This window comes from Desulfovibrio sp. 6_1_46AFAA, assembly GCF_000224635.1.
Taxonomy (GTDB): domain Bacteria; phylum Desulfobacterota; class Desulfovibrionia; order Desulfovibrionales; family Desulfovibrionaceae; genus Desulfovibrio; species Desulfovibrio fairfieldensis.
On record NZ_JH114302.1, the window covers coordinates 380,329 to 492,310 of the forward strand.

At 63.2% G+C, this 111,982-nt stretch carries 101 protein-coding genes and 1 pseudogene (1 of these 102 cut by a window edge); 46 read left to right on the forward strand and 56 right to left on the reverse strand.

Annotation, left to right across the window (positions count from 1 at the left end):
* Nucleotides 1–486, reverse strand: partial view of a hypothetical protein gene (locus HMPREF1022_RS08355; protein ID WP_009302756.1) — the start only. 1,284 nt of this gene lie to the left of the window's left edge; the window shows 486 of its 1,770 coding nt (coding positions 1–486); it begins with the start codon at nt 484–486; the stop codon falls past the left edge of the window.
* Here HMPREF1022_RS08355 and HMPREF1022_RS17305 point away from each other — a divergent pair.
* Complete coding sequence (locus HMPREF1022_RS17305) at nt 485–895, forward strand: integrase core domain-containing protein (RefSeq protein ID WP_198005339.1); 411 nt, start codon at nt 485–487, stop codon at nt 893–895. The two genes, HMPREF1022_RS08355 and HMPREF1022_RS17305, sit on opposite strands and share 2 nt — an antisense overlap.
* Nucleotides 896–913: 18 nt before the next feature.
* Here the strand turns inward: HMPREF1022_RS17305 and tyrS are convergent, their stop codons facing one another.
* From tyrS to hisI, 8 genes are all read right to left on the reverse strand, one after another.
* The gene (tyrS, locus tag HMPREF1022_RS08360) at nt 914–2,110 is read right to left on the reverse strand and encodes a tyrosine--tRNA ligase (protein ID WP_008682090.1); all 1,197 of its coding nucleotides are present in this window, start codon (nt 2,108–2,110) and stop codon (nt 914–916) included.
* 190 nt (nt 2,111–2,300) lie between these two features.
* On the reverse strand, nt 2,301–2,549 hold the full coding sequence (locus tag HMPREF1022_RS08365) for a hypothetical protein (RefSeq protein WP_008682089.1): 249 nt from the start codon (nt 2,547–2,549) through the stop codon (nt 2,301–2,303).
* Between the two features lie 259 nt (nt 2,550–2,808).
* Complete coding sequence (locus tag HMPREF1022_RS08370; RefSeq protein WP_008682088.1) at nt 2,809–3,699, reverse strand: hypothetical protein; 891 nt, start codon at nt 3,697–3,699, stop codon at nt 2,809–2,811.
* A gap of 119 nt (nt 3,700–3,818) precedes the next feature.
* On the reverse strand, nt 3,819–4,550 hold the full coding sequence (locus tag HMPREF1022_RS08375; protein ID WP_008682087.1) for a hypothetical protein: 732 nt from the start codon (nt 4,548–4,550) through the stop codon (nt 3,819–3,821).
* A 2-nt stretch (nt 4,551–4,552) separates the two neighbouring features.
* On the reverse strand, nt 4,553–5,818 hold the full coding sequence (locus tag HMPREF1022_RS08380; RefSeq protein ID WP_008682084.1) for a sulfite exporter TauE/SafE family protein: 1,266 nt from the start codon (nt 5,816–5,818) through the stop codon (nt 4,553–4,555).
* Between the two features lie 347 nt (nt 5,819–6,165).
* Complete coding sequence (locus HMPREF1022_RS08385) at nt 6,166–6,939, reverse strand: YkgJ family cysteine cluster protein (protein WP_008682082.1); 774 nt, start codon at nt 6,937–6,939, stop codon at nt 6,166–6,168.
* A 167-nt stretch (nt 6,940–7,106) separates the two neighbouring features.
* On the reverse strand, nt 7,107–8,000 hold the full coding sequence (gene hisG / locus HMPREF1022_RS08390) for an ATP phosphoribosyltransferase (RefSeq protein WP_009302757.1): 894 nt from the start codon (nt 7,998–8,000) through the stop codon (nt 7,107–7,109).
* On the reverse strand, nt 7,997–8,428 hold the full coding sequence (hisI, locus tag HMPREF1022_RS08395) for a phosphoribosyl-AMP cyclohydrolase (RefSeq protein ID WP_008682078.1): 432 nt from the start codon (nt 8,426–8,428) through the stop codon (nt 7,997–7,999). Before hisI ends, hisG begins: the two co-directional genes overlap by 4 nt.
* A gap of 328 nt (nt 8,429–8,756) precedes the next feature.
* Here hisI and HMPREF1022_RS08400 point away from each other — a divergent pair, with 328 nt between their 5' ends.
* The 4 genes from HMPREF1022_RS08400 to HMPREF1022_RS08415 all read left to right on the forward strand — a co-directional run bounded on the left by HMPREF1022_RS08400 (nt 8,757) and on the right by HMPREF1022_RS08415 (nt 12,956).
* On the forward strand, nt 8,757–10,382 hold the full coding sequence (locus tag HMPREF1022_RS08400; protein WP_009302758.1) for a DEAD/DEAH box helicase: 1,626 nt from the start codon (nt 8,757–8,759) through the stop codon (nt 10,380–10,382).
* An 11-nt stretch (nt 10,383–10,393) separates the two neighbouring features.
* Nucleotides 10,394–10,867: a hypothetical protein gene (locus HMPREF1022_RS08405; RefSeq protein ID WP_009302759.1), complete on the forward strand. Its 474-nt coding sequence runs from the start codon at nt 10,394–10,396 to the stop codon at nt 10,865–10,867.
* Between the two features lie 200 nt (nt 10,868–11,067).
* The gene (locus HMPREF1022_RS08410; protein WP_009302760.1) at nt 11,068–11,991 is read left to right on the forward strand and encodes a bifunctional riboflavin kinase/FAD synthetase; all 924 of its coding nucleotides are present in this window, start codon (nt 11,068–11,070) and stop codon (nt 11,989–11,991) included.
* 137 nt (nt 11,992–12,128) lie between these two features.
* Nucleotides 12,129–12,956, forward strand: a complete 828-nt coding sequence (locus HMPREF1022_RS08415) for a histidinol-phosphatase (RefSeq protein WP_009302761.1) — start codon at nt 12,129–12,131, stop codon at nt 12,954–12,956.
* A 313-nt stretch (nt 12,957–13,269) separates the two neighbouring features.
* Here the strand turns inward: HMPREF1022_RS08415 and HMPREF1022_RS16605 are convergent, their stop codons facing one another.
* From HMPREF1022_RS16605 to HMPREF1022_RS08470, 11 genes are all read right to left on the reverse strand, one after another.
* Nucleotides 13,270–15,822: an ATP-binding protein gene (locus HMPREF1022_RS16605; protein ID WP_009302763.1), complete on the reverse strand. Its 2,553-nt coding sequence runs from the start codon at nt 15,820–15,822 to the stop codon at nt 13,270–13,272.
* A 366-nt stretch (nt 15,823–16,188) separates the two neighbouring features.
* Complete coding sequence (gene tsaB, locus HMPREF1022_RS08425; protein WP_009302765.1) at nt 16,189–17,001, reverse strand: tRNA (adenosine(37)-N6)-threonylcarbamoyltransferase complex dimerization subunit type 1 TsaB; 813 nt, start codon at nt 16,999–17,001, stop codon at nt 16,189–16,191.
* 13 nt (nt 17,002–17,014) lie between these two features.
* A complete protein-coding gene (gene rseP / locus HMPREF1022_RS08430; protein WP_009302768.1) occupies nt 17,015–18,169 on the reverse strand; it encodes an RIP metalloprotease RseP in 1,155 nt (384 codons plus the stop codon).
* A gap of 114 nt (nt 18,170–18,283) precedes the next feature.
* The gene (dxr, locus tag HMPREF1022_RS08435; protein ID WP_008682188.1) at nt 18,284–19,627 is read right to left on the reverse strand and encodes a 1-deoxy-D-xylulose-5-phosphate reductoisomerase; all 1,344 of its coding nucleotides are present in this window, start codon (nt 19,625–19,627) and stop codon (nt 18,284–18,286) included.
* A 214-nt stretch (nt 19,628–19,841) separates the two neighbouring features.
* Nucleotides 19,842–20,651, reverse strand: a complete 810-nt coding sequence (locus HMPREF1022_RS08440) for a phosphatidate cytidylyltransferase (RefSeq protein WP_009302770.1) — start codon at nt 20,649–20,651, stop codon at nt 19,842–19,844.
* Entirely contained in the window at nt 20,641–21,363 is a 723-nt protein-coding gene (gene uppS, locus HMPREF1022_RS08445; protein WP_009302772.1) for a polyprenyl diphosphate synthase, read from the reverse strand. Before uppS ends, HMPREF1022_RS08440 begins: the two co-directional genes overlap by 11 nt.
* A 147-nt stretch (nt 21,364–21,510) precedes the next feature.
* Nucleotides 21,511–22,071 (reverse strand): ribosome recycling factor, encoded by a 561-nt coding sequence (gene frr / locus HMPREF1022_RS08450; protein WP_008682180.1) that lies wholly within the window; start codon nt 22,069–22,071, stop codon nt 21,511–21,513.
* Nucleotides 22,072–22,179: 108 nt separating this feature from the next.
* Nucleotides 22,180–22,896, reverse strand: coding sequence for a UMP kinase (gene pyrH, locus HMPREF1022_RS08455; RefSeq protein WP_008682178.1), 717 nt, complete (start codon nt 22,894–22,896; stop codon nt 22,180–22,182).
* A 158-nt stretch (nt 22,897–23,054) separates the two neighbouring features.
* Complete coding sequence (locus HMPREF1022_RS08460) at nt 23,055–23,420, reverse strand: DUF4911 domain-containing protein (RefSeq protein WP_009302775.1); 366 nt, start codon at nt 23,418–23,420, stop codon at nt 23,055–23,057.
* Nucleotides 23,420–23,764: an AzlD domain-containing protein gene (locus HMPREF1022_RS08465; protein ID WP_008682174.1), complete on the reverse strand. Its 345-nt coding sequence runs from the start codon at nt 23,762–23,764 to the stop codon at nt 23,420–23,422. Before HMPREF1022_RS08465 ends, HMPREF1022_RS08460 begins: the two co-directional genes overlap by 1 nt.
* Nucleotides 23,761–24,552, reverse strand: a complete 792-nt coding sequence (locus HMPREF1022_RS08470; protein ID WP_009302778.1) for an AzlC family ABC transporter permease — start codon at nt 24,550–24,552, stop codon at nt 23,761–23,763. Before HMPREF1022_RS08470 ends, HMPREF1022_RS08465 begins: the two co-directional genes overlap by 4 nt.
* 78 nt (nt 24,553–24,630) lie before the next feature.
* On the opposite strand from HMPREF1022_RS08470, the gene HMPREF1022_RS08475 reads away from it, so the two are divergent.
* Complete coding sequence (locus HMPREF1022_RS08475; RefSeq protein ID WP_009302780.1) at nt 24,631–25,686, forward strand: methyltransferase; 1,056 nt, start codon at nt 24,631–24,633, stop codon at nt 25,684–25,686.
* A 370-nt stretch (nt 25,687–26,056) separates the two neighbouring features.
* Nucleotides 26,057–26,878 carry a putative metalloprotease CJM1_0395 family protein gene (locus HMPREF1022_RS08480; protein ID WP_009302782.1) on the forward strand — a complete coding sequence of 274 codons (822 nt, stop codon included), beginning with the start codon at nt 26,057–26,059 and terminating at the stop codon, nt 26,876–26,878.
* A gap of 135 nt (nt 26,879–27,013) precedes the next feature.
* On the opposite strand, the gene HMPREF1022_RS08485 is transcribed toward HMPREF1022_RS08480, so the two are convergent.
* Nucleotides 27,014–28,240, reverse strand: coding sequence for an EAL and HDOD domain-containing protein (locus tag HMPREF1022_RS08485; protein ID WP_156802908.1), 1,227 nt, complete (start codon nt 28,238–28,240; stop codon nt 27,014–27,016).
* 532 nt (nt 28,241–28,772) lie between these two features.
* Between HMPREF1022_RS08485 and HMPREF1022_RS08490 the strand changes: the two genes are divergently transcribed.
* Entirely contained in the window at nt 28,773–29,048 is a 276-nt protein-coding gene (locus HMPREF1022_RS08490) for a helix-turn-helix domain-containing protein (RefSeq protein WP_009302786.1), read from the forward strand.
* 28 nt (nt 29,049–29,076) lie between these two features.
* Here HMPREF1022_RS08490 and HMPREF1022_RS19080 read toward each other — a convergent pair whose 3' ends face one another.
* Both HMPREF1022_RS19080 and HMPREF1022_RS19085 read right to left on the reverse strand, forming a co-directional pair.
* Nucleotides 29,077–29,205 carry a hypothetical protein gene (locus HMPREF1022_RS19080; protein ID WP_269544222.1) on the reverse strand — a complete coding sequence of 43 codons (129 nt, stop codon included), beginning with the start codon at nt 29,203–29,205 and terminating at the stop codon, nt 29,077–29,079.
* An 18-nt stretch (nt 29,206–29,223) separates the two neighbouring features.
* Nucleotides 29,224–29,379: pseudogene (locus tag HMPREF1022_RS19085) on the reverse strand (helix-turn-helix domain-containing protein); the annotation flags it as partial.
* Between the two features lie 614 nt (nt 29,380–29,993).
* Between HMPREF1022_RS19085 and HMPREF1022_RS08495 the strand changes: the two are divergent.
* Nucleotides 29,994–30,563, forward strand: coding sequence for a DUF417 family protein (locus HMPREF1022_RS08495; protein WP_008682158.1), 570 nt, complete (start codon nt 29,994–29,996; stop codon nt 30,561–30,563).
* A gap of 13 nt (nt 30,564–30,576) precedes the next feature.
* A complete protein-coding gene (locus tag HMPREF1022_RS08500) occupies nt 30,577–31,092 on the forward strand; it encodes a DUF302 domain-containing protein (RefSeq protein ID WP_009302791.1) in 516 nt (171 codons plus the stop codon).
* Between the two features lie 202 nt (nt 31,093–31,294).
* Here HMPREF1022_RS08500 and HMPREF1022_RS08505 read toward each other — a convergent pair whose 3' ends face one another.
* From HMPREF1022_RS08505 to HMPREF1022_RS08525, 5 genes are all read right to left on the reverse strand, one after another.
* The gene (locus HMPREF1022_RS08505) at nt 31,295–32,356 is read right to left on the reverse strand and encodes a tetratricopeptide repeat protein (RefSeq protein ID WP_009302793.1); all 1,062 of its coding nucleotides are present in this window, start codon (nt 32,354–32,356) and stop codon (nt 31,295–31,297) included.
* Nucleotides 32,353–34,107 (reverse strand): LIC12162 family transferase, encoded by a 1,755-nt coding sequence (locus tag HMPREF1022_RS08510; RefSeq protein ID WP_009302794.1) that lies wholly within the window; start codon nt 34,105–34,107, stop codon nt 32,353–32,355. The genes HMPREF1022_RS08505 and HMPREF1022_RS08510 overlap by 4 nt, the downstream gene beginning before the upstream one ends.
* The gene (locus HMPREF1022_RS08515; RefSeq protein ID WP_008682151.1) at nt 34,104–35,165 is read right to left on the reverse strand and encodes an N-acetylneuraminate synthase family protein; all 1,062 of its coding nucleotides are present in this window, start codon (nt 35,163–35,165) and stop codon (nt 34,104–34,106) included. The genes HMPREF1022_RS08510 and HMPREF1022_RS08515 overlap by 4 nt, the downstream gene beginning before the upstream one ends.
* A 131-nt stretch (nt 35,166–35,296) precedes the next feature.
* The gene (locus HMPREF1022_RS08520; RefSeq protein WP_009302795.1) at nt 35,297–36,577 is read right to left on the reverse strand and encodes a molybdopterin molybdotransferase MoeA; all 1,281 of its coding nucleotides are present in this window, start codon (nt 36,575–36,577) and stop codon (nt 35,297–35,299) included.
* A gap of 67 nt (nt 36,578–36,644) precedes the next feature.
* Nucleotides 36,645–37,460, reverse strand: coding sequence for a MerR family transcriptional regulator (locus HMPREF1022_RS08525; protein ID WP_009302796.1), 816 nt, complete (start codon nt 37,458–37,460; stop codon nt 36,645–36,647).
* A gap of 153 nt (nt 37,461–37,613) precedes the next feature.
* Between HMPREF1022_RS08525 and HMPREF1022_RS08530 the strand changes: the two genes are divergently transcribed.
* From HMPREF1022_RS08530 to HMPREF1022_RS08580, 11 genes are all read left to right on the forward strand, one after another.
* Nucleotides 37,614–38,777: an MFS transporter gene (locus HMPREF1022_RS08530; protein WP_008682142.1), complete on the forward strand. Its 1,164-nt coding sequence runs from the start codon at nt 37,614–37,616 to the stop codon at nt 38,775–38,777.
* Nucleotides 38,778–38,948: 171 nt separating this feature from the next.
* Entirely contained in the window at nt 38,949–39,854 is a 906-nt protein-coding gene (locus HMPREF1022_RS08535; protein WP_009302797.1) for a DMT family transporter, read from the forward strand.
* Between the two features lie 22 nt (nt 39,855–39,876).
* Nucleotides 39,877–40,506, forward strand: a complete 630-nt coding sequence (rdgB, locus tag HMPREF1022_RS08540; protein WP_009302798.1) for an RdgB/HAM1 family non-canonical purine NTP pyrophosphatase — start codon at nt 39,877–39,879, stop codon at nt 40,504–40,506.
* A gap of 284 nt (nt 40,507–40,790) precedes the next feature.
* Nucleotides 40,791–44,093 (forward strand): flagellar filament capping protein FliD, encoded by a 3,303-nt coding sequence (gene fliD / locus HMPREF1022_RS08545; protein WP_008682135.1) that lies wholly within the window; start codon nt 40,791–40,793, stop codon nt 44,091–44,093.
* Nucleotides 44,094–44,429: 336 nt separating this feature from the next.
* A complete protein-coding gene (gene fliS, locus HMPREF1022_RS08550; protein WP_009302799.1) occupies nt 44,430–45,086 on the forward strand; it encodes a flagellar export chaperone FliS in 657 nt (218 codons plus the stop codon).
* A 173-nt stretch (nt 45,087–45,259) separates the two neighbouring features.
* Nucleotides 45,260–46,864 (forward strand): hydroxylamine reductase, encoded by a 1,605-nt coding sequence (gene hcp / locus HMPREF1022_RS08555; protein ID WP_008682131.1) that lies wholly within the window; start codon nt 45,260–45,262, stop codon nt 46,862–46,864.
* Nucleotides 46,865–47,266: 402 nt separating this feature from the next.
* Complete coding sequence (locus HMPREF1022_RS08560; protein ID WP_232221578.1) at nt 47,267–47,953, forward strand: Crp/Fnr family transcriptional regulator; 687 nt, start codon at nt 47,267–47,269, stop codon at nt 47,951–47,953.
* 32 nt (nt 47,954–47,985) lie between these two features.
* Nucleotides 47,986–48,477 carry a flavodoxin family protein gene (locus HMPREF1022_RS08565; protein ID WP_009302801.1) on the forward strand — a complete coding sequence of 164 codons (492 nt, stop codon included), beginning with the start codon at nt 47,986–47,988 and terminating at the stop codon, nt 48,475–48,477.
* Nucleotides 48,478–48,597: 120 nt separating this feature from the next.
* The gene (locus HMPREF1022_RS08570) at nt 48,598–49,074 is read left to right on the forward strand and encodes a pyridoxamine 5'-phosphate oxidase family protein (RefSeq protein WP_009302802.1); all 477 of its coding nucleotides are present in this window, start codon (nt 48,598–48,600) and stop codon (nt 49,072–49,074) included.
* A 155-nt stretch (nt 49,075–49,229) separates the two neighbouring features.
* Nucleotides 49,230–50,552: a 4Fe-4S dicluster domain-containing protein gene (locus tag HMPREF1022_RS08575; RefSeq protein ID WP_009302803.1), complete on the forward strand. Its 1,323-nt coding sequence runs from the start codon at nt 49,230–49,232 to the stop codon at nt 50,550–50,552.
* A 57-nt stretch (nt 50,553–50,609) separates the two neighbouring features.
* Complete coding sequence (locus tag HMPREF1022_RS08580; protein WP_035061303.1) at nt 50,610–51,146, forward strand: HPP family protein; 537 nt, start codon at nt 50,610–50,612, stop codon at nt 51,144–51,146.
* 319 nt (nt 51,147–51,465) lie between these two features.
* Here the strand turns inward: HMPREF1022_RS08580 and HMPREF1022_RS08585 are convergent, their stop codons facing one another.
* The 13 genes from HMPREF1022_RS08585 to HMPREF1022_RS08640 form a co-directional block, all read right to left on the reverse strand.
* The gene (locus HMPREF1022_RS08585; RefSeq protein ID WP_009302805.1) at nt 51,466–51,705 is read right to left on the reverse strand and encodes a hypothetical protein; all 240 of its coding nucleotides are present in this window, start codon (nt 51,703–51,705) and stop codon (nt 51,466–51,468) included.
* Between the two features lie 205 nt (nt 51,706–51,910).
* Nucleotides 51,911–52,510 carry a 4Fe-4S dicluster domain-containing protein gene (locus tag HMPREF1022_RS08590; protein ID WP_008682114.1) on the reverse strand — a complete coding sequence of 200 codons (600 nt, stop codon included), beginning with the start codon at nt 52,508–52,510 and terminating at the stop codon, nt 51,911–51,913.
* Entirely contained in the window at nt 52,503–52,886 is a 384-nt protein-coding gene (gene hypA, locus HMPREF1022_RS08595; protein ID WP_008682112.1) for a hydrogenase maturation nickel metallochaperone HypA, read from the reverse strand. Before hypA ends, HMPREF1022_RS08590 begins: the two co-directional genes overlap by 8 nt.
* A 147-nt stretch (nt 52,887–53,033) precedes the next feature.
* Nucleotides 53,034–54,116 carry a hydrogenase large subunit gene (locus HMPREF1022_RS08600; RefSeq protein ID WP_008682110.1) on the reverse strand — a complete coding sequence of 361 codons (1,083 nt, stop codon included), beginning with the start codon at nt 54,114–54,116 and terminating at the stop codon, nt 53,034–53,036.
* A complete protein-coding gene (locus tag HMPREF1022_RS08605) occupies nt 54,113–54,649 on the reverse strand; it encodes an NADH-quinone oxidoreductase subunit C (protein ID WP_008682108.1) in 537 nt (178 codons plus the stop codon). The genes HMPREF1022_RS08600 and HMPREF1022_RS08605 overlap by 4 nt, the downstream gene beginning before the upstream one ends.
* Nucleotides 54,650–54,679: 30 nt before the next feature.
* Nucleotides 54,680–55,258 (reverse strand): hydrogenase, encoded by a 579-nt coding sequence (locus HMPREF1022_RS08610; protein WP_008682107.1) that lies wholly within the window; start codon nt 55,256–55,258, stop codon nt 54,680–54,682.
* 1 nt (nt 55,259) lies between these two features.
* Entirely contained in the window at nt 55,260–55,421 is a 162-nt protein-coding gene (locus HMPREF1022_RS18125) for a hypothetical protein (RefSeq protein ID WP_009302806.1), read from the reverse strand.
* Entirely contained in the window at nt 55,422–55,871 is a 450-nt protein-coding gene (locus HMPREF1022_RS08615) for an NADH-quinone oxidoreductase subunit B family protein (protein ID WP_008682106.1), read from the reverse strand.
* 10 nt (nt 55,872–55,881) lie between these two features.
* Nucleotides 55,882–56,853, reverse strand: a complete 972-nt coding sequence (locus HMPREF1022_RS08620) for a respiratory chain complex I subunit 1 family protein (protein ID WP_008682104.1) — start codon at nt 56,851–56,853, stop codon at nt 55,882–55,884.
* Nucleotides 56,853–60,614, reverse strand: coding sequence for a complex I subunit 5 family protein (locus tag HMPREF1022_RS08625; protein WP_009302807.1), 3,762 nt, complete (start codon nt 60,612–60,614; stop codon nt 56,853–56,855). The genes HMPREF1022_RS08620 and HMPREF1022_RS08625 overlap by 1 nt, the downstream gene beginning before the upstream one ends.
* Nucleotides 60,615–60,991: 377 nt before the next feature.
* On the reverse strand, nt 60,992–62,002 hold the full coding sequence (locus tag HMPREF1022_RS08630; protein WP_009302808.1) for an NAD(P)H-dependent glycerol-3-phosphate dehydrogenase: 1,011 nt from the start codon (nt 62,000–62,002) through the stop codon (nt 60,992–60,994).
* A gap of 5 nt (nt 62,003–62,007) precedes the next feature.
* Nucleotides 62,008–63,480 (reverse strand): M14 family metallopeptidase, encoded by a 1,473-nt coding sequence (locus tag HMPREF1022_RS08635; protein ID WP_009302809.1) that lies wholly within the window; start codon nt 63,478–63,480, stop codon nt 62,008–62,010.
* Nucleotides 63,481–63,708: 228 nt separating this feature from the next.
* Nucleotides 63,709–63,906, reverse strand: a complete 198-nt coding sequence (locus tag HMPREF1022_RS08640) for a heavy-metal-associated domain-containing protein (protein WP_009302810.1) — start codon at nt 63,904–63,906, stop codon at nt 63,709–63,711.
* An 86-nt stretch (nt 63,907–63,992) separates the two neighbouring features.
* On the opposite strand from HMPREF1022_RS08640, the gene HMPREF1022_RS08645 reads away from it, so the two are divergent.
* From HMPREF1022_RS08645 to HMPREF1022_RS08680, 8 genes are all read left to right on the forward strand, one after another.
* Nucleotides 63,993–66,365 (forward strand): heavy metal translocating P-type ATPase, encoded by a 2,373-nt coding sequence (locus tag HMPREF1022_RS08645; protein WP_009302811.1) that lies wholly within the window; start codon nt 63,993–63,995, stop codon nt 66,363–66,365.
* Nucleotides 66,366–66,470: 105 nt separating this feature from the next.
* Nucleotides 66,471–68,237: a calcium-binding protein gene (locus HMPREF1022_RS08650; protein ID WP_232221579.1), complete on the forward strand. Its 1,767-nt coding sequence runs from the start codon at nt 66,471–66,473 to the stop codon at nt 68,235–68,237.
* Nucleotides 68,238–68,570: 333 nt separating this feature from the next.
* Nucleotides 68,571–69,080, forward strand: a complete 510-nt coding sequence (locus HMPREF1022_RS08655; RefSeq protein ID WP_008682229.1) for a tripartite tricarboxylate transporter TctB family protein — start codon at nt 68,571–68,573, stop codon at nt 69,078–69,080.
* Nucleotides 69,081–69,118: 38 nt separating this feature from the next.
* Nucleotides 69,119–70,624, forward strand: coding sequence for a tripartite tricarboxylate transporter permease (locus HMPREF1022_RS08660; RefSeq protein WP_009302813.1), 1,506 nt, complete (start codon nt 69,119–69,121; stop codon nt 70,622–70,624).
* 98 nt (nt 70,625–70,722) lie between these two features.
* Nucleotides 70,723–71,688 carry a Bug family tripartite tricarboxylate transporter substrate binding protein gene (locus HMPREF1022_RS08665; protein ID WP_008682226.1) on the forward strand — a complete coding sequence of 322 codons (966 nt, stop codon included), beginning with the start codon at nt 70,723–70,725 and terminating at the stop codon, nt 71,686–71,688.
* A gap of 63 nt (nt 71,689–71,751) precedes the next feature.
* Entirely contained in the window at nt 71,752–73,134 is a 1,383-nt protein-coding gene (locus HMPREF1022_RS08670) for a glycerate kinase type-2 family protein (RefSeq protein WP_232221580.1), read from the forward strand.
* A 28-nt stretch (nt 73,135–73,162) separates the two neighbouring features.
* Nucleotides 73,163–74,449, forward strand: coding sequence for a phosphopyruvate hydratase (gene eno, locus HMPREF1022_RS08675; RefSeq protein WP_009302815.1), 1,287 nt, complete (start codon nt 73,163–73,165; stop codon nt 74,447–74,449).
* A gap of 204 nt (nt 74,450–74,653) precedes the next feature.
* Complete coding sequence (locus tag HMPREF1022_RS08680) at nt 74,654–75,334, forward strand: GntR family transcriptional regulator (protein ID WP_009302816.1); 681 nt, start codon at nt 74,654–74,656, stop codon at nt 75,332–75,334.
* 123 nt (nt 75,335–75,457) lie between these two features.
* Here the strand turns inward: HMPREF1022_RS08680 and HMPREF1022_RS08685 are convergent, their stop codons facing one another.
* The 8 genes from HMPREF1022_RS08685 to HMPREF1022_RS08720 all read right to left on the reverse strand — a co-directional run bounded on the left by HMPREF1022_RS08685 (nt 75,458) and on the right by HMPREF1022_RS08720 (nt 85,933).
* The gene (locus HMPREF1022_RS08685; RefSeq protein ID WP_009302817.1) at nt 75,458–77,653 is read right to left on the reverse strand and encodes a putative bifunctional diguanylate cyclase/phosphodiesterase; all 2,196 of its coding nucleotides are present in this window, start codon (nt 77,651–77,653) and stop codon (nt 75,458–75,460) included.
* A gap of 347 nt (nt 77,654–78,000) precedes the next feature.
* Complete coding sequence (locus HMPREF1022_RS08690; protein ID WP_008682217.1) at nt 78,001–78,327, reverse strand: DMT family transporter; 327 nt, start codon at nt 78,325–78,327, stop codon at nt 78,001–78,003.
* On the reverse strand, nt 78,324–79,211 hold the full coding sequence (locus tag HMPREF1022_RS08695; RefSeq protein ID WP_009302818.1) for a tRNA (adenine-N1)-methyltransferase: 888 nt from the start codon (nt 79,209–79,211) through the stop codon (nt 78,324–78,326). The genes HMPREF1022_RS08690 and HMPREF1022_RS08695 overlap by 4 nt, the downstream gene beginning before the upstream one ends.
* A 53-nt stretch (nt 79,212–79,264) precedes the next feature.
* Nucleotides 79,265–80,878: a GGDEF domain-containing protein gene (locus tag HMPREF1022_RS08700; RefSeq protein WP_009302819.1), complete on the reverse strand. Its 1,614-nt coding sequence runs from the start codon at nt 80,876–80,878 to the stop codon at nt 79,265–79,267.
* A gap of 17 nt (nt 80,879–80,895) precedes the next feature.
* Complete coding sequence (locus tag HMPREF1022_RS08705; RefSeq protein WP_009302820.1) at nt 80,896–81,696, reverse strand: substrate-binding periplasmic protein; 801 nt, start codon at nt 81,694–81,696, stop codon at nt 80,896–80,898.
* Nucleotides 81,697–81,733: 37 nt separating this feature from the next.
* Nucleotides 81,734–84,172: a penicillin-binding protein 1A gene (locus HMPREF1022_RS08710; RefSeq protein ID WP_009302821.1), complete on the reverse strand. Its 2,439-nt coding sequence runs from the start codon at nt 84,170–84,172 to the stop codon at nt 81,734–81,736.
* A 428-nt stretch (nt 84,173–84,600) separates the two neighbouring features.
* Nucleotides 84,601–84,918 (reverse strand): TusE/DsrC/DsvC family sulfur relay protein, encoded by a 318-nt coding sequence (locus HMPREF1022_RS08715; RefSeq protein ID WP_008682206.1) that lies wholly within the window; start codon nt 84,916–84,918, stop codon nt 84,601–84,603.
* Nucleotides 84,919–85,264: 346 nt separating this feature from the next.
* Nucleotides 85,265–85,933, reverse strand: coding sequence for a CBS and ACT domain-containing protein (locus tag HMPREF1022_RS08720; RefSeq protein ID WP_008682205.1), 669 nt, complete (start codon nt 85,931–85,933; stop codon nt 85,265–85,267).
* 175 nt (nt 85,934–86,108) lie between these two features.
* Between HMPREF1022_RS08720 and HMPREF1022_RS08725 the strand changes: the two genes are divergently transcribed.
* Both HMPREF1022_RS08725 and HMPREF1022_RS08730 read left to right on the forward strand, forming a co-directional pair.
* On the forward strand, nt 86,109–87,257 hold the full coding sequence (locus HMPREF1022_RS08725) for a LarC family nickel insertion protein (protein WP_009302822.1): 1,149 nt from the start codon (nt 86,109–86,111) through the stop codon (nt 87,255–87,257).
* 82 nt (nt 87,258–87,339) lie between these two features.
* On the forward strand, nt 87,340–87,858 hold the full coding sequence (locus HMPREF1022_RS08730) for a hypothetical protein (protein WP_009302823.1): 519 nt from the start codon (nt 87,340–87,342) through the stop codon (nt 87,856–87,858).
* A 193-nt stretch (nt 87,859–88,051) separates the two neighbouring features.
* Here the strand turns inward: HMPREF1022_RS08730 and HMPREF1022_RS08735 are convergent, their stop codons facing one another.
* From HMPREF1022_RS08735 to HMPREF1022_RS08750, 4 genes are all read right to left on the reverse strand, one after another.
* Nucleotides 88,052–89,260, reverse strand: coding sequence for an FprA family A-type flavoprotein (locus HMPREF1022_RS08735; RefSeq protein ID WP_008682201.1), 1,209 nt, complete (start codon nt 89,258–89,260; stop codon nt 88,052–88,054).
* A gap of 114 nt (nt 89,261–89,374) precedes the next feature.
* Nucleotides 89,375–89,512 (reverse strand): rubredoxin, encoded by a 138-nt coding sequence (locus HMPREF1022_RS08740; protein ID WP_009302824.1) that lies wholly within the window; start codon nt 89,510–89,512, stop codon nt 89,375–89,377.
* 83 nt (nt 89,513–89,595) lie between these two features.
* On the reverse strand, nt 89,596–89,976 hold the full coding sequence (locus tag HMPREF1022_RS08745; protein ID WP_008682199.1) for a desulfoferrodoxin: 381 nt from the start codon (nt 89,974–89,976) through the stop codon (nt 89,596–89,598).
* Between the two features lie 237 nt (nt 89,977–90,213).
* Nucleotides 90,214–91,488: a phosphodiester glycosidase family protein gene (locus HMPREF1022_RS08750; protein WP_008682197.1), complete on the reverse strand. Its 1,275-nt coding sequence runs from the start codon at nt 91,486–91,488 to the stop codon at nt 90,214–90,216.
* Nucleotides 91,489–91,734: 246 nt separating this feature from the next.
* Between HMPREF1022_RS08750 and HMPREF1022_RS08755 the strand changes: the two genes are divergently transcribed.
* The 12 genes from HMPREF1022_RS08755 (at nt 91,735) to fliW (ending at nt 105,241) form a co-directional block, all read left to right on the forward strand.
* Nucleotides 91,735–92,607: a methylenetetrahydrofolate reductase gene (locus HMPREF1022_RS08755; RefSeq protein ID WP_009302825.1), complete on the forward strand. Its 873-nt coding sequence runs from the start codon at nt 91,735–91,737 to the stop codon at nt 92,605–92,607.
* A gap of 621 nt (nt 92,608–93,228) precedes the next feature.
* A complete protein-coding gene (locus tag HMPREF1022_RS08760; RefSeq protein ID WP_009302826.1) occupies nt 93,229–94,602 on the forward strand; it encodes an MFS transporter in 1,374 nt (457 codons plus the stop codon).
* 106 nt (nt 94,603–94,708) lie between these two features.
* Complete coding sequence (locus HMPREF1022_RS08765) at nt 94,709–96,091, forward strand: phospholipase effector Tle1 domain-containing protein (RefSeq protein ID WP_009302827.1); 1,383 nt, start codon at nt 94,709–94,711, stop codon at nt 96,089–96,091.
* A gap of 124 nt (nt 96,092–96,215) precedes the next feature.
* The gene (locus HMPREF1022_RS08770; protein ID WP_008682061.1) at nt 96,216–96,650 is read left to right on the forward strand and encodes a DVU0524 family FlgM-associated protein; all 435 of its coding nucleotides are present in this window, start codon (nt 96,216–96,218) and stop codon (nt 96,648–96,650) included.
* Nucleotides 96,651–96,742: 92 nt separating this feature from the next.
* The gene (gene flgM, locus HMPREF1022_RS08775; RefSeq protein WP_009302828.1) at nt 96,743–97,051 is read left to right on the forward strand and encodes a flagellar biosynthesis anti-sigma factor FlgM; all 309 of its coding nucleotides are present in this window, start codon (nt 96,743–96,745) and stop codon (nt 97,049–97,051) included.
* Nucleotides 97,052–97,231: 180 nt separating this feature from the next.
* A complete protein-coding gene (locus HMPREF1022_RS08780; protein ID WP_008682057.1) occupies nt 97,232–98,344 on the forward strand; it encodes a flagellar basal body P-ring protein FlgI in 1,113 nt (370 codons plus the stop codon).
* Nucleotide 98,345: 1 nt separating this feature from the next.
* The gene (locus HMPREF1022_RS08785; RefSeq protein WP_009302829.1) at nt 98,346–99,848 is read left to right on the forward strand and encodes a rod-binding protein; all 1,503 of its coding nucleotides are present in this window, start codon (nt 98,346–98,348) and stop codon (nt 99,846–99,848) included.
* A gap of 231 nt (nt 99,849–100,079) precedes the next feature.
* Entirely contained in the window at nt 100,080–100,595 is a 516-nt protein-coding gene (locus HMPREF1022_RS08790; protein WP_009302830.1) for a flagellar protein FlgN, read from the forward strand.
* A 3-nt stretch (nt 100,596–100,598) separates the two neighbouring features.
* Nucleotides 100,599–102,734 (forward strand): flagellar hook-associated protein FlgK, encoded by a 2,136-nt coding sequence (gene flgK / locus HMPREF1022_RS08795; RefSeq protein ID WP_009302831.1) that lies wholly within the window; start codon nt 100,599–100,601, stop codon nt 102,732–102,734.
* A gap of 132 nt (nt 102,735–102,866) precedes the next feature.
* The gene (gene flgL, locus HMPREF1022_RS08800; protein WP_008682051.1) at nt 102,867–104,426 is read left to right on the forward strand and encodes a flagellar hook-associated protein FlgL; all 1,560 of its coding nucleotides are present in this window, start codon (nt 102,867–102,869) and stop codon (nt 104,424–104,426) included.
* 78 nt (nt 104,427–104,504) lie between these two features.
* The gene (csrA, locus tag HMPREF1022_RS08805; protein ID WP_008682049.1) at nt 104,505–104,744 is read left to right on the forward strand and encodes a carbon storage regulator CsrA; all 240 of its coding nucleotides are present in this window, start codon (nt 104,505–104,507) and stop codon (nt 104,742–104,744) included.
* Entirely contained in the window at nt 104,720–105,241 is a 522-nt protein-coding gene (fliW, locus tag HMPREF1022_RS08810) for a flagellar assembly protein FliW (RefSeq protein WP_008682047.1), read from the forward strand. The genes csrA and fliW overlap by 25 nt, the downstream gene beginning before the upstream one ends.
* Nucleotides 105,242–105,652: 411 nt before the next feature.
* Here the strand turns inward: fliW and dnaJ are convergent, their stop codons facing one another.
* Both dnaJ and rpoZ read right to left on the reverse strand, forming a co-directional pair.
* The gene (gene dnaJ / locus HMPREF1022_RS08815) at nt 105,653–106,768 is read right to left on the reverse strand and encodes a molecular chaperone DnaJ (protein ID WP_009302832.1); all 1,116 of its coding nucleotides are present in this window, start codon (nt 106,766–106,768) and stop codon (nt 105,653–105,655) included.
* Between the two features lie 278 nt (nt 106,769–107,046).
* Nucleotides 107,047–107,286 (reverse strand): DNA-directed RNA polymerase subunit omega, encoded by a 240-nt coding sequence (gene rpoZ, locus HMPREF1022_RS08820; protein ID WP_008682042.1) that lies wholly within the window; start codon nt 107,284–107,286, stop codon nt 107,047–107,049.
* A gap of 287 nt (nt 107,287–107,573) precedes the next feature.
* Here rpoZ and HMPREF1022_RS08825 point away from each other — a divergent pair, with 287 nt between their 5' ends.
* The gene (locus HMPREF1022_RS08825; RefSeq protein WP_008682040.1) at nt 107,574–108,353 is read left to right on the forward strand and encodes a tRNA lysidine(34) synthetase; all 780 of its coding nucleotides are present in this window, start codon (nt 107,574–107,576) and stop codon (nt 108,351–108,353) included.
* 249 nt (nt 108,354–108,602) lie between these two features.
* On the opposite strand, the gene HMPREF1022_RS08830 is transcribed toward HMPREF1022_RS08825, so the two are convergent.
* Complete coding sequence (locus HMPREF1022_RS08830) at nt 108,603–109,091, reverse strand: SMI1/KNR4 family protein (protein WP_009302833.1); 489 nt, start codon at nt 109,089–109,091, stop codon at nt 108,603–108,605.
* A 236-nt stretch (nt 109,092–109,327) separates the two neighbouring features.
* Here HMPREF1022_RS08830 and HMPREF1022_RS08835 point away from each other — a divergent pair, with 236 nt between their 5' ends.
* Nucleotides 109,328–110,218 (forward strand): M23 family metallopeptidase, encoded by an 891-nt coding sequence (locus HMPREF1022_RS08835; RefSeq protein WP_008682035.1) that lies wholly within the window; start codon nt 109,328–109,330, stop codon nt 110,216–110,218.
* Between the two features lie 307 nt (nt 110,219–110,525).
* Entirely contained in the window at nt 110,526–111,725 is a 1,200-nt protein-coding gene (locus HMPREF1022_RS08840; RefSeq protein ID WP_009302834.1) for a dicarboxylate/amino acid:cation symporter, read from the forward strand.
* Nucleotides 111,726–111,982 lie beyond the last annotated feature (257 nt).

Sequence of the window (111,982 nt, forward strand, 5' to 3'; positions counted from 1 at the left end):
CTGGACAGCCGCGATAGCCTCCGGTCGGGCAGCTTGCTTCCGGGTCAGCGAACGCGCGTCGTTCCAGGTGGCGTACCCGAGATTCAGAGTGCCATGGATTTTTCCCGGCTCGTCCGGAGAACGGAAGTGCAACATGGCCGTTTTCCAGGCTTCGGTCAGGGCCATGTCCGGCGTGCGAAGGCACTGGGCGTGCAACATCGGGAGCGCTTGCATCTGCCAGCGTCCGTTGTTCCACTCCAGATAAACGTCGTCGGAGTCGATCTGCGCGCTGACGTAACCGTCCAGCCAGAGCAGCGGCAGCGGCGGACGGCCGTCCGCATCCAGGTCGCGGCAGGTCAGGGCCGCCACGTCAGTCTTCTGTGGGAGAGCGTCCGGCCCGGCGGCCGAGGGTTGTATGCCGACGGCCAGCAGACAGGCCAGCAAAGCCAGTCCGGCCGCAACAAAGGCAGCGCGCGGGCCGGGTTGGGAATATTTGCATGTTTGCATGGATGATGTCTCCAGAGCCGCGTATACCGCGATACTTGCTGACGAGACAGCGGAAAGCGCCATAAAATTTTTATGGTTTGCGATTGCCTGGTATGTCTCACACGGCATCAAAGTGGAGCGAGTGCTCACAGACAACGGGGTTTGTTACAAGCCCTGGAAATTTCGTGATGTTTGCCGGGAACTTGGCGTGAAGCATAAGCGAACGCGGCCTTGTCATCCACAAACCAACGGCAAGGCGGAACGCTTCATCCGAACGGCATTAAAAGAGTGGGCATACGCGCAAACGTACGCCCACTCATGGAAAAGAACAGCCCATTTGCCTGTCTGGACAGAATATTACAATTTTCAGCGTCCCCACAGTGCTTTTGGCAGAAAACCTCCGACGTTAGCGATAACGGAGGGTGAATAACGTGTTGACACTCTACACCTAGCACACGTTGAGTTTCAGAAAGCGTTTTTTGCCCAGTTTGATCACATAATCTCCGGCGGGCAGCGGGGCCAGCGCGTCGTCGCAACGCTGACCGTCCACCGAGAGCGCGCCTTCCTTGATCAGACGCTTGGCCTCGCCCCGGCTCTTGACCAGCCCGGCGGCCTCCAGAAAGGCCGGGGGCGTGCTGTCCTCGCCGTATTGGCAGGAGAGGGAGGGCGCGTCGGCGGGCACGCCGCCGTCCGCGAACACCGCGTTGAAGCCCTGGCGGGCCTCATCGGCGTCCTTCCCGCTGTGGTAGCGGCTGACCATTTCATGGGCCAGGGCTTCCTTGGCGGCCTTGGGATGCACGCGGCCTTCGGCCACATCCCGCTTCAGGGCCGAGATCTCTTCCAGGCTTTTGGCTGAAAGCAGCTCGTAATAGCGCCACATGAGCTCGTCGGACACGCCCATGACCTTGCCGAAAATTTCCGCCGGCGGCTCATCAATGCCGATGTAGTTGCCGTAGGACTTGGACATCTTGCGCACGCCGTCCGTGCCTTCCAGCAGGGGCATGGTCAAAATGCACTGGCTTTCCTGCCCGTAATGGGTCTGGAGGTTGCGGCCCACCAGCAGGTTGAACTTCTGGTCCGTACCGCCCATTTCCACGTCGGTTTTCAGCGAAACCGAGTCAAAGCCCTGGCAGAGCGGATAGAGAAATTCGTGGATGGAAATGGGGCGCTGCTCGCGGAAGCGCTTTTCAAAGTCGTCGCGCTCCATCATGCGGGCCACGGTATAGCTGGAGGCCAGCTTGATGAAGCCCGTGGCGTCCAGCTTGCTCAGCCAGCGGGAGTTGAATTCCACCTGGGTTTTTTCCGGGTCCAGGATTTTGAAAACCTGCTTCTTGTAGGTTTCGGCATTGGCCAGAACCTGTTCCTCCGTCAGCGGGGGGCGGGTTTCCGAACGGCCCGAAGGGTCGCCGATGCGGCCGGTGAAATCGCCGATCAGAAAAATGACCGTGTGCCCCAGCTCCTGGAAATGACGCATCTTGTGCATCACCACCGTATGCCCGAGGTGCAGGTCCGGAGCTGTGGGGTCAAAGCCCACCTTGACGCGCAAGGGCACGCCGCGCGCCAGCTTTTTGCGCAGTTCGCCCTCGTCGATCAGTTCAGCCACGCCGCGTTTGATAAGGGCCATCTGCCGATCAATATCCGTCATCGCCGTATCCTTATTGCAAGCTGCGGTAAAAAATGTCGGACGCGCCGCCAAAGCGGCGGCGCGTGCGCGGAGACGGAATCTGATACCCTTTTGGCTGCGGCGGTGTCAAATTCACGGAAACCGGAAGACATGGTGAGAATCCGCCGCCACTGTAGGAATTTTGTTCGACGCGGATGGCGGAGAGGGGATTCTACAGGCCGAGAAGCGCGAACACGCGACTCTGGCTCAATCCCCCGTGTACGGATAGGGCGCCCACATTGTCCTGGGCGATCATGTTCAGGGTGTCGTCCAGCACGCCGTCCACTTCGTCGTCCTCCAGCAGCTGGGGCGCGCGGATGTCCACGGTATCCTGCACGGCGGCGGGGGTGGAGCCGGAGTCGTCCTTGTCGGGCATGGTGAACGCAAAGGGCAGTGAAGAGTTGATGCCGGAAATTTCCATGACGTATCCTCCAGATATCCGCCGCGGCGGTCAGGGGTCAAATTTTCCGCCCGCACGGGCGGCCGCACTGAAATATGCAAATCCGGTGCCAGGAGGGTTTACGGCAACGCCGGGAGCGGGCGGGGGGATGCAGCGCTGCAGCGCATGGAAGGTATGTAACGCCGTCGGGCCGGGAGGCGGCTCGACGGCGCGTACCGCTGGAACGCGGGGCTGCGGAAACGTCAACGTTGAGAATGTCAATTCTCAACGTCAATCTGCTCTAAAGGCCCACAGCCTGGTCCTGCGCCGGGGCGACGGTATCGTTCAGATCGCGGATGAGGTGGCGCAGACGCTCCGAGCCGGAAGATTCGATATCCGTCCAGTGCAGGGCGGACGGGCTTTTGGTCCAATCCAGCTCATAGAGAAAACGTATGCGCAGTGCGGCGCCCTGTTCGCAAATGTCGCGACTGAGGCCCACTTTTTTGCCCGTAAAGATATAAGGCGGCTCGCCCTGGTCAGCGGTTCTGGGCGCGAGAAGAAAAAGATACAGCTCGTGCGCCATGAGCGGCCTGCGCGCCAGCTCTTCCTCCACGCACAGGCAGGCGCCGCCCGCCGAGATATTGACCAGATTCGGTTTTTCTTCGCCGTGCAGCTTGTAATAAGCTTTGATCCGGGCGCTCAAGTCCTGCCGGTTGGCGGGCGTGTCGGCAATCACCAGCAGGCCGAGCAGGCCGGTATGTTCCTCTTCCCAGTCCAGGCGCTTGTCCCGCCGCAGGCGGCGGGTGACATACTGCCGGGAAAGGCGCAGCAGCAGCTTTTGCGGCATGCCGTCCTCGTCCGGCCGGTTTTCCAGAATGGAGGCCCGGCCGGAATAGCCCATTTTTTCAATGGTTCCGGAGGGGGCGTCCTGATCAAGGCTGAAAGAGAATTCGCAGGCGGGATCAACGGGCTTGCTCTTGCCGGGCAGGGTTTCATGCGCCTTGATTTCAAACAGCGCGACACTGCCGGTGACTTCCAGGAACTGGCCTTTCAGCAGCACGTCGGCCGTAACGCCGCCCATGCGCATATGGCAGCCGAGTCTGATCCGCGCGTTCTGGCGGCGGGCTTCCTGAAAAACTTCGAAGCTGTTGGGCCGCCACAGGCTGTATGATTCCATCTTTTGGGTATTCATAGTTTTTCCACGCTGTTCCCTCTGTGGGTAATAATAGGCAGCGGCGCGGCTTCCGTCAATAAAAGCGGCCGCAACGACAGTGCGTTGCGGCCGACAAAAGAGCTGGGGAACAGGGCTGATCAGCTTTCCTGCTTGACCTTGGACTTGGTCATGGCCAGGCCGATGCCCTCAAAGAGCTCGAAGATGGAGAAACCGTACCAGAGGGTGTACAGCACGTAGAAGAGCAGCATGCCGCTCATCAGCCAGACGTGCTCGGAAACCTTGGCCGGAGCCACGCTATAGAAGTTATTGCCCGGTTCCACGGCGCGGCGCAGGACGTGATCCACCACCTGGGCCTCCCCGAACAGGCGCTGCTTCTGGAGTTCCTTGATGCTCGGCGACAGCAGGTACCACCAGGCGGCCGCGACTTTGAGGGCCGGTTCGCCGCCGTATTTCTGGCTCACGGCGTCGGCGTTGTTGTGGTACAGCGCGTCCGCGTCGTCCGTGGCGGAAGTCAGGATCAGGCCCAGGTCGCCCTTGAAGCTCACCTTGCCGCCGTCGGCCACGGCCTCGGTGGCGCCGGACTTTTGCAGCAGGGCTACGGCCAGGGGGGCCAGGGCGGCTTTTTTCATGGTCACCGTCATCTGGACCATCTTGCCGTCCACGCTCTTGACGCTCTCGCGCACGCCGGGAATGAAGTAGGACGAACCCTTGGAGAGTTCGTTAAAGACATTGTCCGCGTATTGCAGGCCGGTCAGATGATTGCCGTTCTCGTCACGCATGATGGGCGTGAGCAGCACGGCGAAAAGCACAAGGAAAGAGATCAGCAACAGGCTGCCCCGGATAAAGGGGCCTTTTTCGTGAATAAGCATTATCAGGCCTCCCCTCTGAGTTTGCCGAGATTAAGGAAGAATTTGCTGAAGACCCAGATGCCGAAAAAGGCCACCACAACCCAGAAGACCACATTGCCCACGTCCTGGATGATGTTGCACACACTGGGCGACCAGTGGAGCACCTCCATCTCCACAAGCTTTTTGGGCAGCGTGGCCGCGCGGTTGATGAAACCGGCAATGATCGAAATGGCGTAAAAGCCCCGGATATGGATGCCCTTGACCACCTTGGTGGTCAGCGCGCCGACCTGGATGCCCAGCAGCGAGCCCAGCAGCATGCCGATGGCCAGGGTGTAGAACACGTAGCCGTAAATGGCGTACTGGCCCACGGCGGCGAAACCGGCGGTGAAGATGATCTGCAGAATGTCCGTGCCCACCGTGGTCATGGAGGACACGCCGAAAATGTAGACGAACATGGGGAAGGTCACGAAACCGCCGCCCACGCCCATGATGGCGGCCAGCAGGCCCACCACCATGCCGCCGGCGGCCACGATCCAGCCGGAGATGCGCCGCCCGCCGGGCACCAGATCCTCGTCGAAGGAGATCATGGGCGGCACGGTCAGGCTCTGCATTCTGACGGACAGGCTGGTCAGGCCCGCGCTGCCGCCGTGGGCGCTCTGGCTGGCCGCTTTGCTGCCGCCGCGCGTGGCTTTCAGAAAGTCGAACAGGGCGTAGAAGCCCAGGAAGCCCAGCAGCACGGCGTAAATGGTGCTGATGAACAGCTCGGAGAGCAGGGGATCGGCGTTGTACAGGCCTTTGTTGATGGCGCCGCCGATGAATGTGCCCACAATGGAACCCACCAGGAAGGCGATGGCCAGTTTGGCCGAGACGTTGCCCAGCTTTTTGTGCACCGTGGTGCCCATGATGGCCTTGGCGAAAATGTGAAACAGGTCCGTGCCCACGGCCAGAATGCCCTTAACGCCCACGGCCATCAGGGCCGGGGTGATGATGAAGCCGCCGCCCGCGCCGATACAGCCGGTGATCAGGCCCGCGGCCAGACCCACGGCGATGGAGGCCAGAAAGATGGTGGTGGTGTAAAAGGCCGGAGCATACGCGCTCTTGCCGCCGAGCATCTCGTGGTACTCGTAGGCTTCAGCCAGGCAACCGGCCAGAATGGGTACGGCCAGCGCCAGCAGAATGAGCAGTTTTTTGCGGTTTCTGAGAATGGAGGTTGAAACCTCCAAATCCCATTTGGCGTATGCCTGTGAACCGCTCAATAGAAAATCATACACTTGCCTGCCAAAACTCATACGCTCCTCCCGTGCGATTGTGGCCGGTGGGCGGCCGGGGATATGGGCACAGACAACAGGGCCGCGCGGAACGGAAAAACAGCGCCGCCTCAAGCGCGTGTTTTTGAGTTTCTCATGCCATAACTATTTAAAATTATTAAAAATAATACAAAAAAGAACGGCATGGATTGGTCCGCACAACTTCCGATTAGCAGATTTTTTTTATCTTGTAAAAGAAATTTGTCACGAGCGCGATAAACAAGGCCGTTGCCGGGCGGACGCGGGCCGGGCCCGGAAACGCGAAAAACCGCCGGGACAAAAGGCCCGGCGGTTTTTCGCAAGCGTTTGCCGCGTTGAAACCGGCGTAGCTATTTTTTGTTCAGGCCCTGGCTTTTGCCGAAGATTATCAGCTCCATCCAATCCAGACCGAACTCCAGAGCGGCCACGTCGCCGGCCGGGCTGTCCTCCATGATGGCGGCCCGGCGCGCAGCGTCAATGTCCACATGTTCAAAAATGCGCATATGGGTGATGAGCTCGCGGAATTTGTCCAACTGGTAGAGGCAGAGCACGCTCATGGTCGCCAGGCGCGCTTCCAGCGGCTTGCCGGTGGCCCGCACCAGGGCCATGAGCCGCATGTAGCGATCGTTGGCCGCGTTGTATTCCGAAAGGCTCTGGTCCTCGAACCACTGGCGCGCCGTGCGCTGCGTGCCCTGGTCAAAGCCGTGGCAATGGGGCTCGCGCACCACGAAAAAGCGTTCGGCCACCCCGTTCTCGGCCATCTTGGTGCCGCGCCCCAGCGGGTAGCAGCGGCAGGCGCCGGGCCGGTCCTCATAGACCGAACAGCCCGCCGGGCCCACAAAGGGGCAGGGCTCGCCGGGGCCCTGGAGCATGCGCAGCATGGGCAGGGGAAAGCCCGTGTCCGGAAAGGAGCGCATGATGGCGAAGGTATTCAGGAATTCCTCACTGGTAATGCCCATGTGGCGGCGCAGGCGCAGTACGTCATAAGGCGTGAGCGGCAGGGTCAGCTCCGCGCAGCAGCGGTTGAAGCAGGGCACCTGTGGATTGCAGTCAAAACAGAAGGTCTCGTCCGCCTGGAGCTCGGGCAGGCTTTCCAGAAGTTCGCGGCTTTCATCGGTCTCCATGAAATCTCCTTTGCGCGCTCAAGGCGGGCGCATCTTCTTCGCAGTGTCCGGCATTGCGTCCGGCGGGATTTTCCGGAAAAACCGGCTTTGCTTCAGGCGTGGGCCGGGCAAAAAGGCATAGCGTTAACAGTCTCTGGAGCAGATTAACGTTGAGAAGTGATTTTACCCTAGATGACCTTGTTCAACGCGTATTCAATAATGCCCTCGGCCCCGGCTTCGCGCAGGCGCGGGATGAGATCGCGCACAATACCGATCTCCACCACTGTTTCCACGGACAGCCAGCGCCCGTCGCGCAGAGGCGATACCGTGGGCGAATTGAGCGAGGGCAGCATTTCCAGGATGGCGTCCAGATGGGCCGCGGGGGCGTTCATCTTGATGGCCACCAGGTTTTCGGCGCGCAGCGCGCCCTGCAAAAGCAGGGTGAGCTGTTCGATCTTGGCCCGCTTGCGCGGGTCCGCCCAGGCCTCCTTGTTGGCAATGAGCACCGGGTAGGAGACCATGACCTCGTCGATGATTCTGAGCCCGTGCGCGCGGATGGTGGTGCCGGTCTCGGTCACTTCCACAATGCCGTCGGCCAGTCCTTCCACCACCTTGGCCTCGGTGGCCCCCCAGGAGTAGAAGACATCCACATCCACGCCCGCTTTGGCGAAATAACGGCGGGTCAGGCCTTCCAGCTCCGTGGCGATGCGTTTTCCGGCCAGGTCGGCGGCGCGGGTATAGGGCGAATCCCCGGCCACGGCCAGCACCCAGCGGCAGGGCCGGTTGGAGGTTTTGGAATAGACCAAGTCCGCGATGCGCGCCACCTTGTCCTCATGCCCGCGCTCGGACAGCCAGTCCAGGCCGGTAATGCCCACATCCAGCACCCCGGCTTCGATATAGTCGCCGATTTCCTGCACGCGGCAGAGCGAGGCCGCGATTTCCGGATCGTTGATGTCCGGGAAATAGTTGCGGGTGTGCTTGCGGATTTTCCAGCCCGCGCGTTCGAAAAGATTGATGGTGGCTTCTTCCAGCGAGCCCTTGGGCACGCCCAGTTTGATGATCGGCTGCGTCTGCGCGCTCATGAGGATTTCCTTTCTCCGCCGTAAACTTTTTGGGGATCGAACACCTGGGGCGAACAGACGGTCACGGCTCCGTCCTCCCATTCCCGGTAAAAGCAGGAGCGCCGCCCGCTGTGGCAGGCCGCGCCGCCCACCTGCTCGATGAGCAGCAGCACGGTGTCGCTGTCGCAGTCCAGACGCAGGGAGCGCACCTTCTGGACATGGCCGGACGTGCCGCCCTTGTGCCAGAGTTCCTTGCGGCTGCGGCTCCAGTAGTGAGCCTCGCCGGTCTCCAAGGTCTTGCGCCAGGCCTCCTCGTTCATATAGGCCAGCATGAGCACCTCGCCCGTGGCCTGGTCCTGGGCGATGGCGGGCACAAGGCCCTTGCTGAAGTCGGGCGCGAAGTCAGCCGGGGCATTTTCCCCGTGCCGGCAAGACTGCTGACTGGACATGGATGTTCTCCTTGGAGCATGTAACACTTGAGATGCTCGTTCACGACGGCAAAGCCCGTCCGCTCGCGTTTCGCGGCGAGGATTTGCGGACAAATCCTTGCGGAGCGGCTACGGCACATAATGTGCCCACCCGCGCAGCGGGCTGAATTTATCCGCAATCGACGGCGGAGGCAAGCCGCGCGTCTTATTCGCGCGCCTCTCCTCCCCGGCGGGGATGCGCCCTTTTGCCGTCCGCATGGTGAACCTTGCGGAAAAGTGTGGTTTATGGCATTATAACTTGTTGACAATACCTTTATACTAAGGCGGTTTTATTCCGCCGGGATGACATATGTCAGAAGATCTCTCCGATACCACAATGCCCGGCGCGGACGTTTCCGCCCCGGAACCGGCGGAAGACGCCGCTCCCCTCGCCACGGAGGAACTCTCCGTCAGTGAGCCGGAAAACGCCCTGCCCAAAGTCGGCCTGGCCGACCTGCCTGAAGCCATGCACGCGGCTTGTGCCCGCGCGGGCTGGCAGAGCCTGATGCCGGTGCAATCCCTGGCTTTGCCCTATCTGCTGGAAGGGCGGGACATCATGGTCCAGTCACGCACGGGCAGCGGCAAGACCGGCTGCTATCTGCTGCCCATGCTGCCCCGCCTGGATCCGGAACTCAAGGCCCCGCAGGCCCTGGTGCTCGCTCCCACGCGTGAGCTGGCCGTGCAGGTGGAACGCGAGGCCGCCGTGATTTTCGCGGATACCGGCATCCGGACCGTGGCCGTGTACGGCGGCGTGGGCTACAAAAAACAGATGGACGCCCTGCGCGAGGGGGCCCAGGTCATTGTGGGCACGCCGGGCCGCGTGCTGGACCACCTGCTGCGCCGCACGCTGGACCTCAAGGACTTGCGTGTGCTGGTCTTTGACGAGGCCGACCGCATGCTGTCCATCGGTTTTTACCCGGACATGAAGGAAGTGCAGCGCTATCTGCCCAAAAAGCGCATCCACACCTGCCTGTTTTCCGCCACGTATCCGCCACACGTGCTCAAGCTGGCCGCCGAGTTCATGTCGGAACCGGCCCTGCTTTCCCTGTCCCAGAAAGAGGTCCATGTGGCCGAGGTCCAGCACCTCTTCTGCGAGGTCAAGCCAATGGACAAGGACAGGGCCCTGGTACGCCTGCTGGAAACGGAAAATCCGGCTTCAGCCATTATTTTCTGCAACACCAAGGCCAATGTGCACTATGTGACCGGCGTGCTCCAGGGCTTCGGCTACAGCGCCGACGAGCTTTCGGCGGATCTTTCGCAGAACAGGCGCGAGGCCGTGCTGGACAAAATCCGCAAGGGCCGCCTGCAATATCTGGTGGCTACGGACGTGGCCGCGCGGGGCATTGATATTCCGGCCCTGTCGCACGTCTTTCTTTATGAGCCGCCGGAGGACCATGAAAGCTACATCCACCGCGCCGGGCGCACGGGGCGCGCCGGGGCCGCGGGTACGGTGATTTCCCTGGTGGACGTGATGCAGCGCATGGAGCTGGAGCGCATCGCCAAGCATTACAAGATCGGGCTCATGGAACTGCCCCTGCCCACGGACGAAGACGTGGCCAAGGTGGCGGGCACGCGCCTGACCGCCATTCTGGAGGCGCGCTTCCGCACGCTCACCGGCCTGGAACGCGTGCGCGTGGCCCGCTACGCGGCCCTGGCGCGCGAACTCGCCCAACAGAGCGAGGAAGAGGACGATGTCCAGTTGCTGGCCATGCTGCTGGACGCCTGCCATCAGCAGAGCCTGCACGAAAACCGCTTTCCCGACAGCGAGCCCGTGCCCGCCAGGCGAAAGAATGATGCCGGGGATGCCCCGCGTTCCCGCGTCGATGCCGCCGGCCGCAGTGAGGCCGAGCCGCATGACGGCAGCCGCAAACGCCGTCGGCGTTCGCCGCGCAGGCGCAAGGACGGCGGCGACAGCGACGCCGGGGCGGAAAGCTGAACGGAAGGCCTATGCAAAACGTTGCGGAAGTGTTTGACGACAAGAGCGTTGTGCAGGAGGCTCTGGAGAATTTCGCGGCCCTGTTGGAGGACGCTGACTTCACGGCCGAGCTGGAGCTCATGGGCATCGGCCGCATGCAGTTCATGCGCCGCCGCCAGATGCTGGTGGAATGGCGCGGCCTGTACATGGCCCTCTGGCGTCTGGCCCTGTCCAGTTCCTTCCCGCAGGATGCGGAGCATATTTTCGCCACGTTTTTGCATGCCTACCGTATTGCCCATCCGGACAAGCTCAGCGCCCGGATCATGGAGCGAGCCCAGCAGTACTGGGGCATGCTTCAGCCCAAGGGCGACGCGGATTTCAGCGATGTGGCCCGGCATCTGGGCTCTTTTTCCGTGCAGGATGAAAAGCAGGCCCGCAGCCTGACCCTCAGGCTGGTGCTGCATATTCGCAGGGCGTACAAAATTATTTTCGACAGATTAATTTAGAGCCCGTTTTCAACAGCGGCTTTTGCCCCCTGGACTGCGTCAACGGCCGATTACGGGCCAGGGCTGTACCGTAAGAGTACTATCCCCGGCCCGTAATCGGCCGTTTTCTTGCCAGGGAACAAAATCCATCTGTCGGGAAAACGGGCTCTGCTCCCGGGAGACTCGTTCCCTTCCTCCAACGCTCGGAACTGACGCGACCTATGCAACTTGTACATTCCGTGGACGGCCTGGGCTCCCTGACGGGCGCCGGCGTCACCATCGGCAACTTCGACGGCGTGCATAAAGGCCACCAAGCCCTGATCCGCCGCACTCTGGATGTCTGCCGCCAGGATGATCTGGCCTGCGTGCTGGTGACTTTCTGGCCGCACCCGCGTCTGGTCGTCTCCCCGCACAAGCCCCACGCCCCGCTGACCAGCCGGGAACGGCGGCTGGAACTGCTGGCGGGCCTGGGTGTGGAGCACGTGCTGGAGCTGCCTTTCACCCAGGAACTGGCCGCCCTGACGCCCGAGGAATTCGTGCGCCGCTATCTGCTGCCCATGCATCTGCGCCGTCTGGTGGTGGGTTATGATTTTTCCCTGGGCCGGGGCCGCAGCGGCCATGCCGAAGTGTTACGGAGCCTGGGCGCGGACTGGGGCTTTGCGGTGGAACAGTTGCCGCCGGTCATTGTGGACGACGCGGTGGTCAGTTCCACCCGTCTGCGCGACCTGATCAGCCGGGGCGACGTCTGGCAGGCCGCGCGCCTGCTAGGGCGCTGCTACGGCTTTTCCGGCGAAGTGGTGCACGGCGAGGGGCGCGGCGGCGGCCTGGGTTTTCCCACGGCCAACCTGCTGCCGCCGGAAACCCTGCTGCCCGCCGAAGGCGTCTACGCCGCCCGCGTGCGTCTGGACGAAACCTGGCATCAGGCCGTGACCAATGTGGGGCGCAAGCCCACCTTCGGGGGCCGGGACGTGACTGTGGAAAGTTTTCTGCTGGATACCTCGGCCGATCTGTACGGACGGCGCGTGCGCCTGGAGTTCGTGGCCCGGCTGCGCGGCGAGCGCCGCTTCGCCTCGGTGGAGGAGCTCACCCGCCGGATCGGCGAGGACGTGGCCGAAGCCCGACGGATTCTGGAGAAGGCCGAGTAATGGTCTTTTTGCCCTCTGCCCGCAGTTCGCCGTGCTTTGGCCATTGTGACGCAGGCTCCAAGCGTTGTGCGGAGAACAAAAATTTTCAGTAATCAGCATTCCCCCAAATCAGAAAGACGCCTGACGGGAGGCGCGGCATGATTCTCGCTGACGTGCATAATCACACCCTCATCTCCCACGGAGAGGCCTCGGCAGCGCAAATGTACGAGGCCGCGCGGCGTCTGGGGCTGGGCTGGTACGGCTTTTCCGAGCATTCGCCCCTGCCGCCCGGCTATGCCTGCCCGTTGTATCATGGCGACCTGGCCGGTGATTTTCCGGGCTATGTCGACGAAGTACTGGCCTTGCGAGAGCGTTTCCACCTGCCGGGAGCCCCGCGCGTGCTGCTGGGCATGGAGCTGGACTGGATCCCCTCGCGCATGCCCTATATGCGGGAGCTGGCGGCGCGCTGGCCTTTTGACTACGTGATCGGCGGCCTGCACTTTCTGGGCATGCTGGCTGTGGGGTCACCCAAAAACTGGAGCCAGGGCGAGAGCGAGGAGGAACGTTACAGGCGTTTCGCGGCCTATTACCGGGAGATGACGGCCATGGTCCGCAGCGGCCTGATGAACATCGTGGCCCACCCGGACTTCATCAAGGTGCGCTGCTGGGAGAGCTTCCACGCCTGGCTGGCCGTGCCGGGCAGCCTGGACCTGATCCGCGAAACCCTGGCCGCCATGCGTGAAACCGGCGTGGCCCTGGAAGTGTCCTCGGCGGGCCTGCGCAAGGACTTCGCCGAACCCTATCCGGCCCCGCCCATTATGCGCCTGGCCGCCGAACTGGGCGTGAACATCAGCTTCGGCTCGGACGCTCATGCCACGGCGGACGTGGCCTTCGGTTTCGACCATCTGGCGGCGTACGCCCGTTCTTTCGGCTATGCGCAAAGCGTGATTTTTGTGGACCGCAAGCCGCGTTTTCTGCCTTTTTGAGCCGAGAGCAGCCCACCTAAGTGTTTCAAAGGGTTCATTCCGGCAAAATTCCGTTTATCGCTGCTGTCGATCCCCGTGTGGCTCCGTTATCGTCTATGGGGACAGCCCTCCGGGCTGCCGTCGGTCACTCCGCCGCAATCCACGCCGCGTTGCTCTCGATGCCTGTAGGCCCTTTGGGCTACAGGCACGGCCCTACGGGCCGCCCGTCGGGTCGGTCTTCGCGGCGCGCCTCACCGTGTTCCGCGTTAGGACGCTGCAAGGTTGCAATGTTCCAACGCGGCGGCGTGCATGCCCCAACGTCGGACTCCCTTCCTCAGAGCCAGCGGCGCAGCGTGTCCCGCAGCAGGGTCAGGTCGATGGGCTTGGGCAAATGCCCGTCCATCCCGGCGTTTTCCGCAGCCTGGATGTCCTCGGCAAAGGCATTGGCGCTCATGGCGACGATGGGCACTTGGCGGGCGTCTTTCCGGTTCAGGGCGCGGATGGCCCTGGTGGCGTCGTGTCCATCCATGACCGGCATCTGGATATCCATGAAAACCAGATCATAATAGCTTTCCGGTGAGGCCGCGAAACGCTCCACGGCCTGCTGCCCGGTTTCGGCGCAGTCGATGGCCACGCCCATGGAACCGATCAACTCCAGGGCGATTTCCATATTCAGTTCATTGTCCTCCACCAGCAGAATGCGCTTGCCGTTGAAATCGTCCGGCATGGCGAGCAGAGTCTGGTCCGCCTCCAGGCGTTGCGGCGGTTCGGGCTCCTCTTTCGGGGGTTCGGCTGTCCACCGGCCTCCGTCCTGCTGGCGGCAGAGGGCCAGTTCCACCGTAAAGCGGCTGCCCTGATTCAGCTCGCTTTCGATGGTAATGCTGCCATGCATCATCCGCGCCAGATTGCGCACAATGGGCATGCCCAGGCCCGTGCCCTGAATGCGGTGCACCCGCTCGTCGTCGGAGCGCGCGAAAGAGTCGTAAATCCGTTTCTGGAATTCCGGGCTCATGCCGAAGCCGTTGTCCTCGACCACAATGATGATCCGGCTCATGGGTGGAGCGAGGGTCGCTTTTTCGCTGATGGAAAGGCTGATACGGCCCTTGTCCGGCGTGTACTTCGCGGCGTTGGAAAGCAGATTGAGCAAAATTTGCTGGATGCGTTGCGTATCGCCTTGGAGCGCCGGCTGGCTAATGTCCATGTGCAGGTGGAATTCGTGTTGGCGACTTTCCAGCATAGGGCGGATCATATCCAGGGTGTCGCGGATCAGGTCATTGAGATCAAAAGGCGCGTTGCTCAGCAGCAACTTGCCGCTCTCAATCTTGGACATGTCCAGCACTTCGTTGATGATGCCCAGCAACAGCCGGGAGGCCACGGAAATCTTGTCCAGGCAATCCCGCACGCGCTCCGGGTCGCCAGCGTGCCGCTCGGCAATGGTTGCCATGCCGATGATGGCGTTCATGGGCGTGCGGATGTCGTGCGACATGGCTGAAAGAAAGCTGCTTTTGGCCTTACTGGCCTGTTTCGCGGCGGCCAGCGAATCCTTGAGCAGACGGCGCATGGCCTTTTCTTCCGTGATGTCACTGAGAGAAATAACGTAATAGATTTGACCATCGGCGTCGTCTCTGGGGACCAGGGAGAATTTGATCCAGCGTTTTTCCCCGGTGGCGGGATTGATGATGTAGCATTCCTCGCTGCGGGCGTCGCGGATGGAGGCCGCTTCAAAATCCTCGCGCAGGCGCGAGCCGGGCTTGAAGATGCAATGTTTGAAAAGGGCGGCGGGATTTTCAAGACAGGCCCGCATGGGAATGCCGAGCACCCGCTCCAGATTTTCGAAAACGTATTCCATGCTCCGGCGGGAGGCGTTGTAGATCAGGAATACGCTGTCCGTGCTGCCGGAAAGCGTGTGGAACAGAAAGTCGCGGTAATGGCGCGCCTTGATTTTCAGGGCCATGGCGCGGTGGCGGCGGGTCAGGGAAAACATGACGAGCAGACCGGCCAGAATGAGCAGGCAGACGATGGCCACCAGCGCGTTGACGTAGTTGGCGGCCTGGTGCATGGCGTCCACCGGGACCATGGAAACCATGTCCCAGTTGTTCGTGGGAAAGATGGGCGTGTAATACAGATAGGTCTGGCGGCCCTGAACGTTCATAACCACACTGCCGCTCTTGCCCTCGTTCATGGCCCGGCGCAGCGCGGCGATCCGTTCCGGCTTGTTTTCCGGCGACGCGGCCAGGGCGGCGTAAAAATCGGTTTTGTTCCCCTGTTTCAGCGCGTCCGGCGAGGCGATCAGATATTCGCCGGTCCAGGCCGAAACCATAAAGGATAAGCCCTGGCCGTCAAAAAAGTCCATGGCGCTGGGCTGGGCGTATGTTTCGAGGGACAGGCTGCCGTAGACGGCGCCCCTGTGCCGTCCGTTGACGATAAGCGGTCGCCGCATGGTGACTTGGCGCTGTCCCTGGGCGTTCAGATAGGTGCGCGAGACAGAGGCGTCCTTGACGAAATTATGCCATTCTTCGCCATTGTTGATGTCCACCGGATCGCCGTCGGCAAAATATCCCCTGCCCTGTTCATTCACCACCGCGACCTGACTGAAGGGACTGGTGGCCACGTAGCGCTGCATCAGGCCGATGGCCGCGACAGGCGTCACGGCGTCCGCCCCCAGCAGGCTCTCCTTGAAGGACTCAAGACTCTGGACGTCGCGGCGGACGGCGTTGGCAATGGCTTCCCCGCTGGCCTGGATCAGGCTGCGGATGGTGCTTTCCGTGGCCCTCCACATGGCCTGATTGATGGCGTTCAGCAGAGCTATGACAATCACAAACAGCAGCAGGCCGATGCATGCATTGCAGAGGGCGACCCCGTGGAGCGGATATTTTTTCAGAAACATCGGCTGTCCTTTCGGGCGTGGCGGCGCGCGCATTGACACGCCGTATACATGCTCCGGTGCGCGGACCGGAAACAGGCCGCGGTTAAACGACCCCCCGGCCCGCATGGCGGGAAGCGGACAGCGGCTTCTCTGGAAGAGATATCACCCGTGGACAGGAGAAGACTATGTGTATCCCAAAGAGCCGTGACGGACAATGTCCTTTTGTGTAAATAAAAAAATATTTTGTTATTTTTGTAGGTTATGTGAAAACAGGAGCCGCCGTGGGCCCCACGACGGCGCGGAAAAAACGATATACGAGACGCGCGTCGGCGGGAGTCGGACGTGCCGGAGAATGGAAGCACGGGCGCTGCGGTGGCAGGCCGGAGATCAGATTTCGCTTTCGGGCGTACGCGCAAGCATATTGTCCAGGGCGCTGACGGCCTCGTCGGCATCCAGGCCCTGGCGTCCGGCCAAGTGGGGCAGGTTTTCCACGGCGTCGCAGGGGCGCACGTAAAGCGGCTCCAGATCCTGGGGGAAGTAATCCCCGTGCCGGGCCAGCAGGCAGAGGGCAGCTATGTCCGGGCTGGTCAGGTCCGGCATCAGGACCGCGTCCGGGGCCCCGGCCGGGCCCGAGCCGGTCCGGAGCGGGGTGAAGAGCGCCGCGTTGCGGGCCAGGCCGCTGCCGCAGACATGCCCCGGCCGCGCGGCCAGGCGTTGCAGGGCTTCGGCGGGGGCGAGCAGTTCCACGGACTCCAGGGGCTGGGCCGGAATCTGCGGGCCATAGGCCACAAAGGGCTGGCAGTGTACCAGGTTGCGGCGGGCATGGGTCAGCACCCAGAGCGGCGCGCCGTAGAGCAGGCCGCGCCGGAGCACCGCGCTGGTGGCCAGGGCCTGCATATAGTCCAGACCGGCCAGTTGGGCGCGCCCCGTGCGGCGCAGGGCCGCCGCCGTGGTCAATATCAGGCGGATGCCGGTGAAGGAGCCGGGGCCGCGCACGCAGGCGATACGCCGGAAGTCCGCCTGACGCACCTCCAAGCCCGCGCAGATATCCCGCAGGGCCGGAGCCAGGATTTCCGTGGCCCGTTCGGAGCGGTGCCACTGCTGGGCGCAGAGCAGGGCCTCATTGTCCGTAACCGCGATCTGCAACACGCCCTCGGCGGCGTTGAGAATCAGCTCCAGGCCCGTGGAATGCGCGTTCATGGCGGCCTCCCGTTTAACCGGCGCCCCCGGCGGACTTGATCAGACGCCAGACGTCGTTGAAGGTGGCCAGCAGCATCAGGGCGATGAGCAGGGCCAGGCCCGCGCGCATGGCGTATTCCTGCACTTTGCGGTTCACGGGTCGCCGGAAGATGATTTCCAGCAGGCAGAAGACCACCTGGCCGCCGTCCAGGATGGGAATGGGCAGCAGGTTCAGGATGCCCAGGTTGATGCTGATAAGGGCCGTGAGCGCCAGCAGGCCCGGCAGACCCTCGTGCACCTGTTTGCCCACCATCTGGGCGATCATGATGGGCCCGCCCACCTGGTCCAGGGGCACCACCCGCTCGGCCAGCTTAACAAAGCTCAGCCATGTCAGGGAAACCATACGCCCGGTTTCGGTTGCGCCCGCCGAAGCCGCTTCCCAGAAGCCTTTCGGCCGCATATCCACGCTGTTGGCGGCGCGCACGCCGATAAGCCAAGCGGTTTCATTTTCGCCGAAAATGGTCTTGCGCGCGGCGCGTTCCGCCGTCATTTCCAGGTGCAGGGTCGTGCCCTCGACCGTGGCGCCCTGACCCCGCGTGCCGTCGGCGGCGGGTTCGGTTTCCATGTCGGCCTCCGGAGCGGGCCGGAGCACTTCCAGCTGCATGGGTTTGCCGTCGCTGTGGGCGATGGCCGCGGACATGGCGTCCCAGCTCCCCACGGCCTGGCCGTCAATGCTCAGGATGCGGTCGCCGGCTTTGAGACCGGCCTTGGCCGCCGGGCTGTTTTCAACCACCGCGCCCACATCGGGCAGCAATACGGGCGTGCCCCAGCCGAAGGCCAGAATCCAGCAGAGCAGCCAAGCCAGCAGGATATTGGCTGCCGGTCCGGCGATCACCACCAGCAGGCGCTGCCAGGCCGGGCGCAGGGCGAAACTTTCTTTCGGGCTGAAGCCTTCCGGGATCTCGGATTCATTGCTTTCGCCCACCAGGGCCACATAACCGCCCAGAGGCACCAGGGACAGGGCGTATTCGGTCTTGCCCAGTTTGCGTTTGAGAATTTTGGGGCCGAAGCCCAGGGAAAATGTGGATACGCCCATCCCCAGACAACGGGCCACGGCGAAATGCCCCAGCTCGTGGAAAAAGATCAGGCCGCCCAAAACTATGATTACGGCAATAATGGTCATCAGCACGCGGATTCTCCGTATCTATTGTCTGATTGCAAAAACTTCGAGCATAGTTGGGCTCTCAATTTTCGCCGGCTTTCGGCGGCTGCGCCGCCGCAAAACCCTATGGGTTTTGTGTGTCTAGAGCAGATTAACTTTTTGAAATGCTCTAACGTCACGCGCCAGTTCACGGACCAACGCGCGGCTGTGATGGTCGAGGCGCTCTATGCGTTCTACCAAGGTATGTACTTCACGTTCAAGAGCAAGGGGATCAGCCGCGTCGGCCGGAGTGGTCACGGGCGGACAGAACGGCCCCTGTCCCGGCGCGGTGGCCGCATGGGCCTCCAGAACCGCGCCGATGAGTCGGGGAATGTCCACAAAGCCGCAGTTCCCTTGCAGAAAAAGTTCCACGGCGGCCTCGTTGGCCGCGTTCATCACCACGCACAGCCCGCCCCGCCGGGCCAGGGCCTTGCGGGCCAGGCCGAGACAGGGAAAGGCTTCCAGATCAGGCTCATGGAAGGAGAGCTGCCCGGCGGCCACCAGGTCCAGCGGCGGCACGCCCACGGGCGAGCAATGGGGCCAGAGCAGGCAGTGGGCGATAGCCATGCGCATGTCCGCCGGGCCCATCTGGGCCAGCATGGAATTGTCGGCCAGTTCCACCAGGGAATGGACCACGGACTGGGGATGCACCAGCACGCGGATGCGTTCGCTGGGCACGCCGTAGAGATGGAAGGCCTCGGCCACTTCCAGCCCTTTGTTCATCAGGGTGGCGGAATCAATGCTGATTTTTGCGCCCATCCGCCAGTTGGGGTGCTTCAGGGCTTGCTCCACCGTAACCTGGCGCAGTTCCGCCGCGCTTTTGCCGCGAAAGGGGCCGCCCGAAGCGGTGAGCACCAGGTTGGCGACCTCCTGGCCGCGCCCGGCCAGGCATTGAAAAATGGCGTTGTGTTCTGAATCCACGGGCAGGATGACCGCGCCGGTGCGGGCGCAGATGTCGCGCACCAGGCCACCGGCCAGGACCAGGGATTCCTTGTTGGCCAGACAGACGACCTTGCCCGCCAGGGCCGCCGCCAGGGTCCCGGCCAGCCCGGCCGCGCCCACCTGGGCCGAAAGCACGGTGGAGGCTTCGGGCAGGGCCGCCAGTTGCGCATAGCCCTCGCGCCCTACCAGAACGCGCGGCCTGTATCCGGCGGGAAGCAGGGCGGCGAGTTTTTCGGCGGCGGCCTCGTCCAGCACGGCCAGGAAGGGCGGGCGGTGGCGTTGGGCCTGGGCCGCCAGGCGCTCCACATTACGGGCGCAGGCCAGACCCCACACGCGGAAGAAGCCCGGTTTGGCCTCCACCACGGCCAGGGCGTTGCGCCCGATGGAGCCGGTGGCGCCCAGAATCACCAGGCCGCGCGGTTGTTCCCGCTGCCAGCGCTCGGAGGGCGGCCCCGAAATATAGTCGATCGCCGGACCGCCTTGGCCCGGCCAGAGTTCTGCCATCAGAGTGTCCGCATCAATACCGTCGTATCCGTTGCTTTGCCGCGTCCGGAAAAAAACAAAAAAATGGAAGCGCCCGGAAAACGATGAATTTTGTTTCCTGGCAAGGAGCAAGTCCAGCGCGGGCCAGGGATAGTATTCTTGGTATACAGACCTGGGTCGCGCTGGACTTGTGACGCGGCCAGGGGGCAAAAGACGCGTTTTCCGGGTGCTTCCATCAGAAGAAAAAGAACCACTGATCCACCACCGCCACCATCGGCATCGCAAACAGGAAGCTGTCCGCGCGGTCCAGAATGCCGCCGTGGCCGGGCAGGATGGAGCCGGAATCCTTGACGTGGACGGAACGCTTCAGCGCGGATTCAAACAGATCGCCCACCTGGGCAAAGGCATTGACCGCCACGCCCAGCAGGGCGAAGGAGAACCAGCCCACTTTGCCGTAAATTTCACCGTACACGGCGCAGAAGATCACGCAGGCCACCAGGCTGCCCACAGCGCCCTCGGAACTTTTGTTGGGGCTCACGCGCGGCCAGAGCTTGTGGTGGCCGAAGCGCGTGCCCACGAAATAGGCGGCGGTGTCGGACACGGCCACGGCGGCCAGCACAAAGATCAGCTTGACCGTGGAAAGATAGGTGGCCGGAAGCAGCAGCAGGGGCACATAGGCCAGACCGGCCATGAAAATGCCGCTGGCGGAGAAAGCGTTTTCCTCCTCCACCACGTCCCAGCGGAACAGAAAGGTCATGGCCGCCAGCACAAAACCCGCGCCCAGGCAGACCAGGGCGTCCTGCGGGCGGTTCAGCCAGGTCAGGCAGAGCATGCCCCAGCCCAGGGCGATGGCGCAGATCCGGCTGGGAATGCGGCCCGTGGGGCCCCAGAACAGCGAATAGAATTCCCAGAGGCCCAGCGCCGCAACCAGCAGGATCACAAAGAGCAGGGGCCAGCCCCGCAGCCAGAGCACCAGCAGCAGCGCGGCGGCCAGAGCCAGGCCGGTGATGATGCGGCGGATATCGACGGCATGGTCAACGGACATCAATTTGCTCCTGTGTTTTGCCGAAACGGCGCGAACGCCCGGCATAGACGGCCAGCGCCTCGCGCAACTGGTCGGCGCCGAAGTCGGGCCAGGGCACGGGCGTGAAATACAGTTCGCTGTAGGCGCACTGGTACAGCAGATAATTGCTCAGACGCTGCTCGCCGCTGGTGCGGATGAGCAGGTCCGGATCGGGCTGACCGGCGGTGTAGAGGCCTTGCGCCAGGCTCTCCTCGGTAACGTCCTCGGGCCGCGCGTTGTCGCGCAGAAAGCCTCGCACGGCGCGCACCAGTTCGGCCCGGCCGCCGTAATTGAGCGCCAGGTTGAGCGTCATTTCCCGCCCGGCTTCGGTGCGGCCCATGGCGTGGCGCAGGGCCGTGCGCTGCGGCAGGGGCAGGCCTTCCAGGTCGCCCAGCACCTTGAGGGCGATGCCCTTTTCCTCCATCAGCGGCACCTCACGGCGCAGAAATTCCAGCAACAGGCTGAACAGGGCGCTGATCTCGGACTTGGGCCGGTTCCAGTTTTCGCTGGAAAAGGCGTAGAGGGTCAGGTGACGGATGCCCAGGCCACGGCATTCGGTGACCACGGTGCGCACGGCTTCGGCCCCGGCGCGGTGCCCGGCCGAGCGCGGGAGCCCGCGCGCCTGGGCCCAGCGGCCGTTGCCGTCCATGATGATGGCGATATGCGCGGGCAGTTTTTCAACTTCTTCTGTCATGAATGGCCTATTTCACCGTAAGATTTGAGATTTTTTCGTCGCTGGCAAGAAAGACGAACGGCGTGCCGACGTAGAGTGTAGCTGCCTACACGACCGAGGCGCGCCGCGAAGCCTGACGCCGCCAGCGGCAAAAAAATCCAAATCTTACTAGATGTCCATGATTTCCTTTTCCTTGCCCGCACACTTCTTATCCACGTCGCCCACGAACTTGTCCGTGAGCTTCTGAACGTCGTCCACGGCCTTTTTCAGCTCGTCCTCGGTGATTTCCTTGTCCTTTTCCAGCTTCTTCAGGCCGTCGTTGGCGTCGCGGCGCACGTTGCGCACGGCCACCTTGGCCTCCTCGCTGTACTTGCGGGCCACTTTGACGAGATCCTTGCGGCGTTCCTCGGTGAGCGGCGGAATGACGATGCGGATGATCTTGCCGTCGTTGACCGGGGTAAGGCCCAGGTCGGACTTTAGAATGGCTTTTTCCACCGCCGCGATGCCGCCCTTGTCCCAGGGCTGGATGGTCAGGGTGCGGCTGTCGGGCACGGCCACGGAGGCCATCTGGCTGACGGGCGTGGGCGTGCCGTAGTAGTCGGCCTTGATGCCGTCCACCAGGGCTGTGGAGGCGCGGCCCGTGCGCAGTTTGGCGAAGTCGCGGTCCAGCGCGGCCAGGGCCTTTTCCATGCGGTCCTCAGCGTCCAGAAGGGTGCTGTCGATATCCATCAATTCCTACTCCTTGCGTGGATGAAAAGCTTGGGAAACCTCGTTTGGGTCTTGTTGTCCCTTGCCCGGCATGGGCAAAAGGTAACAACCCGCATCACGCGGGCTTCCTCAATTCTCGCGTACGATGGTGCCCACGGCCTCGCCCAGCACGGCACGGCGGATGTCGCCCCCGAACATGCGGCAGACGATGATGGGCACGTTATTGTCGCGCACCAGGGCAAAGGCCGTGGCGTCCATGACGCCCAGACGCCGCGAGAGCGTCTCGTCGTAGCTGATGCTGTCGAACTTGACGGCGTCGGGGTGCTTGGCCGGGTCCTTGTCATAAATGCCGTCCACCTTGGTGGCCTTGATGATGGCGTCGCACTTCAGTTCCATGCCGCGCAGGGCCGCCGTGGTGTCGGTGGTGAAATAGGGGTTGCCCGTGCCTGCGGCGCAGATCACCACCCGGCCTTTTTCCAGGTGGCGCAGGGCACGGCGGCGGATAAAGGACTCACAGACTTCCTGCATGGTGATGGCCGAAAGCACGCGGGTGGGATAGCCCTGTTTTTCCAGCATGTCCTGCACGGCCAGGGCGTTGAGCACCGTGGCCAGCATGCCCATGTAGTCCGCCGAGGAACGCTCCATGCCTTTGGCCGAGCCGGAGAGTCCGCGAAAAATATTGCCGCCGCCGATGACCAGAGCCATTTCCACGCCCATGTCGAGCACGGTACCGATTTCGCCGCAGATGGCGGCCACGGTTTCAGGGTCGATGCCGGTTTTGTGCTCGCCCGCCAGGGCTTCGCCGCTCAGTTTGAGCAGCACGCGCTTGTACTTGAGTGTGGGCATGGCTCCGCCTTGGTAAAAGCTTTTGAAAGGATACGCCTGCCGTCGGAAAGGGAACAAAGGCGCGCCGGGCCGCCGCCGTGTAACGGAGATGTCATAGCAGAAAACGCGTCCGGCTCAAAGCCTTTTTGCGCGGGTCCGCGTCCGGCGGCCGGGCCGGTTCAGGCGCGGTCGGCGGGCTCGGACGGGACGGAAAGATCGGGCAGGGGCCAGTCCTCCGCCGTAAAGGGCAGGCTCCGGGCCATTTCCGCCAGGGCGCGGCGGACGGCGCGTTCCCGCTGGGGCGAAAAGACCAGCTTGAGCAGAGCGGTACGCCGCTCCAGCACGGTGAAATAAGCGAGATTGTCGTAGGATTCCAGCAGAAAGCGGAAAAGCGCGATGTGTTCCGGCGTCAGGCGCAGCAGCAGGCGGCCGCTGCGGCGGGGCGGCGGCAGGGGAGGTCCGGCGCGCCGTCCCGCGCGGCCCATGCGGTACAGGGCCGGGTGCGGCATGCCCGGGCCGGGATCATTGGGGTGGTCCGCGTCCATCAGTACCAGCCCAGCCAGCGGGCCAGAATCACCAGGCTGATGCCGAAGGCGATGGTCACAAAATAGTTCTTGCCCCACCAGGCCACCAGCAGGGAGGGCAGGGAGACCATCAGGAAGAGATTTGACGTGCCCGCGTTGAAACGCCCTTCGTAGAAGAAAACGTCCGGCCCCACCAGGGCGGCCATGACCGCCACGGGCACGAAGGACAGCCAGTGCCGCAGCAGGGCGGGCAGGCAGTCGCCCCTGAGAAAGGTCACGGGCAGCACCTTGGGCAGCTGGGTTACCAGCACGCTGCCCAGAACACAGAGCAGCAGCGCGCTGTGGACGTCAATCCATGCGTTCATGGCCGGACCTCCGAAGGTTGGGCCGAAGGTTTGTCCGAATGTTCGGCTTGCGTTCCGGCGTTCTGTTCCGCTCCCGGATTCTCCAGGCCGGGGCCGCGCCGGGCGTAGAGCAGCAGCACGCCCAGGCTCGCGCCGAGAATTGTGGCCACGGCCACATTCCACTGGCTCATGCCGGCGGCCTTGAGGGCGATGGACAGGGCCGTGGTGAACAGGGCCACCAGCACGTGCAGGCGGCTCACGCACTGGGGCACCAGCAGGGCCAGAAACATGGCGGTGAGGGCGTAATCCAGGCCCAGGGGGCGCACGTCGTTGACCAGTTCGCCGCAGAAAGCGCCCACGGCGCAGCCGATCACCCAGGCCAGATGGGTGGTGCTGTTGCAGAGATAAAGCGTGGTGAGAGAGAGCTTCCAGCCGCGTTGCAGGGCTGTGATGTGCACGGCGAACGTTTCGTCCGTGAGGCCCAGGCCCAGCAGAAAACGCTGCCAGCGCGGCAGGCGTGCCAGCCAGGGGGATTCGGCGGCGGACATCAGCAGATAGCGCAGATTGACGATGAACACCGCCGCGATGACCGACAGGATGCCCGCGCCCGCGCCCCAGAGGCTGGCGAAGACGAACTGGCCGGAGCCGGAAAACATCAGCACGGCCATGGCCACGGCCAGGGACGGGGGAATATTGTTTTTGACCGCCAGCACGCCGAAGGCGAAGCCCACAGGCACATAGCCCAGCACGATGGGCAGGGCGCGCCGCAGGCCTTCCGCCACAGGGGAGACGGTGGAAGGACTCGACATAGGCGTAACCTCACCGTAGAATGGAAGCAATAAGGGCTACTCTTTTTGCCCCGGTCTGGCAAGCCAAGGAGGCCTCGCATGGACAGAACCCCCTTTGCCGTATTGCAGCGCGACGCCACGGGCTACCAGCGCTCCTGCGCGCTGACGGCGGCGGCTGAACTGGATTTTTTCACTGTTATTCTGCGCAACGGCAACCGGATGAACGCCGGGGACCTGGCGCGGGAATGCGGCGTGGACGAGCGAGGCGCCGCGGTGCTGCTGAACGCCCTGGCGGGCATGGGTTATCTGTGCAAAAGCATGGGCGGCGCATCGGCTGATCCGGATCAGGGCGGCCTGGGGGTCTATGCCGTGGCCGAAGCCTACCGGGACGCGCTGGACAGCCGCCACCCCCTTTCCTATGTGCCCATGCTGCGGCATATGGCCAACGCCCAGCGGGGCTGGGCGGAGCTGGCGCGCACGGTGCGGGACGGCAAACCCCGAACCCGGCGGCCCAGCATCCTCGGCGAAGAGGAGGACGACCGTTCCTTTATCATGGGCATGAACTCGTTGGCCGTGCGCACGGCGGCCCCCATGATCAGGGCCCTGCACGAGGCCGGGGTGCTGCATTTCGGCGAAGGACCGGCGCGGATTCTGGACGTGGGCGGCGCGTCCGGCACCTATACCCAGGCTTTTCTGGAATGTTTGCCCACGGCGACGGCCGTGATATTCGACCGCCCCGTGGGCATTGAGGCGGCGCGACAGCGTTTTGCAGGCACGCCCCTGGAAGGCCGGGTGGATTTTCAGGCCGGTGATTTCTACAGCGACGCCCTGCCGTCGGGTTTTGACCTGGCCTGGATCAGCGCCATCATCCACCAGCACGGGCGGGAACAAAGCCGCGCCCTGTACCGTAACGCCTTGCAGGCCCTGAAATCCGGCGGCAAGGTGGCCGTGCGCGATTTCATCATGAGCGCGGACGGAACCAGCCCGGCGGCCGGGGCCTTGTTCGGCCTGAACATGCTGGTGCATTGCGCGGACGGCAGGGTTTATACCTTTGGGGAAGTGCGGGAGGATCTGGAAGCCGCCGGTTTCATCACGGTGGAACCGGCCGTGCCCGCTGAAACCATGTCCGCCGTGGTTACCGCCGTGCGGCCTTAGGAAAGCACTGGTGAATGGTCTTTTTGTCCCCTGCCCGCGTCAGGCTCACTCCGTGCGAAGGCCGGGTTTGAATATGCTCCCTGCGCCCGTAGTTCGCCTTGCTTCAGCCGTAGGCGACAAAGGAGCCGTACGGATAAAGACAGCAGCTCTAAAAACGTTCTTTTTCCTTAATATAACACAAAAAGCCATCTCATGGCGACACTCTCCGGGAGCAGTTGACACATTTCATGCGCAACTGCTCTAAAGTCCAGGCCGGAGCCGCCGATAAGAGAAACGTAATGTCGTTTTCCAGGCCCGTGCGAGGGCCTGGAACCGTGACCGTCGTTTCGTCAGAGCAATTTAGAGTTAATCCGCTCTAAGGATCAAGGATATGTCCGAAGCCCTGGAAAGCATCAGTCCCCGTCCTGTGGGACCGTTGACGCCGTTGGCTCCCGCCGCCGGTCCTGACGGCGTGGGCGGGGGGGGACGCGGCCGGGAGAGGAGTCCCTTTGCCCCGGCAAGCCGGGCGGGTCGGAACGACGGACAAGAGAGCGGCCCGGCTGGTCTGTCGGGCCTGCCGGATCTGGCGGACAGCCTGAGTCTGAGCCCCGAAGCCCAACAGCAGTTGCGCGAGCTGAAACTGCGTGACGCCGAGGTACGCGCCCATGAGAGCGCGCACATGGCGGCGGGCGGCGGGCATGTGAACGGCGGGGCCAGCTATACCTACCAGAAAGGGCCGGACGGGCGGCAGTACGCCATCGGCGGCCATGTTTCCATTGACGCCTCGTCCGTGCCGGGCGATCCGGAAGCCAGCAGGGAAAAGGCACAACAAGTGCGCCGAGCCGCCCTGGCCCCGGGCGAGCCTTCCGGCCAGGACCGCCAGGTGGCGGCGCGCGCCGCGGCTCAGGAAGCCCGTGCCGCGCGGGATGCCCGGAAAGAAGAGGGCGACGGCGAAGGCCCGGCTGCATCCGGCCTGGTTTCGGCCGTTGTGGAGCCCGCTTCCGCCGGGCGGACTTCCGCCTCGGACGCCGCTGTTTCCGCTGATGCCGCCCAAGCAACCGCATTGACCGGCGCGGCGGCCCTTGCGGGAACGGACCCGGTTGATTCGGCCGCGCGCCGTCGCGCCGCCGGAGCCTATGCCGACATGTCCATGCGCGGCGTCATGCCCACGGCCCTGGCCCCCGGCGGCACGGGCATTTCCCTGCAAGTCTAGGGCCTGTTGGCACTATGCCTTTTTGCCCGCTCGCTACGTCAGATTTTTGCTTTGCAGCGAAGCGCGCGAATCAGTTGCAGCCGCGTGCTGCGACAGGATTCCGACGGAAGGGGATATGCCGACAGCGGGCGGCTGTCAGAGCGTTTCGGCGAAAGTGTGAAATGTCGAGGCCAGCGTCATGGCTGTCCTGTATTTTTTCACTATCTCGCGCAGATCGAAGACGCCCAGAGCCGCAAAAAGCCGCGCCGCCTCGTCTATATTGCCTGTTTCAAAACAGAGTACGGCCTTGAGCCAGGGATAAAAATCGCCTTCCTGCGAGATGAGCGCCTTTTTTACCGCTTCGTTCAGGAAGGCCCGTTCAAAAAGATTCTCGAAGGATGTGCGGTGCATGGCGTCCAAAGTGGAAAAAAGCCCCAGCGCGAAAAGCTGCTCGGCATAGGGGGAGCCGCTGGAGGCGGCTATATCGCGCAGGAAATGCGCGCGGAAGACGCACAGTATGGACAGTTCCCGCGCGGTGTCGGAAGTGTGGCTCTGATCGGCGATGAGCATGGCCGAAAGCCAGCGGCGTAGCCGGTCCACGCCCATGAGCACGATGGCCTGTTTTATTGAGTCTATTTTCTCCCGGAAAGAAAAGGCGACCGAGTTGACAAAATTGAGCAGCCTGAACGCCAGTTGCGGGCTATAGGAAAGAAGAGCGAACAGTTCTTTCCGTTCCATCCTGCCGGAGGCCAGATAGTACAATATCCGCAATTTGGTGTGCGCGTCGGGGGTCAGCCTTTTAGCGGAGATCAGCTCGGGGCGCTGAAAATAAAAGCCCTGAAGCAGCTCGTACCCCGCATTCCCGGCCCATTCCGCCTCCTGGTAGCTTTCCACTTTTTCCGCCAGCATCGTGACGCCGCGCTTGCGCAGGCCTTCCGAGATGCCCGCCAGCCGCCGGGCGGGCGCGCTCTGGAAATCCACCTTCACGATATCCACAAGATCAAGGAACCCTTCCACTCCCCGCTGCCCCCTGTAATCATCCAAGGCCAGGGTGTAACCGAGGGATTTCAGATGCCGCAGGACGGCAATATTCTCCCGCGTACAGGGAACTGTTTCCAGGATTTCGAGGATACACATGTCCGGCGACAGGGATTCAAGGATCTCGCTACGCAGCAGCTCATCAGGTATGTTTATAAAAACTTTCGTGCGCGTGCCGGAGTGGGCCGAAGCAAAGGAAATTCCGTCGACAATGATTTCCGAGGTCGCCTGGCTGCTGTCCTGAATATTGGCGGCGGTCAGATTGGACTGGTCCCGAAAGAGCAGTTCATACCCGTATAATATGCCGCGTACCGTGAATATGGGTTGTCGTGCAAAAAATAGCATAATTGATGTTTGCTGCGAGAAATACGGAGAAAAATTATTTTGTGACGGCAGCATATTTGACAAAGCCTTTCTGTGTCAAATGTACGAATTGAGATGATAAACAGAGAGTAGATTTTACGGAACCTGTTCACAATAACGTATTTTTACTTTCCACAGATAATATGCAGCGCGCATCCGCACATTTTCCTCCGCAGAGGCCCAAGTGCCCGTTGACTGTTTCCGGCCGGTCAATCCGTCTTTTTTGCCGGGCCGACCTGACTTCGGAAACATCCGCATGCAACAAGCGCCTTCCCGTAGAGGATTGCGCAACGGCCGCCGGTGATTTTCGAAAATACGCCGCATAGCCGACTGAGCAGTACGCCGGCAGGCTGAAATCGTCACTTTCACAGCGATTGCCGTCTTCTCTCCCTCCGGCGCGATTTCGTTGCCTCCCGCGTGTTTTCCTTTTTCTCATGGGATGGTTCTTTTTTTGAGTGTTTTCGATCTAAAGATCGAGTGTCAGGCCCTAAAAAAAAGTTTAACTTGAAAACTTATGACGGCCAATAAGGTAGACCCTTCTATTTTCGGTGCGGAGCTTGCAGCTTTGCGCCGAAAATGCGGAATGACCCAAGCGGACTTGGGCAGGGCTTCCAATATCAATCCCCAATACATCAGCCTGCTTGAGAACGGCAAGCGCGAGGCGGGGCTTTCCACCATTGTGGCATTGGCGCAGGCTCTGGGCGTTCTGCCGGGGGTCCTGATCAATACGTATGTGGTGAATCGATCTATAGATCGAAAAATAAATAAAGGGAAGCCCCCCCAGGATTAGGGGAGGCCTATAAAATGCGGACGCCGCTCTAACCGGCGCTTTTCAAAGCACGGCGCATAATTTCCGCCAGCAGGTCTTCAGTCGTGCATTCCGCCGCCGGTCTGCTTGTGACGGCGGCGGAAGCGGGGCTGACGCCGGGCTCATCCCTGGTCCGCACCGTCCTGCCTCCTTGCCCCATGCCTACCCATTCCGGATTGATCCGTTTTTTCTCGAAAAGGGTTATGAGCCAATCGGACGGGACGGCCCTGCGCCGCTCGGCGTCGGAAATGGCCGATTGCCGGATATCAAGGATAGCCGCCAGTTCCGCCCGGGTCTTGCACGCGGCGGCCTCAAAAACGCGGCGCTATTGCGATTCAAAATCTTTTTGCGGCGGGCGGCCGCCAGGGGCGGGCATTTCAGGCATAACGCTCTCCGACGTAGCTGATTGGCGATTGCCGAAAAGCAATTGCCGGGAGCTGATAACTGCCCTAGGACAGCGGGTTTATTCCCCCACAAGGAGGTGTTGTATTCACCGCACTCCCGACAGCATACACGGAGAGACGGTTGCACTTGCCAGGCAAGCGCAACCCCGCGTGTGTCGGCGGCGGGTCCGCCTAGGGAAAGGTGTTATCAGCACCTGCCGGAAATATGCCCGAAGGCCTGCGATAAAGCAAGGCGGGGCGGCTTGCCCGCCTTGCGCCAGCGATTTGTTTGAGCCGTTCACGGCGAAGCTGTGTGGCCTTAACTGTCGCTACAAGGCAGGCGGCGCTGCCTCGGGGCAGGACGGCATCGTCAGGGGGCGACATCAGCGCGAGGTTGGGAGCGGCGCCAACGTTATTCCCACCGTATTTTTTTCTTGACATTTGACGCTGTTTTTTAATAAACGTTAATTAACAAAAACGCGTCACAAGAAAACGCACACGGCATCCGGCCCGACCGTTCACCCCCAAATCGGAGGAAATCCGTATGGCATCCGTCTTTCAACTCATGGCCGACACTGAAACCTTCGCCGTCTCCCTGACCCGCCTGGGGCTCATTGTGGTCCTGTTCTGGATCGGCGGCCTGAAAATCGCACCCTATGAGGCGGACGGCATTGTGCCCTTTGTGGCTGAAAGTCCCTTCATGAGTTTTCTGATGGACGACCCCTCGGACTACAAGGCGCATATGAATCCGGAAGGCAAGCTGGTGCCGGAAAACCGCCGGTGGCACCTGGAGCACGGCACCTATACGGCTTCGTATATCCTCGGCGCGATCATCGTCAGCCTGGGCATTCTGCTCTGCTTCCAGCCCTGGCTGCCGCAGGTGGCGGCCGTGGGCGGCCTGCTGGTTTTCGGCATGTCCCTGGTCACGCTTTCCTTTCTGATTACCACGCCCCAGGTCTGGGTGCCCGACCTGGGCGACGCGGAGCACGGTTTCCCCTACCTGAGCGGCAGGGGGCGGCTGGTGCTCAAGGATGCCGTCATGATGGGCGCGGCCCTGGTCTGCATGGCCGATTCGGCAAAAAAATATCTGCGCCGCCGCGTCGCGGCCAACTGAGCGGGAGAATGATATGAACAGCTCTGAATTCAAATCCGGCGGCATCGCGCCTTGCCTGGCCCTGTGTTGTCTGCTAGCCCTGTTGTACACAGGCATTGCCTCTGAAACTCAAGCCAAGGACATCCCCATGAATGATATGCAGAATGGTCTGATGCGGAAAAAGGCCCACGGCGATCTGGACGCGGTCTGGAAGCGCCTGCTCGACACGCTCACGGCGGCCAAAGCCCCGGTGTTCGCGACTGTGGATCATAAGGCCAACGCCCAGGGCGCGGGCCTGGACATGACCGGCGCGCGGGTGGTCATTTTCGGCAATCCCGCCGTGGGCACGGCCCTGATGCAGGCCGCCCCGGAAGCGGCCCTGGACCTGCCGTTGAAGATTCTGGTCTGGGAAAGCCCGGACGGCGTCATGCTGAGCTGGAGCGACCCGGCCTGGATCGCGGCCCGCTATGGTGCCGATCCTGATCTGGAAGTGGTGAAGAAGATGCGCGGCCTGCTGGAGAAGCTGACCAATGCCGCCGCAGGCATGTAGAGCGTTTTTATATTGAAAATATCTCAACGCTCGGTGCGGATTTTCCGTGAAAACCCGCACCGCGAAAGTATCGCAAGGCGAATTTACTCCGCCGTTAAGGGATAATTTCAAGCGCAAAATGCTCTAAAAGACCCCGCAGAGATATCAACAGCAAAAGAGGCCGCGAAATCGCGACCTCTTTTGCTGTACTGTCCGGCGAAAATTACTGCTGCTTGGGCTTCTTGCGGCTCTGTTTGGCAGCTGCCGCGGGTCTGGACGCGGTTTCGGGCTTGCCCTGCGCGCGGAGAACGGCCTTGGCGTCCGGGTCGCCGTTCTTGGCGGCCAAACGGTACCAGCGGGTGGCCTCGCTCAGGTTGCGGGGCACGCCGGTGCCCTGGTCGTACATCAGGCCGAGGCTGTACTGGGCCGCGGGCTCATTTTGCTCGGCGGCCTTGCGGTACCATTCCACGGCCTTGTTGTAGTCCTGCGGCACGCCCCGGCCCTGTTCGTACATGAAGCCCAGGTTGTACTGGGCCTCGGCGTAGCCGCGCTCGGCGGCGCGGTTGTACCATTGCACGGCCTTGACCGGGTCCTGGGCGTAGCCGCGCCCTTCGGCATACATATAGGCCAGGTTGTTCTGGGCCTTGAGGTTGTCCTGCTCGGCGGCCTTTTCAAACCAGTGCACGGCCTTAGTGTCGCTCTGATTTTCGCCCTTGCTGTTCAGATAGGTCCAGCCTAGGGAATACTGGGCGTCGGCCAAACCCTGGTTGGCGGCGCGGCTGTACCAGTCGATGGCCGCGTTTTCATCCTTGGGCACGCCCCGGCCGTAGGCGTAAAGATAACCCAGATTGTACTGGGCCATGGCCAGGCCTTGCTCGGCGGCCTTGCGAAACCAGCGCGCCGCTTCGCGGTAATTGCGGCGTACGCCCTGGCCCGAGGCTTGAGCCGTTCCCCAGGCGTTCTGGGCGCTGATGTCGCCCTTTTCCGCCGCCTGGCGGAAAAGCTGGGCCGCGCGCTGCTCGCTTTTTTTGACGCCTTTGCCGTCCAGGGTCAGGCGGCCCAGCACATAGAGCGCTTCGGCATTGCCCTTGTCGGCCAAGGGTTTGAGCAGAGCCACGGCCTTGCCGTAATCCGCCTTTTCAATGGCGGCCTGGGCATTGCGCAGGTCGCCCGCCTCGTCGGCCAGGGCTGCGGGTACCAGGGAGGGCAGTCCCGGCGCGGCCGGGGAGCAGAGCAGCCCGGCGGCCAGGAGGAAAAACAGGAAACAGCGGGAAGATAGCTTCATAGTTTCGTCAGGGTTTGGGTCCAGTAGGGATTTTCGCTGCCCTTGACCATCATGGCCTGAAGGGCGCAATAGGTGCGGCGCGCGGCCTGCACGGCGGCGCTGCGCCACCAGGAAACCGGGTCTTCCCAGACCTGGTTGACCTTGGCGGCGGCTTCCTCGGCGGTGCCGAACCAGATTCCGGCCCGCGCCAGCACGTCCAGCAGGGCTTCGCTTTCCGGCGTGAGCGGCCAGGCCTCGCGCGTCCAGAACATGACTGTGGGCACATTGGCGGCCAGGGCTTCCAGCATGGTGGTGCCGTGATGGTCCAGGACCAGCAGGCGGCAGGCCAGCATTTGCGGGGTGAGCGGGCCGGTGCTCAAGCGTACGCGGGGAAAGCGCGGCAAGAGCCATGTGGCGTCCTGCAGGGCGCCGGGCACGTCGAAATAGGGGCGGTAAAAGGCGCGGGATTGCAGCGAGCGGCCCAGGGCCTCAAAGAACCACTGCTTGTCCTCGCGGTACTGGACCATCTGGAGTGGCGTGGGATGGGCGTCCAGGCGGTAGCCGTAGGCGGGCATCTCCGTGCCCACAAAGAGCAGATGGCGGCCGTTTTTGCCGTGCCAGCGTCCGGCGATGCGCGCGATCTGGGGATAGGGCAGGGGGATGAAATTGCCCCGGCTGCCCGCGTGCTCGCTCCAGCCCCAGGTGCCGAAGGCATGCTGGCTGTATTCCACCAGGGCCGTATCGCAGGTGACCCGCACCTGTCCGTAGTTGCCGCCGTGCTGCACGTACATCAGGCGGTTGCCGTGGGCGCGCCAGACGGCCAGGCGTTGGCGGTAGGCCGCGTCCTCATAGGCCGCCACGCTGGCGACGCGCAGGCAGGGCGGGAAGAGGTGCTTCTTGAGCCGTTCCGGGTGGCGCAGCCGCGCCAGGGATTGCGGCAGGGCGGCCAGAAAGAGGGGCAAGGGGTCCAGAGGCAGGTCGGCGCGCGCGCCGGTGGCCCGGCTGCCGTAGGTTTCGGCCAAAGGCTGGGAGCGGTCCGGACCGTCGCTCACATGCACCAGCGAGAGGGAAAAACGCAGGGCCTGCCGGATGCTCATGCCTTTGAGGCGCGGGAAGAGCAGGCGCAGTTGCGTGCGCCGGGCCCACTGCCGCAGACGGCTTTTCAGATCCGCAGGGGCCTCGTCGCCGTAAGCCTCGCTGAGCGGGGGCAGCATTTCCTTTTGCCAGGCCCGGGGCCAATGGGCCTCCAGCAGGCGGGAAAGCAGCCAGTGGTTGAAGGTCTGGCCCAGCGCGCCGTGCAGGGTGAAATCGTGCTCGCCGCGGAAGCTGAAGGCGCAGTTTTCCGGCAGCAGGGGCACGCGCAGGGGCAGATGTCCCCAGGCCTCGGTCATGGCTTTGACCCGCTGCCAGCGTTCCACAATCTGCTTGGCGACGTCGATGGCCCAAGGCGTGAGCAGGGTTTCCCAGTAGGGGGACGGCAGTTCCGCGCTGTGCGGGCAGAGTCGGGCGGCCAGGGCGGCCAGGCTGTCCACGCACAGCGCCTGGGCCTCCTTGGCTGTGCGCTCCAGCACCTTGAGGTCGCGTAACGGTTCCGGCGCGAAGACGAAACGGTCTTCCCAGTCCGGGAAGAAATCTTCCTCACCGGCAAAGCACCAAGGCCCGGCGGCCCAGTGACTTTCCGGCTCGGCTCCGCGCGGCATGGCCCCCAGCACCAGGCTGACGCCGCCGTGCACCGCGCCGGACGCCGTATCCACAGACGTGAGCGCGCTCATGCCCGGTCCAGATCCGCCCAGGTCAGCACAGTGTCTTCCGGCAGGTCGCGTCGGGCGCGCAGGCCGAGCACTTCGTCATAATTGCGCGGGGAAATGCCGTGGGCCGGGCGCTTCCAGGTCAGGTCCGCCGGAGTCAGCGCCTGGCCGGCGGGCACGGCGCGGGTCGTGACCAGGGAACGGCGGGCGTGTTGCCGGGCCGGTTCCTCCGCGGGCAGGGCGCGCACGTCGAGATCGCCCACGCTGTCCAGCGTGCGCCGGAGCCGGGCGTAAAAGCGCTTCAGATCCTCTTTGTCCATGGCGTGGTAATGGTCGTTGCCGGGCAGGGCCTTGTCGTGGCTGAAATGTTTTTCCAGCACGCGCGCGCCCAGCAGGGTGGCTGTTTCGAGGATATGCATGTCCTGCGGCAGGGTGTGGTCGGAATAGCCGATGACGTGTTGCGGGAAGTGGCGCTTGAGCGCGGGAATCATGCCCAGGGCCGCGTTTTCGTCGGCTGTGGGATAGTTCAGCACGCAGTGCAGCAGGGCCAGCTTGTTGCCCTTTTCCTCGATCCATTCCACGGCCTCGGCGATTTCGTGCAGATGGGCCGCGCCCGTGGAGAGCAGGATGGGCTTGCGGAACTCGCAGAGAATGCGGATGAAGGGCTTGTTGGTGATATCGGACGAGGAAATCTTGAACACGTCCATGAGGTCGTTGAGGAAATGCGCGGATTCCACGTCAAAGGGCGTGGACAGAAAGGCGATGCCCGCCGCGTCGCAGTGCTTCTTGAGGGCTTCGAATTCGTTTTTCCAGAAGGAGTCATGCCGCTTGAACAGCTCGTACTGGCTTCTGGTGGGCTCCTTGCTGGTGTCCCAGTAGGCGGGCGAATCCTTGGAGGCCAGGGTGGCGGCCTTGTAAGTCTGGAACTTGATGGCGTCGGCCCCGCCCTCGGCGGCTTCGTCGATGAGGCGGCGGGCGATGTCCATGCTGCCCTCATGGTTCACGCCCGCCTCGGCGATGACGTAGGGCACGGGGATGCGTTTTTCCGGCGCGGGAATATCGAATATATCTGTAATTTTCATACGGATTTCCTCACTCTCTTGCGGATGAAGCGAGCATTATACGCGCTTGGGGCGCAAAAGAAAAGCGCGGTGAGGGCGGCGCGGCGGGCGTCAGGCCCCAAAAGGAGCTGTTAACATTTGCCGCGAGCGGCCTACAGCAACAATACGTCCACCACGCTGCCCTGTTCCAACCCTTCCAGGTCGGCGTCAATGCGTACCAGGCCTTGGGCGTCCAGCAGGGTGCGCAGCAGGCCGGACAGGCCGGGCACGGGCACGGCAAGGGGCAGGCCGCCGGTGGACTCCGGGTCGGCCGGAGCTTCCAGGCGTACCCGCAGATAGTCCTCGCGGCCTTGCTTGGAGGCCATGTTGCGCGACAGCACGGCCCGGCGCGCGGGCCAGAGGTTCTGGTCAAAGGCATCGGACCGCCCCGCCAGATGGCGCAGAAAGGGCGTGCCCAGCACAAACATGACCACCTGGGCCGAAGCCACCTGGCCCGGCAGGCCCCAGACGCATTTTTGCCCCACGCGGGCCAGAATCAGCGGCTTGCCCGGCGAAAGGGCCACGCCGTGGCAGAAAATTTCCGCATCGGGCAGGCGTTCCAGGGCCGCGACGGTAAAATCGCGCGCGCCCACCGAACTGCCGCCCGAGAGCAGCAGCACGTCCACATCGGCCAGGTGTTCCCGCAGAGCAACGGCAATGGCTTCCAGGTCGTCGGGCACAATGCCCAGCAGGCGCGGCTCGGCCCCGGCTTCGCGGCAGATGGCCGCCAGGGCGTGACTGTTCACGTCGCGCACCTGTCCGGGCCGGGGATCGGCGCTGACGGGAATGACCTCGTCGCCTGTGGAAAGGATGCCCACCCTGGGCCGGGCGCGCACGCTCACGCCCCGCGCGCCGCAGGCGGCCAGCAGGCCGATTTCCTGCGGGCGGAGCAGAACGCCGGATCTGAGCGCCGGGCGGCCCTCACGCGCGTCGTCGCCGCGCCGCAGCACATGCGTGCCCGGAGCCACGGGACGCCGGATTTCCACCAGGGGCTCCCCATTTTGGCCGTCGGCCAGTTCGGCACTGTGCTCCACCATGACCACGGCGTCGGCCCCGTCCGGCAGCGTGCCGCCGGTGACGATGCCCGCGCATCGGCCCGGTTCCAGGCTGAAGTCGGCCGGGCGGTCCACGGCGATGCGGCCCGTGAGGGCCAGATAGACCGGATTGCCCTCGGACGCGCCGAAAACGTCCGCCGCTTGCACGGCATAGCCGTCCATGCCGGAGCGGCTGGTCAGGGGCACGTCGTCCCCGGCAATGACGTCCGCCGCCAGCACCCGGCCTTCCAGGCCGCGCGGGTCGGTCAGGGACGCCGTTTCGGAGGGCAGGGGGGCAAAGGCCGCCAGGCGGCGGGCCACTTCCGCCACGGGCAGGACCACAAAAAAGTTTCGGGGCATGGCTCTTCCTCCCATCCGCCCGTGTACAGCATCCCCGGCGGCCCGGCAATACGGGCCCGGCAGTGCTTCATTCCAGCCGGACAATGTATTTCGCCACATAGACCGCGCCCGACCCGGTCAGCAGGTGGCTCATCAGATCATAGCCGTAAGCGTCGCCGCGCATGCGCAGCCCCGCGTCGGCAACAGCCCTGACCATGCGCCCGAAAGCGGCGGCCTGGCTGGATACCTCGCCCTTGTGGAAAAAGGCCGCGTAGCGTCCGGCGGGAATTTCCCGCACGTCCCCCGCGTCGCCCGCTTCCGCCCGGGTAAAGAAAAAGCAGGGCCGGAAGTCTCCTTTTCCGGCGTGTTCCGCCGGGACGATCATGCCGAGAGGGGCGTCCGTGCTGTTGCCGCGCTTCAGATCATGCGCCAGGCAGGCGGAGTAGCATTCGACGCTGCCCGCGCCGCTGAGAATTTTTTCCGGGTCCGTGGGCACGGCAATGATGCGTTCCGCCTCCTTTTCCTCAAGCAGCAGCCTGTCGAAGTCCGCATCAATGGTCTCTTCGGTCAGGGCGATGAGCCTGCGCAGCATGGCCTCGCGCCGGGCCAGACGCGCCCGCTCTTTCTCGAGGATTCCGGCGCGCTCGCGGAGCAGGCGCAGACAGGCGCGGGGATCGCGCATTTCCCGGCAGGCCCGGATTTCCCCAAGCGTGCTGCCGGTCTCTTTAAGCAGGGATATCATGTCGAAATCGAAAAACTGCTCCAGGCCGTAACGGCGATAGCCGTTGCCCGAGACGTGCCTGGGCTTGAGGATGCCTTCCCGGTCGTAGTGGAAGAGCGTTTCCTTGGTTGTATGGCACAAGCGGGCGAATTCCCCGGTTTTCAGAAATTTTTCATTTTTCACGCCATGCTCCTTGACCCTTGCCTTACCCCATAGTTTATAGTGATCCATTACAAGAGGGAAGTCCGCGCGCAGAGGGCGCGCGGGCCGTATCCTCCGGGTATTTCAGAGCAGCTTTCCTTTGAAAGGCAAACTGCTTTAAGGAAGTGACGTGTCATGAAATGGTCCGAGTTCAGCACGGCCCGCGCGGCCTGTGCGTATTTCTTCATCTGTCCCGGCCTTGTCTACGGCCTGCTGACAGCGCGTCTGCCCGCGCTCAAGGCGCAGACCGGGGCGGACGATGCCCAGATAGGCCTTATCCTGCTCTGTCTCGGCGTGTCCGGGCTGGTCGCGCTTTTCGGCAGCGCCTGGCTCATCGCGCGCTGGGGCAGCCGTGCGGTTCTCCGTCTCGGCACCTTTGTGCTGCTTTTTTCCCTCCCGTTCTGCGGGCTGGCCTCCACGCCGCTGTTGCTCGCCCTGGCCTGCGTACTGGTCGGTTGCGGCACGGGTTTGGCCGATGTCGCCATGAACACGCAGGGGATACAGATTGAACGGCGTTACCATGCCCCGTGCATGGCGCTCATGCACGCCTCCTACAGCCTCGGCGGCGTCATGGGCTCGCTGATGGGGGCGCTGTTCGCCGCTCTGGGCTTCAGCCCGCTTGTCAATTTCATCGGCGTGCTCGGGGGCTACGCCTGCTTCCGGCCGCTGGCCGTGCCTCGCCTCCAGCCGGACGGCGCGACGGAACAAACGGCGCGGAAAAGAACCTTCCGCGTTCTGCCGCTTTTCGTCATCGGCTGCGGCCTGCTTGCCATGTGCACCTACGCGGCCGAAGGCTCGGTGGCGGAATGGGGCAGTCTGCTGCTCTTCAGCGTGAAAGGGGCCGATGAGCAGACCGCCGCCCTGGTCTACGGCGCCTTTGCCGGAACCACGGTGCTCTGCCGCGTTTTCACCGACCGGCTGCGGAGCTGGGCCGGGGATTTTCCCCTGACCTGCGGCGGGGCATTGCTCGCGACCTGCGGCATGGCCCTGGCCCTGTTTTCTCCCAGGGCGGGCGTCTGCCTTCTGGGCTATGCCTGCATGGGCGCGGGGCTATCTCCCATTGTCCCCATTCTGTTCAGCCGCGCCGGGGAATATCCCGGCGTCACTCCCGGCGAGGCCAGCGCGGCCGTCTCCGTGCTGGCCTACGGCGGCCTGCTGTTCTTTCCGCCCACCCTGGGCTGGCTTGCGCACAGGGTCGGGCTGGGCAACGCGCTGCTTGTGGTGCTCGGGCTCTGTTGCTGCCTGGCCCTCGGGACGTTTCTGCTCCGGGGCGGTTCCAGGAGCGTAACGCGGGCATAAGGGCGGCATATGGCGCAAAGCGGGAAGCGGAGCACCGTCGGTCGATGGCGGCTGTGCTCCGCTTCGGCTGTGCCCGTTTTTGCCTTTGCCCCGGGAATCGGCTATGCTGCCTGACCGCGCGGCGGCTTGTTCCCTTCTATTTCCCCGGCCGCCGTCCGGCAAAGGACGACTATGCAGCAAACCGCTTTGGGCTACGGCAGCGCCCTGCTTGCCACCATCATCTGGTCCGGCAATTTTGTGGTCGCCAGGGCTCTGGCAACCCTGATACCCCCGTGGCAGTGCAATTTCTGGCGCTGGCTGGTGGCTCTTGCGGTGCTTTTGCCTTTTGCCTGGCGGCATCTGAAGCGGGACTGGCCCGGCATCCGCAGGCACTGGCTGTACCTCTCGCTCATGGCCGTGCTGGGCGTCACCCTGATGAACACCCTGATCTACAAGGCCGGGCAGACTACGGAAAGCCTGAACATGGCCCTGTTGGTGCCCACCGCGCCTATCGTGATCCTGCTTTTTTCGCGCATCATCTACGGCGAGCCCATCACCCCGCGCCGCCTGGCCGGGATGCTGGTTGTGCTGGCGGGCGTGATCATTCTGGTCAGCCGGGGCGACTGGCAGCGCCTGGCCGGGCTGCGCATCAACAGCGGCGACTTCTGGGCCCTGGGCGGCGCGCTCTGCTTCGGGCTCTACTCGCTGTTCATGCGCCAGCGCTCCGGCGATGTGTCGCCCCTGGGCTTTAATGTGGCGACCTTTAGCCTGGGCCTGCTCTATTCCCTGCCCTTTACCGTGGCCGAGGCCTGCCTGTTGCCCCGGCCCGAGATTTCCCCGGCCCTGGTCACGGGCATCCTGTATGCCGGGGTGGGCTGTTCCTTTTTCTCGTTCTGGTTCTGGACCCTGGCCGTGGACAGAATCGGCCCGGTGCGCGCGGGCATTGTGTATTACAGCCTGCCGGTCTTCGCGGCCGTGGCCTCGGTGCTGGTGCTGGGCGAAAGCATCGCCCCGGCCCAGGTGGCGGGCGGCGTGCTGGTTATCGGCGGCATCCTGGTCGCCACGCTGGTTATTCCTCATCATCGCAAGCAAGCGTAACGCGTTCCAAAGGAGCTGATATATGGCGGAAGAAAAACAGCGCGTCGTCCTGGCGACCCATAACGCGGGCAAGGTGCGCGAACTGGCCGGGCCCCTGGCCGATTTCGGCGTGGAAGTCATCGGGCTGGAGGCCTTTCCCCAGATTGAGGACATTGAGGAAACCGGCACGACCTTTGAGGAAAACGCCCTGGTCAAGGCCCGTGCCGTGGCCGGGATCACCGGCCTGATCAGCGTGGCCGACGATTCGGGTTTGATGGTGGAGGCCCTGGGCGGCAGGCCCGGAGTCTATTCGGCCCGCTATTCCGACGACTGGCAAAGCCTGCCCGGCGAAAGCCGGGACCAGCGCAATATCCGCAAGCTGCTGCACGAGTTGGCCGACGTGCCCGAGGGGCGCCGGGCCTGCTGCTTTGTGAGCTGCATGGCCGCTGTGAGGCCCGACGGCGGGGAGATGGTGGTGCGCGGCACCTGGGAAGGGCGCCTGCTGGCCGCGCCGCGCGGAGAGAACGGCTTCGGCTATGATCCGGTTTTTTTTGATCCCCTGATCAACAAAACCGCTGCCCAGCTTTCCCGAGAGGAAAAAAACGCCCGCAGCCATCGCGGCAATGCCCTGCGGGCCTTGCTGGCGCGCTGGGGGGCGTTTATGGCCGGGTAACGCGGTCTTTGGCCTTTTCCCGCGTGCTGTTTTCGAGCGCCGCGCGGCCGCTCTTTCCGGCAGCCGCGCGGCGCTCGGCGTTCCCGTTCTAAACTTTTTTACGTTCCGGCCGTTAGAAAAGGAGAACGGAAGATCCCGGTGTCCGGGGGCGCGGCGGCGCGCCTGTCCGCACCCGGCAAAAATTTCTTTGCACGCATTTTGCAAGAGTTTGTGCGCACCGCTGTTTTTTGGTGGCGGGCCCGCGTCTTGGGCGCGGCAGAGATCTTTCGCAGTGCGAGGCGCATATGGCAATCAGCATTTCCGGCTCCAACGCCATTTCCGGTCTGAGCGGCAACGACACCAACTTCGACAAGGTGCTGGAGCAGCTCAAAAAGATCGAATCGTCGCAGCTGAACCGGCTTGAAGCCTGGAAAGGCGACTGGAACCTGCGCTATGAGGCCTTCGGCAAGATCATTGAGCAGGTGCAGGCCGCCAGCAGCATGCTCTCCGCGCTGAGCGACAAGAACAACTTCGTCACCAAGAACGTCAGCAGCAGCAACGAAAACATCATCACCGCGGTGGCCAATGCCTCGGCCCAGGATGTGCAGCACACCATCAAAGTCAGCCAGATGGCCAGCAACGCCATCTGGGCCAATACCGGTTGTGTGTTCGATTCCAAGACCGATATCATCAACGACACGGGCGACGTGCAGTACTTCCGCTTCAATTACGCGGGCAAGGACCACAGCATCAAGGTTCCGGCCGGTACCACGCTGGAGTCGTTCGCCAGCATGGTCAACAATTCCACGGAAAATCCGGGCATCAAGGTCAGCCTGATCCAGACCGGTTCCGGCTATGTCTACCAGGTGGCGGGCAAGGATACCGGCGCGGACAACAACCTGATCATCTACAACAACAATCTGAAGGGCATGGGGGCCTCGGGCACGAACTCCACTTGGCTGACCAACGGCAGCCTGGATACCAGCCAGTCCCTCACCAACCCCACGGAATATACCTATGACCTGGTGTTGCGGAACGGCGCCAAAAAATCCGTGACTGTCAAGGGCAACTCCACCGCCGACCAGTTGGTGACGGCTCTCAACGCCGCCGCCGGCGGCATCAATGCCCGACTGGACGCCGACGGCAACCTACTTATGGACGGCGTCAAGTCCTTCAGCCGCCGCAAGAGTTCGGATGAAGCCTATACGCCGCCCTCCACCTGGGTGGGTGTGGGCAGCGGCAGTCTGAATGATGACAAATTGAATGCCGCCGGAGGCATGGCCGAGGGCAAGGGGGACAATGACCTCCTGACCTTCACCATGACCATGGAAGACGGCAGCACGCGCGAATTCAAGATCAAGGCCGGGGCCAGCAAGCGGGATCTGCTGGTACAGATGGCCCAGGCCACCCAGAGCGGCGACAGCGTGAATATCGGTATGAACAGCGCGGGTTCCTGGGGCGTGAACCTGAGCGGCGTCACAAATGTGGCGTGCGCCGACCTCACCGACGCCGGCAAGCTGCAGAGCAGTCTCACGCCCGCCAAGGGCGTCCGGGACGAGTTGGGCGGCACGCTGGACTCCGCCTCCGCCACCCTGACCTTTGCCGCGGGCAAGCTGGGCAAGCGCATTGACGGCAAGGACGACGAAACCCCGCCGCCTCCGGGTTCGGAACTTGTCTTCACCATCACCAAGAAGGACGGCAGCGTCGTTTATGTGAAGACGTTGGCCGACGGCACGACGCCGCTGACAAGCGACATGACCAACCAGCAGTTGCTGGATGCCGTTAATGCCGCCTGTCCCGGAGCGCTCACAACGGACGCCGACGGCAATCAAGTCCTGAAACTGGACGGCGTGAAGGATTTCAAACTGACCACCGGCTCCAGCGGAACCGCCGGTTTTACGACCACGTTTGAAGCCAGCACCAAGGTGCCCAAAACAAATCCGGATGCGACCGGAAATTCCCTGTTCTATACTGACGGCACCAACACCTACCTGGAAGAACCGCCGGATCTGGTCTACACCATCACCACCAATGACGGGAAAACCGGAACCCTGAAACTGCCTTCGGGCAGCACCATGAAGCAGGTGCTGGACAGCCTGAAGAACCCCGGCGGAGCCGACTGGGTCTGGACGGAGAAGGACACAGGCGGGAATGACGTTGCCGCCGCTCCCCCGGCCGCCCCCGACTGGGGCGTGGCCTTCACGGACGCTGACGGCAAGGAGTATGTGGGCGCTGACGGCACCACACCCCTCACGCTGGACGAGATCACCGCCGCCGGAAAGCCGGTCTACCTCCAGCTCAAGAATGTCCAGAGCGCCGGGGGACCGGCCCTTCAGGGCCAGGTAGACACGTCGGACAACTGGACCATCCAGCGGTCGGCCAATGCCCGCTATACCGTGGACAACTGGCCCATGGAAATGGAGTCGGCCTCCAACAGCGTGAGCGACGTCATTGAGGGCGTGGTCTTCAGCATCCAGAACACGGGCGATGCGCACATTACCGTCAGCACGGACATCACTTCGGTGGAGCAGTCCATCCAGAATTTTCTGGACGCGGTCAACTCGGTGCTGCTGACCGTCCGTGACTATACCTCCTATGACGAGGACAAGGAGGTCACCACCAACGACCCCGATAATATTGAAAAGGACAACTACAGTCCGTCGGGCCTGACCAACCAGAAAGGCGGCCTGTTGCAGGGCAACTACGGGGTGCAGTTGTTCAAAAGCCGTTTCTCCAGCGTGCTCAGTTCCTCGCCGCCCGGCTTCAAGAGCCGCCAGTCGGCGGACGACATTCTTTCCGGCGACGTTCTGGCCAGCCTCGCCAATTTGGGTATCAAGACAGACACGGATGAAAGCAGCGAGACTTACGGGCTGCTGGTGATCGCCCCCAAGTCCGGCATTGCGGAATTGCAGACGCTGGACAAGGAAAGCTACAATGACATGATCACCAACAACCTGGAAGCCGTGGTGGATTTTTTCTGCGCCAGCGGCACAGGTTCTTCCACCAGCGCCGATTTTCGCTACGGCAGCCATGTGGAGGGCATTACCAAGGCGGGCAACTACGAAGTAAAGTACCATGTGGAGATGGGCAGCGACGGCAAGCCCCAAATCACCAATGTGACCGTCGGCGGCATGGAGGCCACGCGCGACGAGAGCATGCCGGGCAATTATTTCAGCGTGGCCAAGGGCGACGCGCGCGGTCTGTCCATCCAGATTGACGACCTGAGCCTCGGCGACCATCCCCCGGCCGGCGAAGAGCCCATGTATGTGCGCATCAAGCAGGGCCTGGCGCAGACGGTAAACAGCTTTTTCAAGGACGAACTGAATTTCACGGCCGTGAATATCACGAGCAATATGACGCAGTCTGAAATAGACGACGCCATTGCCCTGAAGTCCAAGAACGGCGCCCTGATGTCTTTGCGGGACAACTACAAGAGCATCATGGAGAATATCGACAAGAAGATCGAGCGCGAGCAGTACCGCCTGGAAACCTGGGAGGCACGGCAGAAGGCGGTCTTCGCCAACCTGGAAACCCTGCTCAAGAATTACAGCGAGCAGGAGAAGACGCTGAAAGCGCAACTCAAGCAGTTGAGCAGCGGCAGCGACTAAGCATTGATTTCCACTCCGGCACGGCGGACCAGAGCGGGCAACGAGTGTCTGATTTGAAAAATTAGACACACAAAATCCGCAGGATTTTGCGGCGGCGCAGCCGCCATGAGTCATCGAGAAACCACGTTTTTTCGCTGACGATCCTGCGAAAATTGAGAGCATAACTATGCCCGAAATTTTTGCAATTAGAGCGTGTTGATATTGAAAATATCTCAACGCTCTGTGCGGATTTTCCGTGAAAATCCGCAGCGCGAAATTATCGCAAGGCGAATTTACTTCGCCGTTAAGCGATAATTTCAAGCGCAAAATGCTCTAGACACGAGAAGGAACAAGCCTATGAACAAAGCGGCGCAAGCATATTTTCAAACCAAGGTCAGCACCACGGATCAGGGGCAGCTTCTGATCATGCTCTACGACGGCGCGCTCAATTACCTCCAGCAGGCGCGCGACAAAATGCTGGCCAGGGATTTCGCGGGCAAAGGCATTCTGATTTCCAAGGTCATCGACATCGTCAATGAACTTTCCGCCTCCCTGAACATGGACAAGGGCGGCAGCCTGGCCGTGAACCTCAATAATCTGTATATCCTCTGCACCGCGCGGCTCTTGCAGGCCAATCTGAAAATGAACGTGGAGTCCCTGGACAGCGTGGTGCACATTCTCTCCGGCCTGCGCGGCGCTTACGCCCAGATCATTGAAACTCCGGAGGCCCGCCGCGCGGCGGCGGAAATAGCCGGGCGCATGCAGCCGGCGGGCTCGGCCATGAAAACCGCCCAGCCCATCATGCAGGCGCCGGTGACGGCGGTGCCGCGCTCCCACGCCCGGGCCGCCTACGGCAGAAACGCCATGCAGCCCGGCATTCCGACGGCCGCCCCGGCCGCGCCCCCGGAAGCGGCGGCACGGGCCCATGTGCAGAATTTCGTGCCGCCCGCCGCGCCGGTCGCCCCTGTTGCCGCCCGCCTGCCCGGAGCCTACGCCAAGCCCGACAACAGTTGAGTTTTGCCGCGCCGTCCGTTTCTTCCCGCGCCGGTCTTCGCACAGTCGAAGCCCGGCGCGGTTTTTTTTAGCTTTTGCAAAAAACTGTGATTTCAATCACAGTGAACGAGGTGGGTTTGTGTTGTATATGGGGACACATCCTCCACCGAGGGAGGAAAAGGAGTTTTACCCCTATGTTTTGCAATCAGTGTGAACAGACAGCCAAGGGAACGGGCTGCACGGTGGCCGGTGTTTGCGGCAAAAGCGCGGATGTGGCGGTCATTCAGGATCAATTGATTTATCTTCTGCGGCGTCTGGCGGCCCTGGTCCTGCAGGCCCGTGCCACGGGCATTGTGGATCCGGATACGGACGACTTCATGGTCGAGGCCCTGTTCGGCACCCTGACCAATGTGAATTTCGACCCCGAGGCTCTGCGCAAAATGCAGGCCGAAACCCTGGAGCGGGCCAAGGCCCTGGCCGCCCGTCTGGGGGAAAAACCCGAGGATCTGAACGTTTCCCTGGACGAATATCTGGCCCGCCTGCCGGAAAGCGTGGTGGGCATCGACGTGCTCAGCGCGGACGCGGACGTGGCTTCGGCCATGCAGATGCTGCTTTTCGGGCTCAAGGGCGTGGCCGCCTACGCCGACCATGCGGCGCGGCTCGGTCAGCGCGATCCCGAACTTGGGGCCTTTGTCTGCAAGGCTCTTGTGGCCGGTACGCTTTGGGACGAGGAAGTCCGCGATCTGGGCGGCTGGCTGGAACTGGTGCTGGAATGCGGCAAGGCCAATCTGCGGGCCATGGAACTGCTGGAAAAGGGCAATACCGAATCCTTCGGCGATCCCGTGCCCACGCCGGTTTCCCTGGGCCACCGCAAGGGCAAGGCCATTCTGGTTTCCGGCCATGATCTTTTGGATCTGCGGGCCCTGCTGGAACAGACCGAAGGCACGGGCATCAATATCTACACCCACGGCGAAATGCTGCCCGCCCACGGCTACCCCCGCCTGAAGGCCTTCAAGCATCTGGCCGGACATTTCGGTACGGCCTGGCAGAACCAGCAGAAAGAACTGCCCGACTTCCCCGGCGCGGTGCTCTTCACCACCAACTGCATCCAGAATCCCCGCACCTACGGCGACAAGATCTTTACCAGCGGCAATGTGGGCTGGCCCGGCTGTGTGCACTGCAAAGGGCGCGATTTCGCGCCGGTCATCGCCAAGGCCCTGGAACTGCCCGGCTTTGCCGAGGACGAGCCCGGCAAGGAAATTCTGACCGGCTTCGGCCGCCAAACCATGCTCAATGCCGCGCCCAAGGTGCTGGAAGCCGTGGCCCAGGGCAAGCTGCGTCACATCTTCCTGGTGGGCGGCTGTGACGGGGCCCGGCCCGGCCGCAACTATTACACGGAATTTGTGGAAAAAACCCCGCAGGACACCTTGGTGCTGACTCTGGCCTGCGGCAAGTTCCGCTTCTTTGACAAGGACCTGGGCAAGCTCGGCGACCTGCCCCGCCTGCTGGACATGGGCCAGTGCAACGACGCCTACGCGGCGGTACAGGTGGCCCTGGCCCTGGCCGACGCCCTGAAATGCGACGTCAACGATCTGCCGCTTTCCCTGGTGCTTTCCTGGTATGAGCAGAAAGCCGTGAGCATCCTGCTCACCCTGCTGGCCCTGGGCATCAAAAATATCCGTCTCGGGCCCAGCCTGCCCGCCTTTGTTTCACCGACCATTCTGAATATCCTGGTGGAGAAGTGGGGCATCCGTCCCATCAGCACCCCGGATGAGGATCTGGCGGCCATTCTGAAGTAACGTCGGAAGTTGCCGGGCGGCTCCCCGGAGCCGCCCGGCGATGATGTAAAGCAATTTCACTTTGAAATTGCTCTGGCGGCAGCGTGAGCAGGCGCCCGCCACGAGCGTCATCCGTAAGGCGGCTATGCCGCCTTACGGATGACGAAAGCAGAGATAGGCGTAAGTGCAATTTATTTGCGTGGTTGCCTCACCCGTTAGCGAGTCTTCGAGCAATTTGCGCTTGAAATTATCGCTTAACGGCGAAGTAAATTCGCCTTGCGATAATTTCGTGGTGCGTATTTTCACGGAAAATCCGCACAGCGCGTTGAGATATTTTCAATATCAACCCGCTCTAAAAACTTTGGGAATGTGCATTCTCAAAGTTAACATTATCTGAAGATTGACGCCATGCCGGAATCACCCTTGAAAGAGCCTGCACAACAGGCCGTTCTGACGGCTCTCGGCAACGGACTTTTCGCCGTGTTGCGTCCGGAGGAGCGCCTGGCCCTGGCCGGACACGCTCGCTTGCGGGCCTTTGCCAAGGGCGAGGTGTTGTTCCGGGAAGGCCAGGAAAGCGCGGACCCCGCCTTTCTGCTCTCCGGCCTGGTCAAATTGTCCCGCAGCGCGCCCCGTGGCCGGGAATGCGTGCTGCATCTGGTGCGGCCCGGCCGCCTTCTGGACGCGGGCGTGCTGTTTTATGAGGGCGGCTTGCCCGCTTCGGCAATGGGCGTCCGGGAGGGCCGCCTGCTCTGGCTGGACAAGCGCGCCCTGCTGGCTGTCCTGCGCGACAACGCGGCGCTGGGCCTGGGCCTGATCGCGGCGCTTTCCCTGCGCCAGCGCCTGTTCATCAACAAACTGGCCGGGTCGCAGGGGCGGATTTCCGCTTCCCGCCGGGTGGCGGCCTGGCTGCTGCACCGGTCGAAAATGGAAAAGACCGACGCGCTGGATCTCGGCGTCAGCCGTGAAATTCTGGCGCGTCTGGTCGGCATCAGCCGCGAGAGCCTGAGCCGGGAACTGAGCCAGCTGGCCGCCAACGGCCTGATCAGCGTTGAACGCCGTCGTGTGCTCCTGCTGGACCGGGCGGGGCTGCAAAAATTGGCCGATAGCTAACATCCGTGCGCTATGCTGCGGGAACACAGAATATGAAAAGCTGCATCATTTATTCCTCAGTCACGGGCAATACCCGTAAGGTGGCTGAAGCCCTGGCCGCCGCTTCCGGCGCGCCCTGCTTCCCCGTGCGTGAGGCGCCGGACCCTGATGACTACGACCTGCTGGCCCTGGGGTTCTGGGTGCGCCTGGGCCAGGCCGACGCCAGGACGCAAGGATACATGCGCCGCGTGCTCGGCAAGAAAGTCTTCTTTTTCGGAACCCTGGGGGCCTGGCCGGATTCGCCGCACGCCCGGCGCTGCGCGGAAGGCGCGCGGGCCCTGCTGGAAGAAGGCGGCAATACGGTGCTGGACGGCTTTTTGTGCCAGGGCCGGGTCGATCCGAAAATTCTGGAAATTTCGCGGCAAAAAGGCCGCCATCCCATGACGCCGGAACGCCGCGCCCGGCTGGAGGAGGCCGCCCGCCATCCCGATACGGCGGATCTGGCGGAAGCCGGGCGGCGCTGGCAGCTGTGCCTTGCGGATTGATTGCATGTCGGGCCGGAGCGTTTCAGGTGTGAAATGCTCTGCCGAACGAAGCGCAGGCGTGTTTTGCGCGCGCCGTTACACAACTGTTTGAAGCATTGATTCCCGTAAAAGGAGAGAGGTATGCGCCTGAGCAAACGCGAGTGTTCTGAACCGGCTTTTTTTGACGAGGTCTTCGCCAAGGCCGAAGAACTGTTTCTGGCCCTTAACAATGGGGACTTCCCCTATCTGATTCCGCTTAATTTCGTGCGTCTGGACCAGCACATCTATCTGCACAGCGCTCTGGAAGGAACCAAGTTGGATTTGATCCGCAAGGACGGCCGCGTGGCCTTCAGCCTGGCGACGGACGTGCGGATCGACCGCGAAAAATCCTCCACCTACTACAAATCCATCTGCGGCACGGGCCGCGCCTCTCTGGTCGAGGACGCGGAGGAAAAGCGTCTGGCCCTGGACAGCCTGGCGGAACGCTATGCCGCCCGTTGCCCGCGCCCCGCGCCGGACGCCAATGTCCGCCGGGTGGCCGTCATCCGCATCGATATCCTGTCCCTGACCGGCAAGCGCTGTCTGCCGGAGGGAGCGACGAGCCCAGAGCCCGTTTAAAACCGTCCTGGCGTACTGCGGGCCCGCCTGAGGGGCTACGCCAATGCCTTTGTCCGCTGCCTCCCGCCGACCCGTTCCGGCAGGGATTCCGGCACTGCGCCTTGCGCGTCGCCTCAGCACGCCGGGCTGGAATTCCAGTCAAGGAGCTGTCCGAGATGTCCATGACCGCAAGCGCCCGTCTTTGCCCCCTGCCCGCAGCCCTGGCGCTGCTGCTGGCCGGTGCGCACTTCTGGCGGGCCGGCCTGCCCGCCCTGACCCTGGGCTGCGTTCTGCTGGCCCTGCTGGCCTGGACTCGCGGGGCCTGGGTGCGCCGGGTCCTGCTGCTGGTCCTGCCCCTGCTGGCTGCCCGCTGGATCTGGACCACAAGCCAGTTCGTCCAGGTACGCCAGTTCATGGACCAGCCCTGGCACCGATTGGCCGCCATTCTTCTGGGCGTGGCCCTGTTCACCGCCCTGGCCGCCCTGCCGTTGCTGAGCGAGCGGGCGCGGGCGCGCTATGCCCGCCGGGAAAGCAGCGCGGGCGCGCAACTGGCGGCCCTGGGACTGACCACCGGCATTCTGGCCGCAGCCTGGGCTCTGGTGCCGGGCCTCTTTGTGCTGGAGCGCTTCGCGCCCGGCTGGGGCTTGGCCCAGGTCTTTTTGCCCGGCCTCTGGGCGGCCTGGGTGGCGGGGCGGCTGTCTGACCGGCATACGGCCGTTGCCGCCCGGCTCTGGACCTGGCGGCTGTTTTCCCTGGTCTTTTTCGGCCAGTTGCTGCTGGGCCTCACCCTGGACGGGCGTTTTCTGCTCAGCGGCAACCTGCATCTGCCCGTGCCGGGTGTGATTTTGGCCGCGCCGTTGTACCGGGGCGGGGGCTATTTCATGCTGATTCTTTTCGGCGTCGCCGTGCTGCTGGCGGGCGCGGCCTGGTGCAGCCAGCTCTGCTATTTCGGCGTCTGGGACGCGGGCACGGCGGCCCGGGGGCGCGTGCGCCCGGTACCGGCCTGGCTGCCCCGGCTGCGTCTGGTCGTGCTGGCGCTGACCCTGCTGGCGCCCGTGTTGCTGCGCCTGGCCGGGGCTCCGGTGGGGGTGGCCCTGGCCTGCGGCCTGTTGCTGGGCCTGCTCTTGCCGTGCTGCGCCGGACTGTTCAGCCGTAAGCTGGGTTTCGGAACCTATTGCCTGGGCGTCTGCCCGCTGGGCCTGGTCGCGAGGGGATTGGGGCGGCTGTCGCCCTGGCGCGTACGCCGCACGGGCGCGTGCAACCGCTGCGGAGCCTGCGCGCGGGCCTGCCGTTATGGGGCCATGACGCCGGAACGCCTGGATCAGGAGACGCCCGGTTCCGCATGCACCCTCTGCCGGGACTGTCTGGCGGCCTGCCGCCGGAACGCGCTTTCTCTCGGCTTGTACGGCACAAAAAGACACGGCCCGGCGGTGGAAAGCGCCTTCATCGCCCTGCTGGCCTCGCTGCATGCGGTGTTTCTGGCTCTGGCGCGGGTATAGAGCAGTGTTCATACGCATGAAATGCGTCACAGCTCCTGGGGAGGGGATATGACCGGAATGACACGGGTACTGAGCCGCCTGGGCGGCGCGCGGACATCCGCGCGGACAACCTGGAGCGACGTGGGCTGGGCTTGGTTGGGCAGCGCCCTTTCCATTGCCTGCCTGGCCTGGCTGGAACGCGCATGCGCCCAGGAATGGAATTTGCCCTTGCTCATCGGCTCGTTCGGGGCTTCGGCGGTCCTGGCCTTCGGCGCGCCTGAAAGCCCGCTGGCCCAGCCGCGTAATCTGGTGGGAGGACATCTGCTTTCGGCGCTGGTGGGCGTCAGCTGCCAGCTGCTTCTGGGGCAGGAGCCCACGGCGGCCGCGGCGTTGGCCGTGTCCACCGCCATTGCCCTGATGTGCGTCACCAAAACCCTGCATCCACCCGGCGGGGCCACGGCACTGATCGCGGTCATCGGCGGGGCGGACATCCACCGCCTGGGCTACTGGTATGTGCTTCTGCCGTGCGGCGCGGGGGCCTGCTGCCTGCTGTTGCTGGCCTTGCTGACCAACAATCTGGGCGCGCGGCGGCGCTATCCCCGGAAGTGGTGGTGATAACCGGGAGTGACGGGGGCGTTAGGGCATTTCAACTTTGAAATGCCCTAACGCCGAACACGGTGAGGCGCGCCGCGAAGACCGACCCGACGGGCGGCCCGTAGGGCCGTGCCTGTAGCCCAAAGGGCGTACAGGCATCGAGAGCAACGCGGCGTGGATTCAGGCGAAAATCATGTTTTTCGCCTGAATGGCAACTTTGAAATTTGTAGAATTTCAAAATGAATCTGCTCAAGGGCCATTGCGGGTATGGTCGCTGAAAAAAAGTCCCCGGTTCTCCTGAACAGGAGGACCGGGGGCTGATGGTTCGGGTGAAGGTTGTTTATTCTTCGGTTTCAGGCGCTTTCACCGGCTGCTTGGCGGCGGGCTTGGCGGCCTTGGGAGCGTGTTTGACGGGTTTCTTCACGGCCGCGCCGGGCTTGTGCGCCGGGGCTTTGGCTGTGGAAGCGGCCGGAGCTTTGGCCGCGCCCTGCTGCGGAGCCGCAAAAGCAACGCCCGCGCAGGAGATGGAGAGAGCACAGGCCAGGACAAGGCAACGGGCAAGGGTTTTGGAAAACAACATACAGATTCCCCCTTATACATAAGGGAAAATGTTTTTGAAGGGAAAATCCCTATGCGGCCGGAGTTACCGACTCCGCCGTATCCGGCATGCATGCCGGTCAAACGAAGCGTGACGAAGGTCACATCTTTCTGAGTCAGCCACTAAGGAGTTTGCCCCTGCCTGTCAACAGGATTATTTATCAGCCTTGCTGCGCGCCCTTCCGAAGCTACGCCTGAGCTCCCTCGCCGGGCGTTTCCGTGGGGGAGGCCTTGGCCTCGGCCACGGTTTTTTTCTCAGGTTGGGGGACTTCCACCACCGTGCCGTCCGGCTCCACCATGGACAGGGCGCGCACCGGGCAGGCCTCCATGCAGGCCGTGATCTTTTTGCCGTTTTCCTCGCGCCAGGCGCGGCACATGTCGCAACGCACGGCCACTTCCCGGCGGGCCCTCTGGGCAAGGGTTTCCGCGTCGCTGCCGCTCAGATCGGGCATGCCGATGGTATCCAGGGAAATGGTGCCGTAAGGACAGGCCGCGATGCACATCTTGCAGGCCACGCAGAACTGGACGCGCATGGTGATGCGGCCGTCCTCCTCCTGCTGCAGCGCGCCGGTGGGACAGACGTTGCAGCAGGGCGCGGGATCGCACTGGTGGCAGCGCACCGTGGTTTTGAAGCCTTCGGCTTTAACCACTTGCACGCGCGCGACCAGCACGTCGCGGTGCTTCATGGCTTCCTTGAAGGACATGCCGTGGTGGGCGGCGATGCAGGCCACCTCGCAACGGCGGCAGGCGCGGCATTTATCGGGTACGACCTGAATGTGTTCAAGCATGGTCCGTTTCCTCGGATTCAACGCGTAGGGACTGGAGCGTAAGCCCGTGCCCTCCGTTGAAGTGGATGTTTTCGCTGCCGCAGGCCGGGCAGACGAAACGGCGTTGTGTCAGGCTGAAGGCGTGGCCGCAGTTTTCACAGCGGCAGGCCAGAGGCGCGGTGTTGAGCGTGAGCGTCGCGCCTTCGGCCAAGGTGCCTTCGGCAAAAAGTTCAAAACAGGCGGTCAGGGTCTGGGCCTCCACACAGGCGATCAGGCCCAGTTCGCAGGTGATTTCCTGAATCCGCAGCGCGCGGTTGTCGGGATGGGCCGCGTTGTGCTCCTCCACGGCTTTCAGGGCCATGTCCAGCAGGCCTTGTACAAGGCTGGCCTCATGCATGTATTTCCTTTTACCGTTTTTTCCTGACAGTGGACCTTTTTCCCGCCGACAAGGAAAACAAGCGGCGCGCCGAAGCGGAGCATAGCCGTCTATGTGACCGAGGCGTGCCGCGCTGTTTGACGCAGCCAGCGGGAAAAAGGTCCGCTGTCAGCGTTCCGTGCAGGAAACGCACGGATCAATGCTGTTGGTAATCAGCGCCACGTCCGCCACCTTGCAGTCGCGCATCATCACGCCCAGGGCTTCCCAGTTCATGTATGAGGGCACGCGCCACTTGAGCCGCGCGGGCATGTCCGTGCCGTTGGTGCGGATGTAATAAAAAACCTCGCCGCGCGGGGCTTCGGAGCGGGCGCAGGCCTCGGCCGTGCGGATCTGGCGCATGGGCGCGGTCACCGGGCCGTCGGGCACGCGTTCGCAGCACTGGCGGATCAGTTTGAAGGATTCAAAGATCTCGTTCAGGCGCACCATGGTCCGGGAATGGATGCAGCAGCCTTCGGAGGTGACCATGTCAAAGTTCAGTTCGGGATAGGCGGCGTAGGGCGAATCCTTGCGCACGTCGATGACAACGCCGGAGCCGCGCGCCACCGGGCCCACCACGCCCAGGCGCACGGCGTCTTCCTTGGGCAGCAGGCCCAGGCCCTTGGTACGGGCCAGCACCAGGCCGTTGGTGTCGTAAATTTCGCGGATTTCATCCACTGCGGGCTCCACTTTGGCGATCATGCCCAGGATGTAGTCCAGCATGTCGCGTTCCACATCGCATTTGACGCCGCCGATACAGTTGGAGGCCAGGTTCATGCGGTTGCCGTACACGGTTTCCTTCACGTCCTGCATCATTTCGCGCACTTCCATGACGTGCATGAACAGGGACTTGAAGCCGATGATATGGGCCTGGATGGCGGTATTGAACAGATGCGAGGCCACGCGCTTGATTTCCTCGGCCAGCACGCGCAGATAGCGCGCCCGCTCCGGAATGGTGATGCCCAGCACGTTCTCCACGGACATGCAGTAGGTGAAGGAATGGCTGTTGGAACAGAGCGAACAGACCCGTTCGGTGAGGGTGGTGTTCTTGATCAGATTGCGCTGGGTGGCCATGGCCTCCATGCCGCGATGCACGTGGCCCGAGGTCAGCTCCACGTTGCGCACGGTTTCGCCCTCCACCGTGAGGCGAAAGTAGACCGGCTCCTCCAAGGCCACATGCACCGGGCCCAGAGGCATGGTGAAGGTGCTGCTCATGGCCGCTTCTCCTTGTCTTTCAGAATGCGTTCCCAGAGGTCGGTGGTGCAGGCCCCGTTCATCATGATGGACAGGGGCACGGCCTCGTTGAGAATGCCCGCGTCCAGCTCCTCGTCCAGGAAGAGGCGGCGCGGATCGGGATGATCCGTGACCTGGATGCCGTACAGCTCCATCATTTCGCGTTCGTGCCAGTCGGCATTGGCGAACAGCGGGGTGATGGAGGGCACGGTGGGCCACTCGCCGTTAAGCGTCACCGTGAGGTTGTAGATGACGCCTTTCAACTCGAAATGGTAACAGACTTCCTGCATGGGCTCGCTCAGCTGGCGGCGGTTGTAGGCCGTGACCATGGCCAGGCGCGCCCCGACTTTCCGCAGTATTGCGGCGGCCTGTGGCAGCTGGCGCGGCGTGTCCAGCCGGAACCAATGAAAGGCGTTGCCGAAGCTGTCGATGCTGTGATGAATGGCGTCGCTGTCGGTGCAGAGGGCCGAAATGTCCTCAATGATCCGCGCGTCGCCCCGGATAATATCTTGCATACTGTATCCTTTGCGGTTTCCGCTCGTCTCTTATTCCCTGGTGGGCGCGGCCGAGGTCACGCGCTGTTCCGGCTTGTCCTCAGTGTGGGCGGGCAGCACGCAGGCATTGCGCTTGGCGTCCTCGATCTGGCGGCACTTGGGGCAGAGGTGGCGGATCAGCTCCGGGTCGATGTCCGGATTTTTGGCGTACAGGCGCTTGGCCAGATGCGCCGGAACGGGCCGCATCAGCGTGCCGCAGTGGGCGCAGGGCTCGTACTTGATGGTGTGCTGCTCCAGGCGGTCGAACTTTTCCTCTTCCGGATGGGCTGAGTGCCAGTCCGTGCTGATGCTCATGGCCCCGGTGGGGCAGTAATGGCGGCAGGAGGCGCACAGGCAGCAGGAATTCTGCCAGATGGTGATGGTGTAGCCGCTGCCGTCCGGCAGATGGGTGATATTGATGGCCCCGGCCGCGCAGACATGGCGGCAGACGCCGCAGCCCATGCAGAGGGTGGGATCCACTTTGGCCCGGCCGCGCAGGCGCGCCGGCGTGAATGTTTCGCCCAGCGGGAAGGGATCGGTGCTCGGGCCCTCCAGCAGATTGCGGAACAGAACTTTCAGAAAGCCCGCCATATTATTCCTCCAGAACCTTGGCGTCGTTACGCGGCTTGGGGCGTCGCAGCAGGCCGCAGACATGGTGGCAGACGCCGCAACGCCGACAGATTTGCCCGTTGTCGGCCCACGCGGCCCGCAGGCGCTCGAAGGTCTGCCGCAAGGCCAGCCGCAACGCGGTCATTTATTCCTCCAGGCCCAGTTTCTTGAGCCAGATGGAGCGCGCCAGCACCACGCCTTCCAGAATGGCCTGCGGGCGCGGCGGGCAGCCGGGCACGTTCACGTCCACCGGCAAATAACGGTCAATGGGCCCTTCAATGGAATAGCCCTCGCGGAAGACGCCGCCGGAAATGGGGCAGATGCCCACGGCCACGGTCACCTTGGGTTCGGGTATTTCATGCCAGACCCGGAGCACGCGGTCGCGCACCCTGGTGGTCAGGGGGCCGGTAATCAGTACAATGTCCGCGTGTCGGGGGCTGCCGCAGTATTTACAGCCCAGGCGCTCCACGTCGTAACGCGGAATGCAGGCCGTGGTGGCGAGTTCCACGTCGCAGCCGTTGCAGGAACCGGCATTGATCCGGAACAGCCACGGCGAGCGCACGGAAAGTTTTTTGAGCAGATTGTCCAAAGCCACAGCGGCCTCCTTACATCACCCAGACCAGGATCAGACTGCACAGCGCGAGCGCCGTGGGTACCGTCACATAGAAGCGGAAGGCCTGGTCAATGCGGAAACGCCCGGTGGCCGATTTGACCAAGGTCAGCGAAACCAGCATCAGGCCCAGGCACTTGAGCACGAACCAGATCAGATTCACCGGCCACCATTCAGATATAGTGCCGGGAAAGAAAAGCGCCACCCCCAGGCCCAGCACCACGAAGGTCTTCAGCGCCGAGGTCACCTGGAAGAGCGCCAGCAGCGGGCCGCCGTACTCCAGCAGGGGACCTTCGATGATTTCGGTTTCCGCCTCCGGAATGTCAAAGGGGGCCACGCCCATGGTGCCGGGCAAAAAGATCAGGTAGGCCAGCAGGGCCGGAATCATGGAAGGGTTGAAGCCCAGGGAGCCGCTGTGCTGCTGCCAGGCCACGATCTTGAGCAGGGAGAACTCGGCCCCCCAGTCCCCGCCGGAAATGCCCTTGCCCACCAGCATGGCCACGGCCAGCAAAATCATCAGCAGCGGGGTTTCATAGGCCAGCATGAGCAGCATCTCGCGCGAGAAGCCCACGGCGCCGAAGGGCGAGCTGGAGGCCGAACCGCCCAGCATCAGGGCCATGGCCGGGATGGGCAGCAGATAGAAGATCACCAGCAGGTCGCCCATGTTGAACAGGCCGTCGAACACGCCCGGCACCGGAATGAAGGCCGCGCACACGGCCATGCCCGTGAAGCCGAAGACCGGAGCCAGCAGAAAGGCCGAACGGCAGGCGGTTTTCGGGATCAGGGTTTCCTTGGTCAGCAGTTTGGCGATATCCAGCCAGGGCTGGATCAGGGGCGGGCCCACGCGGCGCTGGAGGCGGGCTTCCACCCGCCGGTCCAGGCCCTTGAAGAAGAATCCCACGGCCAGGGCAAAAGCCCCGCCGGGAAAGATGCACATGTGCAGAATGGCAAGCAGGGTGTCGCTCATCAGCGGTTCTCCTTGGAAGCGCGCCCGCCGCCCAGCAGGCGCGTCAGGTCGCCGTAGATGCTGGAGGGAGCCATGCGGCTGGTGGCGATTTCCGGAGGCAGGCCGCAGGCGTGCACGTCGATTTCACGCAGGCGCGTGAAGCGGCGTACGAACCAGTACCCGGCCAGGAAGGCCAGCGCCATCATTACGAACATGCCTGTGGCGTTCCAGGCGCCGGGGCCGGAAAGCACGCCGGAAAGCCCCACATCGAGGGGAGCCAGCCCGTATTCCAGCAACACGCTGTTGATGGGCATGAGCCCCAGGCCGGGGAAAATGCCCGTCAGCACGCAGCCCACGGCCAGAATGCCCATGGGCACGCGCATGACCTTGGGGGCCTCATGCACGTCGTCCAGGTCCGGGGCGCGCTGGCCCAGGAAGGCTGCGTGCAGGAATTTGGCAATATAGGCCAGGGTCAGCACGCTGCCCACCAGGGAAAGCAGGGCCAGGAAGGGTTGCCCGGCCTGCATCAGGGCATGGTAGATCAGCCACTTGGAGGAGAAGCCGCTGGTGGGCGGCACGCCCACCACGGACAGGCCCGCGATGGCGAACATGCAGAGGGTGAAGGGCATCTTGCGGCCGATGCCGCCCAGATCATCCAGGCTGTCCCGGTGCGTGGCGAACATCACGGCCCCGCAGATCAGGAAGAGCAGGTCCTTGAAGAAGACGTGGTTGATCAGGTGCAGCATGCCGCCCGCGTAGCCCAGGGCCCCGCCCGCGGCCACGGCCAGCACCATGTAGCCCAGCTGGCTCACGGTGGAGTAGATGAAGATCAGCTTGATGCCGTTGGCCCGCAGGGCCTGCACGGCGGCCATGATGATGGTGATGCCGCCGATCCACATGACGATCAGGCTGATCACGCCCTGTTCGAAGCCGTCCAGGATGCCCGCCAGGGCAAAACCCCCGCCCAGCAGCATGAAGAGCTTGATCAGGCCGATGACGGCGCTCTTCAGCAGCACCGAGGATATGTAGCCGGACACCGGCGTGGGGGCCAGGGCCGGGTGCATCTGCCAGTCAATGCGGAAGGGCAGCTGGGCGGCCTTCATCACAAAGCCCACGGCCAGCAGGGCCATGCCCAGCCAGGCCGCGCCCGCGGGCAGGTCGGGCACAAGCCCGGCCAGCAGGCCGGCGTTGAAGGGCGTGAAGGGCCCGAGCACGCAGAGGCCCACAAAGAGGAAGCCCGCGCCCAGAAGGTTGAAGAGAAAGTACTTGAAGGCTTCCCGTAACGAGGCCTTGTCGCCCTCGTGGGCGATAGCCATGTACAGGGTCCAGGAGCTCATGATTTCCCAGAACAGGAAGAAGCTCAGCAGGTACTGGCTGGCCGCCATGCCCACAAGGCCGCCGCACATGCAGGTAAAGGCGCAGTAGAAACGCCACTGGCTGTGGCTGTGCTCCATGTAGCCCACGGCGTAGGCCATGTTCACCGCGCCGACCAGGGGCACGATCAGGGCAAAGCAGAAGGAGAGCATATCCAGATCGCGCCCGAAGAGCAGCACCAGCAGGGCCGTGAGCAGCAGCACGCCCACGCTGGTCCAGCCGGCCATCCTGCGCCAGCCGGCGAACAGGGCGGGCAGCACCGCACCGAAGACCGGCACCACCACATAGACGGGCCAGAACACGTTCATGGCCAGCATGATCTGCGGGGCGGCCGACGTGGGCTCGTAGCAGAGCGAGGCCACGGGCAGAACCAACTGCATGGGCAGTTGCGGGGCCAGGCCCAGCAGAAGGCTGAGGGCCGCCAGCACCAGCAGGCCCAGGCGCATGCTGAAGGGGGCTTCTTCCACCTGCGGCAGGTGGGACGGGCGTTCTTCAAATATCAGGGTTTTCAGAATGCGGGTGTAGTATACGGCTCCCACCAGGGAGCCCGCCAGGATCAGGGCCGCCAGCCAGATCTGACCGGCGTTGACCGCGGCCTGGATCATCAGGAATTTGCTGTAGAACGCGCCGAAGGGCGGCAGGCCCATGATGCTCACCAGGCCCACGGCCATACAGGCCACGGTCCAAGGCATCTGACGGCCCAGGCCGCGCAGGTCGGCAAGATTGCGGCTGCCCGCGCGCATGATCAGCGCGCCCGCGCCCAGAAAGAGCAAGTCTTTCATCACGGCGTGGTTAAACACATGCCAGAGCGCCCCGGCCGTGGCCAGCCAGGTGCCCAGGCCCAGCACCAGCGCGATTTCGCCGATCTGCCCCAGGGTGGAGTAGGCCAGCATGCGCTTGATGTCTTCCTGGCGCAGGGCCATGACCTCGCCGTAGACCAGGGTGGCGACGCCCATGGCGCTGAGGCCCGTCCCGAACCAGGACAGGCCGAACAGACCGCGCATTTCGCCGGCGGCCTGACCCACGCCCATGAGAATCACGCTGACGATGCCGAACACGCCCATCTTGGTGATGATGCCGGACAGGGGCGCGGACACAGATGAGGGCGCAGCGGGGTGGGCGTCGGGCAGCCAGGAGTGCAGGGGCACCAGACCGGCTTTGACGCCGAAGCCCGCCAGGCAGAGCACCAGGGCCGTCTGGAACCAGAACGGGAGGTGGAAGGCGGCCAGCGGCGCGGCGGAAAAAACGCCGAGGATGAACAGGCCCGGCAGCATGAACAGCGCGCCGCCCGCGCACATCACGTAATATTTGAGACCGGCCTCATAGGCCGTGCGCCGCCCCTCGTGCACTACCAGGAAGTAGGAAGCGAAGGTCATCAGTTCCCAGTAGCCGTACATGGCCGCCGTATCCGGCGTGGAGACGATGCCCGCCAGGGAGGCGAAGGTCAGCAGCAGGAAAAACCAGTACCAGCCCTTGCGCCGGTCGTGGATGTAGCCCAGCGAGTAGACGCTGACCACCAGGGCCACCAGGGCGATCATTACCAGGAAGAGCCGCGTCAGGGGCGGGCTGGGAATGACGCAGACCGCCGCGAAGGCCAGAGCCGGGAAGAGAACGGCGATCTGCGGGGCCGCGCGCAGGCGCAGTAAAAAGGCCAGACCGGCGACGAACGCGCCGACGTAGAAACACCAGTAGGCCGGATGCACGGGGGCGTGCATGACCAGCAGGCCGAAGTGCCCGCCCACGGCGTCGGTCAGGGGCGCGCGCAGCAGGCCGAGGGCCGCCGTCAGCAGACCCAGACCGAGCAGCGGCAGGCCCAAGCCGGAAAGTCCGGACAGGCCGCCGGGTGCGGGAGCCGCCGCGTCCGCGCCTTCCGCGCTTTCGGGGGCTTCCTCAAGGCTCACGCGGCGCACGGCGTCCACGTATAGCCAGATGAAGACCGTGGTGGCCGCGGCCATCAGCAGGAGGCAGAGCAGTCCCCCGGCCGGGGCCGCTTCCAGCAGGCTCTGAACGATCAGCGCGCGGGCCTCGGGCAGCAGAAAGGGCGAGCCGCCCACGGCGGCCAGCAGGCCCAGGCCGAAAAGGGCTCCGGCCCAGGGATTGCGCCGTCCCGCGCCGCGCAGTTCGTCCAGAGTCGCGCCGCAGGGCGCGAGGCGCGCCAGCGCGGCCAGAGCCAGCAGCCTGGCGGAAATCTGGAAGATGACGAACAGCCACAGGCCGGTCAGGCCCGCGGCTGTCTGCGCGGTCAGCGCCATACAGGCGACGCCCGCGTCGTGCAGCGCGCCCCAGAGAATCAGGCGGCGCGGGTCTTTGCGCTCCCGCACGGCCTTGACCGTGGCGATCAGCAGGAGGACCGAGCCGAGCAGCAGCGGCAACCAAGAACCGCCGGCCGTGAACAATGGTGATGTCATAGACGCCCCGTGATTTATGGATCTTCCGAACAACATCTAGTGTCTGATTGCAAAAATTCCGAGCATGGTTATGCTCTCAATTTTCGCAGGATCGTCCGCGAAAAAGCGTGGTTTTTCGCGGATTCCCGGCGGCTGCGCCGCCGCAAAACCCTCCGGGTTTTGCGTGTCTAATTTTTCCAATCAGACACTAGTGATGCCGTCCGGGCCGATACGCGCCGCGACGAGTGTGCGGGTTTTTCTGCACGAAATCAGCCGTCCCCGAAGGCAGGAGGGCTGATTTGCTCGTGAAAAAAATCCCTAGCTGAGTAGTCAGTCAATACACTACATTAGCTTCAGGCGCAAGCAGGAAAATCTTTTTTTCACAGCCCGGAATGGCCTCATTCCTCGCGCAGGTCGCGGTTCATCAGGATTCTGAGCGCTTCCCGCGGGGCCTGTCCCTCGTAGATGACGCAATGCATGGCGGCGGTGATGGGCGCGTCAATGCCCAGGCGTAGAGCCAGGGCATGTACGGCGGCCGTGGTTTTGACTCCTTCGGCCACCATGCCCAGGCTGCGGGTGATGGCCTCCAAATTTTCGCCGCGCCCCAGGCGCAGGCCCACCTGCCGGTTGCGCGAAAGGTCGCCGGTGCAGGTCAGGGTGAGATCGCCCAGGCCGGAAAGCCCCATGAAGGTGGACCGGCGCGCGCCGCACGCCGCGCCCAGGCGGCTCATCTCGGCCAGACCCCTGGTGATCAGCGCGGCCCGGCTGTTGTGCCCCAGGCCCAGGCCGTCGCAGACTCCGGCGGCGATGGCCATGACGTTCTTGAGCGCGCCGCCCATCTCCACGCCGGTGACGTCCGTGCTGGAATAACAGCGGAAGGCCGGGCCGGAAAACAGTTCCCGCAGGGTCCGGCCCAGGGCTTCGTCGCGCGCGGCCAGCACCACGGCCGTGGGCAGGCCCCGCAGCACCTCCGCCGCGAAGGACGGCCCGGACAGCACGCTGTAGTGGGGCTCAAGACCGGCCAGGGCTTCGGCAACCACCGCGCCGCAGGTTGCGAGGCTGCCGGTTTCCAGGCCTTTGGCCGCGTTGACCAGCACCGGGCCGGGACGGAAAAAATTTCTGTGCGTGCCCAGCCAGCCCCGCAACTGCTGGCTGGGCACGGCCAGCACCAGCAGATCACGGTTGAGGACGGCCGGGTCCGTGCTTGCCGCTAAGCGGGCGTCCAGGGCAAAGCCCGGCAGGTAGCGCGGGTTTTCGTGGCGCTCATTGACGGCCAGGGCCACCTTCGCGTCCCGCAGCCAGAGGGTGACGGGCAGGCCGCGCGCGGCCAGCAGATGAGCCAGGGCCGTGCCCCAGCTGCCGCCGCCGGCCACAGTGACGGGCGTTCTAAGGGAAAGCGTGTCGGACATGTGGTTCAGAATCCCAGTTTTGATTCCGGGCCGGGCCTGTCGGGCAGAATGGCGCGCCCCTTGGCCAGCCTGGCGTTTTTGGCGTTGAAGCGCAGCAGGAACAGCCCGGCGAAGCTCTGGTTTTTGTAGACTTCCACCCGGAAGAGCGTGCCCCCCCGGTCCACGGAAAAGCGCGGCGCAAAGTCCTTGCGGCGCAGGGGCAGGCCGCTTTCGTCGCGGCGGCCGCTGTCAAAGCCGATGGCGTTGACCCGGAAGCCCTCCTGTGGATGCACGCGTACCGTTTCGGCCACGTCCAGCACCCGGCCGAAGGGCACCACTTCCTCGTGCCCGTCCACAGTGACGCGCACGGCTTCAAGGCTGTGGTCCATTTCGCGCCAGTCGGGCTTGATCAGGGTGATGGTGCGGTTGCCGTAGTGAATGCAGAGTTCCCTGTCGCGGTCCCGGCAGGGCAGGACCGCCATGATGGGTTTGGAAGTCACGGCCCTGGCCGGGCTGCCCTTGGGCAGGGGCAGATAGTTGATGGCCGGGCGCACGTCCTCCAGGGGCAGAAAGACGCGGTTCTCGGCGAAAGATACCCCCAAGTTGGCCCGCAGGGCCTCGCCCACCCCCTGGGGCGTCAGGCTGAAGTCGCGCTTGAAACGCACGCCCGCCTGGCGCAGAAAGCTTTCCACCATGCTCAGGTGGTAATAGGCCCGCAGCTCCACCGGAAATTCCTTGCTGGCTTCCAGGCCGAAAGCCGCCTTGCCCTGGCGCACGGCATAGTAGGACAGGCTTTTTTCCATTTCCTTGTCCCCGGCGGCGGTGTTCGTATTGTGGACGTGCAGGACGTGCAGGGGCTTGATCAGGCGCTGGTTGACCTCGGCGGTCACCCGGGCCGCCTCCTGGGCCAGCGCACCCATGAACACGCCCGAGGGCAGGCCGTCCTGGTCGATGATCACCGACTGGCCCCAGCGGGCCGGATTGCAGAGGTAATTCTGATAGTTCGCGCGGTAGTAGCCGCTGCCGTCGTGCAGATTGAGCACCAGGGCCACGCGCGGATGGCGGATCAGCTCCTGGATGCGGCGCACTGTGGGGAATTCCGGATCGCTTTCGTCCAGGCGGGCGAATTTGCGGTTCATGTCCCCGTGCAGGCCGCGCGAGCGCTTGATGATGCTGGGGAAGTTGAGGTTGGGCACCACCCAGACGGCCCCTTCCTGGATGTCGTAGCGGGTCGCGAGCAAGGTGGCGGCGGAGAAACCGCCCGGCTCGTCGCCCTGGATGCCGCCCACCACCAGCACGACGCATGTCGCGTCGCCCAGGCGGATGGTGGTGAAATCCAGGGGAAAGGCCTCTTCACCGCGTGCCGCGCCGGGCAGACAGAGCCAAAGAATGGCGCAGAGCAGCGTCAGACAGACCGCCAGGCGGGGCAAAAGGCCGGGCCGGTGGTAAAAAACCGGCCCCGTTACGGGGCCGGACACAGCGCATGCGTTTGTATTCACTGCCTGTTCCTGTGTTTGAAGATACAGGCGACTGTTACGCCATTTGGCGGCAAACGGCAAGAAGGGCGGCGCGGCTGAAGTGAGGCTTGCCGGTCGAATGCGGTTCGGGCCGCCTTCCCGGCCTGAGTGGGAAAGGCGGCCCGATTGCGGGAAAGAGAGAAACGCCGTGCCCGGCGGGCAGGCCCATGCCCGCGTCACAGGCCCAAAGCCTCAATCGGGCGCGTCTATCTATTCCGGATCGAAACCGATGTCGCGGATGGCAGTTTTCAGGGCTTCCAGGTCCACGGGGCCGGATTCCTCGAAGCGCAGTTCCTTGGCGGCCAGATCCACTTCGGGCTTGCTCACGCCAGGTATCTTGGCGGCGGCTTCCTCTACGGAGGCCTTGCAATGGCCGCAATGCATGCCGTTGACTTTCAGAGTTTTCATCTTATCCTCCAAAATAATTTTGGTTTTCATTTTCAACGGATTCAGGCTACGCTGAACCCGCTGGAAAAACAAGCGGAGGCGCGGCAATGAGTACGGAAAAAGAAACCAAAGACAGTAATAAAGCCTGCCAGTTGGGCTTTGATATCGGCGGCATGCATTGCGCCGCCTGCTCCTCGCGCATCGAGCGCGTGGTGGGCCAGTTGGACGGGGTGGACAAGGTCAGTGTGAACCTGGCCACGGCCAAGGCCAAGGTCTGGGCCAAGCCCGGCGACGAGGACGAGGTGCGCCGGGAGGTCATGGAGCGCGTCGCCAAGCTGGGCTTTTCGGCCACGCCGAGCAAGGACGAGGACGCCTCGGCCCAGTATGAAGCGGCCAAGGCCAAAGCCCTGGAGGACCGGCGGCAACGCCTGGGCCGTCTCTGGCCCATGCTCGGCTTTACCGTGCCCCTGCTGATCGTGTCCATGGGACACATGATGGGTCTCTCCCTGCCGTCCTGGCTGGAGCCGCACAGTTCGCCGCGCGCCTTTATGCTGGTGCAGTTGCTGCTGACCCTGCCGGTGGTCTGGCTGGGGCGGCATTTTTACATTGAGGGCACGGCGGCCCTGCTGCACAAGTCCCCGACCATGGACAGCCTGGTGGCCGTGGGCACGGGCGCGGCCTTTCTGTACAGCCTGGTCAACACCGTGCTGGGCCTTCTGGGGCATGATCCGGTCATGCGGGCCATGAACCTCTACTATGAGTCCTGCGCCGTGCTGCTGACCATGATCGAGTTCGGGCAGTTCCTGGAAGCCACGGCCCGGCGCAAGGCCGGGGACGCCATGGGCGCGCTGATGAGCCTCACGCCGGAAACGGCCCTGCGCCTGGACCCCGAGGACGAGGCCGTGCCGCCCGAGGATGTGCCTGTCTCCGCGTTGAAGGCGGGCGACCGCCTGCTGATCCGGCCCGGCAGCCGCGTGCCCGTGGACGGCGTGGTGCTGACCGGCAAGAGCGCGGTGGATCTTTCCCTGCTGACCGGCGAGTCCATTCCCGTGCCCGTGGGGCCGGAGGACAAGCTGGTGGCGGGCAGCGTCAACGGCGAAGGCTCCCTGACCATGCGCGCGGAAGCCGTGGGCCAGGACACGCGCCTGGCGCGGATCATCCGCCTGGTGCGCGAGGCCCAGGGCAGCAAGGCCCCCATCGCCCGCCTGGCCGATCGGGTGAGCTTTTATTTCGTGCCCGCGGTCATGGCTTTCGCCCTGCTGGCGGCGCTGGCCTGGCTGGTCTTCAGTTCCGAGCCCGTCACCACGCCCTTGTCCGTATTCGTGGCCGTGCTGGTCATGGCCTGCCCATGCGCCATGGGCCTGGCCACGCCCATGTCCATTATGGTGGGCACGGGTCGCGGCGCGCAACTGGGCGTGCTGATCAAAAACGGCGCGGCCCTGGAACAGGCCGGGCGGATCACCACCCTGGCCGTGGACAAGACCGGCACCCTGACCACGGGCAAGCCCGTGCTTACCGGCATTTCAGTGCTGGCCGCCGACGGCTCGGCCACGGACGGCGTTGTGGACGGACTGGCCGAAAAGGATTTGCTGACCCTGGCGGCCGCCCTGGAGGCCCGCTCCGAACATCCCCTGGCCCTGGCCCTGATCAATGCGGGGCGTGATCGCGGCTGCCCGCCCTGCCCGGTGGATGATGTGGACGTTTCGCCGGGTCTGGGCATTGCCGGCACGGTGGGCCTGAACAATCAGAAATATGTGGTGGCCGTGGGCAACCGGGCCTTTATGAGAGAGCGCGGCCTGGAAGTGCCCGAGGCGGCGGGCGCGCAACTGGCGGCTCTGGCCGAGGCCGGGCAGACCCCCTTGCTGCTTTCCGTGGGCACGGGCACGGATGCGCGCCTGGCCGGCATTCTGGCCCTGGCCGACGCCCTGCGGCCGGAATCTCCGGCCGTGGTGGCCCGTCTGCATGAAATGGGCGTGCGGGTGGTCATGCTCACCGGCGACAACGAGCGCACGGCCCGCGCCGTGGCCCGTGAGGCCGGTGTGGATGAAGTGGCCGCCGGGCTGCTGCCCGCCGAAAAGGCCGACTATGTGCGCCGTCTCCAGTCCGAGGGACAGGTGGTGGGCATGGTGGGCGACGGCATCAACGACGCTCCGGCTCTGGCCCTGGCCGATGTGGGCATGGCCGTGGGCACGGGCGTGGACGTCAGCGCCGAAGCCGGGGATATCGTGCTGATGCGCGGCGGCATGGAGGCCGTGTTGACGGCCCTGTCGCTTTCGCGCGCCACCATGCGCAATATCCGTGAAAATCTGGGCTGGGCCTTCGGCTACAATATTCTGGGCCTGCCCGTGGCCGCCGGTCTGCTGCATATTTTCGGCGGCCCCATGCTCTCGCCCATGCTGGCGGGCACGGCCATGGCCCTGTCCTCGGTGTCCGTGGTGACCAACGCCCTGCGGCTGCGCTTCTTCAAGATTGCGCCGTAGAACCCGCGGATATTGATGAACAGGCCGCGCATGTCGCGGCGTGAGGGCATTTCAAAAAAATTGAAATGCCCTCATATTTTATCCCAGGCGGCCGATAAAATAGCTATGAGCTTTATAAGCCGCCTTTTAAACGCCGATATGTTCGGCACGTTGTGGCGCCCTGATCCCGGCGGAATCAGGGTCGGCCGCGATGTCGGCGCGCTGACCTCCACCGGTTTTTCCCGCGGCGCCCCGGACAATGTGATTGTCAGCCGGGGCGACGATGTTGAACTGAAGTCCGCCGATCTCTTCAACAAGGTCAGGGACGCCGCGCGAAAAGGGGAAAATGTCACCCGGTTTCGTTCCATAAGCCCGCAAGACCTCGTTGAGGGCAAGGTTTCCTCCGGCAATAGCGTGTACAAGAACGGGGATTATTGCGCGGCCTTTGCCGACGGGATCCTGACCATTTCAAAGCGAAACGCGGAGACGGGCAAGTTTGATCAGGTTCTCTCCACCAAGATACGGGAAGACACCAAAGTTGTCTGGAACGAAAACGGCGAACCGCAACTTTTGACCGGCAGATCGGCCAGGACCGAAGGGGTTCTCAAGGCTGAGGGGGAAAATGAACTTCTCTTCCGCGTGTCCGATTGCGATGTGCAGGCCGGGGCAGGGACTGTCGTGTATAATTTGTGCAGTTCCTCGGGCACATATTCCGGCGGCGATAATGTAACCTATCTGGGCGCGTATGAGGGCGGCACGTTCACCGAGACCACGGGCAAGGTGACGTTCGGCGGCTATTTCAACGGCGCATCCTTTTCCAAGCTGACTGGAATTTCAGAATTTTCCGGCGTGTTTGAAGCTGCCGCCGTTGATCTTGCAGACGGCAAGGGCAGCTTCAGCGGCTATTTTTCCGCTTCGGCCATTACCGGTTCCGCCGACCACGGCAATACGATGGACGGCATATTTCTGGACGCCTGTACCATACAGGGCGGCGATGGCGACGATACGTTCAACGGCCGTTTCATCAACAGCACCATTGACGGCGGCGAAGGGGACAATTTTTTCGGCGACATGGGCATGAATCTGATGCGCACCTTGACCGCCGAAGCCGACTTCATCAACTCCAGCGTCAGCTCCGGCGCGGGGCGGGACAATCTGCGCGGCGTGGTCTGGGGAGGCTCCTTTGACCTTGGCGACGGCGATGACAGCGTGGACGGCGTTTTTTCCCAGACCACCATCAGCGGCGGCAGCGGCAACGATAGGCTCAAGGCCGACTACGCCAATGCCGCCTCCTTTGATACGGGCCGGGGCGACGATGTTGTGGACCTGACCACTGCCGTCAACAATACGGTGACGACCGGCGAGGGCAGCAACCGGGTCAGCATGGGCAGAAATGACGTGAGCGGCCAGGCCAAGACCTGGCAGACGGCTGAAGAACATGCTTTGCGGACAAGGCCCACGCAGACCGGCGAACTCGCGCGCAATACCGTCGTCGCCCATGAGGGTGAAAACGCCGTTACCATAAACAACGGCCTGAGCACGCGGCGGCTTGCGACCTCTGACGGTCAAAAGCAGGCCGGTCAGGGCGACGCCGTTGATGACGGCCCGGCGGAGGAAAACCCGCCGAAGGCGCAGCCGCAGGGCGACGGCACCGACAGGGCCATGGTCACCGCCATCAAGCGGTATCGCCTCTCGATGGTCACGGGATTGGAAACCGCCCGCGAACTGGCGGCCACAGTCATCTACGCTGACGGAAGCCGGGATAATATCAACACCATGACCCGCCGGGAGAAAAAATATGAAGATCCGGCGGGCGGCATGGTCCGGATGGTCCGCCGCTACGGCAGCGACGGTTCCGTCTCTTGGGACCGTTGGATGCGTCTTGCCGGGTAAACACGTTTTTCCCTTATCGCAGCCCGGTGGCGGGCTGTTTTTCTCCTCCGGCTTTTGAGAAGCCCTGCATTATTTGCTCTATTTTTTTCTTTGCAGCTTTCCTTCATCCATGTCCTGATGCTCCGGTTCAGGGCTCGTTGCACGAGCGATACTGCTGGCCGCGTCGCGTCCGGCCTCTGGCCCGGCCGACGGGCAAACGCGAAAATTCCGGATTATGGCGTCAGCGCTGGGTTTGCGGGATTTATGCAAAATTTTTTTCTAAAATTGTATACAATCTTACAAAATGACGCTACGGTTTCGGCACAGGCAACGGAGCAACAAAGGGGGCCACCCATGCATTGCCCACGGACCTTGCGCACTGATCTGATCATAACCGCCGCGCTTCTGCTTCTGTTGGTCATTTTGCGGGCCAACATCGACAAATGCGTGCAGCAGGTGGTGCCCTCGCTCATCAATCCCGACTTTTTCCCCTCCGTCGTTCTCAACTGCCTGATCGCCATCAACCTATTGATTCTCGTTCTGGATCTGCGCCAATGGCGCAGGCCGTCCCTCGCCGTAACCGCCGGCGAAGCGGACAGTGATGAAGCCGGGGATGAAACCGGGACCGGCGGCCCGGCATCGCTGCTCATCTATATCGGCATTCTCTTCGGCTATGTGCTCGGTCTGTACTGGCTGGGCTTTGTCTGCGCCACGCCGCCGGTCATGCTGGCCATCGCCCTGATGCTCGGCCTGCGGCGGGTGGCGCTCGCCTGCGTGGTTTATGTTTTGTTCGCGGTACTCATGAATTATCTGGCGCTCCACGTCATGCAGATCATTCTCCCCGTCGGGGTACTCTGGAATTAGGGAAGCGTTGCGGGTGAACCTTCAGGCAAGGGGGCAGCATGATTGAGCAGATTCTCGCCGGACTTCTTTCCGTCCTGACGCCCGAGTCCCTCGGGGCCATAGCCCTGGGCATTTTCACCGGCCTGATGTTCGGGGCCATTCCCGGCATTTCGGGCATCATGGCCATTTCCATCCTGCTGCCCATGACCTTTTACGTCAGCCCGCTGGTGGGCATCCCCATGCTGCTCGGCATTTACAAGGCCAGCATGTTCGGCGGCTCCATCACGGCCATTCTGATGAATACGCCGGGCGCGCCGCCCGCCGTGTGCACGGCCATGGACGGCTATCCCCTGGCGCGGCAGGGCAAGGCGGGCAAGGCGCTGAACGCGGCCCTGACCGGTTCGGTGTTCGGGGATACCTTCAGCAACATCCTGCTGATCTGCGTGGCCGCGCCCCTTTCCTACCTGACCCTGAAGATCGGCCCCGTGGAGCAGTTTACCCTGATTCTGCTGGCCCTGACCGTGGTGGGCAGCATTTCCGGGCGCTCCCTGCTCAAGGGCATGAGCTGCGCGGGATTCGGCCTGCTGCTGGCCACGGTGGGGGTGTCGGCCACCACCGGGGACATCCGTTTTACCTTCGGGCATGACGAACTGGTGTCGGGCATCGCGCTGATCCCCATGGTCATCGGGCTGCTCTGTCTGCCGGAGGTCATCCATCAGGCCCGCGCGGGCATCCGGCGGCAGGTTCTGGCTAAAATCGATTTGCGCGGCGAAAACGGACGCCTGACCTGGACGGAATTCAGGCGCAATCTGCCGTTGTTGTTCCGCTCGTCCATCATCGGTTCCATTATCGGAGCTCTGCCCGGCCTGGGCGTGACCCCGGCGGCCTACATGGCCTATTCCGAGGCCCAGCGGACTTCCAAGACGCCGGAAAAGTTCGGCAAAGGCATGGTTGAAGGCGTGTTGGCCCCCGAGGCCGCCAACAACGCGGTGACCGGATCGGCCATGATCCCCATGCTGACGCTGGGCATCCCCGGCGACGACGTCACGGCCGTGCTCATGGGGGCATTTTTCATCCAGGGCCTGTCGCCCGGGCCGAATATCTTTTTCGAGCATACCGAGGTGGTTTACGGCATTTTCGGCTCGCTGATCATCTGCGACATCCTGCTCTATGTCATTGCCAAAGCCGGTTTTAACGTCTGGATCAGAATCATTCAGTTGCCCAGGCATGTGATTTTTTCGGGCGTGACGGTCTTCGCCGTGGTGGGCGCGTACTCCATCAACCAGAGCCTGTTCGACGTGGTCTGCCTGATCTGCTTCGGCGTTCTGGGCTACGGCATGCGCCGCTTCGGCTACAGCGCCGGGGCCATGATCATCGGTTTCATTCTCGGACCGCTGCTGGAACGCGCCTTTGACCAGAGCATGACCATTTCCGACGGCAGTTTTTTGATTTTCGTGGAGCGGCCCATCGCCCTGGGCCTGCTGATCCTCACGGCGCTGTCCGTGGCCAGCGTGATCCATGTGCGGCTGCGCAACGCCAGGTTCGCGAAAATGGCCCAGAGCTGAAGGCGGCATCAGCCCCCCCCCGGCCCGGCCTGTTTCGATCCCGGAGTAGATTGACGGTAAAAATTAAACTGCTCCAACCCTCAACCCTGGAGACCGCTATGTTCAAGACTCTGCGAACGGCCCTGTGCGTTCTGGGCGCTCTTCTGCCGGCCGCTTTGCCGTCCGTGGCAACGGCCGGCAGTTATCCGGTCAAACCTATCCAGCTCATCGTGCCTTACGGGCCCGGCGGAGACAGCGACCTCACGGCCAGAGTCTGGGCCGAGTTCGCCAAACAGCGCCTGGGGCAGCCCGTGGTGGTGGTGAACAAGGCGGGCGGCGGCGGGCTGGCCGGAACCCTGGCCGCGGCCAAGGCCCGGCCGGACGGCTACACGCTCTATCTGGTCCAGGCCGGACCGGTGCTGATCCTGCCCCAGACCGCCAGCGCGGGCTATACCTTTGACAGTTTCGCCTACATCGCGCGGGTCATGATCGCCAATTGCGCGGTAGTGGTGCGTGCCGACGCGCCCTGGAAGGATCTCAACGAATTCGGCGCGGACGCCAAAACAAATCCCGGCAAGTATATCTTTGCCACGCCCGGCGCCACGGCCTGGCTGACCTTTGCCATGCGCAACTGGCAGAGCATTTCCGGCGCGCAGCTCAAGCAGGTGGAATACCAGAGCGGCGCGGAAACCATCAACGCGGTGGTGGGCGGCCATGCGGACATGAATTTCATGTTTCCCCAGACCTATGCGCCCATGGTCCGGGCCGGAAAACTGAAGATTCTGGCCATCGGCGCCAAAAGCAAGGACTTTCCGGACGCGCCGACCTTCGCGGATCTGGGCATCAAGGGCAATTATTTCGGTTGGGCGGGCATAGCCGCTCCCAAGGGCACGCCCAAGGAAATCATCGACAAACTCACCGCCGTCACCGAGGACATGAGCAAGGACCCGGCCTTTGCCAAGGCCATTGAAAACATGGGGGCCATGCCCGATTTCACCGCCGGTGAGGCATGGATGCGGCAGTTGAAGGAACAGCAGGCGGAAATGACTCTGGTGCTCCGAAACCTGAACATGCTCAAGAAGTAAAACCGGGAGGGGAGGGTGGGACAAGCCCGCCCTCCCGAGCCGGCCGATGACAAGGAAGAGGACATGCTGCCCATCAAGAATACTTCCATGCTTCAGAACACGGGCGATCCCCTGGTGCGGGGCCCGCTGCTGCGGATGGCTAATCACGCCCTGGCGGCGCTCAATTCGGAACGCCTGATCCCCTCGCTGGTCCGGCTTGAGGGCGACATCCTGCATGTGGGCGACACCGTCTGGAACCTGGCCGACTACCGGCGCGTGCTCGTGGTGGGCGCGGGCAAGGCGGGCAATCATATGGCCCGCTCCCTGGAAGGCATTCTGGGAGCCCGCATCAGCAGGGGCCTGGTCATTGTCAAACAGCTTGAGCCGGGGGACGAGCTTGCGCACATTGAGCTGGCGCTGGGCGGCCACCCCTATCCCAATGAAAGCGGTCGGCGGGCCACCCAGCGCATTCTCGACCTGCTGGGCGGCTGCGCCTCCGGAGATCTGGTGGTTTCGCTGATCAGCGGCGGCAGTTCGGCTCTGATGAACTGCCCGGCGGAAGGCATCAGCGTGGATGAGGAAAGCCGCCTCACCGAGCTCCTGCTCACGGCCGGGGCTTCCATCCTGGAAATCAACACCGTGCGGCGGCATGTCTCGGCCGTGAACGGCGGCCGCCTGGCCCAGCGGGTTTCGGCTTCGGGCGCGCGGATGCTCAACCTGATCCTGTCCGACCGGGTGGGCGACACGGCCGTGGGCACGCCGCGCGTGCCCGTGGCCTATACCGGCACCCAGATCGGCCTGGACCCTACCACCTTTCTGGACGCCTGGAACATTCTTGAGCGTTACAGGCTGCTCGCCGCCGCGCCGAATTCGGTACTGGAGCATCTGCGGCGGGGGCCGCAACTGACCGAGACGCCCAAAAGCCCTTTGCCGGGGGTGAGCAATTTTGTGATCCAGGGCCTGCCCGACGCCTGCGCGGCGGCCGTGGACGCGGCCCGCGCGGAACACTTGCCGGTGCATGTGCTGACCTCCGGCCTGGAGGGGGATTCGCGTCAGGCAGGCATGTTTCTGGCGGCCGTCGCCCGTGAGGTCCGGGACCGGGGCGAGCCCTTTGCCCCGCCCTGCGTGCTGGTGGCCGCCGGTGAAACCACGGTGCGCCTGAACGGCCCGGCGGGCAGCGGCGGCCCCTCGCAGGAACTGGCCCTGTCCTTCGCCAGGGAGGTGGCCGGTCTTGCCGGGGTGGGCATCGCGGCCATCGAAACCGAGGGCACGGACGGCCCCACGACGCTGGCCGGAGCCGTCACCGACGGCACCACCCTGGAACGCTGCCGCGCCGCGCGCGTGGACATTCTTGCGGCCCTGGACGGGCACGACTGTTGCCCGGCTCTGACCGCCGTGGGCGACCAGCTGGAAACGGGCAACACGGGCACCAATCTCTGTGATCTGAACATCATCTATATTGCCTGACGATCCGGCCGGGCGGACGGGAAAGAGCATGAAAAGTTACTGCATCAGCGGCATGAAGGCGCGGGAAGTTCTCAACAACAAGGGCTGCCCGGTACTGGAAGTGGATGTGCTCAGCGAGGACGGCCGCCTGGGCCGGGCCTCGGCCTCCTTCGGCATTTCGGCGGGCGCGCATGAGGTTGCCGTCGTGCGGGACGGCGGGCCGCGCTACGGCGGCATGGGCGTGCTGGGGCCCATCCGGCTGGTGGAGGAGCGGATTCTTCCGGCGCTCCGGGGTCTGGACTGCCGGGACCAGCGCGCCGTGGACCGGACCCTGCTGGAGCTGGACGGCACGCCGGACAAGTCCGCGCTGGGCGGCAACACCATCTGCAGCGTGTCCCTGGCCGTGGCCCGGCTGGGCGCGCTGCATCGGGAAGTGCCGCTGTATCAGTATCTCGGCGGCGCGCTGTGCGACACCCTGCCCCTGCCGCTTTTCAACATGATCAACGGCGGGCCTTATTCCGCGGCGCCCACGGATTTCCAGGAATTTCACGCGGCTCCGGCGGGCGCCAAAAGTTTCGCCGAGGCCATGCGCATGGGCGTGGAGGTCTTGCAGCGCCTGCCGGAAGTGATCAGGAAACGCCACGGCGCCGCGGCCTACCGGCCCGGCCATCTGGGCGGCATCGGCGCGCCGTCGGCGGACCCGCGCGAGGTGTTGGCCACGCTCTGGGCCGCCGTGGAAGAGGCGGGCTATGCGGACCGCTTCGTGCTCAGCCTGGATTGCGCCACCAGCCATCTTTTCGATCCGGAAAGCGGGCGCTACAACCTGAATTTCGGGCGGTTCGACACCACGGAGATGATCGACTATTTCACGGAGCTGGTGCGCGACTTCCCCATCTTCATGCTGGAGGACCCCCTGCATGAGGACGATTTCGAAGGCTTCGCCCGGCTGAACACGGCCGTGCCCACCCTGATCTGCGGGGACGACCTCTTTGTGACCAGCGTGCGGCGGCTGGCCGTGGGCGCGGCCCTCAACGCGGCCGGGGCCATGATTTTCAAACCCAATATGATCGGCAGCGTCAGCGAGGCCCTGGATGCCGCCAGATATGCCGTGGCCCACGGCATGGAGGTGATCCCCTCGCAGCGCGCGGCCACCTCGCCCGACGACCCCACGGCGGAACTGGGCTTGGCCGTGGGCGCGAGGCTGATGAAGGTCGGCGCACCCCAGACCGGCGAACGCACCCAGCAGCAGAATAATCTGATCCGCATCGAGGAAAGCATGGGGGCCGCCGCGCGCTTGATCAGCGGGGAGGAGGTGCGGCGCTGGCTGGTCCGTTAGAGCATTTCAACTTTGAAATGCTCTGATCAGCGCTTCCTTCGGCCAGGAGAGGGACGAGCCCCGGATCGCGCCGGGAAAACGGACGGTCTGTATTCATTGCCGAATAGAACGGCCTGCTCTATACTATGCGTGGTATGGCGGGCGCGGTGCGCGCCCACCGGGCACGGGCGGAAAAGAGCCCAGAGAAGGGGTAGGGAAAGGGTCATGGGAGCGGGATACGTCTTTACCAAGGAATCGCGGCCCACATTGCGGGACAGGGCCGTGCAGCAGATCAAGCGGGCCATTCTTTCCGGCAAGCTGAAATCCGGAAGCCGGCTTATTGAGCAGGAGCTTTCGGAAAAAATGGGCATGAGCCGCTTTCCCGTTCGGGAAGCCTTCGCCAGTCTGGAGTGCGAGGGACTGGTGACCATTGAGCCCTACAAGGGGGCGTTCATCAGCATACCGGACAGCACGGAGATCGTGGAGACCTACGAGATCCGCGAACTGCTGGAGGCCCACGCCCTGTCCCTGGCCATGCGCGGGGACGTCGCCGGGATCGCGGCCCGGCTGAGCGCCATCATCAGCGCCATGGACGCCGCCACCGAGCCCTCGCGCGAGGACTTTCTGCGCAACGATTTTGAATTCCACGAGACGCTCTGCCAGCTCTCCGGCAACAGCGTGCTCTATCGGACCTGGCTGACCCTTTCCACCAAAATCCAGATCCTGCTCAACGAAGAGTTGCACGTGGAATCCATGAGCCAGATGTGCAGAAATCACCAGCGGCTCTGCACCCTGATCGCTTCCGGAGATGTGGCGGCCGCGTCCGGGGAGCTGCGCGCCCATCTGCAACGCGGCAAGGCCAGCCTGCTCAGCCTGCGCCGGAACAAGGGAGACAGGGAAGGTTAGAGTTTTTTGATATTGAAAATATCCCAACGCTCCGTGCGGATTTTCCGTGGAAAGCCGCATCGCGAAATTATCGCAAGGCGAATGTACTTCGCCGTTAAGCGATAATTTCAAGCGCAAAATGCTCTAGCCCCCGGCAGGCGTTGCCGGAAAGCCTTGCCCGTCCAGCAGGGATTCCAGCTTGGCGAGTTCAACCGGCCGCGAGTAATAATAGCCCTGGCCCAGATCACAGCCCGTTTCACTCAGGATGTCCTGCTGCTCCTTGGTTTCGACGCCCTCGCAGACAATTTTGAGGCCGAATGTTTTGGCGATCTGGACAATGCCGCGAATGATCATGATGCTTTTGCGCTCGGTCAGGTCCCGCTGCACAAAGCAGCGGTCGATTTTGAGCACGTCCGCCGGGAGGTCCTGTAACAGGCCCAGAGAGGAATAGCCCACGCCGAAGTCGTCGATGGCCACGGTGAAGCCGCTTTCCCGCAGCTTGCGGTTCTGCTGGATGATGGCATCGGGATCGTCCATCAGGGCGCTTTCCGTGATTTCGATTTCCAGAAAGGCATGGGGGATCGCATGGCGGTCCGCAATGCTTTTCAGGCGCTCCGCGAAGTTTTCATCAATGAAATGCAGCCTGGAGAAATTGCAGGCAACGGGCACGACCGGCTTGCCGGAGTCAAGGCGGTTGCGCAGTATCTTGCAGACTTCCTCGAACATATACAGATCAATCCGCTTGATGAAGCCGTTGCGCTCAAAGACCGGAATGAAATAATCCGGGAACAGCAGGCCCTTTTGAGGGTGCAGCCAGCGGACCAGGGCCTCCGCGCCGAGAATCCTGCCCGATTTCAGATCGACCTTGGGCTGGAAATAGGGCACGAATTCCCGCTGGTTCAGGGCCTCGTGCATTGCGGATTCCACTTCAAGGTCATGACTGCGGCTGTTTTGCAGCAGGCGGAAGGTGTAATCCTTTTCGGAAAAGAGCACATGCTGGTCCCGGCCGTTTTTTTTGGCCTGGGAGAGCGCCAGGTCGGCCTGATAAATCAGTTCACGCGGCGTGTGCGGCTCTTTCCGTTCCCAGAGGATGCTGCCCATGCTGAGGGTGACGTGGGTGTCCGTGAGCGGCACGATGTCATGCCGCAGGTTCTGCTTCTGAATGTTCCGCAGAATGGTTTCCGCCACCTGGTTGATGCTTTCCGCGTCGGCGTCCGGCAGCACGATGACGAATTCCTCGCCGCTCAAGCGGCTGACCAGCCCCTTGCCCTTCGGCACGGCGTCTTGCAGGCAGCGGGCGATGCCCGCCAGGACCTGGTCCCCGGCCATATGCCCATAGGCGTCATTGAAGGATTTGAAGGCGTCGATATCCGCCATGACCACGCCCAGATTTCCGCTGCCGCGCGCAATGGCCTTTTCCAGGTATTCTTCCAGACTCCTGCGGTTGGGCAGCCCGGTCAGATAGTCCGTGGCGTTCAGTTCCGTGAGGCGTCGGTTCTGGGCCTGCCACTCGTTGTAGATCTTGTTGAAAACAAGGGCGAAGCCCCGCATTTCCCTGGAACCCTCGGGTGTCAGAAGAGCGGGAGCGCCTTTTTCGATTTTCCGCAGGCTGGTCAGGTAGCGGTTGAACGGCCGCAGCGTCAGGGCATAGAAGCAGAGCAGCAGAACGGCCAGCAGCGCCAACACCACGGCATTGGACACCTGCGCCGAGAAAAGTGCGTGTTCGGTGGCCGTTGCGGCCCGCGCCAGTTCCGCGTTTTTCCGGTTCTGAAGTTTCTGCCGGAATTCCTGCAGGTCGTCGCGAATGATCTGCTTGTTCTGCATGTAGATCGGGCCGAAGATGAAACTCATGGCGAGCACGGCTTTTTGGTCCGCCGAGAGTTGCGCCTCCCGGCTGTTCCGGCGGGCGGCGGCCAGCTCGGGCGGCATATCCGCTTTTTTCATGCCGATGCTTTCCGCCACCAGGCGCATGGCCCAGGCTTCCCTGGCCACAAGGTCGTCGGATGCCTTTTTGGCGGCGTTGACCAGCGCGCTTTCCTCGGCGGTCAGGTGCAGCGCCGCAAGCTGATCAAGGACCTTTTCCCGGCGTTTCAGAATGGTGACTTCATGCCAGTAATTGCGCAGATACTCCGCGTTTTTGTTGGCGATGAAGCGCCAGACTTCCTGGGTCAGGTAATCGGAGGCGTCCGCAAGCGTCTGGCTCTGTTCCTCGCTCAGCCGTCTGCTGCGTTCCACCTCCACCTGGTTTTGCACGCGCTCGTAGACGGTCCGCACTTCCCGAACCGAGAACAGTATGGCCAGAACGCTCAGAATGAGCAGAATGACGAAAAGAGAACGCATATCGCGCGGCCTCTCCTTTAGAACCGTTTGCGCTTGAAATTATTGCTTAACGACGAAGTACATTCGCCTTGCGATAATTTCGCGGTGCGGCTTTCCACGGAAAATCCGCACAGAGCGTTGAAATATTTTCAATATCAAAAGGCTCTAACGTCGAACACGGTGAGGCGCGCCGCGAAGACCGACCCGGCGGGCGGCTCGTAGGGCCGTGCCTGTAGCCCAAAAGGCGTATCGAGAGCAACACGGCGTGGATTCAGGCAAAAACCGCGTTTTTTGCCTGAATGACCCCTTTGAAACAATATATGTTTCAAAGGTAATCCGCTCTAAGTTCGGTTCCCCTGTCGGAGGAGCTACGGGCTGACGGTTTTGAGCACGATGACCCCGCCCACGATCATCAGCACGCCCAGAACCCGGCCCCAGTTCAGGGCGTCGCCGAACACGGCCACGCCGATCAGAAAGGTGCCCGCCGCGCCGATACCCGTCCAGACCGCATAGGCCGTGCCGATGGGGATATGCTTCTGGGCCAGGAACAGCAGCCAGCCGCTGGCAGCCATGCTCAGGACCGAGAGGGCGATGGCGGCCGCGCGCCAGGCGGGCGCGGTCTGGGCCAGCTTGAAGCCCAGGGGCCAGCCGATTTCAAACAGCCCGGCGGCGATCAGCACAATCCAGGGGTTCATGCCTCGTCTCCGTCCGGCATCGCGTCCGCGCCGGGGGCGGTCAGGCCCAGGCGGGCCAGGCGGGCGGCTTCCTGTTTGCGCTCGCGCGTGCCCATGGGCCGCCGGGATTCAAAATCCTCGCTGCATTCCTGCTGGCGGCAGAAGACCAGAAAGCCGGTGTGCGCGGTCATTCTGTCCTCGGGCCGCAGCCGGTCGGCCACGGGCTTCCAGCGGCGGATCAGGATTTCGCAGACCTCGGTTTCCGCGAAGGGACCCTGCTCCAGGCCCAGCAGGAGCTTGCCGACCTGATCCACCGTGGGCAGCAGAAAGCCAAGGCTCGCGCCGGGTTTCACGGCTTCGACGGCCTGTTTCAGATATTCCCAGGGGGTGCGCACGTCCAGAAAGAGCGCGTCTGCCCCGCTGACTGCAAAGCCTTCGGCCACATCCTGGTGGTGCAGCTCCACATTGCCGCCCACCCCGGCCCAGTCCAGATTGCGGCGGGCCAGGCGGGTGAATTCCTCGCGCGCGTCGTGGCTGACTACTTTGCCGGTGGGCCCGCAGAACCAGGAAAAGCCCACGGTCAGGCCGCCGGAACCGCAGCCCGCCTCAATGATGGTGCGGCCCGGCCCGGCCCCCAGGCGCAGGCAGATATAGGCGATGTCCTTGGCGTAGATGATCTGGGTCTGGCGCTTGATGCCCTGGAGGCGGTCAAAGAGCGTGGCCTCCAGCACGCGGATGGGAACGCCCAGCGTGGTGCTGGTTTCCGAACCGAAATCCAGGGCCGCTACCTGGGCGGCGGGCAGGGTGCCGTCGTTGCTGTGCCAGTCCCGGCCTTCTTCCAGCCGTTTGATGTAGCGTCTGCCCTTGGGGGTCACAAAGACCACTAACGAGCCGTAGGGAATCATGCTTTTCCTTTCTGTCGCAAAGCCGTGCGTCAATGCCCGGCCGTTACATTCCGTTACAGCGCCGTTTCGCCTGGAAGCGAAAATGCGACGGGGTTGTAGAAACAGACCTGGTTGCGGCCGGAGGTTTTGGCCCGATACAGGGCTTTGTCCGCGTATTCCGTCAACTCCTGATTGCTCATGGGGCTGCCCGCCTCGCGCAGAGCCACGCCGATGCTGACCGTCAGATGCGGGGCCACGGACGAGCTTTGATGCGGGATCCGGAGGTTCTGGATGCGCTTGCGCAAGCGTTCCCCCACAGCCAGCGCCTCGGCGGCGGAAACGCCGGGCAACAGCGCGCAGAATTCTTCGCCGCCGTAGCGGAAGGCTTGGTCCACGGAACCCCGCAGCTCTTCGAGCATGGTCCGGGCAACGGCTATGAGCGCGCTGTCGCCCGCCAGATGCCCGTAAGCGTCGTTATAGAGTTTGAACATGTCCACATCAAGCATGAGCAGGGCCAGCGGGCGGTCCCGGTCGCTTCTGGCCAGGCAGGCGTCGAAATGGCGGCGGTTGCCCGCGCCGGTCAGGCCGTCCACCAGGCTGAGATTTCTGAACCTGTCCTTTTCCTGCTCCAGCAGGCCGGAACGGGCGGAAAGGTCCGTAACATGCCTGCTCACCACGGGCAAGATATTGAGCATGTCCTGCAGTTCGCGCACGCGCACGGGCGGCAGGTCTTCCACGCGGCCTCCGTCGCGGATGCGCCGCAGAGAGCGCGAGGCCAGGGTCAGGGGCGAGAGGATGTAACGGTGCAGGACCAGGATGAAGACGCAGAAAATCAGGACAATGAGCACGCCCGAAAGGTAAAAGACGAAATGCGTGCGCCGGACCGATTTGCTGATGTATTCCATGGCCCAGTGGGTTGCTTCCGCCTCCTTCGACGAGGCGAGGTCGCTCAGTTTCCGTAAAAGCTGGTCAAACTGTTTCCATAGTTCACGGGCCTCCGTGTCGGCATCGGAATGGCGTTGCCGGGCCTTTTCCATAGCCCGGCGGCTTTCGCGCAGGGTGACGCACTGGGCGAGCGCCCGCGGAAGGGTTCCGGGCGCGGCGCGGAGTTTTCCGCAATAGGCAAGCACGCGTTCCGACACGCGCGCATCATCCTCCGAGGGCATGGCCTCATGCCTGTCCTCTCCGGCGTAAACGCCGAGGCGTGCCTCAGTCTGGACAAAAAGGCGCGCGGCTCGCGCCAGTTCCTCTTGCGCGCGGTCGCTGCGTTTTTTCACAGCATCCAGCGCGTACAGCAGGGACTTGGCCGAGGTTGCGTATTCCACAAAACGGGAATTGGCCTCAAATACCGACTCCGTGGCCAGCGCCAGCGCGTTGACCAGGGCATCCCGGCGTATCTCGGCGTCGGAGGCGTTGTAGACTGTTTCCACGTAGCGGCGCAGGCTCTCGATATTGATCAGGGTGCGTTGATTCTTGAGAATGCCCGGCAGATGGACCTGATTGGTGCTTTCGGCGGCGGTTTTGATTTCCTGGAGATTGTCGTCGACATACCAGTAGACGAGGGCCAGTAGGCAGACCGTGGGCAGAAGTGCCAGGGCGATGAAACGGTAAGTGCCGATCCGGTGGAACCTCTCGGCCCGTCCGTCGGAAGATCGTGGCGGGGGCGCCGCTGTTTCTCGGGTATCCATGCGCTGCGCGACAGTGCTCAATAAATGTTGAAGGGGAAATATTTTCTGGTGATGCGGTTGTACTCGCCGTTGACGCGCATGGTCATGAGGGCCTTGTTCAGAGACGCAGTCAGCTCACGGTCGCCCTTGCGCACGCCGATGCGGGCCAGGCTCAGCACGTCGTTGATCTGCAGAGGGTCTCCCACCATGCCGAAATCCTTTCCCGCCCGGCTTTTCAGGAAATCGTAACAGGCCAGGGCGTCGGCCAGCACCACGTCCACCTCGCCCCCGGCCAGCATGCCGAAAAGGTCCGCAAACGGCGCTTCGACCACTGTGGCCACATCCGACCATTCTTTCTTCAGAATATCCAGTTGCATGGAACCGGTCTGCGCGCCGAGCCGTTTGCCGCGCAAACCCTCCTTGGTGACCGGCAGGCCGGGCCGCCCGATGTAGATGGTGCTGGACCTGTAATACGGTTCCGTAAACTCCATGTATTGTCTGCGCTCCGGCAGGGCGGCCAGCCCGGCGATCATCACATCCAGCCCGCCACTGATCATCTTTTGCAGCAGGTCGTCGAACGGTTCGATGACGAACTCGCAACGGGCGTCGATCTGACGGCAGAGGGCTTCGGCCATGTCGCGGTCAAAGCCGGTGTGCTTCCCCTGCGCGTCCGTGAAGGCCATGGGCGGATAATGGTCTTCCAGGCCCACGCGCAACACGGCAGGCGCGGCTTTTTCCGCCCCGGCGGGCAGGATGCGCTCCCGAAGGAAAAAAGCGGCCAGCGCGCAGGCGCAAAGCAGAAGCGGGATGCAAACCCGGCGGCAGGGAAAAAGAGGCATGCGCGTTCTCCAGGAAAAGTGCGTTGAGAGCGGCGTATCAGAACATCTGACGCATCAGGTCTTCGCCGCCTTCGGAGGTGTCCACCACCGTGCCGTCCTGGGCGCCGGCGTCCGTGGCCGAAGCTCCCTGCAGGGGCATGTCCGCCCGGTAGGCGAAGCCGCCGGACATGACGATGCCCTCGGGCATGGTGAAGTCCTTGGGTTCGTACAACTCCTCCACCACACTGCGGTAATAGCGGAAGATGGGCGCGGCCGTGCGGCCGCCCTGTTCCAGGCGGCCCAGGGACTGCAACTGGTCGTAGCCCACATAGACGCCGGTGACCAGGTAGGGCGTGAAGCCCACGAACCATGCGTCGTGCTCGTCATTGGTGGTGCCGGTTTTGCCCGCGATGAAGCGGCCTTCGATCCTGGCGCGCGAGCCGGTGCCGGCATTGACCACGTTTTTGAGCAGCGTCGCCATGATATAGGCGTTCTGGGGGCTGACGGCCTGCCAGTGTTCCTCGTCCTGGCGGTAAAGTTCGCGGCCCTGGGCGTCCGTGATGGAGGTGATGATCCGGGGGCGCACGCCCAGGCCCTGGTTGGCAAAGGCCGCGTAGGCCTGGGTCAGGTTGAGCGGGGACACGGCCACCGCGCCCAGGCTCACGGAAAGCTCCTGCGGAAAGCTGGGCTCCAGGCCCAGAGCCTTGGCCCGCTGAATCACATTGGCGATGCCCACTTGCTGGGCCACGCGCACGGTGCTGGTATTGCGCGACAGGGCCAGGGCCTGATGCAGGGGCAGCTCGCCCTTGTAGTTGTGCTCGTAGTTGGAGGGTCGCCAGACCTCGTTGGTGTAGGGGTTCACGTAGACGAAAGGCGCGTCCAGCACGATGGAAGACGGCGTGAATCCGAAATCCATGGCTGTGGAATAAACCACGGGCTTGAAGCTGGAACCGGGCTGTCGGCGGGCCTGGGTGGCGCGGTTGAAATGGCTGTCGCCGAACTGGAAGCCGCCGATCAGGGCCACCACGTCGCCGCTCTGCGGCTCCAGGGAGGCCAGAGCCCCCTGTACGGCCGGTTCCTGCTGTAACAGCAGGGGAACGGGCGCGTTCTTTTTGACCTCGGCGGCGTCAAAGGGCACGGTCTGCTGTTCTTTGCGGCCCTTGGCGTTGGTTATGGTGGTTTTGCGCGGCGCGGCGGAAACCCAGATCAGGTCGCCGGGGCTGAGCACCAGCTTGGCGTCCTTGATTGCCGGGGCGTAGATGCCCGCCACTTTGGGATTGGGCTTGCGCGCCCAGGACATGTTGGCCACCGGGATGACGCCGGTATAGCCCTTGCCCAGGTTCACGCGGGCTTCCTTGGCGTCCACGGCGGTGACCACGGCCTTGACCCAGGACTCGCCCGCCAGATCCAGGGGCGTAAAGGAGCTGGCTTCCAGAAAGGCGTGCTGCTTTTCGGCATCCAGCTGTTCCAGGGGGCCGCGCCAGCCCTGGCGCTTGTCCAGTTCCTCCAGGCCGCGCCGCAGGGCATGGCCCGCGGCAGCCTGCTGGGCGGGCACCATGGCCGTGCGCACGGTAAGGCCCGCTTCATAGACGTAGTCCTCGCCGTACTTGCGGGTGTCCACTCCCAAGGCCTTGAGGTTATGCTCGGTGAAAAATTCGATGAGCAGACGGCGGGCTTCCTCCAGGTACCAGAGGGCGGCCCCGCCCTGGCCTTCGGGCATGCTCCAGTAGACCAGGGGCTCGGCCGCGGCCTGTTCGTATTCTTGGGGGGTGATCCATTTCAGGTCGCGCAGGCGGCCCAGCACGTACATCTGGCGGCCCTTGGCGGCCTCGGGATGGCGAAAGGGATTGTAACTGCTGGGGGCCTTGGGCAGACCGGCGATGACCGCGCTTTCGGCCAGGGTGATGTCCGAAGCGTGCTTGCCGAAATAGGTGCGCGCGGCGGCTTCCACGCCGTAGGCGTGCTCGCCCAGGTAGATCTGATTCAGGTAGATGGTCAGGATCTCGTCCTTGGAGAGATCCTTTTCCAGGCGGTAGGCCAGGATGGCTTCCTTCATCTTGCGCGTGTAGCTGCGCTCGGAGGTCAGCAGCAGTTGCTTGATGAGCTGCTGGGTGATGGTGCTGCCGCCCTCGCCCGCGCGGCCTTTGCGGAAGTTATTGATGGCCGCGCGCGCGATGGCCACCGGGTCCACGCCCATGTGGCGGTAGAAGGAGTCGTCCTCGGCGGCCAGGAAGGCCATGGGCAGAAAGCGTGACATGTCCTTGAGGCCGATGACGAAGCGTTTTTCATGGTAGAGGGTGCCCAGCACCGAACCGTCGCGGGCCAGCACCGTGGTGGCCTGCGGCGGGTTGTAGTCGGCGATGCGGGTGATGTTGGGCAGATCGCGGGAAGCCCAGTACAGGAGCAGGGCCGCGCCGCCGCCGCCCGCCAGACCGCAGACTAAAAAGATGCCCACCAGCCAGAGGGTGAGCTTTTTCCAGGAAAATCTGATCTTCATGGCAGGGCAGTACCGTTTTTTTGCCTTGGCGTAAAGGGCGGGTGGGGAAATCCGGGGTTAGAGCATTTCAAAGGTCATCTGCTCCGGGCGAAGCGGGCGCTGGTCAAAAAGCCGCCGCGCGGCTGGTTTCCCGCAAAATACGGACCGGTCAGGCAGGGCCGCTCTCTGCCGGAAATCCTTTGGGAGCTGAGCCGGGCGGGCAGTGCGGCCTGTTTCCCCGTGTCTGATTTTTCAAATTAGGCACGGGCTTGCGCAGCAACTACACGGCCATGAAGGCCATGTGGGCGCCCGCGAGCAACGGCACGCCCCAAAGCAGCCGGCGTTGGCCGTCGGGGGGCTCGTTGCAGGCCTCGGGCGAAGGAGCGTGGACAATAAAAAAAAAGCGGAAGGGATATCCCTTCCGCTTTTTCCGAAAATTGAAGCTCGGACTACACGCAACCGGTGGGCTTGGGCAGGCCGGCCATTTTGCAGGCGCCTTTGCCGGGGCCGGAGGGGAAGAGTTCGTACACTTCCTTCAGCTTGTAGCCGGTGTTTTTGGAAAGAATGCGCACCATGGGAGCGATGCCGTTCTTTTTGTAGTAGTCCTGCAGAAAGTCGAGGATCTTCTGATGATCAGGGGTGATCTCGGAGATGCCTTCGGATTCCTTCACATATTCCATCCATTCGGGGCACCAGTCGTCAAAACGCAGCAGGAAACCATCTTCGTCAACTTCAAAGCTTTTACCTTTATAGGTGATCTCAGCCATGCGTGTCCTCCTTGGACAGATATTGCTCAACTCGCCGGGACGATATGCCCTGGCGCTACGCCAGCCGGAATGTCCGACCCCGGCCGAATTCCGCTTGGAAGCGCGATTGAGAACCCAATCGCAATACACGAGCCCTTATGTCATAAAACGGTGTCGATGGCAAGCCCCGCGCACTTTTTTTCACGTCTCCCAGCACATTTGTCGGAAAAATTTGCTATATATTCCAAATAGCTATTTCAGATGGCGACGCGGCCCGGATCAAGCCCAGCCCTTATTTACAACGCCGTTGTTTCGCGGCGCGCCGCGCATGGTGAAGGCGCGAGAGCATTTCAACGTGAAACAGCCCCTAAACCAGATGCACTTCGTTGCGCGCCCAGTACAACAGATGGGCATGTTCCTTGACGTCGGCGATGACCGCTTCCTCGGCTTCGCGGTTTTCCATTTCGCGCAGACGCAGGAAGACCTTGCGGTTGCCTTCCTGATTGTTGGCCGAGAGCACGGAGAGTATCCGGGCCCCGTGCGCGCGCAGCAGGTCGAAGACGGGCTTCATGGCTCCGGGCTGGTTGGCGATTTCAATGCCCAGCTGGATGCCGCCCTCGCGTACGCCGGTAATGCTCACCAGGGCCTTGAATACGTCCTGGTCCGAAATGATGCCCACCAGGCGTCCGCTTTCCTCCACCACGGGCAGGCCGCCGAACTTGTTGTCCAGCATCAGCATGGCCGCTTTTTCCACGGTATCCGTGGGTTTGACTGTGAAGGGCCGGGGCGTCATAATATCTTTGGCCTTGAGTTCGGCCAGCAGGTAATGCATCTCATACATGTCGAGGGTAGTGGCCTTGGAAGGCGAGGCGTCCCGGACATCGCGGTCTGAAATGATGCCCACCACATGGCCCTTGTCGTCCAGCACGGGCAGACGGCGCACGCTGTTGTCGCGCATCAGCTTGCCGATTTTGAGCAGGGACGTTTCGGGCGTCACGGTAATCACTTCGGTGGTCATCCAGTTCTGTACGAGCATGCTTCCTCCCCTGGGCGGTTGAAATCGTTGGCGCGGGCGTGGCGGGCGGCCGGTCCGTGCGCCGGGAACCGTGTTCCCGGCTTTATCCATACACCAAGGGCGGGCTGCCGCACAAGCCCGCCACGGCGCGCCGCCCGCGGGCCGTATGCCTTTTTTCGGCGGAGGGAGTGGAGACATGGATTTATATCTGGATTGCGGCAACGGCATCAGCGGCGACATGACCCTGGCCGCCCTGGTCCATCTGGGGCTGGATATTGCCCCTCTGGCGTCGGCCCTGGCCCGCGCCGGTGTGAATTGCCGCATTGAGACCTGGCCCGAGACGCGCGTCGGCGGCCCCGGCAGGCGGGTGGACGTGAGCTGGGACGAGGTCCAGCCCCTGCGCCATCCGGCGGACATCGCGGCCGTCTTCGCCGTCCTGGATATGGGCGGCGCGGCGCGGCAACGGGCCTTGGCCGTGCTGGAGGCCCTGACCCTGGCCGAGGCCGAGGCGCATCAGATTCCGCCGGAAGAGGTGCATTTTCATGAGGTGGGGGCCATCGACACCCTGGTGGACATCGCCGGGGCCTGCTGGGGCCTGGAGCAACTGGGCGTGCGCCGGGTTACGGCCTCGCCCCTGCCCTGGTTTTCCGGCACGGTGCAATGCGCCCACGGGCTGATTCCGCTGCCCGCGCCCGCCGCTGCCTGGCTGATGCGCGGCAAGCCCGTGCGGCCCACGGACGCGCGCGAGGAATTGGTCACGCCCACGGGCGCGGCTCTGGTCCATGTGCTGGTGGATGAATTTACGGACGGCCCGCAGGGCGTGCTGTGCGCCCTGGGCACGGGCTACGGCTCGCGTCCGGCCCCGGGGGGGCTGCGGGCCTGGCTGGCGGAGCCCGCGCCCGAAGCCGTGTCGCACGCGCGGGGCGGCCGGGAACAGGTGCTGCAACTGGAGACCCATCTGGACCACCTCAGCGGCGAGGAGCTGGGCATGGCCCTCACGGCCTTGGCCGCGTCGCCCGAAGTGCTGGATGTGCTCTGGCTGCCCGGCATCGGCAAGAAAAACCGTCCCGCGGGCCTGCTGCGCGTGCTCTGCCGCCCGGAGGACGAGGAGGGCGTAAGCCTGGGCGTGCTGCGCCATACCCACAGCCTGGGCCTGCGGCGGCAATGCCTGGAGCGGCTGGTGCTGCCGCGCGAGGCGGCGGAGCTGATCGACGCGGGTGAACGCCTGGAAGCCAAGGCCTATATCTTGGAGGGGCGGCGCTACGTGCGCGCCGAGGCCGAGGCCGTCAAATCGGCGTCGGCCCGCCTGGGGGTGGGCGCGCCCGCCCTGCGTTTCAAGGCCTGAAGCGCGGGCCGGGCTTGCTTCCGCTTCGGCTTCAGCGTATGAGCGGGGTAAGGCATTCATGTCTTTTATTAGGAGGTAAGCAATGAAAATGTACGCTGTATGGCGGCCCTTGAGCCTGTGCGCCGTGGCCGCCGTCGTGTGGATGGCCGGAGGCCTGAGCGCCAATGCCGCGCCCGTCGCCGACACGGAAAATACCCCGGTCGTGGCCGGTCATGCTCTGCCCGGCAAAACCGTGGCGGACAGGGACGATGGTCGCAAGCGTGAAGATTTTGAACGTCGCCAAGACCGTAAACGCGAGGATTTCGAACGCCGCCAGGACCGCAAGCAGGATCAGTTCGACCGGCGCGGAGACCGCAAGGCGGACAAGCAGGACCGCAAATACGACCGCCGGGACGGTAAATATGATCGTCGGGACGACCGCCGCTATGACGGACGTCATGACCGCGACCGCTACGACCATCGCCGGGACGATCGCGACCACCGCCGCGACGGGCGCTATGACAAGCGTCGCGACGACCGGCGGGATTATGACCGCCGCGACCATCGCGGCCCCGGCCCCCGCCATGACGACCGCCGTCCGGACCACATGCGCACGCTGTAAAAAAACGAACTCGGATTCTTGAATCTGAATGTGAAAAGCGCGCCCCGTTTGCACGGAGCGCGCTTTTTCGTCATTAATTTCTCCGCACCGGGTTCAAGGTCGCCGGTTGCTTGCTTTATCCGTACGGCTCACACGTCCGCCTAAGGCTCGCCTTTCTTGGCAGAGAACGAAAATCCTAATTTAGAAACAGTCCCTAGCCTTCCTGGCACTTCTTCTTGAGAGTCTCAGCCACGGTTTTGCCCAGCTCATGGCAGGCGCGGAATACGTCCTTGTCCGGAGCCCAGTTGCACTTCACGGGATCGGCGGGCATGTCCATATTCATAGCGGCCAGCTGTTCCTGGAGATATTTGGGCGCTTCGCCCGACCAGCCGTAGGAGCCGAAGGCGCCGCCCACGCGGTTGAGCGGCCGCAGCCCCTTCATATAGGTGAGCTGCGCGGCCACCAAAGGCAGCACCGTGTTGTTGTGAGTCGGCGAACCGGCCAGCACGGCTCCGCAGTCGGCCAGTTCGGTCATCACCGCGCTGTGGTGGTTGTGCTTCACGGACATGATCCGCGTGGGCACGCCGTTTTCCTCCAGGCCGCTGCATGCGGCATAGGCCATGCGCTCCGTGGACTGCCACATGGTGTCGTAGAAAATCAGGGCGCGCTGCTGCGGCTTCTGCTCGGCCAGGTTGCGGTACATGTCGATGATGAAGCGCACGGCCTTCTCGCCCCGGTGGATCAGGCCGTGGTCCGGAGCGATCATGTCGATGTCCAGCTTTTCCACCACGGGCAGGGTTTTGAGCACCATGGGGGAATAGGGCAGTATGATGTTGTAGAAATATTCCTTGATCCGCTTCACGAATTCGCCGTCGTCCCCGAAATCGTCCGCGAAACGGGCGCTGCTGGCGATGTTCTGGCCGAAGATGTCGTTGCTGATCAGCAGTTTTTCCTCGGGAATGTAGGAAACCATGCTGTCCGGCCAGTGCAGCATGCGGGTTTCCTGAAAGACGATGTTGCGGCTGCCGATGTTCAGGATGTCGCCGCTTTTCACGGCCTGCACGGGCCAGTTCTTGCCCGCGAAATACCCGGCCATGGACTTGAGCCCGGCCTGGGAGACGAAGATTTTTTCCGGCTTGACCCGCTCCACCACTTCGGCCAGGGAGCCCGAATGGTCCAGTTCGATGTGGTTGCAGACGATGTAATCCACTTTTTCGGGCGCCAGGGTCTTGGCCAGACGGCAGAGCAGCGTGCCCGCGCAGCCGGGAGCCACAGTGTCTATGAGCACATTTTTCTGGTCTTTGATCAGATAGGCGTTGTAGGTGGAACCGTCCGGCGAGCGGGAATAGCCGTGAAAGTCGCGGTGATCGTAATCAACGCAGCCCACCCAGAAAATGTCTTTTTTGATTTCAACAGGTTGCATGTCAATTCTCCAGAAAGTGCAAAGTGGAAGGGAAATTCCCCGTCATTAAAAGCCCCGCCCCGCCGGCGGACCGGCAAGGCGGGGAAAGACGGAAATACAAACCGCAATCAGAACTTAGGCGGGATTGAACTGGTCCTTGCTCACGCCGCACACCGGGCAGACCCAGTCGTCGGGAAGCTGATCGAAAGGCACGTTGTCATGTTCCGCCGGGTCATATTCATAGCCGCAAACGCTACAGACGTATTTCTGCATGGATATTCTCCTTTTTTCGATCCGCGCGCACGGGCCGCGCGGTTATGCTTGCCGAAATTAGAGCAATTTTATTTTGAAATGCTCTAGTTCTCAGCCTTCCACAGCCCGTGCAGATTGCAGTATTCACGGGCGGTCACCTTGGCGGCGTCGATTTCGAAGAAGGCTTCGGGCGCGTCGCCGGGCTTGAGGAATTTGGTGTAGCTTCTGCCGTCGGCCAGCAGCTCAATCCACTCAATGTAATGCTTTTCTTCCATGGGATGGGCCATGCTGCCCACCTTGACCTTGTAGCCGCCGTCCACTTTTTCGATCACCGGCACGTGTTTCTCCAACGCGCCGTCGGTGGAACCTTCCTTCATGAGCTTCATGGGCTCGCCACAGCAGACGAGTTCAGCGCCGCCGCCGTGCAGAACTTCAACAATATTGCCGCAATGGGTGCATTTATAAATTTCCAACTGGTTGGGCATAATAATCCTCACTATGTCATAAAAAACTATGAAGGCATCGGCCTCTCGGGACTCGGATGCCCGGCCCGCAAACGGGGCGGATTTGCAAACACACCGGCGGGCCGGACCCGCTGGAAGGCCTTTCGGCGTTGCGGCCGGGCCGGATGCGCCGACCTGCCGTTCACCGAAATTCCGATACAGATTTTGGGCTAAAAACGGTTTTTTGTAAAGGTCTTTTACGGGTAATAAGAATATTTCTTACTTGTGGGCGTCTTCAGGCGCCGGAACCGTGTTGGCCGACGCCGGATCAGCATGCGCCGGGGAGGGAGAGCTTTCATCCGGTCCCGCGGCCGCTTCCGCAGGAGGTTGGCCGGGAGTCCGGGCTGTGGGGGAGTCGGCGGTTTGAGCGGGCTTTGTGTCGGGCGCCGGGGCGGTTGTGGTGGGGGTTGCTTTGCGGCGCGCGCCCAGCACGTTGGGCAGAGTGGCCTTGAGATTGCCGGTCACCAGAAAAGAGACGGCGTGGCGTCCGGCCAGCTCACGCCGGAGCGAGGCGGAACGCACCAGCAGGCCGGCCTGGGCCCCGCCTTCCACATACATGACGGTGCGCACGTCCAGCGGCAGGTGCAGGAGCTGCTGGGCAAAGGCGTAGGCCTCCACGGGTTCGCGGCAGTGCAGGAAGAGAATTTGGCCGTCGCCGTCCTGGGCCACGGCGGAAATGGAGTAGAGAGGGCCGCCCGGAGCCCAGAGAATGCGCCGTTCGGCATTAATCATCCGGTAATTCTGGACCACCAGGCCGTAGTGGTCGATGCGCTGCCGCCAGTCGGGGCTGTCACGATCCAGGATGGCCGCCGGGGGCAGATTCGGGCTGTCGGGCCGGGCTACGAAAAAGGCCCCGAAGCGCTGGACCAGACGCTTGTTGTTGACGTGTCCGCCCTGGCGCATGTAGCCGGTGCTGGTGCTGCCGTCGGGCAGATACATGCTGGCGTTGATGGCCGCCGTAAGATCGTATTGCTCGCCCCAGTCGCTCAGGGCGCGGGCCGGGCGGCCGTCCTGCGAGCTGGCGCAGAGTATGAAGTCGAACCGGGCGGGGTCAATGCGCAGGGCCGTGAGCCGCGCTTCGCTGTCGTTGAGCTGAAATTCGCCGAAGGCCAAGCCGGGTTCCAATTGCGTCCAGGCCGGGCGGCCGTCCCGGTCCACGCCCTGTTGGCCGGGGACCGGCGCGGGCGGAGGCATGTTGCCGTTTGCACCGTTGCCTGCTTCGGCTTCGCCGTTGCCGGGCGCATTGTCCGCAGCTTCCGGAAGTGCGGCCTGACCGGCCGTGAAATCGGGTGACCCGTTGTCCGCAAGGCCAGCCGCCGGAACGGACGAGGACAGGAACAGCAGCCAGCAGAGCAGGGTCAGGCCGCGCACGGGCGCAAACCAGAGCCGGGCGCGGGGGCGGGCGTGCTGTGGCGCGCGGCACGGCACCAGGGGGGAATGATCCGAAACGCTGTCATCACAGCGGGTTATCTTTGACCGTAAAGGCACGTACATGGTTTTCCCTTACGACCAAGTCCGGTCTTTGGCAAGACGGAGCACATCGGCGGGAAGACGGGAAACAGAGGGCGGCATTGACATATCAGCTTATCTTGATATACACATAATTAAGTTGCTCAACGACACGCAAGCGGCCTGCGGGCCCGATGTCTACTTTGAAAAATAAGACACACAAACCCGTAAGGGTTGCGCGCCGCCGCGGGCGGCGTGGCATCCCGCCAGGCCCCGGCCAAGGAGCGGAACATGCAGATAGGCACGCTGATTCAAGCCGCCAAAGCGCCTTTTTTCTCCCTGGAATTTTTTCCTCCTTCGGACGAGGCCCAGCTGCCGGGCTTTTACGCCACAGTGGAACAGCTGCGCGCCCTTGATCCGCTCTTTGTGTCTGTGACCTACGGCGCCGGGGGCGCGCGGCAGCACAGCACCCTGGCCGTCACGGCCGAGCTGGCTAGGCGCGGTTTCACCACCATGGCCCATCTGACCTGCGTGGGGGCCGAACCCGGGAACATCGCGGCTTTCCTCAAGGAGTTGCGCGCCGCCGGTGTGGACAATGTGCTGGCTCTGCGCGGCGACCCGCCCAAAACAGGCAACTGGGACTGGAAACAGAGCTATTTTCAGCATGCCGCCGACCTGGTGGCCTTCACGCGCGAGCATGAACCGGACATGGGCATCGGCGTGGCCGCCTATCCCGCGCCGCACCCCGAATCCCGCTCCTTTGCCCTGGACCGCCGGTACACGGAGGAAAAACTGCGCGCCGGGGCGGGCTTTGCCGTGAGCCAGCTTTTTTTTGACGTGCGCGAGTATGAAGCCCTGGTGGAAGATCTGCGCGCCAAAGGGCTGAATGTGCCGGTGGTGCCGGGAATTCTGCCCATTCAGAGTTTCGATTCCCTGCGCCGGGTGCTCTCGCTGTGCGGGGCCAATATCCCGGGCAAGCTCTATCTCAGCCTGGAGGAAGCCCACCGCAAGGGCGGGGCCGAGGCCGTGCGCGACGCGGGCCTGGATTTCGCCGTGCGCCAGATCTGTCAGTTGCTGGAGTGCGGCGCGCCGGGCATCCACCTGTATACCCTGAACAAGGGTGATCTCTGCCTGCAGATCGCCGAGGAAGTGGGCGGCATGTAGCACGGCGCGCGCGGGCAAGCTGCGCCAGGGGCATTCTATTTTCCGCCTGTTGTTTTATTCTGCCCTCTGGGCATTAGAGCGTTTTGATATTGAAAATATCTCAACGCGCTGTGCGGATTTTCCATGAAAATCCGCACAGCGAAATTATCGCAAGGCGAATTTACTTCGCCGTTAAGCGATAATTTCAAGCGCAAAATGCTCCAGGGGTTCCCGCTTCGTTGCCGTTTTGGCCGCCGGCGCGGGCAGGGGCCGGGTGGCCTGCGCGGCCCCCCAGGCCCCTTGCAACCCCTTCCCCCCGCGTGGCCTACGAGGGCAGAGCGGCCTGTGCTGCGGGAGCTTCCTTCGCTACGCTCAGGTGATCTCCCTCCGCGCCGCGCCATTGCGTTACGGCTACAGCGGGGCAGGGGAGGCATGGGGGCGGCCCAAACGCCGGGAGGCGTAAAACCACTGTGGCCGCAGGGTTCGGAATACCTCATCACATACGACAAGCCCACTAAAACAATAGAAAGGTAACCTGCTATAAATACAAAATAACTCTGTCTACGGACGGAGAACGGAATGACCCTGACGCCGCGCCGCGCGTGTTGACCCTCCCCCGCCGCCGGAGATATATGCTGCGGCATGCCTATTGAAAAAAATCATCGCCGCCTGCTGCTGGCCGTCTGTACGGCGCTGTTCTTCATGCCGTTCATGATGGCCGGGGTCAACGCCGTTCTGCCGCCCCTGGGCGAGAGCCTGCGGGCCAGCGCCCGCCAGCTCGGCCTGGTGGGGGCCTTCTATTCCCTGGGGCTGGCGGTGTTCCAGCTGGCGTCGGGCAGCCTGGGCGACATCTGCGGCCGCCGCCGCGTCTTCCTCTGGGGCATGGGCGTCTTCGCCCTGGCCGGGGCTCTGCTCGGTTTTGTGGATTCCGCGCCGCTGTTTCTGGTTTTGCGCTTTGTGCAGGGCGTGGGCGGTGCCATGTTCAACGCCAGCGGCCTGGCCCTGCTGGCCTCGGCCGCGCCTCCGGGCCAACGCGCCAGCTATCTGGGCTTCAGCGGAGCGGCGGTCTATGCCGGTATTGCCTGCGGTCCGCCCGTGGCCGGATTCATCGCGGGCTGGCTGGGTTGGCGCTGGTTGTTCTGGGGCAATGCCCTGGCCGCCGCCGGGGCGTTTCTGCTCATGAAGTACTGCGTCAAGCTGGAATGGCGCACGGCCGAGGGCCAGCCCTTTGACTGGTGGGGGTGCATCATTTACGGCTGCGCCATGGCCGCCCTGACCTTCGGCGCGTCGGAACTGGCGGAAAGCCCGGTTCTGGCCTGGGGCCTGCTGGCGTCCTTCGCGCTTCTGCTGGCCGTATTCTGCCTGCTGGAGCTGAAAAGCCGCTATCCTCTGCTGGACATCCGCCTGCTGGCCCGCAACCGGGTCTTCGCCCTGTCCTCGCTGGCGGCCTTTGTCAATTACAGCTCCTTTTTCGGCATGCTGTTTTTTTTCAGCCTCTATCTGCAGGTGGGGCGCGGCATGAGCGTACAGGAGGCCGGTTTCTTCCTAGCGCTGCAATCCGTGGTGCAGGCCCTTACCACGCCGCTGGCCGCGCGCCTCTGCAATGCCTGGAATCCCGGCTATGTCAGCGCCGTGGGCGTGGCTCTGTGCGGCCTGGGGCTCACGGCGGCGGCCTTCCTGCAACTGGACTCGCCCCTGAGTCTGCTGCTGGGGGCGCAATGCCTGCTGGGCGTGGGCATCAGCCTGTTCGCCCTGCCCAACACCACCATCATTCTGGAAAGCGCCGGGCCGGACCACGTGGGCCAGGCCTCCGGACTCACCGGGGCCGTGCGCACCGGCGGCCAGCTCTGCAATATGGTGGTCATCACCCTGACCCTGAGTCTTTTCCTGGGCCAGGAGGCCGTGAGCATAGCCAATATCGACGGTTTTCTGCGCAGCATGCGCACGGACCTGATCATTTTCGGCCTGCTCAACCTGCTGGCCGTGGGCTTTGTCCTGGCGCGCAACCGGCAATAAGGCGGGGTGGATGCCCGCCGGTCGCGCCGGGAAACCGTTCTGTACCGCCAGGGCCCCGGCATCAGCGGATGCCGACAGACCCTGGCCGCAACCGGCAGGAGTCGCTATGCCTTCATCAACAGAGACCGGCGGGCCGGACCTGCGCATCGGCATTTTTTTCGACGGTACGGGCAATCATAAGGATCTGCGCGCAACTGCGGCCCGGCCCACCAATATCGCCGCCCTGTACGATCTTTATGCCACGGACGGCCAAAGCGTGTTCGCGGCCTATGTGCCGGGCATCGGCGTGTATGATTCCGCGGGCAATCTGCGCGGCGATCCCCTCTCTCTGGCCACGGGACTGGGCAAGTCCGGCGGCTATGCCCGCATGGCCGACGCGGCGGAAGGCCTGCTGGCGGTCTTTCAGCGGGTCTGGCCTTTCCCGCCCGCGCGGATCGTGCTGGATGTCTTCGGTTTCAGCCGGGGCGCGGCCCTGGCCCGGCACTTCGTCAACGCGGTGTTGCTGGCCGGTCTGCCGGACCCCCGCCGCCCCATGGACGCAAGCGCGGTGCCCCGTCCCATCCGTCCCAACCTTCGGGTCATCCGGAACCAGGGCTACGGTCGTCTGGACTGCCCGCTGGAGATCGGTTTTCTGGGCCTGTTCGATACTGTGGGGTCCTTCGGCCTACCCGGCAATGCCGACGAAGGCGATTTCGACGTGACCCTGGGACCGGAAATCGTGGCCCGGACCCTGCACCTGACCGCCGCCAACGAGTACCGCCGGAATTTTCCCCTGCGTTCCATTTACGACGGCGCACCCAATACCGGCAATGAGGCGGCCTGCCCCGGCGCGCACGGGGATGTGGGCGGGGGCTATGCGCCGCCCGGCGCGGCAAATCCGGAACATATCCTTGTGGGCGCGGCGGAGGTCAGCGCCCGACGCGGCGGCGGATCCACCGTGTATGTCTTTCCGGACACGCCCCCGGAACTGGAAGCCCTGTTCCGGCGCATACTGGCTCCCTGGCACGGCAGGTCCCCGGCCGCTCTGGCCCGGGAGGCCCTGGATAAGCACGGCCTGGTGCTGCGCCGCGCTCCGCAGGCGGCCAGTGAGGGCGACGAGATATTGCGGGTGCGGTTTTTCGTGCCCAAGCGCACGCGGGAGACGCTCGGCCTCGTGCCGTTGCGCTGCATGCGGGACAGTGCCGCGCGCCACGGCGTGCCCTTCCGGGAGCTTGACCCGGAGCGGGAGGGAGAAGCCTCGCGGGTTGCGGCGGCGCGGGCGGGAGACCCCCTTGCTTTCTGGCGGGACTATATCCATCTTTCCGCCGTGGCGGACACCCGCTACAGCCGCTGTTTCAGCCTGTCCGCCGACGGGCGGGTGATATTGCGGCCCGGCCTGACGGAGGCGGATCTGCCCAAAACACGACATATCGCGGACGGCATTTTTCTTGTGGACGGTCCGGCGGCAAGCGGCAGGCGAGTCATCTTCGATAACGGACGAAAAAAGTAAGAAATTTAATTCAATGTATTTCCATAGGTTATCTGAAAAAATGGCGTTATGACGCCAAAAAGCGTAAAAAAGTCTAAAGTTTCACGGTGGAAGGCCGAAAACACCAACAGGGACGGAAAATATCATGGCCGATACGACCACCGCGCAAATGCGCATCATGCTGCAAGGCTATGAGCAGCAGTTGCTGGCGGCCCGTCGGCTGGCCCGTTTCCGCGTGCGGCGGCGTCTGGCCGAAGGGCTGGAGCCGCGGGACCCCGACCCGTCCGTCAAACGCCGCGCCTATGTGGAAAAAGTGGCGCAGGAATTGTTTGACAGCCTGATCTTCACCGGCAGCGACAATCCCGTGGTGGAGGAAATCCGCCGGGAACTGGGCAAGGCCGTGGGACAGGAGGTGCAGTTCACCTACCCGCCGGGCGGCAGGCTCTGCATCGTGGGCCAGGGCCCCGAGGGGCCGCGTCCCCTGAGTGAAGAGGAACAGCGCCGCACGCGGCATGTTCTCTGGCGCATCACGCGCCAAAAGGTTGACCAGAGCATGTTGGAAAAGCCGTCCGGGCAATAGGGGGACATGCGCCCCGTGCCGGACGCGAGCGGAGCCGGCGTCGAGAAGCTGTGAGGCGTAAGGACGCCTGCTCTGGATTGGAGAAAAAGGATATGGAAATTCAGACCAATACAAACCCGTTACTGGATCCCTACGCTACCGGCCTGGAAAAAAGCGGCGAGGCCCGCGCCCGGGCCAGAACGGAAAGCCAGTCCGACGGAGAGCGGGGCGACACGGTGAGCGTCTCCCAGGACGCTCTGCTGCTGACCGAGGCCCGCCGCACCGCGCAGAATACGCCGGACGTGCGCGCCGACAAGGTGGAATCTCTGCGCATCCAGGTAGCCAACGGCACCTACCAGCCGGACAGCCGCCTCATCGCGGCCGGACTGGTCCGGGAGGAGCCGGGCCTCTTCCGAATATAGGCAACGTGTCTCCGTCCCGTCCGCGTCGTCTATTCGGCGACGGGCGTATGCACGATGTTTTTTCGCCGCTTCCCGTAAGGGGGGGCGGCTTTTTTCATCTGAAACATTTAACTTTGAACTGCTCCGGGCATGCTTCCTGCATAAAGGTTTACGCCGGTTCTCCGGCAAGGAGCATGCGCCATGAAATTGACGATCACCCGCCATTACGCCCTCTGGCTGGCCGTAGCGGCCCTGCTGCTCTGCTGGGCCCTGCCCGCCCAGGCGGTACGCATCAAGGATATCGCCACCTTTTCCGGAGTGCGCGACAACCAGCTCATCGGCTACGGCCTGGTGGTGGGTTTGGCGGGCACCGGCGACAAAAAGGATTCCGTCTTCACCCTCAGTTCCATGAAAAACATGATGGACCGGATGGGCATCGGCGTGAATTCCTCGGCCCTGAAAATCAAGAACGTGGCCTCGGTCATGGTCACGGCGCGCATGCCGGTCTCCTCCAAGCCGGGCAGCCGCCTGGACGTGACCGTCTCCTCGGTGGGCGACGCCACTTCCCTGCTGGGCGGCGTGCTGTTGCAGACCGCGCTCAAGGGCGTGGACGGCAAGACCTACTGCCTGGCCCAGGGGGCGTTGACCGTGGGCGGCTTTTCCGTCACCGGAGCGGCGGCCAGCACCCAGAAAAATGTCAATACCGTGGGCCTGATCCCCGGCGGCGGCATTGTGGAGCGGGGCATCCCCTTTGAGTTCAACCAGCAGGACAAGCTGACCCTGAACATGCGCGTGGGGGATTTTTCCACGGCCCAGCAGATCGCCGAGCGTCTCAACGCGGCCATGGGCGGCCCTTACGCCCGTGCCGTGGACGCCATGAGCGTGAGCGTGGACGTGCCCCCCCAGTACAAGAGCAATCTCGTGCCCCTGATGGCCTCGGTGGAGAACCTGGAAGTAACCCCGGACACCGCCGCCAAGGTGGTGGTGGATGAAAAGACCGGCACTGTGGTATTGGGCCGGGACGTGCGCATTTCGCGCGCGGCCGTGGCTCACGGCAACCTGCAGATCACCGTCCAGGAAAGCCAGCAGGTTTCGCAGCCCGGTCCCTTTTCCCAGGGCCAGACCGTGGTCACGCCCCAGACCGACATCAACGTGCGTGAGGAAAACCGCCGCCTGGTCATGGTGGAAGGGGCCACCCTGCAGGAACTGGTGGACGGCCTGAATGCCATCGGGGCCACGCCCCGCGATCTGATTTCCATTTTGCGCAGCCTGCAGGTGTCGGGCTCGCTGCATGCGGAGCTGGAGGTGATCTGAGATGACCGCGCCCCTCAATGCCGTCCCGGCCGCGATCCCGCCGGAAAGCGCCCGCAACGAAGGTTCCCGCCGCGAACTCCAGGCCAAGCTCGCCGGTCTGGGCGATCTCGGCGGAAAAAAGATTTCGCCTGAGGCCAAGGCCAAGAAGCTGCGCGAAGCCTGTGAGGGTTTCGAGTCGGTTTTCATCCAGAAAATGTGGCAGGAAATGCGCAATACCCTGCCCAAGAACGGCCTTCTGCATGGCCGCGATGAGCAGTACTGGCAGGACATGTATGATCAGGAATTGTCCAAAAGCATGACCTCGGCCGGCGGCATCGGCCTGGCGGACATGATGTACGAGCAGCTTTCGCGCAATCTGGTGTCGGCCAGCCGAGGCACCGCCGGATCGGGTCGCGGCGCGTCCTTTACGCCCACGGCGGCCCCGCTGCTGCAGGCGGCGCCGAAAACTCCGGAAGTTACGGCGGTTGCGGACGCGCCGCCAGCGGCCCCTGCCGCCCCTGCCGCCCAGGCTGCGGGCCGCAGGGATGCCGTGCCCTCCGTCTATGACGGCGCGGCTCCGCAGAGCGGCGCCATGGACCGGCAAGCCGCCGCGTCCCAGGTGGCTGCCTCTGCCGACAACGGCGCGGACGCGCGCAGCGGGACAGAAGCCCTGAGTAATCCTGAAGTGGAACGGGCTTTGGCCGCCCTGCGGGCGCAGCAGGCCCTGGCCCCGCCCGCGCAGGGACGGGTGGAAGCCGTGCCCGCCGGACAGGGCGTGAGGCGGCAGGAAGCGTCTTACGGCCTGGAACTGGCGCAGATGGCCCAGCGTGAGGCCGGGGACAAGCTCGGCCCGCGTGCCGTGCGGCCTCCATTGCGGCATCCGGCGCGGCCCGACGGGGCCCTGCTTCAGAACGCGGCCTTTACTCAGGCCGCGCCGTCGGCGCAAAGCATGAGCCAGTCGGCCATGCCTGCGGGAACGCCCACGGCCGTGCAGGCGGCCATGTCTTTTGCGGGAGCCATCCCCGGCGCGCCTTTGGCGTCGGCGGCGCAGCCGGGGGTAATGCCCGCGCCGCAGACTCAGGGCCAGGGGCGGAATCCGGCGCAGGCCGCCGAGGCCGCGCCGCCAACCCGCACAGTGCGCTACACCACCAATATTCCACAGAAAGGCCGCAGGCGCGGCCAGGAGCTGATCCGCACCCTGAACACGGACGGCACCGGGCCGGGCAGCCGCGCGGGCGCGGGCCTGGCCGCCTATCATGCCGCCCAGATCCAGGCGCAGCCCCAACCCGCCCAGGACGCTGCCCAAAGCTCCGTTCAGAATTCCGTCCGGACTGTCGCCCCGGCTGGCGCGCAGGCGGCGAATCCGGCACAGGTTCAGGCCGCCGCACAGCCCGCGCCGCACGCCGGAGACCAGGCCGTGCCGCCGCTGACCGCACGTTCGGCGGAGGGCCGGAGCGCATCAGACAACGGCGCGGCGGATTCCTTTGCCATCCCGCCGCTGACGGCCGGGGATCTGCGCGGCTAGTGAAATTGTTCTCATTTGAAAGGTGAGACGCATGCAACCCTGCGGGCTTTGCGGCGTCCAGGCCGCCGTGAGTCAGCGAAGCCCCATGTTTTTTTGCTGTGCGATCTTCACGCCCAATCGACAGGCAAGGCGTGACATCTCACTCGAAACGTTGATTCAGGTATGACCGTTTAAAAGGGCATGGATTTTGCTTGATCAGGATCAGGCGGCAGTTTCTGCCCGGCGCGCGGTATGCCGCCCGCAGGCGGCTCCCTGATCGTCAAGGCCAAGCGAGGCAGTATGTACCAGAGAATTAAGGAAAGTTTATCCCGCCAGGACAAGGCGCTCGCGCTGTTGCGCGATCTGCTGGAAGAGGAATACCACATCCTGCTGGCGCGCGACACGGACGGCGTGGTGGCGCAGGAATTTTCCGTCCAGGAGCTGATCCGTCAGCTGGCCGTGGAAAAGACCACGGTCATCAAGGCGCTGGACGGCGTGCGCGTGACGGAATACGCCCGCTCGCTGCCCCAGGAGCGGGGCGAGGCCCTGCTGGCGTTGTTCCGCTCCGTGGATCAGGGCGAGCAGGAGGTTTCACGCCAGGCCTCGCGCAACGCCCAGCTTTCCCTGGCGCTGCTGGACCAGAGCAGCCGCACGTTGCAGGCCCTGACCGGCAGGGCTATGCCTCCCAGAGCCGAAACCTACGGACGCAGGGGCGGCATGCGCCCTGAAATGCATCCCCAGGCGGCCATTATTTCCGGGAGGCTCTAAACCATGCTCTATGGTCTGCTCAACATCGGCCAGTCGGCCCTCAACGCCTCCCAGGCCTGGATCTCGGTCACCGGCAACAACCTTGCCAATGCGGATACCGAAGGCTACTCGCGCCAGTATGTGGACCAGCGCGACGCCGGCGGCCTGACGGCCAAGCCGGGCGCGCAGGGGCTGGGGGTCAACGCCCAGCAGATCATGCGTTTCTTCGACTCGTTCCTGGAGCGGTCCTACGTGCGCCAGGCCACCAATTCCGCGCGTTGGGACGAGCAGGACACCATCATGACCTCGCTGGAGAATATCTTCAACGAGTCCAACCGGGCGGGCCTCAGCTCTTCCCTGAACAAATTCTTCACCGCCTGGCAGGATCTGGCCCTGCGCCCGGAGGACGCGGCCACCCGCGAGAGCCTGCTTTCCTATGCCGACAACCTCAGCGACATGTTCGGCAGCACTATGGACGGCATCAAGGCCATCCAGAAGGAGATGGACGTTTCCATCGGCCAGACCGTGGACCGCGTCAATGATATCTCCAAGGCCATTGCGGATCTCAACCGGCAGATCACGTCCAACACCGTGGACGGCGTGAGCAATCCCAACAGCCTGCTGGACAAGCGCGATCAGTTGGTGCGCGAGCTGGCCTCCCTGGCGGACGTGGAGACCATCGACAACGGCAAGGGCAATTTCCGGGTGCAGCTGAGCAACGGCCAGCCCCTGGTGGACGGGCAGAACAGTTATGAGCTGAAGATCATGGGCCCGCAGGCCGAAAACCGGCTCTCGGTCAATTCCCCCTATAAGGGCTCTGTGCAGTTTGACGGCGCGGACAGCCATGAATACACGGTGGAGATCGTCAACGGCGGCAATGCGGGCGACGTGCCACCGCCGCAGTTCCGCGTTTCCCTGGACGGCGGCAAGACCTGGCTGCGCGACGACGACGGCAAGGAGCTGCATTACGACATTACGGACAGCGACGGCGACGGCACGACCGACCAGGTGCTGGTCAAGAATCTGAAAATTGCCTTCAGCGCGGCGGACAATTTCCACGCCGGAGACAAATTCGACATCATGCCCAAGGACGGCCTGTACTGGATCGAACCCACGCGCGGCCCGGAAAACATCACCCCGCAGATCGGCTTTGACGGCACGGACAACCTCAGCCGCCTCACCGGCGGCAAGCTGGCCGCGTACTACAATATCCGCGACGACAACTGCGGCCGCTACATGGACGAGCTGAACGCCGTGGCCTCTTCCCTGATCTGGGAAGTGAACCGCATCCACAGCCAGGGCTCGGGCCTGAGCATGCTGGATTACGCGCAGGGCCAGCAGCGCGTGGAAGATATCACCAAGGCCCTAGGCTCGGCCCAGGCTATCTTGCCCTTCTCGGACAAGCTACAGGCAGGCAACGTCAATTTTCATTTCTACGACAAGACCACCGGCGAGTACAACTCCTCCGGCATGCTGGATTTTGATCCGGCCACGCCGGGCATTCAGAATTTCGACCCCGACAAGCACAGCCTGGAAGACGTGCGCGACGCCATCAACAATATGGTGGACGCCGACGGCAACCCCATCGCGCCGCCGCCGCTCAACGCCAGCATCCAGGACGGCAAGCTGATCATTGAAACCAATCCCGCCGCCGATGTGACCTTCGGCATGGGCGCGGATTCCACGGGCCTTATGGCGGCCCTGGGCATCAATACCTTTTTCAGCGGGGACAGTGCGGACAATCTGGCCGTCAACAGCCAGGTGCACAGCAATGCCAACCTCATCGCCTCGGGCCAGGTTAACGGCCAGCATCAGGCCAATGCGGGCGACAACGTCACGGCCACGGCCATCGGCAAGCTGGCCGACAAGAAAATCACCATTTCCACCCTCTGGAAGACGGTGGATAATCAGAGCATTTCCGAATATTACGCCAACCTGGTCACCACCGTGGGCTCGGACCGGCGGCTTTCCAAGACCAATTCCGAGTACCATTCCGCCCTGACCAACGATCTGGCTGAGCGCACGGCTTCGGTGTCGGGCGTGAACATGGACGAAGAAATGAGCAATCTGATCAAATTTCAGCACTCCTACACGGCGGCGGCCAAACTGATCACCACCGCCGATCAGATGCTGCAGACCCTGCTCGGGCTCAAGCAGTAGGGCAAGGGCATTTCAGGCCTGACATGCCCGCGAGGATTTGCAAGCGAATCCTCCCCCTCAACTATGTCTTTTAAGGGTGGGCAAAGCCCGCCTGCGGCTGTTTGAGGTGTTAATTACCCCAGTGGAGGGCGTATGGCTATCCGCATTACCCAAAGCATGATGTACAGCGATATGGTCGGCCAGATGCAGAAAAATCTGGCGGCCTATATGGAAAGCAACGAGCAGGGTTCCACCCAGAAGAAGATCAACCGGCCTTCGGACGATCCCGCTGGAGCCTACCGCGTGCTGACCACCCGTGACGACCTCAATGCCACGGCCCAGTACCAGACCAACGTGGATACGGCCCGGGGTTGGCTGGAGCTGGCGGACAGCGTGCTGAGCACCCGGGTCAGCACGCTTTTCCAGGATCTGGAAAGTCTGGCCCAGCAGGCCAGCAATACCGAAATGTCCGCCGAGAACCGCAAGCAGATCGGTGAGCGGGTCAAGCAGATTTTCGGTTCGCTTCTCAATCTGTCCAACACGGAATTTGAAGGCAAGAGCCTCTTCGCCGGACACAAATACGACAAGAACGCCTTTGAGCAGGGCCTGGCCCTGACCAGTTGGGACGACAACTGGTCAGGCGACATCAGCCAGGGCAATTACAGCATTCAGGGCGCGTCCGACACGTCCATGATGCTCCAGTTCACCAGCGACGGCAATCTGAGCGACCCGGCTACCTACCGTTGGTCCAAGGACGGCGGCACCACCTGGAACGACGGGACCGTGCAGGTGAATGCGGGGCCTCCGCAGACATACGACATGGTGGCCGACGGCGTCACCGTGACCATGAAGCAGGACATGGCCGTCAAGGCGGCGGACGTGGACGCCGGGCCCGGAGCCGAAAACGGCACTCTGGTCTACATCCGGCCCACAGCCGTGTACCAGGGGGACGACAAGGACCCGCCGCCGGAAATGACCGTCATGGGCGGCCAACAGGGCCTCAGGGCCTCGGCCAGCGGCACGTTCAGCAAGAATATGCTGGTACGCATGGACGAGCCCGCTGCGGGCGTGGACCTGAACACCACGGGAGAGGAATTTACCTGGTCCTACAGCACGGACGGCGGCTCCACCTGGGTCACGGCCAAGGGCCAGACCTCCGGCGGCGGCACGGTGCGCCTGCCCGTGCCCGGCGGCTATATGGATCTGGACGCCACGACGGCGGCCGGGGGCACCACCGTGCCGGCGGGCGCGCAGGTCATGATCCATCCCTCCCGCGCGGATCTGAATTATGAAATCCTCAAGGATACTTATATCTCGGTGAACGGGATAGGCAAGGACATCTTCGGCGGCTATTACCAGGGCAAGCCCGCCATTGAAGGCGATGCCAATGTCTTTGAGGTGGTGGGCAATCTCATTGCCTACTGCGAAAACAACAACGCCACGGGCTGCGGCCAGTCCCTGGCCGCCCTGAAAAAAGCCCACGAGCGCATCACGACTGAGGCGGACCGCTACGGCGGCCTGGAAAACCGCGTGGAAATGGCCGCCGACGTGCTCAGCTTCCAGAAGCTGGACCAACAGGAGCGATTAAGCTATACTGAGGACATTGACCTGACTGAACTGCTGACCAAGCTTACCCGGCAGCAGCTCACGTACCAGACGGTGCTCCAGTCTTCATCCATGATCATGAAATTGAGCCTTGCCAACTATATTTAGAGCGGCGCTCCAGCCTGAAAAAACGGAAGATCAGAAAACCGCGAGCCGCTCCGTGAAAGTACTCCATATGGATAAGCCATGCTGATATTGACGCGACGCCCCGGTGAAAGCCTTTATCTGGGCGAAAACATACGCATAACCGTCCTGGGTATGCAGGGAAAACAGGTCAAACTCGGCCTGGAGGTGCCCGGCGATACCACCGTGTACCGCGAAGAGGTTTACAAGCGGGTCATTGAGGAAAACCGCCGCGCGCTGGCGACAAGCAACGAAGACTTCATGGTGGCAGCTGAACTATGGCACGAGACAAAGAAGAAATAGAGATCGACACCCGTCTTGGACGGCGCCGCATCGATACCGATAAAGTGATCCGCTTCCCCCACGGCCTGGCCGGATTTGAGGGCGAGCGGGATTTCATTCTGCTCCAGATCCGGCCCGAAGCGCCGTTGCTCATCCTGCAAAGCGTGACCGAGCCGCAGGTGGGCCTGCTGGTGGCCGATCCCTACAGCTTCCTGCAATCCTACCCGGTCATGGTGGGGGATGCGGAACAGCAGCTGCTCCAGATCAAACGCATGGAAGACGCGGCCATCCTGGTCACGGTTTCCATCCCGGCCGGAGAGCCGGAAAAGGCGGCCCTCAATCTCACCGGGCCCATCGTCATCAACCACAATGCCCGCATCGGCCTCCAGGTGCCCCAGAGCAGCGAAGGGCCGGCCCAGATCAACATGCATTCGCTCGAACCCATGGAGTCCGCTCCGGCCTCGCCGGAAGAGGAAAACGTGTCCGCCCCGGATTCCGGCACGGCCCCCGGCGCATAGCGCGGCTCCATAGCTCAAACTCCGCGTCGCCCGCGTGCCGCGGTAGCCGTTGGCAAGTCTTTGAGCCGGGCGGATGCCGACAGCCGCGCTAACACGCGGTTTTTCCGATGGGCTGAAACCGGACGTAATTTTTCTGCGAATTCTCATCCAAACGCGGCATTTTTTCCCACGCGCCATAATTCAGGGCCGCCCCTTACGGGAGCGGCCCTGTGGTTGCTGATAAAGCAATGCATCCATTTCAAACGCGAATTGCTCCGGAAAACTTAGAGAAAATTAACGTTGAGAATTGATATTCTCAACGTTGACACTGCCTTCAGCCTGCGGTGGAAACACGGTCCCACCTTGGCTTCAGGCGCGGGCGTCTGCTTTCGCAGCCGCCGGAGCAAAGTAACTTTGAAAAGTTACTTTGCTCTAATCCAGGCCCATGGCCTTGCTGATTTTTTTGGCGGCTTTTTTGACTTTTTCCAAAGGAGTCTGTTCCCCGGCCTGTTCAAATTCGCGCAGCAGTTCTTCCTGTTTGGAGGAAAGGCGGGTGGGGGTGAGCACTTTGACTTCCACCAGCAGGTCGCCGCGCTCTCTGCGGCCGGGGTAGGGCAGGCCTTCGCCCGCCAGGCGCAACAGTGTGCCGCTCTGCACGCCCTTGGGAACTTCCAGGGGCAGGGGGCCGTCGATGCCCGGCACTTCCACTTTGTGGCCCAGGGCGGCCTGCACGAAGCTGATCTCCTGGCTGTAGATCAGGTTCTGGCCCTGGCGCTGCCAGCGTTTGTCCTGCTCCACGGTGAGCACCACGTAGAGGTCGCCGGGAGGGCCGCCGTGCACGCCCGCCTCGCCCTCGCCGCGCACCCGCAGGCGGGTGCCGGTATCCACCCCGGCGGGCACGCGCACCACCAGCTCGCGCGTGTCCGTGACAATGCCTTCACCCCTGCACTTGGCACAGGGCTTGGTGATCATCTGTCCCGTGCCTTGGCAGATCGGGCAGGGCATGGCAATCTGGAAAAAGCCCTGGGAGCGGCGCACCTGGCCCGTGCCGTTGCACTGGCGGCAGCTTTCCACCTTGCTGCCGGGCGCGGCGCCGCTGCCCTTGCAGTCCGGGCAGGTGACGTGCTTGGGCAGGGACAAGGTGATTTCATCGCCCTTGGCCGCCTGGGCGAAACTGACGGTCAGGTTGTAACGCAGATCCGCTCCGGCCATGGCGCGCGGACCGCGCGAAGCCGAGGAAAAGCCGAAGAGGTCTCCGAAAATGTCGCTGAAATGGGCGAAAATGTCCTCGGCACTGCCGAAGCCCCCCACGCCGCCGTTGCCCTGCACGCCCGCGTGACCGAAACGGTCGTAGCGGGCGCGTTTGTCCGGGTCGCGCAGTATGTCGTAAGCCTCGGCGGCCTCCTTGAATCGCTGCTCAGCCTCGTCGTCGCCGGGGTTGTGGTCAGGATGGTATTTCATGGCCATTTTCCGGTAGGCACGTTTGATTTCGTCCTCTCCGGCGGTACGGCTGACGCTCAAAACTTCGTAGTAGTCGCGCTGCATCATAATTTTCAGGTGCTTTTGCGTTTAGGGCAATTCACGTTTGAAATGAGTGAATTGTTCTGGTGGCCGCGTAAGCGGACATCCGTGCCCAAGTGCGAGAAAAGACCACGTGTCAGGTTGCTGTCGCCATCCCCGGCACACGGGCGGCGTAGAGTTTGAAATGTCACACATTTCAAATGCAAAATGCTGTAGTTCCGGTATGGCGCGCGCCCATGCTGACGTCTGTCCCCCGGCTCGCCGCGCGGACCGGGGGACAGAGGGGGCACGCGGATCAGACTCCGCTAGCCCTCGGTATTGGGCGCGCCCTGCCCGCCGGACAGGGGGTTGTACAGACTTTTGTCGTCCGGCATGACCTTGCCGGCGGCAATTTCACGCAGGGCGGTAACCACTTCCTTATTGCGCGTTTCCAGCAGGGGTTCATACCCTTCGCGGTACTGGTGTACGCGTTTGATGGCCATCTGCACCAGCAAGAAACGGTTGTCCACGCGTTCCTGACAATCTTCCACAGTAATACGGGCCATGCTGCCTCCGTGTCCGGCCGACCTTGACGCGCCGACCGCTGTTCCGGGAAATCCGGTTGAAAAATAATACCGCCCGGCCTGTTGTAAAGAGGGCGGGCGAACGAATGCGCCTGAGTACTAGGGCTTTGCCTGCTGAAATAAGATATGATAGGGGGGGGATTGCGATCTGTCAAGGACCAACCGCCGCCGGACAGTCCGGCGTTTTTCGGAGGAGCCATGCGTTTTGTCTGCCTGTTCGCAGCCATGGAAAAGTCGTCCGTGCCCTCGGGCCAGAGGGAGGATCGCCCGTGAGCCGCGAGAAACGCTCCTTCGCCCAGGAGGTCTGCGTCAAAAGCGCGGGCAAGGCCATGCAGAAAACCGGCATGCTTTGGCCCGGCTGTCGGGTGGGAGTGGCCGTATCCGGCGGCGTGGACAGCTTTGTGCTGCTCAAGACCCTGAAAATCCGCCAGGGTATTGTGCCCTTTCGCTTCGAGCTCATGGCCGTGCATCTCAATCCCGGTTTTGACCCGCACAGTCATGCCGCCCTGCTGCCCTGGCTGGCCCGCGAGGGCATTCCCGCCCATCTGGAGGTGACGGATTATGGGCCGCAGGCCCATTCGGAGCAGAATCTGCGCCGCTCGGCCTGCTTCCGTTGCGCCTGGCTGCGGCGCAAACGCCTGTTCGAGCTCTGCGCGCGCTACGGTTTGACCCATCTGGCCCTGGGCCACAACGCCGAGGATCTGGTGGAGACGTTTTTTCTGAATCTCTGCCGCAACGGCCGGGTGGACGGCATGAGCATGTGCGAGCCCTTTTTCAACGGCGGGCTGCGCCTGATCCGGCCGCTTCTGCTGGTGGAAAAGAAGTACATCCTCAAGGCCGCCCGGCAGTGGGAACTGCCGGTCTGGGCCAATGCCTGCCCCTCCGCAGGGCACACGGCGCGCAGCGCCATGGCCGAAACCTTGTCCGGCCTTTACGGCCTGACCAAGGATGCCCGCCGCAGCATATTTAACGGCCTGATCCGCTGGCAGCTGGATAAAAACAGCCTGCCCGAGGAGCCGGACGGCGGAGCGGAGGACGCGGCGCGCTGAGCGGGGACGTCATACGGCGAACATCAGGGGGGGAGTCGTCATGCCCGGGTCACGAGACATGGAGATGGCGGCTGCGGCATGTTTCCCGCAACACGCCGGGCGGATTATTGCCCTGGCGGGCAATGCCCTCACCGGAAAGGAGAGGGGTGCCGAAAGCGTGCGGATCACGCGGAAGAGGAGCTGGCGGACGTGCTGGACCGTTATATTCAGATGGACGACATGCCGCGGAAACCGGCGTGAAGCCCGGATTTAGTCGGAGTACAGGTATTTCACCAGCGTTTTGTTGAAGAAGTTGAACACCCCGTCGGCCATTTTGGTGATGGCCCCGTTGCGCTGCTCCAGATAGTAGACCGCCGGATCGTCGGGCAGCATGAGCAGGCGGTCGCCGGGGTTATAGAGATAAAATTCGCCGATGATCAGGGCGTCCGAGCCGGGCATGACAATGGGCCCGAACTCGGCGGCCTTCACGGACAGGCCCGCCATGGAAACGGCGGCGCAGCGCGTGAGCAGTTCCCTGAGTTCCTTGGAAAAACCGAATTCCAGCTTTTTCTCCAAAGCCGCCACCGCCTCCGGGCTGAGACCCGGCGCGGCCTTCAGGTCTTCAAATTCGCCCACGGCCGCGTAGAATTCGGGCAACAGAGCCTGCAGGGCCCGCTTCGCCGGGTCTTCGGGGGCGTTGGAAGCGCCGGGAGCGGCGGCAACGGAAGAAGCGGGGGACGTGGGGATATTCTCCGGCATGGGCGTTTTCTCCTTGCTGCGGGTGCGCTGCAACGCAAGCCGCAAAAAGAACCATACACGTCTGCCGCCGCATTGTCAGCAATGGGAGAGATGCCCGGCGGGGCGGATATCTCTTGAATCGAGGAGTCAGCCGCATGGGCAAAGGATTTGCCGTCCTCCGTGCGTGGCAGGCCCGGAAAATCATTTGCCGCCCGCGCATTGACAGGGGCCGGAGCGCACCCTAAACTATCCGCTCCATGCTGCTCGGCAAATACCACATCGTCATTTTCAAGGAAGGGCGCAGCGGCAGCCGCAATCTGCGGATGCGTGGCTGGTTCTGCTTCACGGCCGGTCTGCTGATCCTGGCCTTGATCGCCTGCAACGCCTGGCTCTGGCGGGCCTGGCTTCAGGCGCGCCATCTGGATGAGAATCTGAACAACGCCCAGCGGGTCATTGAGGAGCAGCGCCGCCAGATCGTCAACCTGGCCGGGCGGATCACCGGCGTCAGCCAGGATTTGCAGCGCGTGCAGCGCTTTGATTCCAAGCTGCGGATGATGATGAACATGGAAAAGGACCCGGCCGAAGTGGGCGGCGCGCCCGGCGATTTTTCGCGCGCCTATCTGCCCCTGCACCGGCAGGAACTGGCCGCGCGCAAGATGCAGGATTTTCTTTCCCACCTTTCCGAATCCGTGCGCCTGGAAGAAGTGCGCCAGCAGGATCTTTTGCGCGCCCTGCGCGAAAACCGCGACGCCCTGGCCTCCATGCCGTCCATCTGGCCGGTGGTGGGCTTTATTTCCTCCAGTTTCGGCGGACGTTCCTCGCCCTTCGGCGGCGGAGGCCAGTTCCACAAGGGCCTGGACATCAGCAATCGCATGGGCACGCCTGTTCTGGCCCCGGCCCAGGGCGCGGTGATCCTGGCCGCGCGCGACGGCGCCTACGGCAACAGCGTGGAAATCAACCACGGCGGCGGCATCGTCACCAAGTACGGGCACATGCAGCGCTGGGCCGTGCAGCCCGGCCAATGGGTCAAGCGCGGCGAGATCATCGGCTACATCGGCATGAGCGGCCGCACCACCGGCCCGCACCTGCATTACGAGGTACGGCTCAACGGCGTGCCCGTGAATCCCATGCGCTATATTCTGGAGTAGGCCCCGCCTCGGCTTTCGTGTCTCCTTATATTTATGTATAGCTTTGACTATTGCGGAACAGGGCGGCCCTGGCGTATACTGAATAATACGCTGTCGGCACGTTCCGCGCGTATCCACGCCCTACAGCATTTTGCGTTTGAAATGTGTGCATTTCAAACGCTACGCCGTCCGTATGCTGCGGAAAAAACGCCGTTTTTCCTTGCACTTGGGCGCGGGTGTCAACTCACGCGGCCCCCAGAGCAATTCTTCATTTCAAATCTGAATTGCTCTGGAGCGTGAATCTTATTCAACCTTGCGGAGGATCAGGATGGCCAAGATCGGTGATGTTTCGCTCATCCTCAAGTTGCTGGCCGGGCTTGTGCTCGGCGCGCTGCTGGGCTTTGTGGCCAATGAGGCCGTCATGGACGTGGTGGTGTCGTTGCGGCATATTTTCGGCCAGATTATTTTCTTCCTGGTGCCGCTGGTCATTGTGGGCTTCATTACCCCGGCCATTGTGCGCCTGGGGCAGAACGCCAGCAAGATCCTGGTGGTGGCCGTCTGCCTGGCCTACGCCTCCTCACTGGGCGCGGCTCTGTTTTCCATGGGCTCGGGCTACTTGGTCATTCCGCACCTGTCCATCGCCACGGAAACGGAGACCCTGCGCAAGCTGCCGGAAATGGTCTTCCGCCTGGACATTCCGCCGCTGTTCAGTGTCATGAGCGCCCTGGTCACGGCCCTGTTCTTCGGCGTGGCCATCGCCTGGACCAAGTCGGAAACCCTGGGCAAGGTCTTTGCCGAACTGGAACGGATCATGACCTGGCTGGTGACGCGGGTGCTGATCCCCATTCTGCCTTTTTTCGTGGGCCTTTCCTTCATGGGCCTGGCCTATGAGGGCTCGCTGACCAAGCATCTGCCCATTTTCGTGACCATGGTGGCTCTGGTGATCTTCGGCCATTTCATTTGGCTGACCGTACTGTATGGCATCGCCGGGATCGTGTCGGGCCGCAATCCTTCCCAGGTTTTCCGCTATTACACGCCCGCCTATCTTACCGCCGTGGGCACCATGTCCAGCGCCGCCACCCTGCCCGTGGCCCTGGAGTGCGCGCGCCGCTCGCCGGTGCTCAGCCGGACCATGGTGGAATTCATGGTGCCGCTGGGCGCCACCGTGCATCTCTGCGGCTCGGTGCTCACGGAGACCTTTTTCTGTATGACCATCAGCCTGATCCTTTACGGCACGCTGCCCTCGGTGGGCACCATGCTGCTGTTCTGCGTGCTCCTGGGCATTTTCGCCGTGGGTGCGCCCGGCGTGCCCGGCGGCACGGTGGTGGCCTCGCTGGGCATCGTGACCGGCGTGCTGGGCTTTGACCAGACCGGCGTGGCCCTGCTCATCGCCATCTTCGCCCTGCAGGACAGCTTCGGCACGGCTTGCAACGTCACCGGCGACGGCGCTCTGACCCTTATGCTGGACGGCATCTTCAACCGCCACGGCGAATTGGGGCCTTTGCAGCACTCGGGGACTAGTGTTTGATTGCAAAAAATTGAGAGCATAAATATGCTCTCAATTTTTTGCAGGATCGTCAGCGGAAAAGCGTGGTTTTTCGCTGCCCCACGGCGGCTACGCCGCCGCAAAACCCGTGGGGTTTTGTGTGTCTAATTTGAAAAATTAGAGTAGCTTAACTTTTAAAGTTAAACTGCTCTGGCGGCTACGAAAGTGGACGCCCGCGCCAGAAGCCAAGGTGGGACCGCGTCCCCGCCGCAGGTTGCGGGCAGCGCAAACTTTGAGAA

What these genes read in the sequence shown, in the direction of transcription:
- HMPREF1022_RS17305 (WP_198005339.1), top strand. Translation starts at nt 485, where the DNA reads ATGGATGATGTCTCCAGAGCCGCGTATACCGCGATACTTGCTGACGAG.
- tyrS (WP_008682090.1), bottom strand. Translation starts at nt 2,110, where the DNA reads ATGACGGATATTGATCGGCAGATGGCCCTTATCAAACGCGGCGTGGCT.
- HMPREF1022_RS08365 (WP_008682089.1), bottom strand. Translation starts at nt 2,549, where the DNA reads ATGGAAATTTCCGGCATCAACTCTTCACTGCCCTTTGCGTTCACCATG.
- HMPREF1022_RS08370 (WP_008682088.1), bottom strand. Translation starts at nt 3,699, where the DNA reads ATGAATACCCAAAAGATGGAATCATACAGCCTGTGGCGGCCCAACAGC.
- HMPREF1022_RS08375 (WP_008682087.1), bottom strand. Translation starts at nt 4,550, where the DNA reads ATGCTTATTCACGAAAAAGGCCCCTTTATCCGGGGCAGCCTGTTGCTG.
- HMPREF1022_RS08380 (WP_008682084.1), bottom strand. Translation starts at nt 5,818, where the DNA reads ATGAGTTTTGGCAGGCAAGTGTATGATTTTCTATTGAGCGGTTCACAG.
- HMPREF1022_RS08385 (WP_008682082.1), bottom strand. Translation starts at nt 6,939, where the DNA reads ATGGAGACCGATGAAAGCCGCGAACTTCTGGAAAGCCTGCCCGAGCTC.
- hisG (WP_009302757.1), bottom strand. Translation starts at nt 8,000, where the DNA reads ATGAGCGCGCAGACGCAGCCGATCATCAAACTGGGCGTGCCCAAGGGC.
- hisI (WP_008682078.1), bottom strand. Translation starts at nt 8,428, where the DNA reads ATGTCCAGTCAGCAGTCTTGCCGGCACGGGGAAAATGCCCCGGCTGAC.
- HMPREF1022_RS08400 (WP_009302758.1), top strand. Translation starts at nt 8,757, where the DNA reads ATGTCAGAAGATCTCTCCGATACCACAATGCCCGGCGCGGACGTTTCC.
- HMPREF1022_RS08405 (WP_009302759.1), top strand. Translation starts at nt 10,394, where the DNA reads ATGCAAAACGTTGCGGAAGTGTTTGACGACAAGAGCGTTGTGCAGGAG.
- HMPREF1022_RS08410 (WP_009302760.1), top strand. Translation starts at nt 11,068, where the DNA reads ATGCAACTTGTACATTCCGTGGACGGCCTGGGCTCCCTGACGGGCGCC.
- HMPREF1022_RS08415 (WP_009302761.1), top strand. Translation starts at nt 12,129, where the DNA reads ATGATTCTCGCTGACGTGCATAATCACACCCTCATCTCCCACGGAGAG.
- HMPREF1022_RS16605 (WP_009302763.1), bottom strand. Translation starts at nt 15,822, where the DNA reads ATGTTTCTGAAAAAATATCCGCTCCACGGGGTCGCCCTCTGCAATGCA.
- tsaB (WP_009302765.1), bottom strand. Translation starts at nt 17,001, where the DNA reads ATGAACGCGCATTCCACGGGCCTGGAGCTGATTCTCAACGCCGCCGAG.
- dxr (WP_008682188.1), bottom strand. Translation starts at nt 19,627, where the DNA reads ATGGCAGAACTCTGGCCGGGCCAAGGCGGTCCGGCGATCGACTATATT.
- HMPREF1022_RS08440 (WP_009302770.1), bottom strand. Translation starts at nt 20,651, where the DNA reads ATGTCCGTTGACCATGCCGTCGATATCCGCCGCATCATCACCGGCCTG.
- uppS (WP_009302772.1), bottom strand. Translation starts at nt 21,363, where the DNA reads ATGACAGAAGAAGTTGAAAAACTGCCCGCGCATATCGCCATCATCATG.
- frr (WP_008682180.1), bottom strand. Translation starts at nt 22,071, where the DNA reads ATGGATATCGACAGCACCCTTCTGGACGCTGAGGACCGCATGGAAAAG.
- pyrH (WP_008682178.1), bottom strand. Translation starts at nt 22,896, where the DNA reads ATGCCCACACTCAAGTACAAGCGCGTGCTGCTCAAACTGAGCGGCGAA.
- HMPREF1022_RS08460 (WP_009302775.1), bottom strand. Translation starts at nt 23,420, where the DNA reads ATGGACGCGGACCACCCCAATGATCCCGGCCCGGGCATGCCGCACCCG.
- HMPREF1022_RS08465 (WP_008682174.1), bottom strand. Translation starts at nt 23,764, where the DNA reads ATGAACGCATGGATTGACGTCCACAGCGCGCTGCTGCTCTGTGTTCTG.
- HMPREF1022_RS08470 (WP_009302778.1), bottom strand. Translation starts at nt 24,552, where the DNA reads ATGTCGAGTCCTTCCACCGTCTCCCCTGTGGCGGAAGGCCTGCGGCGC.
- HMPREF1022_RS08475 (WP_009302780.1), top strand. Translation starts at nt 24,631, where the DNA reads ATGGACAGAACCCCCTTTGCCGTATTGCAGCGCGACGCCACGGGCTAC.
- HMPREF1022_RS08480 (WP_009302782.1), top strand. Translation starts at nt 26,057, where the DNA reads ATGTCCGAAGCCCTGGAAAGCATCAGTCCCCGTCCTGTGGGACCGTTG.
- HMPREF1022_RS08485 (WP_156802908.1), bottom strand. Translation starts at nt 28,240, where the DNA reads ATGCTATTTTTTGCACGACAACCCATATTCACGGTACGCGGCATATTA.
- HMPREF1022_RS08490 (WP_009302786.1), top strand. Translation starts at nt 28,773, where the DNA reads ATGACGGCCAATAAGGTAGACCCTTCTATTTTCGGTGCGGAGCTTGCA.
- HMPREF1022_RS08495 (WP_008682158.1), top strand. Translation starts at nt 29,994, where the DNA reads ATGGCATCCGTCTTTCAACTCATGGCCGACACTGAAACCTTCGCCGTC.
- HMPREF1022_RS08500 (WP_009302791.1), top strand. Translation starts at nt 30,577, where the DNA reads ATGAACAGCTCTGAATTCAAATCCGGCGGCATCGCGCCTTGCCTGGCC.
- HMPREF1022_RS08505 (WP_009302793.1), bottom strand. Translation starts at nt 32,356, where the DNA reads ATGAAGCTATCTTCCCGCTGTTTCCTGTTTTTCCTCCTGGCCGCCGGG.
- HMPREF1022_RS08510 (WP_009302794.1), bottom strand. Translation starts at nt 34,107, where the DNA reads ATGAGCGCGCTCACGTCTGTGGATACGGCGTCCGGCGCGGTGCACGGC.
- HMPREF1022_RS08515 (WP_008682151.1), bottom strand. Translation starts at nt 35,165, where the DNA reads ATGAAAATTACAGATATATTCGATATTCCCGCGCCGGAAAAACGCATC.
- HMPREF1022_RS08520 (WP_009302795.1), bottom strand. Translation starts at nt 36,577, where the DNA reads ATGCCCCGAAACTTTTTTGTGGTCCTGCCCGTGGCGGAAGTGGCCCGC.
- HMPREF1022_RS08530 (WP_008682142.1), top strand. Translation starts at nt 37,614, where the DNA reads ATGAAATGGTCCGAGTTCAGCACGGCCCGCGCGGCCTGTGCGTATTTC.
- HMPREF1022_RS08535 (WP_009302797.1), top strand. Translation starts at nt 38,949, where the DNA reads ATGCAGCAAACCGCTTTGGGCTACGGCAGCGCCCTGCTTGCCACCATC.
- rdgB (WP_009302798.1), top strand. Translation starts at nt 39,877, where the DNA reads ATGGCGGAAGAAAAACAGCGCGTCGTCCTGGCGACCCATAACGCGGGC.
- fliD (WP_008682135.1), top strand. Translation starts at nt 40,791, where the DNA reads ATGGCAATCAGCATTTCCGGCTCCAACGCCATTTCCGGTCTGAGCGGC.
- fliS (WP_009302799.1), top strand. Translation starts at nt 44,430, where the DNA reads ATGAACAAAGCGGCGCAAGCATATTTTCAAACCAAGGTCAGCACCACG.
- hcp (WP_008682131.1), top strand. Translation starts at nt 45,260, where the DNA reads ATGTTTTGCAATCAGTGTGAACAGACAGCCAAGGGAACGGGCTGCACG.
- HMPREF1022_RS08565 (WP_009302801.1), top strand. Translation starts at nt 47,986, where the DNA reads ATGAAAAGCTGCATCATTTATTCCTCAGTCACGGGCAATACCCGTAAG.
- HMPREF1022_RS08570 (WP_009302802.1), top strand. Translation starts at nt 48,598, where the DNA reads ATGCGCCTGAGCAAACGCGAGTGTTCTGAACCGGCTTTTTTTGACGAG.
- HMPREF1022_RS08575 (WP_009302803.1), top strand. Translation starts at nt 49,230, where the DNA reads ATGTCCATGACCGCAAGCGCCCGTCTTTGCCCCCTGCCCGCAGCCCTG.
- HMPREF1022_RS08580 (WP_035061303.1), top strand. Translation starts at nt 50,610, where the DNA reads ATGACACGGGTACTGAGCCGCCTGGGCGGCGCGCGGACATCCGCGCGG.
- HMPREF1022_RS08585 (WP_009302805.1), bottom strand. Translation starts at nt 51,705, where the DNA reads ATGTTGTTTTCCAAAACCCTTGCCCGTTGCCTTGTCCTGGCCTGTGCT.
- HMPREF1022_RS08590 (WP_008682114.1), bottom strand. Translation starts at nt 52,510, where the DNA reads ATGCTTGAACACATTCAGGTCGTACCCGATAAATGCCGCGCCTGCCGC.
- hypA (WP_008682112.1), bottom strand. Translation starts at nt 52,886, where the DNA reads ATGCATGAGGCCAGCCTTGTACAAGGCCTGCTGGACATGGCCCTGAAA.
- HMPREF1022_RS08600 (WP_008682110.1), bottom strand. Translation starts at nt 54,116, where the DNA reads ATGAGCAGCACCTTCACCATGCCTCTGGGCCCGGTGCATGTGGCCTTG.
- HMPREF1022_RS08605 (WP_008682108.1), bottom strand. Translation starts at nt 54,649, where the DNA reads ATGCAAGATATTATCCGGGGCGACGCGCGGATCATTGAGGACATTTCG.
- HMPREF1022_RS08610 (WP_008682107.1), bottom strand. Translation starts at nt 55,258, where the DNA reads ATGGCGGGCTTTCTGAAAGTTCTGTTCCGCAATCTGCTGGAGGGCCCG.
- HMPREF1022_RS18125 (WP_009302806.1), bottom strand. Translation starts at nt 55,421, where the DNA reads ATGACCGCGTTGCGGCTGGCCTTGCGGCAGACCTTCGAGCGCCTGCGG.
- HMPREF1022_RS08620 (WP_008682104.1), bottom strand. Translation starts at nt 56,853, where the DNA reads ATGAGCGACACCCTGCTTGCCATTCTGCACATGTGCATCTTTCCCGGC.
- HMPREF1022_RS08625 (WP_009302807.1), bottom strand. Translation starts at nt 60,614, where the DNA reads ATGACATCACCATTGTTCACGGCCGGCGGTTCTTGGTTGCCGCTGCTG.
- HMPREF1022_RS08630 (WP_009302808.1), bottom strand. Translation starts at nt 62,002, where the DNA reads ATGTCCGACACGCTTTCCCTTAGAACGCCCGTCACTGTGGCCGGCGGC.
- HMPREF1022_RS08640 (WP_009302810.1), bottom strand. Translation starts at nt 63,906, where the DNA reads ATGAAAACTCTGAAAGTCAACGGCATGCATTGCGGCCATTGCAAGGCC.
- HMPREF1022_RS08645 (WP_009302811.1), top strand. Translation starts at nt 63,993, where the DNA reads ATGAGTACGGAAAAAGAAACCAAAGACAGTAATAAAGCCTGCCAGTTG.
- HMPREF1022_RS08650 (WP_232221579.1), top strand. Translation starts at nt 66,471, where the DNA reads ATGAGCTTTATAAGCCGCCTTTTAAACGCCGATATGTTCGGCACGTTG.
- HMPREF1022_RS08655 (WP_008682229.1), top strand. Translation starts at nt 68,571, where the DNA reads ATGCATTGCCCACGGACCTTGCGCACTGATCTGATCATAACCGCCGCG.
- HMPREF1022_RS08660 (WP_009302813.1), top strand. Translation starts at nt 69,119, where the DNA reads ATGATTGAGCAGATTCTCGCCGGACTTCTTTCCGTCCTGACGCCCGAG.
- HMPREF1022_RS08665 (WP_008682226.1), top strand. Translation starts at nt 70,723, where the DNA reads ATGTTCAAGACTCTGCGAACGGCCCTGTGCGTTCTGGGCGCTCTTCTG.
- HMPREF1022_RS08670 (WP_232221580.1), top strand. Translation starts at nt 71,752, where the DNA reads ATGCTGCCCATCAAGAATACTTCCATGCTTCAGAACACGGGCGATCCC.
- eno (WP_009302815.1), top strand. Translation starts at nt 73,163, where the DNA reads ATGAAAAGTTACTGCATCAGCGGCATGAAGGCGCGGGAAGTTCTCAAC.
- HMPREF1022_RS08680 (WP_009302816.1), top strand. Translation starts at nt 74,654, where the DNA reads ATGGGAGCGGGATACGTCTTTACCAAGGAATCGCGGCCCACATTGCGG.
- HMPREF1022_RS08685 (WP_009302817.1), bottom strand. Translation starts at nt 77,653, where the DNA reads ATGCGTTCTCTTTTCGTCATTCTGCTCATTCTGAGCGTTCTGGCCATA.
- HMPREF1022_RS08690 (WP_008682217.1), bottom strand. Translation starts at nt 78,327, where the DNA reads ATGAACCCCTGGATTGTGCTGATCGCCGCCGGGCTGTTTGAAATCGGC.
- HMPREF1022_RS08695 (WP_009302818.1), bottom strand. Translation starts at nt 79,211, where the DNA reads ATGATTCCCTACGGCTCGTTAGTGGTCTTTGTGACCCCCAAGGGCAGA.
- HMPREF1022_RS08700 (WP_009302819.1), bottom strand. Translation starts at nt 80,878, where the DNA reads ATGGATACCCGAGAAACAGCGGCGCCCCCGCCACGATCTTCCGACGGA.
- HMPREF1022_RS08705 (WP_009302820.1), bottom strand. Translation starts at nt 81,696, where the DNA reads ATGCCTCTTTTTCCCTGCCGCCGGGTTTGCATCCCGCTTCTGCTTTGC.
- HMPREF1022_RS08710 (WP_009302821.1), bottom strand. Translation starts at nt 84,172, where the DNA reads ATGAAGATCAGATTTTCCTGGAAAAAGCTCACCCTCTGGCTGGTGGGC.
- HMPREF1022_RS08715 (WP_008682206.1), bottom strand. Translation starts at nt 84,918, where the DNA reads ATGGCTGAGATCACCTATAAAGGTAAAAGCTTTGAAGTTGACGAAGAT.
- HMPREF1022_RS08720 (WP_008682205.1), bottom strand. Translation starts at nt 85,933, where the DNA reads ATGCTCGTACAGAACTGGATGACCACCGAAGTGATTACCGTGACGCCC.
- HMPREF1022_RS08725 (WP_009302822.1), top strand. Translation starts at nt 86,109, where the DNA reads ATGGATTTATATCTGGATTGCGGCAACGGCATCAGCGGCGACATGACC.
- HMPREF1022_RS08730 (WP_009302823.1), top strand. Translation starts at nt 87,340, where the DNA reads ATGAAAATGTACGCTGTATGGCGGCCCTTGAGCCTGTGCGCCGTGGCC.
- HMPREF1022_RS08735 (WP_008682201.1), bottom strand. Translation starts at nt 89,260, where the DNA reads ATGCAACCTGTTGAAATCAAAAAAGACATTTTCTGGGTGGGCTGCGTT.
- HMPREF1022_RS08740 (WP_009302824.1), bottom strand. Translation starts at nt 89,512, where the DNA reads ATGCAGAAATACGTCTGTAGCGTTTGCGGCTATGAATATGACCCGGCG.
- HMPREF1022_RS08745 (WP_008682199.1), bottom strand. Translation starts at nt 89,976, where the DNA reads ATGCCCAACCAGTTGGAAATTTATAAATGCACCCATTGCGGCAATATT.
- HMPREF1022_RS08750 (WP_008682197.1), bottom strand. Translation starts at nt 91,488, where the DNA reads ATGTACGTGCCTTTACGGTCAAAGATAACCCGCTGTGATGACAGCGTT.
- HMPREF1022_RS08755 (WP_009302825.1), top strand. Translation starts at nt 91,735, where the DNA reads ATGCAGATAGGCACGCTGATTCAAGCCGCCAAAGCGCCTTTTTTCTCC.
- HMPREF1022_RS08760 (WP_009302826.1), top strand. Translation starts at nt 93,229, where the DNA reads ATGCCTATTGAAAAAAATCATCGCCGCCTGCTGCTGGCCGTCTGTACG.
- HMPREF1022_RS08765 (WP_009302827.1), top strand. Translation starts at nt 94,709, where the DNA reads ATGCCTTCATCAACAGAGACCGGCGGGCCGGACCTGCGCATCGGCATT.
- HMPREF1022_RS08770 (WP_008682061.1), top strand. Translation starts at nt 96,216, where the DNA reads ATGGCCGATACGACCACCGCGCAAATGCGCATCATGCTGCAAGGCTAT.
- flgM (WP_009302828.1), top strand. Translation starts at nt 96,743, where the DNA reads ATGGAAATTCAGACCAATACAAACCCGTTACTGGATCCCTACGCTACC.
- HMPREF1022_RS08780 (WP_008682057.1), top strand. Translation starts at nt 97,232, where the DNA reads ATGAAATTGACGATCACCCGCCATTACGCCCTCTGGCTGGCCGTAGCG.
- HMPREF1022_RS08785 (WP_009302829.1), top strand. Translation starts at nt 98,346, where the DNA reads ATGACCGCGCCCCTCAATGCCGTCCCGGCCGCGATCCCGCCGGAAAGC.
- HMPREF1022_RS08790 (WP_009302830.1), top strand. Translation starts at nt 100,080, where the DNA reads ATGCCGCCCGCAGGCGGCTCCCTGATCGTCAAGGCCAAGCGAGGCAGT.
- flgK (WP_009302831.1), top strand. Translation starts at nt 100,599, where the DNA reads ATGCTCTATGGTCTGCTCAACATCGGCCAGTCGGCCCTCAACGCCTCC.
- flgL (WP_008682051.1), top strand. Translation starts at nt 102,867, where the DNA reads ATGGCTATCCGCATTACCCAAAGCATGATGTACAGCGATATGGTCGGC.
- csrA (WP_008682049.1), top strand. Translation starts at nt 104,505, where the DNA reads ATGCTGATATTGACGCGACGCCCCGGTGAAAGCCTTTATCTGGGCGAA.
- fliW (WP_008682047.1), top strand. Translation starts at nt 104,720, where the DNA reads ATGGCACGAGACAAAGAAGAAATAGAGATCGACACCCGTCTTGGACGG.
- dnaJ (WP_009302832.1), bottom strand. Translation starts at nt 106,768, where the DNA reads ATGATGCAGCGCGACTACTACGAAGTTTTGAGCGTCAGCCGTACCGCC.
- rpoZ (WP_008682042.1), bottom strand. Translation starts at nt 107,286, where the DNA reads ATGGCCCGTATTACTGTGGAAGATTGTCAGGAACGCGTGGACAACCGT.
- HMPREF1022_RS08830 (WP_009302833.1), bottom strand. Translation starts at nt 109,091, where the DNA reads ATGCCGGAGAATATCCCCACGTCCCCCGCTTCTTCCGTTGCCGCCGCT.
- HMPREF1022_RS08835 (WP_008682035.1), top strand. Translation starts at nt 109,328, where the DNA reads ATGCTGCTCGGCAAATACCACATCGTCATTTTCAAGGAAGGGCGCAGC.
- HMPREF1022_RS08840 (WP_009302834.1), top strand. Translation starts at nt 110,526, where the DNA reads ATGGCCAAGATCGGTGATGTTTCGCTCATCCTCAAGTTGCTGGCCGGG.